At 62.6% G+C, this 111974-nt stretch carries 107 protein-coding genes and 2 tRNA genes (1 of these 109 running past the window's edge); 50 read left to right on the forward strand and 59 right to left on the reverse strand.

Going from position 1 to position 111974, the window contains the following annotated elements; genetic code table 11:
* Positions 1-164: 164 nt before the first annotated feature.
* Together AC72UB_RS08415 and AC72UB_RS08420 are read right to left on the reverse strand one after the other, a co-directional pair.
* The gene (locus AC72UB_RS08415) at positions 165-680 is read right to left on the reverse strand and encodes a hypothetical protein (protein ID WP_505189365.1); all 516 of its coding nucleotides are present in this window, start codon (positions 678-680) and stop codon (positions 165-167) included.
* Between the two features lie 148 nt (positions 681-828).
* Positions 829-1362, reverse strand: a complete 534-nt coding sequence (locus AC72UB_RS08420; protein WP_505189366.1) for a hypothetical protein — start codon at positions 1360-1362, stop codon at positions 829-831.
* A 126-nt stretch (positions 1363-1488) separates the two neighbouring features.
* Between AC72UB_RS08420 and AC72UB_RS08425 the strand changes: the two genes are divergently transcribed.
* Positions 1489-2082 carry a LysE family translocator gene (locus AC72UB_RS08425; RefSeq protein ID WP_505189367.1) on the forward strand — a complete coding sequence of 198 codons (594 nt, stop codon included), beginning with the start codon at positions 1489-1491 and terminating at the stop codon, positions 2080-2082.
* On the opposite strand, the gene AC72UB_RS08430 is transcribed toward AC72UB_RS08425, so the two are convergent.
* The 3 genes from AC72UB_RS08430 to AC72UB_RS08440 all read right to left on the reverse strand — a co-directional run bounded on the left by AC72UB_RS08430 (position 2083) and on the right by AC72UB_RS08440 (position 4161).
* The gene (locus AC72UB_RS08430) at positions 2083-3084 is read right to left on the reverse strand and encodes a GT-B fold glycosyltransferase domain-containing protein (protein ID WP_505189368.1); all 1002 of its coding nucleotides are present in this window, start codon (positions 3082-3084) and stop codon (positions 2083-2085) included.
* 103 nt (positions 3085-3187) lie between these two features.
* Positions 3188-3979, reverse strand: coding sequence for a dimethylarginine dimethylaminohydrolase (locus AC72UB_RS08435; RefSeq protein WP_505189369.1), 792 nt, complete (start codon positions 3977-3979; stop codon positions 3188-3190).
* Positions 3980-4077: 98 nt separating this feature from the next.
* Positions 4078-4161, reverse strand: a tRNA-Tyr gene (locus tag AC72UB_RS08440).
* A gap of 170 nt (positions 4162-4331) precedes the next feature.
* Between AC72UB_RS08440 and rlmB the strand changes: the two genes are divergently transcribed.
* On the forward strand, positions 4332-5111 hold the full coding sequence (gene rlmB / locus AC72UB_RS08445; protein ID WP_505189370.1) for a 23S rRNA (guanosine(2251)-2'-O)-methyltransferase RlmB: 780 nt from the start codon (positions 4332-4334) through the stop codon (positions 5109-5111).
* A gap of 162 nt (positions 5112-5273) precedes the next feature.
* A complete protein-coding gene (locus tag AC72UB_RS08450; RefSeq protein ID WP_505189371.1) occupies positions 5274-5684 on the forward strand; it encodes a CoA-binding protein in 411 nt (136 codons plus the stop codon).
* A 27-nt stretch (positions 5685-5711) separates the two neighbouring features.
* On the opposite strand, the gene AC72UB_RS08455 is transcribed toward AC72UB_RS08450, so the two are convergent.
* Genes AC72UB_RS08455 through hisF form a run of 3 tightly spaced genes read right to left on the reverse strand, consistent with a single transcriptional unit; the run spans position 5712 to position 7093 of the window.
* A complete protein-coding gene (locus AC72UB_RS08455; RefSeq protein WP_505189372.1) occupies positions 5712-5999 on the reverse strand; it encodes a DUF6958 family protein in 288 nt (95 codons plus the stop codon).
* A 24-nt stretch (positions 6000-6023) separates the two neighbouring features.
* Entirely contained in the window at positions 6024-6335 is a 312-nt protein-coding gene (locus tag AC72UB_RS08460) for a phosphoribosyl-ATP diphosphatase (RefSeq protein ID WP_505189373.1), read from the reverse strand.
* A complete protein-coding gene (gene hisF / locus AC72UB_RS08465; protein WP_505189374.1) occupies positions 6332-7093 on the reverse strand; it encodes an imidazole glycerol phosphate synthase subunit HisF in 762 nt (253 codons plus the stop codon). Before hisF ends, AC72UB_RS08460 begins: the two co-directional genes overlap by 4 nt.
* Before the next feature lie 147 nt (positions 7094-7240).
* On the opposite strand from hisF, the gene AC72UB_RS08470 reads away from it, so the two are divergent.
* On the forward strand, positions 7241-8161 hold the full coding sequence (locus AC72UB_RS08470) for a hypothetical protein (RefSeq protein ID WP_505189375.1): 921 nt from the start codon (positions 7241-7243) through the stop codon (positions 8159-8161).
* Here the strand turns inward: AC72UB_RS08470 and hisA are convergent.
* Positions 8158-8877, reverse strand: coding sequence for a 1-(5-phosphoribosyl)-5-[(5-phosphoribosylamino)methylideneamino]imidazole-4-carboxamide isomerase (gene hisA / locus AC72UB_RS08475; RefSeq protein WP_505189376.1), 720 nt, complete (start codon positions 8875-8877; stop codon positions 8158-8160). The two genes, AC72UB_RS08470 and hisA, sit on opposite strands and share 4 nt — an antisense overlap.
* 141 nt (positions 8878-9018) lie before the next feature.
* Between hisA and AC72UB_RS08480 the strand changes: the two genes are divergently transcribed.
* The 3 genes from AC72UB_RS08480 to AC72UB_RS08490 all read left to right on the forward strand — a co-directional run bounded on the left by AC72UB_RS08480 (position 9019) and on the right by AC72UB_RS08490 (position 10576).
* On the forward strand, positions 9019-9408 hold the full coding sequence (locus tag AC72UB_RS08480; protein ID WP_505189377.1) for a DUF2147 domain-containing protein: 390 nt from the start codon (positions 9019-9021) through the stop codon (positions 9406-9408).
* A gap of 65 nt (positions 9409-9473) precedes the next feature.
* The gene (locus tag AC72UB_RS08485; RefSeq protein ID WP_505189378.1) at positions 9474-10352 is read left to right on the forward strand and encodes a DMT family transporter; all 879 of its coding nucleotides are present in this window, start codon (positions 9474-9476) and stop codon (positions 10350-10352) included.
* Positions 10340-10576, forward strand: coding sequence for an Ada metal-binding domain-containing protein (locus AC72UB_RS08490; protein ID WP_505189379.1), 237 nt, complete (start codon positions 10340-10342; stop codon positions 10574-10576). Before AC72UB_RS08485 ends, AC72UB_RS08490 begins: the two co-directional genes overlap by 13 nt.
* Positions 10577-10720: 144 nt before the next feature.
* On the opposite strand, the gene hisH is transcribed toward AC72UB_RS08490, so the two are convergent.
* Both hisH and hisB read right to left on the reverse strand, forming a co-directional pair.
* Positions 10721-11359, reverse strand: coding sequence for an imidazole glycerol phosphate synthase subunit HisH (hisH, locus tag AC72UB_RS08495; RefSeq protein ID WP_463289078.1), 639 nt, complete (start codon positions 11357-11359; stop codon positions 10721-10723).
* 69 nt (positions 11360-11428) lie between these two features.
* The gene (hisB, locus tag AC72UB_RS08500) at positions 11429-12016 is read right to left on the reverse strand and encodes an imidazoleglycerol-phosphate dehydratase HisB (protein WP_505189380.1); all 588 of its coding nucleotides are present in this window, start codon (positions 12014-12016) and stop codon (positions 11429-11431) included.
* Positions 12017-12123: 107 nt separating this feature from the next.
* Between hisB and AC72UB_RS08505 the strand changes: the two genes are divergently transcribed.
* The gene (locus tag AC72UB_RS08505; protein WP_505189381.1) at positions 12124-13485 is read left to right on the forward strand and encodes a phosphohexomutase domain-containing protein; all 1362 of its coding nucleotides are present in this window, start codon (positions 12124-12126) and stop codon (positions 13483-13485) included.
* A 93-nt stretch (positions 13486-13578) separates the two neighbouring features.
* On the opposite strand, the gene AC72UB_RS08510 is transcribed toward AC72UB_RS08505, so the two are convergent.
* The 6 genes from AC72UB_RS08510 to AC72UB_RS08535 all read right to left on the reverse strand — a co-directional run bounded on the left by AC72UB_RS08510 (position 13579) and on the right by AC72UB_RS08535 (position 20374).
* Complete coding sequence (locus tag AC72UB_RS08510) at positions 13579-14397, reverse strand: ATP-binding cassette domain-containing protein (RefSeq protein WP_505189382.1); 819 nt, start codon at positions 14395-14397, stop codon at positions 13579-13581.
* The gene (locus AC72UB_RS08515) at positions 14372-15244 is read right to left on the reverse strand and encodes an ABC transporter ATP-binding protein (protein WP_505189383.1); all 873 of its coding nucleotides are present in this window, start codon (positions 15242-15244) and stop codon (positions 14372-14374) included. The genes AC72UB_RS08510 and AC72UB_RS08515 overlap by 26 nt, the downstream gene beginning before the upstream one ends.
* The gene (locus AC72UB_RS08520; protein ID WP_505189384.1) at positions 15241-16092 is read right to left on the reverse strand and encodes an ABC transporter permease; all 852 of its coding nucleotides are present in this window, start codon (positions 16090-16092) and stop codon (positions 15241-15243) included. Before AC72UB_RS08520 ends, AC72UB_RS08515 begins: the two co-directional genes overlap by 4 nt.
* Complete coding sequence (locus tag AC72UB_RS08525) at positions 16085-17095, reverse strand: ABC transporter permease (RefSeq protein WP_505189385.1); 1011 nt, start codon at positions 17093-17095, stop codon at positions 16085-16087. The genes AC72UB_RS08520 and AC72UB_RS08525 overlap by 8 nt, the downstream gene beginning before the upstream one ends.
* A gap of 144 nt (positions 17096-17239) precedes the next feature.
* The gene (locus AC72UB_RS08530) at positions 17240-18760 is read right to left on the reverse strand and encodes an ABC transporter substrate-binding protein (protein ID WP_505189386.1); all 1521 of its coding nucleotides are present in this window, start codon (positions 18758-18760) and stop codon (positions 17240-17242) included.
* A gap of 45 nt (positions 18761-18805) precedes the next feature.
* Positions 18806-20374, reverse strand: coding sequence for a phytoene desaturase family protein (locus tag AC72UB_RS08535; protein WP_505189387.1), 1569 nt, complete (start codon positions 20372-20374; stop codon positions 18806-18808).
* A 106-nt stretch (positions 20375-20480) separates the two neighbouring features.
* Between AC72UB_RS08535 and AC72UB_RS08540 the strand changes: the two genes are divergently transcribed.
* The 5 genes from AC72UB_RS08540 to AC72UB_RS08560 all read left to right on the forward strand — a co-directional run bounded on the left by AC72UB_RS08540 (position 20481) and on the right by AC72UB_RS08560 (position 27076).
* A complete protein-coding gene (locus AC72UB_RS08540; RefSeq protein WP_505189388.1) occupies positions 20481-21272 on the forward strand; it encodes a cyclase family protein in 792 nt (263 codons plus the stop codon).
* A 76-nt stretch (positions 21273-21348) separates the two neighbouring features.
* Entirely contained in the window at positions 21349-22908 is a 1560-nt protein-coding gene (locus tag AC72UB_RS08545) for a phytoene desaturase family protein (RefSeq protein ID WP_505189389.1), read from the forward strand.
* On the forward strand, positions 22905-23384 hold the full coding sequence (locus tag AC72UB_RS08550) for a MarR family winged helix-turn-helix transcriptional regulator (RefSeq protein WP_505189390.1): 480 nt from the start codon (positions 22905-22907) through the stop codon (positions 23382-23384). The genes AC72UB_RS08545 and AC72UB_RS08550 overlap by 4 nt, the downstream gene beginning before the upstream one ends.
* A gap of 3 nt (positions 23385-23387) precedes the next feature.
* Entirely contained in the window at positions 23388-25538 is a 2151-nt protein-coding gene (locus AC72UB_RS08555; protein ID WP_505189391.1) for a thiamine pyrophosphate-dependent enzyme, read from the forward strand.
* Positions 25535-27076, forward strand: a complete 1542-nt coding sequence (locus AC72UB_RS08560; RefSeq protein ID WP_505189392.1) for an indolepyruvate oxidoreductase subunit beta family protein — start codon at positions 25535-25537, stop codon at positions 27074-27076. The genes AC72UB_RS08555 and AC72UB_RS08560 overlap by 4 nt, the downstream gene beginning before the upstream one ends.
* 191 nt (positions 27077-27267) lie before the next feature.
* On the opposite strand, the gene AC72UB_RS08565 is transcribed toward AC72UB_RS08560, so the two are convergent.
* A complete protein-coding gene (locus tag AC72UB_RS08565; protein WP_505189393.1) occupies positions 27268-27756 on the reverse strand; it encodes a flavin reductase family protein in 489 nt (162 codons plus the stop codon).
* Between the two features lie 50 nt (positions 27757-27806).
* Positions 27807-28898 carry an LLM class flavin-dependent oxidoreductase gene (locus AC72UB_RS08570; protein WP_505189394.1) on the reverse strand — a complete coding sequence of 364 codons (1092 nt, stop codon included), beginning with the start codon at positions 28896-28898 and terminating at the stop codon, positions 27807-27809.
* Positions 28899-29064: 166 nt separating this feature from the next.
* Between AC72UB_RS08570 and AC72UB_RS08575 the strand changes: the two genes are divergently transcribed.
* Positions 29065-29571, forward strand: a complete 507-nt coding sequence (locus AC72UB_RS08575; RefSeq protein ID WP_463289094.1) for a winged helix DNA-binding protein — start codon at positions 29065-29067, stop codon at positions 29569-29571.
* A 59-nt stretch (positions 29572-29630) separates the two neighbouring features.
* Here the strand turns inward: AC72UB_RS08575 and AC72UB_RS08580 are convergent, their stop codons facing one another.
* Genes AC72UB_RS08580 through AC72UB_RS08590 form a run of 3 tightly spaced genes read right to left on the reverse strand, consistent with a single transcriptional unit; the run spans position 29631 to position 32634 of the window.
* Positions 29631-30755 carry an aminotransferase class V-fold PLP-dependent enzyme gene (locus AC72UB_RS08580; protein ID WP_505189395.1) on the reverse strand — a complete coding sequence of 375 codons (1125 nt, stop codon included), beginning with the start codon at positions 30753-30755 and terminating at the stop codon, positions 29631-29633.
* On the reverse strand, positions 30755-31879 hold the full coding sequence (locus tag AC72UB_RS08585) for a 3-hydroxyacyl-CoA dehydrogenase (RefSeq protein ID WP_505189396.1): 1125 nt from the start codon (positions 31877-31879) through the stop codon (positions 30755-30757). The genes AC72UB_RS08580 and AC72UB_RS08585 overlap by 1 nt, the downstream gene beginning before the upstream one ends.
* Complete coding sequence (locus AC72UB_RS08590; RefSeq protein ID WP_505189397.1) at positions 31876-32634, reverse strand: enoyl-CoA hydratase-related protein; 759 nt, start codon at positions 32632-32634, stop codon at positions 31876-31878. The genes AC72UB_RS08585 and AC72UB_RS08590 overlap by 4 nt, the downstream gene beginning before the upstream one ends.
* 111 nt (positions 32635-32745) lie before the next feature.
* Here AC72UB_RS08590 and AC72UB_RS08595 point away from each other — a divergent pair, with 111 nt between their 5' ends.
* The 11 genes from AC72UB_RS08595 (at position 32746) to AC72UB_RS08645 (ending at position 44125) form a co-directional block, all read left to right on the forward strand.
* Positions 32746-35031 (forward strand): bifunctional salicylyl-CoA 5-hydroxylase/oxidoreductase, encoded by a 2286-nt coding sequence (locus AC72UB_RS08595; RefSeq protein WP_505189398.1) that lies wholly within the window; start codon positions 32746-32748, stop codon positions 35029-35031.
* 2 nt (positions 35032-35033) lie between these two features.
* Positions 35034-35768, forward strand: a complete 735-nt coding sequence (locus AC72UB_RS08600; RefSeq protein WP_505189399.1) for an SDR family NAD(P)-dependent oxidoreductase — start codon at positions 35034-35036, stop codon at positions 35766-35768.
* Positions 35765-36196: a MarR family winged helix-turn-helix transcriptional regulator gene (locus AC72UB_RS08605; RefSeq protein ID WP_505189400.1), complete on the forward strand. Its 432-nt coding sequence runs from the start codon at positions 35765-35767 to the stop codon at positions 36194-36196. The genes AC72UB_RS08600 and AC72UB_RS08605 overlap by 4 nt, the downstream gene beginning before the upstream one ends.
* A complete protein-coding gene (locus AC72UB_RS08610; protein ID WP_505189401.1) occupies positions 36193-37005 on the forward strand; it encodes an enoyl-CoA hydratase family protein in 813 nt (270 codons plus the stop codon). The genes AC72UB_RS08605 and AC72UB_RS08610 overlap by 4 nt, the downstream gene beginning before the upstream one ends.
* A 75-nt stretch (positions 37006-37080) precedes the next feature.
* On the forward strand, positions 37081-38217 hold the full coding sequence (locus AC72UB_RS08615) for an acyl-CoA dehydrogenase family protein (RefSeq protein ID WP_505189402.1): 1137 nt from the start codon (positions 37081-37083) through the stop codon (positions 38215-38217).
* The gene (locus AC72UB_RS08620; RefSeq protein WP_505189403.1) at positions 38214-38627 is read left to right on the forward strand and encodes an acyl-CoA thioesterase; all 414 of its coding nucleotides are present in this window, start codon (positions 38214-38216) and stop codon (positions 38625-38627) included. The genes AC72UB_RS08615 and AC72UB_RS08620 overlap by 4 nt, the downstream gene beginning before the upstream one ends.
* A complete protein-coding gene (locus tag AC72UB_RS08625; protein WP_505189404.1) occupies positions 38624-39025 on the forward strand; it encodes a RidA family protein in 402 nt (133 codons plus the stop codon). Before AC72UB_RS08620 ends, AC72UB_RS08625 begins: the two co-directional genes overlap by 4 nt.
* Before the next feature lie 60 nt (positions 39026-39085).
* Entirely contained in the window at positions 39086-40699 is a 1614-nt protein-coding gene (locus AC72UB_RS08630; RefSeq protein ID WP_505189405.1) for an AMP-binding protein, read from the forward strand.
* Between the two features lie 334 nt (positions 40700-41033).
* A complete protein-coding gene (locus AC72UB_RS08635; RefSeq protein ID WP_505189406.1) occupies positions 41034-41687 on the forward strand; it encodes a protein-L-isoaspartate O-methyltransferase family protein in 654 nt (217 codons plus the stop codon).
* Between the two features lie 106 nt (positions 41688-41793).
* Positions 41794-43170: a TolC family outer membrane protein gene (locus AC72UB_RS08640; RefSeq protein WP_505189407.1), complete on the forward strand. Its 1377-nt coding sequence runs from the start codon at positions 41794-41796 to the stop codon at positions 43168-43170.
* A gap of 136 nt (positions 43171-43306) precedes the next feature.
* Positions 43307-44125, forward strand: a complete 819-nt coding sequence (locus tag AC72UB_RS08645) for a hypothetical protein (RefSeq protein WP_505189408.1) — start codon at positions 43307-43309, stop codon at positions 44123-44125.
* Between the two features lie 76 nt (positions 44126-44201).
* On the opposite strand, the gene AC72UB_RS08650 is transcribed toward AC72UB_RS08645, so the two are convergent.
* Positions 44202-44528, reverse strand: coding sequence for a DUF6280 family protein (locus AC72UB_RS08650; protein WP_463289109.1), 327 nt, complete (start codon positions 44526-44528; stop codon positions 44202-44204).
* Positions 44529-44741: 213 nt separating this feature from the next.
* Here AC72UB_RS08650 and efp point away from each other — a divergent pair, with 213 nt between their 5' ends.
* Complete coding sequence (efp, locus tag AC72UB_RS08655) at positions 44742-45305, forward strand: elongation factor P (protein WP_463289110.1); 564 nt, start codon at positions 44742-44744, stop codon at positions 45303-45305.
* Positions 45306-45345: 40 nt separating this feature from the next.
* Here the strand turns inward: efp and gluQRS are convergent, their stop codons facing one another.
* The 7 genes from gluQRS to rocF all read right to left on the reverse strand — a co-directional run bounded on the left by gluQRS (position 45346) and on the right by rocF (position 53019).
* A complete protein-coding gene (gluQRS, locus tag AC72UB_RS08660) occupies positions 45346-46167 on the reverse strand; it encodes a tRNA glutamyl-Q(34) synthetase GluQRS (RefSeq protein ID WP_505189409.1) in 822 nt (273 codons plus the stop codon).
* Positions 46152-47480: a methylenetetrahydrofolate--tRNA-(uracil(54)-C(5))-methyltransferase (FADH(2)-oxidizing) TrmFO gene (gene trmFO, locus AC72UB_RS08665; RefSeq protein ID WP_505189410.1), complete on the reverse strand. Its 1329-nt coding sequence runs from the start codon at positions 47478-47480 to the stop codon at positions 46152-46154. Before trmFO ends, gluQRS begins: the two co-directional genes overlap by 16 nt.
* A 27-nt stretch (positions 47481-47507) precedes the next feature.
* Positions 47508-47858: a DUF6614 family protein gene (locus AC72UB_RS08670; RefSeq protein WP_505189411.1), complete on the reverse strand. Its 351-nt coding sequence runs from the start codon at positions 47856-47858 to the stop codon at positions 47508-47510.
* 37 nt (positions 47859-47895) lie between these two features.
* Positions 47896-48192: a hypothetical protein gene (locus tag AC72UB_RS08675; protein ID WP_505189412.1), complete on the reverse strand. Its 297-nt coding sequence runs from the start codon at positions 48190-48192 to the stop codon at positions 47896-47898.
* Entirely contained in the window at positions 48179-50899 is a 2721-nt protein-coding gene (gene gyrA, locus AC72UB_RS08680) for a DNA gyrase subunit A (RefSeq protein ID WP_505189413.1), read from the reverse strand. Before gyrA ends, AC72UB_RS08675 begins: the two co-directional genes overlap by 14 nt.
* Positions 50900-51049: 150 nt before the next feature.
* Positions 51050-52093 carry an ornithine cyclodeaminase gene (ocd, locus tag AC72UB_RS08685; protein WP_505189414.1) on the reverse strand — a complete coding sequence of 348 codons (1044 nt, stop codon included), beginning with the start codon at positions 52091-52093 and terminating at the stop codon, positions 51050-51052.
* Positions 52094-52095: 2 nt separating this feature from the next.
* Positions 52096-53019, reverse strand: coding sequence for an arginase (gene rocF / locus AC72UB_RS08690; RefSeq protein ID WP_505189415.1), 924 nt, complete (start codon positions 53017-53019; stop codon positions 52096-52098).
* Between the two features lie 111 nt (positions 53020-53130).
* On the opposite strand from rocF, the gene AC72UB_RS08695 reads away from it, so the two are divergent.
* Positions 53131-53562 (forward strand): Lrp/AsnC family transcriptional regulator, encoded by a 432-nt coding sequence (locus tag AC72UB_RS08695; protein ID WP_463289118.1) that lies wholly within the window; start codon positions 53131-53133, stop codon positions 53560-53562.
* Here AC72UB_RS08695 and AC72UB_RS08700 read toward each other — a convergent pair whose 3' ends face one another.
* The 6 genes from AC72UB_RS08700 to AC72UB_RS08725 form a co-directional block, all read right to left on the reverse strand.
* Positions 53563-54339, reverse strand: a complete 777-nt coding sequence (locus AC72UB_RS08700) for an enoyl-CoA hydratase-related protein (protein WP_505189416.1) — start codon at positions 54337-54339, stop codon at positions 53563-53565.
* Between the two features lie 60 nt (positions 54340-54399).
* A complete protein-coding gene (locus AC72UB_RS08705) occupies positions 54400-54873 on the reverse strand; it encodes a cytochrome c-type biogenesis protein (protein ID WP_505189417.1) in 474 nt (157 codons plus the stop codon).
* 5 nt (positions 54874-54878) lie between these two features.
* Complete coding sequence (locus AC72UB_RS08710; RefSeq protein ID WP_505189418.1) at positions 54879-56852, reverse strand: heme lyase CcmF/NrfE family subunit; 1974 nt, start codon at positions 56850-56852, stop codon at positions 54879-54881.
* A 106-nt stretch (positions 56853-56958) separates the two neighbouring features.
* The gene (ilvN, locus tag AC72UB_RS08715) at positions 56959-57519 is read right to left on the reverse strand and encodes an acetolactate synthase small subunit (RefSeq protein ID WP_463289122.1); all 561 of its coding nucleotides are present in this window, start codon (positions 57517-57519) and stop codon (positions 56959-56961) included.
* Positions 57520-57586: 67 nt separating this feature from the next.
* Positions 57587-59341 carry an acetolactate synthase 3 large subunit gene (locus AC72UB_RS08720; RefSeq protein ID WP_505189419.1) on the reverse strand — a complete coding sequence of 585 codons (1755 nt, stop codon included), beginning with the start codon at positions 59339-59341 and terminating at the stop codon, positions 57587-57589.
* 326 nt (positions 59342-59667) lie between these two features.
* Complete coding sequence (locus tag AC72UB_RS08725; RefSeq protein ID WP_505189420.1) at positions 59668-60576, reverse strand: calcium/sodium antiporter; 909 nt, start codon at positions 60574-60576, stop codon at positions 59668-59670.
* A gap of 255 nt (positions 60577-60831) precedes the next feature.
* Between AC72UB_RS08725 and AC72UB_RS08730 the strand changes: the two genes are divergently transcribed.
* Positions 60832-61938 carry a TRAP transporter substrate-binding protein gene (locus tag AC72UB_RS08730; RefSeq protein WP_505189421.1) on the forward strand — a complete coding sequence of 369 codons (1107 nt, stop codon included), beginning with the start codon at positions 60832-60834 and terminating at the stop codon, positions 61936-61938.
* A 105-nt stretch (positions 61939-62043) separates the two neighbouring features.
* Here the strand turns inward: AC72UB_RS08730 and AC72UB_RS08735 are convergent, their stop codons facing one another.
* From AC72UB_RS08735 to AC72UB_RS08760, 6 genes are all read right to left on the reverse strand, one after another.
* Positions 62044-63738, reverse strand: a complete 1695-nt coding sequence (locus AC72UB_RS08735) for a TRAP transporter large permease (RefSeq protein WP_505189422.1) — start codon at positions 63736-63738, stop codon at positions 62044-62046.
* A complete protein-coding gene (locus AC72UB_RS08740) occupies positions 63735-64325 on the reverse strand; it encodes a TRAP transporter small permease subunit (protein ID WP_505189423.1) in 591 nt (196 codons plus the stop codon). The genes AC72UB_RS08735 and AC72UB_RS08740 overlap by 4 nt, the downstream gene beginning before the upstream one ends.
* A 149-nt stretch (positions 64326-64474) precedes the next feature.
* On the reverse strand, positions 64475-64891 hold the full coding sequence (locus AC72UB_RS08745; RefSeq protein WP_505189424.1) for a VOC family protein: 417 nt from the start codon (positions 64889-64891) through the stop codon (positions 64475-64477).
* Complete coding sequence (locus tag AC72UB_RS08750; protein ID WP_463289128.1) at positions 64884-65720, reverse strand: arginyltransferase; 837 nt, start codon at positions 65718-65720, stop codon at positions 64884-64886. The genes AC72UB_RS08745 and AC72UB_RS08750 overlap by 8 nt, the downstream gene beginning before the upstream one ends.
* Positions 65721-65873: 153 nt before the next feature.
* A complete protein-coding gene (locus AC72UB_RS08755) occupies positions 65874-66383 on the reverse strand; it encodes a DUF2852 domain-containing protein (protein WP_505189425.1) in 510 nt (169 codons plus the stop codon).
* Positions 66384-66544: 161 nt separating this feature from the next.
* Positions 66545-67021, reverse strand: coding sequence for a YbaK/EbsC family protein (locus tag AC72UB_RS08760; protein ID WP_505189510.1), 477 nt, complete (start codon positions 67019-67021; stop codon positions 66545-66547).
* A 127-nt stretch (positions 67022-67148) separates the two neighbouring features.
* On the opposite strand from AC72UB_RS08760, the gene AC72UB_RS08765 reads away from it, so the two are divergent.
* On the forward strand, positions 67149-69923 hold the full coding sequence (locus tag AC72UB_RS08765; RefSeq protein WP_505189426.1) for a [protein-PII] uridylyltransferase family protein: 2775 nt from the start codon (positions 67149-67151) through the stop codon (positions 69921-69923).
* Positions 69924-69926: 3 nt separating this feature from the next.
* A complete protein-coding gene (locus AC72UB_RS08770; protein WP_505189427.1) occupies positions 69927-70211 on the forward strand; it encodes a hypothetical protein in 285 nt (94 codons plus the stop codon).
* A 24-nt stretch (positions 70212-70235) separates the two neighbouring features.
* On the opposite strand, the gene AC72UB_RS08775 is transcribed toward AC72UB_RS08770, so the two are convergent.
* Positions 70236-70877, reverse strand: a complete 642-nt coding sequence (locus AC72UB_RS08775) for a bifunctional 4-hydroxy-2-oxoglutarate aldolase/2-dehydro-3-deoxy-phosphogluconate aldolase (RefSeq protein WP_505189428.1) — start codon at positions 70875-70877, stop codon at positions 70236-70238.
* A 150-nt stretch (positions 70878-71027) separates the two neighbouring features.
* Positions 71028-72830 carry a phosphogluconate dehydratase gene (gene edd / locus AC72UB_RS08780; protein WP_505189429.1) on the reverse strand — a complete coding sequence of 601 codons (1803 nt, stop codon included), beginning with the start codon at positions 72828-72830 and terminating at the stop codon, positions 71028-71030.
* A gap of 305 nt (positions 72831-73135) precedes the next feature.
* On the opposite strand from edd, the gene AC72UB_RS08785 reads away from it, so the two are divergent.
* The 3 genes from AC72UB_RS08785 (at position 73136) to AC72UB_RS08795 (ending at position 75759) form a co-directional block, all read left to right on the forward strand.
* The gene (locus tag AC72UB_RS08785; RefSeq protein WP_505189430.1) at positions 73136-73846 is read left to right on the forward strand and encodes a DUF6778 family protein; all 711 of its coding nucleotides are present in this window, start codon (positions 73136-73138) and stop codon (positions 73844-73846) included.
* 56 nt (positions 73847-73902) lie between these two features.
* The gene (locus tag AC72UB_RS08790; protein WP_505189431.1) at positions 73903-75129 is read left to right on the forward strand and encodes an RSP_2647 family RNA methyltransferase; all 1227 of its coding nucleotides are present in this window, start codon (positions 73903-73905) and stop codon (positions 75127-75129) included.
* A gap of 75 nt (positions 75130-75204) precedes the next feature.
* Positions 75205-75759, forward strand: coding sequence for an RSP_2648 family PIN domain-containing protein (locus AC72UB_RS08795; RefSeq protein ID WP_505189432.1), 555 nt, complete (start codon positions 75205-75207; stop codon positions 75757-75759).
* An 11-nt stretch (positions 75760-75770) separates the two neighbouring features.
* Here AC72UB_RS08795 and AC72UB_RS08800 read toward each other — a convergent pair whose 3' ends face one another.
* The 7 genes from AC72UB_RS08800 to AC72UB_RS08830 form a co-directional block, all read right to left on the reverse strand.
* The gene (locus tag AC72UB_RS08800; protein ID WP_505189511.1) at positions 75771-76463 is read right to left on the reverse strand and encodes a M48 family metallopeptidase; all 693 of its coding nucleotides are present in this window, start codon (positions 76461-76463) and stop codon (positions 75771-75773) included.
* Between the two features lie 30 nt (positions 76464-76493).
* Positions 76494-77102, reverse strand: coding sequence for a DedA family protein (locus AC72UB_RS08805; RefSeq protein WP_505189433.1), 609 nt, complete (start codon positions 77100-77102; stop codon positions 76494-76496).
* Complete coding sequence (locus tag AC72UB_RS08810; protein ID WP_505189434.1) at positions 77095-77454, reverse strand: hypothetical protein; 360 nt, start codon at positions 77452-77454, stop codon at positions 77095-77097. Before AC72UB_RS08810 ends, AC72UB_RS08805 begins: the two co-directional genes overlap by 8 nt.
* A complete protein-coding gene (locus tag AC72UB_RS08815) occupies positions 77451-78632 on the reverse strand; it encodes a vWA domain-containing protein (protein WP_505189435.1) in 1182 nt (393 codons plus the stop codon). Before AC72UB_RS08815 ends, AC72UB_RS08810 begins: the two co-directional genes overlap by 4 nt.
* Before the next feature lie 4 nt (positions 78633-78636).
* Entirely contained in the window at positions 78637-78816 is a 180-nt protein-coding gene (locus tag AC72UB_RS08820; RefSeq protein ID WP_505189436.1) for a hypothetical protein, read from the reverse strand.
* A 46-nt stretch (positions 78817-78862) separates the two neighbouring features.
* Positions 78863-80233 carry a DUF2927 domain-containing protein gene (locus AC72UB_RS08825; RefSeq protein ID WP_505189437.1) on the reverse strand — a complete coding sequence of 457 codons (1371 nt, stop codon included), beginning with the start codon at positions 80231-80233 and terminating at the stop codon, positions 78863-78865.
* Positions 80234-81032: 799 nt separating this feature from the next.
* On the reverse strand, positions 81033-81875 hold the full coding sequence (locus tag AC72UB_RS08830; protein ID WP_505189438.1) for an AAA family ATPase: 843 nt from the start codon (positions 81873-81875) through the stop codon (positions 81033-81035).
* 183 nt (positions 81876-82058) lie between these two features.
* Here AC72UB_RS08830 and dksA point away from each other — a divergent pair, with 183 nt between their 5' ends.
* Entirely contained in the window at positions 82059-82481 is a 423-nt protein-coding gene (dksA, locus tag AC72UB_RS08835) for an RNA polymerase-binding protein DksA (protein WP_505189439.1), read from the forward strand.
* A 91-nt stretch (positions 82482-82572) separates the two neighbouring features.
* On the forward strand, positions 82573-83751 hold the full coding sequence (locus AC72UB_RS08840) for an FAD-dependent oxidoreductase (protein WP_505189440.1): 1179 nt from the start codon (positions 82573-82575) through the stop codon (positions 83749-83751).
* Positions 83752-83802: 51 nt separating this feature from the next.
* On the opposite strand, the gene AC72UB_RS08845 is transcribed toward AC72UB_RS08840, so the two are convergent.
* Positions 83803-84288: a Hint domain-containing protein gene (locus AC72UB_RS08845; RefSeq protein WP_505189441.1), complete on the reverse strand. Its 486-nt coding sequence runs from the start codon at positions 84286-84288 to the stop codon at positions 83803-83805.
* A 264-nt stretch (positions 84289-84552) separates the two neighbouring features.
* Here AC72UB_RS08845 and AC72UB_RS08850 point away from each other — a divergent pair.
* From AC72UB_RS08850 to AC72UB_RS08860, 3 genes are all read left to right on the forward strand, one after another.
* A tRNA-Leu gene (locus tag AC72UB_RS08850) sits at positions 84553-84637 on the forward strand.
* Positions 84638-84791: 154 nt separating this feature from the next.
* Complete coding sequence (gene tig, locus AC72UB_RS08855) at positions 84792-86126, forward strand: trigger factor (RefSeq protein WP_505189442.1); 1335 nt, start codon at positions 84792-84794, stop codon at positions 86124-86126.
* A 93-nt stretch (positions 86127-86219) separates the two neighbouring features.
* Positions 86220-87101, forward strand: a complete 882-nt coding sequence (locus AC72UB_RS08860; RefSeq protein WP_505189443.1) for a DMT family transporter — start codon at positions 86220-86222, stop codon at positions 87099-87101.
* Here the strand turns inward: AC72UB_RS08860 and AC72UB_RS08865 are convergent.
* Complete coding sequence (locus tag AC72UB_RS08865) at positions 87098-87292, reverse strand: hypothetical protein (RefSeq protein WP_505189444.1); 195 nt, start codon at positions 87290-87292, stop codon at positions 87098-87100. The genes AC72UB_RS08860 and AC72UB_RS08865 overlap by 4 nt on opposite strands.
* 223 nt (positions 87293-87515) lie before the next feature.
* Between AC72UB_RS08865 and AC72UB_RS08870 the strand changes: the two genes are divergently transcribed.
* From AC72UB_RS08870 to AC72UB_RS08895, 6 genes are all read left to right on the forward strand, one after another.
* A complete protein-coding gene (locus tag AC72UB_RS08870; protein ID WP_505189445.1) occupies positions 87516-91211 on the forward strand; it encodes a vitamin B12-dependent ribonucleotide reductase in 3696 nt (1231 codons plus the stop codon).
* A gap of 107 nt (positions 91212-91318) precedes the next feature.
* On the forward strand, positions 91319-93223 hold the full coding sequence (locus tag AC72UB_RS08875) for a heavy metal translocating P-type ATPase (RefSeq protein WP_505189446.1): 1905 nt from the start codon (positions 91319-91321) through the stop codon (positions 93221-93223).
* Between the two features lie 45 nt (positions 93224-93268).
* Positions 93269-94291: an LLM class flavin-dependent oxidoreductase gene (locus tag AC72UB_RS08880; RefSeq protein WP_505189447.1), complete on the forward strand. Its 1023-nt coding sequence runs from the start codon at positions 93269-93271 to the stop codon at positions 94289-94291.
* A 9-nt stretch (positions 94292-94300) separates the two neighbouring features.
* The gene (locus AC72UB_RS08885) at positions 94301-94486 is read left to right on the forward strand and encodes a tautomerase family protein (protein ID WP_505189448.1); all 186 of its coding nucleotides are present in this window, start codon (positions 94301-94303) and stop codon (positions 94484-94486) included.
* Positions 94483-95253 (forward strand): alpha/beta fold hydrolase, encoded by a 771-nt coding sequence (locus AC72UB_RS08890; RefSeq protein WP_505189449.1) that lies wholly within the window; start codon positions 94483-94485, stop codon positions 95251-95253. Before AC72UB_RS08885 ends, AC72UB_RS08890 begins: the two co-directional genes overlap by 4 nt.
* A gap of 36 nt (positions 95254-95289) precedes the next feature.
* A complete protein-coding gene (locus AC72UB_RS08895) occupies positions 95290-96024 on the forward strand; it encodes an SDR family oxidoreductase (RefSeq protein ID WP_505189450.1) in 735 nt (244 codons plus the stop codon).
* A gap of 111 nt (positions 96025-96135) precedes the next feature.
* On the opposite strand, the gene AC72UB_RS08900 is transcribed toward AC72UB_RS08895, so the two are convergent.
* Complete coding sequence (locus AC72UB_RS08900) at positions 96136-96423, reverse strand: ArsR/SmtB family transcription factor (protein ID WP_463289213.1); 288 nt, start codon at positions 96421-96423, stop codon at positions 96136-96138.
* Between the two features lie 169 nt (positions 96424-96592).
* Between AC72UB_RS08900 and AC72UB_RS08905 the strand changes: the two genes are divergently transcribed.
* Complete coding sequence (locus tag AC72UB_RS08905) at positions 96593-97552, forward strand: PHP domain-containing protein (protein WP_505189451.1); 960 nt, start codon at positions 96593-96595, stop codon at positions 97550-97552.
* Between the two features lie 103 nt (positions 97553-97655).
* Here AC72UB_RS08905 and hutU read toward each other — a convergent pair whose 3' ends face one another.
* Genes hutU through hutI form a run of 3 tightly spaced genes read right to left on the reverse strand, consistent with a single transcriptional unit; the run spans position 97656 to position 102083 of the window.
* Positions 97656-99338 carry a urocanate hydratase gene (gene hutU, locus AC72UB_RS08910; RefSeq protein WP_505189452.1) on the reverse strand — a complete coding sequence of 561 codons (1683 nt, stop codon included), beginning with the start codon at positions 99336-99338 and terminating at the stop codon, positions 97656-97658.
* Between the two features lie 23 nt (positions 99339-99361).
* Positions 99362-100900, reverse strand: coding sequence for a histidine ammonia-lyase (gene hutH / locus AC72UB_RS08915; RefSeq protein ID WP_505189453.1), 1539 nt, complete (start codon positions 100898-100900; stop codon positions 99362-99364).
* Positions 100890-102083, reverse strand: coding sequence for an imidazolonepropionase (hutI, locus tag AC72UB_RS08920; protein WP_505189512.1), 1194 nt, complete (start codon positions 102081-102083; stop codon positions 100890-100892). Before hutI ends, hutH begins: the two co-directional genes overlap by 11 nt.
* Before the next feature lie 78 nt (positions 102084-102161).
* On the opposite strand from hutI, the gene AC72UB_RS08925 reads away from it, so the two are divergent.
* Together AC72UB_RS08925 and hutC are read left to right on the forward strand one after the other, a co-directional pair.
* Complete coding sequence (locus AC72UB_RS08925) at positions 102162-103520, forward strand: formimidoylglutamate deiminase (RefSeq protein WP_505189454.1); 1359 nt, start codon at positions 102162-102164, stop codon at positions 103518-103520.
* Between the two features lie 16 nt (positions 103521-103536).
* A complete protein-coding gene (gene hutC, locus AC72UB_RS08930) occupies positions 103537-104226 on the forward strand; it encodes a histidine utilization transcriptional repressor HutC (RefSeq protein WP_505189455.1) in 690 nt (229 codons plus the stop codon).
* A 215-nt stretch (positions 104227-104441) separates the two neighbouring features.
* Here hutC and AC72UB_RS08935 read toward each other — a convergent pair whose 3' ends face one another.
* Positions 104442-104867: an acyl-CoA thioesterase gene (locus AC72UB_RS08935; RefSeq protein WP_505189513.1), complete on the reverse strand. Its 426-nt coding sequence runs from the start codon at positions 104865-104867 to the stop codon at positions 104442-104444.
* A 654-nt stretch (positions 104868-105521) separates the two neighbouring features.
* Entirely contained in the window at positions 105522-106373 is an 852-nt protein-coding gene (locus AC72UB_RS08940) for a LysR family transcriptional regulator (protein ID WP_463289158.1), read from the reverse strand.
* A gap of 129 nt (positions 106374-106502) precedes the next feature.
* Between AC72UB_RS08940 and AC72UB_RS08945 the strand changes: the two genes are divergently transcribed.
* The 3 genes in view from AC72UB_RS08945 to AC72UB_RS08955 are tightly spaced (each overlapping or abutting the next) and all read left to right on the forward strand, a layout consistent with a single transcriptional unit that may run on beyond the window.
* Entirely contained in the window at positions 106503-108944 is a 2442-nt protein-coding gene (locus AC72UB_RS08945) for a GcvT family protein (RefSeq protein ID WP_505189456.1), read from the forward strand.
* Positions 108941-109978 (forward strand): alcohol dehydrogenase catalytic domain-containing protein, encoded by a 1038-nt coding sequence (locus tag AC72UB_RS08950; RefSeq protein ID WP_505189457.1) that lies wholly within the window; start codon positions 108941-108943, stop codon positions 109976-109978. Before AC72UB_RS08945 ends, AC72UB_RS08950 begins: the two co-directional genes overlap by 4 nt.
* On the forward strand, positions 109975-111974 hold the 5' portion of the coding sequence (locus AC72UB_RS08955; protein ID WP_505189458.1) for a GcvT family protein. It continues 445 nt past the right edge of the window; only the first 2000 of its 2445 coding nucleotides appear in the window; its start codon is at positions 109975-109977; its stop codon lies beyond the right edge, outside the window. The genes AC72UB_RS08950 and AC72UB_RS08955 overlap by 4 nt, the downstream gene beginning before the upstream one ends.

The following is a 111974-nucleotide window of genomic DNA, read 5'->3' on the forward strand; positions in this document are numbered from 1 at the left end:
AGCTCCGACACTGTGCGCTCGCCTTTCAGCGCCTCTAACGCAACACGCGCCTTGAACGCCGCGTCATGGTTCCTGCGTTTCTTCATGTTCTGATCTCCTCGTTCTTGGAGACCAGCAGACGTCAGATCGTAGCTTCCGTCACTGTCCGATTTTCGGGGAGTAGCTCAGTAGTTCTCCTCGTTGGCATGGGGTGGTGTGATCCCCGCGACGATCTCCTTGAACATCTCTAGGCTTCTGGGGACTAGCTTCTTCTTACCCAAATAACGCCAGAACATCTTGAATGACGAAAGATGGTTTGTCTGTGTCCCAGCAGCTAGGTGAGCAAGGTGTGTGCCTACAAAATCCCCTAAGCTATCTTCTGTGACGTCATCAGCGAACTTGAACACCGACAGGAAGGCTCTGACGTGACGGGCTTTGTTCTCAATCGTTTGACCACTTTGCCGGGTACGCAAGTCATCAAGAAATGGCTGTAGGTGTTCAGACAGCAGGACAGCTTGCCCAGTGGCTACAAGGTAAGAAACAAATGCAGTCTTATCCCCATCCTCATCCATTTCCACAGCTAGGCTGAAAGCTGCTTCTTGAATTTCCCACTCTGGAGAGCCTGCTTTACGTCCTACCTCTATCCAGTTTCTCCATTGTGCTGATCCTGTCTTGCCGCTTTTGGCCTCTTCAATCAGCATCTTCCAACTATGGATGACAGGCAGAACCTTTATCTTGGCTACAGAGAGGGAGTCTGTGCCTAGAGACTGAACAAACCTCTTCTTACCTATCACTTGGCGCTGGCTGTTGGTACATCTAGGACTGCATACCAAAGCCTTCTTCTCTTCTCTAGGTGAGTGGCCATAACGATTCCCCATACGTTTCCCACCTACATCTAGAGTCTTTATGCCAATATATCAAAAAATAAGGCGGATTCATGTATTTTCCGTGTTTGTTCCAAACCCCATACTTTTCACCGCTGATAAACCCAGTGTTGGTGACGGTCGTTGTTCCCGCATCGCGAACAAAGAGCGAGAGGCCAGATCCGTTGGCAATGATGGTGCCGTGGTTCAGGAGTGTCGATCCGATGCCATCCAAGATGACCCCGTCGCCGTCTTCCTCAGCGCCGGTGTAGCCAGCCAGCAGAACGCCGCCGGCTTGAATAACAATGGTCTGAGCCTCCTCGCAGCCGATGGTGTTAATCGCATCATCATGGGCCATCACCACGCCCGACAAGGTGATCTGGTGCTGGCCAGAGTTGGCGAGAATGGCGTCCGAGGTCAGCGAGATCAGCGTCACGCCGCTGCCAACATTCAGATCATCGTTTCCGGTTAACACATAAACCATGCCTGCGACGGTCTGGCTGGTAGCTTCAATCAACATGACACTCTCCAAAGGAACAAAGTCTTAATTTGGTTTGATTTTTAACATTATTTCGCCGCACTGTCATCTGGGTCCGGCCAGGCGTTTTGGGCTGGGTTTCGCCGTGTTTGGCGCTATTGTCGCGCCATGACGCCTGATCTTCTTCTGGCCCTTCTGGGGTTTACCTTCGCCACCTCGGTCACGCCGGGTCCGAACAACATGATGCTCTTGGCCAGCGGGGTGAACTTTGGCCTGCGCCGGACCATCCCGCACATCTTGGGGGTCTGCACCGGGCATGCGTTCTTGGTCTTGATGACCGGGCTTGGCCTGTCAGGGCTGTTTCGCGCGGTGCCAGAGGCGATTGTGGTGCTGAAAGTCGTGTCGGTGATCTACATGCTGTGGCTTGCGTGGAAGATCGCGCATGCTGCAGCGCCGCGTCCTGGTGTGGCGGGGGGCAAGCCCTTTACCTATTTGCAAGCGGCGGCCTTTCAATGGGTTAACCCTAAGGCTTGGGCGATGGCGATGGGTGCGATCAGCGCCTATGCGGGCGATGGGGGCTTTGGTGCGGTTCTGACGATTGCGGTGGTCTTTGCCGCCGTCAATCTGCCCTCGGTCAGCCTTTGGGCCACCTTGGGCGAAGTGGTGCGCCACTGGCTGCAATCCCCCGAGCGACTGCGTGCGTTCAACTGGACCATGGCCGCGCTTTTGGTGGTCAGCCTGATCCCGGTTCTGCGGATCTGATCAGCGCAGCCAGAGGTCGGCCCTTTTCAAAGCCGCCCGAATGGCCTGTTCACGCCGGGGCAAATCGGCGCGGTCAAACATCTCGCGCGCCTTGCGGCCCCGGTTTTGATAGATCATCAGCCGCGCCGGTTCATAGTCACGCAACAGACGGCGCAGCTCTTTCTGTCCCGCCACCTCTTCCAAGACATCTACCACGCGGTCACTTTCGCGGGCGTAGAGCAGGGGCAGGTTGCGATAATGGCAGGTGATGTCACCATCCAGACCGCCAAGCTCTGGCCCCGGCCTGCCACCGCCCAAAGCGTGAATGACCAAGGGCAGCGCGATCTGGTCGAGCCAGGGGTCCAGCGACTGCGCGGCCAGTGCGGGGGGGATGTTGTCGCGGATGGACCGCGCATAGCTGAGAAAATGCTCACCAAAGACCTTGGGGCTTTGGTGGAAGAACCAGCCCGCGTTAAAGTAAAGATAGCGCTGCCAATAGTCCTGCGGTTGGGATGGGTCGAGGGAGCTAGCCATGTCTAGGCCAAAGCGATCATAAAGCGCGCCCCAGATTTCGGCGTAGCCCCCGTTGTAAAGCTGCGGCTCTGGCCAGGTCCCCTCGCGCCGCATCGAGGCGGAGGGGCGGGTAAAGTCGAAAGGCACCCGCCCAAGATCGCCCAAGATCAAGGTGTCGGTGTCTAGAAACAGGAACGGCTGATCGGGCAGGGCGGCCAAAGCTTCAATCTTGTTGCCATGCGGGTAGCTTTGGCCAAAAACCTTGTTTTCAAACGGCAAAAACGTCGCGCCCATGCTTTCCAGCATCTCGCGGATGCCGTCCGATTTCAGCCGTGGATCGCGGTTCCAGCGTTTGCCGGGCTGGGGTTCGGCCAAGAACACCTTGCCTTGAAAGTCGGGAGTGTTGGCCTTGAACGAAGCGAGCAGCAAGAGCGCCTCATAGGCGAGCCTGCCATCTTGCACGATGGCCAGCACATTAAAGGCGGCGCGGAGTGGTTGGCTGTCAATCATTTGGAAACAATGCCTGAAATATGGCGCGACTATAGAAAGATAAGGTCAGAATAGAAAGCCCGGCCCCGCTTGCCAGTCTATGCTATCGGGGCCGGGGGATGCTTCAGGCGCTGGGGCTAAAGCGCAAGGACAGGCAGGACATGCCGCCGTCGAGCTTTGCACATTCCGAATTGCCAATCTCGCGCAGGTTAAAGCCTGCCGCCACCAGCTTGTCCCGGGTGCGCGGGAAACCGGCTGGAAAGAGCACCAGATCGTTAAATCGAATGGCATTGGCGCAGGCCTCTTCGCCCGGCACGGTGTGGATCACCCGAGAGCCTTTGAAACAGCCCGAGGCGTCCAGCCGTTCGGTGGCCAGAATGGTCTCGGCGTCTAAAAGCGAACAGTCGGTTTTGAAATGCAAAACCCCCGGTGGGGTAAAGACCTCGCGCAGGCGGTAGCCCCAATCGGCCACGATCTCGGCCAGCTCTGCCACCCCGCCCGCATTGGTGCGCGCCGATCGGCCAACGAGAATCTCGGTCTCTGTCGTCAGGATGTCGCCCGCCTCGATGAAATTCTCCGCCCCCGTCACCGCCCGCACATCGCCATAAAGCGCGCGCAGATGCGGAGCCATTTCTGCCGCCTCCCCTAGGCGCGACGGCGCGCCGGGCCGCATCACCACCGCGCCCTCGGGCAGGCACAGGGCGGTGTCCTCGACAAAAAGGCTGTCGGGAAAGGCCTCAAGCGCGGGCAGTTCCACCACAACCGCCCCGGTTGATTTCAACGCCGCGATGTAATCGGCGTGATCGGCGCGCATCTGCGCCAAATCGGGTGCGCCGGTGTCGACCGCGCGCAGGCCATGAATGGCCGAGGCGGGGGGCTGGCGGGTGATGGCATGGGTGAAGCTGTAAGAGCGCATGTCGGGGCTTTCAAAAGTTTGCCCGCGCAATCCATCACGCATCAAACGAAAAAACCAGCCCGAAGGCTGGTTTTTCGCACCGCTTGTGACGGCAAAGATGGTGGGCGATCCTGGAATCGAACCAGGCATGAGTCGCCTCGGCGGAGTTACAGTCCGCTGCCACACCTTGTAGCATATCGCCCACTGGCGGCGTGATTACCGAAGGCGATGGGGGGCGTCAATATGCCAAACGGGCGCTTTGCGTGAATTATCGGGCGGCAAGTCACGGATGGCAAAGGCTTCGGCATGATTTGGCGCTTGCCAAAACCAACGCTTCTGGCCAGAGCATGGGCCAGCACGAAAGGGCAGGGCGATGGCGAGAAAACCGGATTGGGTGGTGGACAAGGAACGCGGCCGAAAGGCTGAGGCAAAGGAAACCGTCTGGCTGTTTGGTTTGCACGCGGTGCGCGATGCGCTGGTGAACCCTGCGCGCGAAAAGCTGCGGCTGGTGGTGACCAAGAACGCCTTTGACAAGCTGGAAGAAGCCGTGGCCGAGGCGGGCATTGCGCCCGAAATCGTTGACCCGCGCCGCTTTGACGTGCCGATTGACGAAGGCTCGGTCCATCAGGGCGCAGCGCTTGAGGTGCGACCCTTGAACTGGGGCAAGCTTGAGGATCTGGCGATCTCGGGGGCGGGAGAGCCGCTTTTGGTTCTGTTGGACCGGGTGACAGACCCGCACAACGTGGGCGCCATCCTGCGGTCCGCCGAGGTGTTCGGCGCGCGCGCGGTGATTGCACCCCGCCACCATTCAGCACCCGAAACCGGGGCTTTGGCCAAAACCGCAAGTGGCGCGCTGGAACGGCAGCCCTATCTGAAGGTCACCAATCTGGCCGATGCGATGGTTGAGCTGAAGGCGATGGGCTACACGCTTGTTGGTTTGGATGGCGAGGGCGATGTGCCCTTGGTCGAAGCGCTGGCCTCCACCAAGGGGCGGCCTTTGGCGCTGGTCATGGGGGCCGAAGGCCCGGGCCTGCGCGAGCGCACCCGCGAGACCTGCGATGTTATTGCCCGCATTCCCTATGCCGGGGGCTTTGGCAGCCTGAACGTGTCAAACGCCGCCGCGGTCAGCCTTTATGCGGCCAGCACGCGCTAAAAGGATCACAAAGATGCGAGGGGTCTTTAACGGCGGGACAGGCTTCCCATCTGTAAAGACAGAAAGCGGGCCTGGAACCCCGGTTTCGTCTGTCAACTGTCCCTCGTTCCACACCTTGCGCCCGGGGCTTGTCCTTGGGCGCTTTTCTTTTGGAGGATGAAGATGACCGATGACGCCCGGATTGCCCGCATTCTGACCGATGTCAAAACCATCGCCCTTGTCGGCTGGTCGCCAAAGCCCGACCGGCCCAGCCACCGGGTTGCCGCCTATCTCGCCGCACGGGGCTATCGGGTGATCCCGGTCAATCCCGGCCAAGCCGGTGAGGACAGCGGTCTGGGCGAGGTGGTGCGCGCCTCGCTGGCCGAGGTGGGGCCGGTCGATATGGTCGACATCTTCCGCCGATCCGAGGAGGTGGGGCCTGTGGTGGAGGAGGCGATTGCCTCGGGGGCAAAGGTGATTTGGATGCAACTGGGCATTGAGAACCCCGACGCCGCCGCAAAGGCCAAAGCGGCAGGGATGGAAGTGGTGATGAACCGCTGCCCGGCCATCGAAATTCCGCGTCTGGGGCTTTAGGCTGATTTCCGGATCAGAAACTCGCGGCTAAAGCCGCCACAGCCGCACCGGGGCCTTGGGCCCGCGGGTGATGATCTTTTTCGCCTCAAGGTCCAGTTGAACTGATTTGACCCACCAGCCCGCGGTGTCGCCGCCGGGGAAGAGGGTTTGATCGAGCAACGGCTTTACGGCCTCGATCACCTCGGCGGGCGTCAAACCTGGGGCGCTCTTGGGCAAGATGGCTAAGACGGCGCGTTTCATCTCGGCGAATTTCACCGCATCAACGCGGTAGGTCTTTCCGGGCTGGCCAACGTTTTCAATGTCGATTTGGGTCATATGTGCCTCCCAAAGTCGGAAACGCTAACTGCGGGCGGCCTTTTCGGCAAGGCCCGAGGTCCCCTCGCGGCGTTCCAGTTCCGCCAGCACCTGATCGAGCGTCACATCGCGCGCGGCCAGCATCACCAGCAGGTGATAGAGCACATCTGCGGCCTCAGCGGTCAGCTTCTCACGTTCGCCCTTGACCGCCTCGATGATCGCCTCCACCGCCTCTTCGCCGAATTTCTCGGCGCATTTTTCCGGGCCTTTGGACAAGAGTTTCGCCGTCCACGAGCTTTCGGGATCAGCCCCTTTGCGGGCCTGAATGGTGGCGGCCAGTCGGTTTAATGCGGTCATGTCAGCCTCATGGGAATGCCGGCGGCGGCCATATGGGCTTTGGCCTGACCGATGGAATATGTGCCGAAATGAAAGATCGACGCGGCCAGAACCGCGCTGGCGTGGCCTTCGGTCACGCCTTCGACAAGGTGATCCAGCGTGCCGACCCCACCTGATGCAATCACGGGGACCGTCACCGCATCCGCGATGGCGCGGGTCAGCGGCAGGTTATAGCCGCCCTTGGTGCCGTCGCGGTCCATCGAGGTCAGCAGGATCTCGCCCGCGCCCTTGGCCGCGACTGTGCGGGCGAACTCCACCGCATCAATGCCCGTGGGTTTGCGCCCGCCATGGGTGAAAATCTCCCATTTTCCGGGGCTAACGGTTTTGGCGTCAATCGCCACGACAATGCATTGCGAGCCGAACCGATCCGCCGCCTCGGCCACCACATCGGGGTTGGCGACGGCGGCAGAGTTGAACGACACCTTGTCAGCCCCAGCCAGCAAAAGGGCGCGCACGTCGTGATGCGTCCGCACGCCGCCGCCGACGGTGAGGGGCATGAAGCATTGCTCGGCGGTGCGGGTCACCAGATCAAACATCGTGCCGCGATTTTCATGGGTGGCGTGAATGTCGAGAAAACAGAGCTCATCCGCCCCCGCCGCGTCATAGGCGCGCGCAGCCTCCACCGGGTCACCCGCGTCAATCAGGTTGACGAAGTTCACACCCTTGACCACGCGGCCATCGGCGACATCAAGGCAGGGGATGAGGCGGGTTTTCAGCATGGGCCAAGCGTCCTTGCGGGCAATGCGCCCTACATAAGCGGTGCCGGCCCGGCTGGCCAGCGGGCTTTTTCCTGCCGATGCCTGAGCGCGCGCTTTCGCCGTGTCCGATTGCCTGCAAGAATTGACCCGTTCAGTCAGGGGTTTGCCATGCCGCAGCCAAGTTCAAGACCGGGCCTGCGCTATGGCGCTGCCGCGCTGTCTTTGGGCATGATCGCACTCTGGGGGTCGGAAAACCTGTTCTGGACGGTGCCGCAAGAGCCGTTGAAGCTGATTGAGTGGGGGGTCACATGGGCCGCCTATTCGCTGGTTGCGGCTGCGGCCTTGTCGGTGTTGCTCTGGGCCGGCATTGGTGGCTGGCGTGCGGCCTTTCTGGGCGGCGCGGTTTTGGGCTTTGGCATCGAAGGCGTGATCGTCGACACGATGTATGACGCCTTTCCGGCGCAGATCGTCTGGACGCCTTTGGCTTGGCATGGGGTTGTGACAGGGCTTTTGGTGTTTGCGCTCCCGCGCCACTTGGCGCGCGGTCATGTGGCTGTGCATCTCATTGGTCTTTTGGCCCTTGGCCTTCTGGGGGCGATTTGGGGTCTATACTGGCCCAATGAGCGGCCTGTGATGCCGGGTTATGAGGTGGCGCTGCCCTATCTTTTCGGCCTTGCCCTGCCGGTTGTTGCAGCCCATGTCGCGCTGGACAGGCTGGGCCCGCTTGATCGCCCTTTACCCCTGATCCTGTGGGCAGCCCCGGTGGCGCTTTTGATCCTCTGGCTGGTGCGTGGGGTCTTGACCGGCTCCGTCGTGGTTCTCGCCTGTCCGGCGATGATCCTCACGACGGCATGGATCCTGCGAAGGCTGGGTCGTTCGGGTGAGCCGGTTTCCTTTGGCCCCGCCGCGCCCCTCTGGCGGCATGGGCTGTTCTTGCTGATGCCTTTGACGGTTGCGATGCTGGTCGTGCCGGGGTGGCAGGTCTTTGGACCGGTTGCGGCGAATGTGCCCGTGGCCCTTGTCACTGGGGCGGTGGGGTTGGGCCTGTGGCTATGGCTGCTGTGGCAGGCGGCACGCGCGCCGCGCTAAGCGCGCAGCGCCACAAGCGCCGCCGCCAGATCAATCGCCCCATCATAAAGTGCGCGGCCCGAAATCGCGCCCGCGATCACCCCAGTGTCGCGCAGCGCGGTCAGATCGTCCATCCGGCTGACCCCTCCGCTGGCGATGACGGGGATCGACACCGCTCGGGCCAGCGCCTCGGTCGCCTCGATGTTGGGGCCCTGCATGGCGCCGTCGCGGTCAATGTCGGTGTAGATGATCGCAGCCACGCCAGCGTCTGCAAAACTGCGGGCAAGGTCAGTGGCCTGCACCGTGGTTTCGGTGGCCCAGCCTTTGGTGGCCACATACCCCTTGCGGGCGTCAATGCCCACGGCCACCTTGCCGGGAAAGGCGCGGGCAGCTTCACGGACAAGGGCCGGGTTCTCCACCGCCACCGTGCCAAGGATCACGCGCGAGAGGCCCTTTTCCAGCCACATCGCGATAGTGGCCATGTCGCGGATGCCGCCGCCCAGCTGGGCGGGCACTTTGACTGCCTGCAAGATCGCCTCAACCGCCGCGCCATTCACTGGCACCCCGGCAAAGGCGCCGTTCAGATCAACCAGATGCAGCCATTCGCAGCCTGCGGCCTGAAATTTCAGCGCCTGCGCGGCCGGATCATCGCCAAACACCGTGGCTGCCGACATCTCACCGCGCAAAAGCCGCACGCACTGGCCGTCTTTCAGGTCGATGGCGGGGTAAAGGATCATCGCAGCGCTCCGATTTTGATGGCGTTGCATTAGGGGCGCGCGCGCCAAATGCCAAGGCCCGATTGGCGACCTCACGTCATGCTGGACAGACGCCCGCTTTGCGACAAAAGATGGCGCAACCTTTCAGGGAGGGAGGATGTGATGAAAAAACTGATGCTGGCTGCGGCGATGGTTGTGATGGCAGGGACGGCCTTTGCCGATCCGGTGCATGGCATATGGAAGACCAAACCCGACGACAACGGCAATTTTGGCCATGTGAAGATCGAAACCTGTGGCGCTACGATTTGCGGCACCTTGGTCAAGGCCTTTGACGGGGCGGGCAAAGAGATGGACAGCCCCAATGTCGGCAAAAAGATCGTTTGGGACATGGTGGCTTATCCGGACGGGCTTTATGACGACGGCAAGGTCTGGTCGCCGGATCGTGACAAGACCTACAACTCGGACATGACGTTGAACGGAGACACGCTTGCCGTGCGCGGCTGTGTTCTTGGGATTTGCCGCGATGGCGGCACCTGGACGCGGGTGAACTAAGCGCAGGTTTCGGGTCGTATCAGCCTTTGGCTTCGGCTAGTCCTGGGGGACGGGTGGAGGCTGGTATGACTGCGAAAAACTGGGCGACTTTGGCGATCCTTTCCATTTTATGGGGGGGATCGTTTTTATTTATCGAAGTGGCTTTGACCGGGTTTCCGGTCCTTACCATTGTCTGGGCGCGGGTCGCGGGCGCGGCGGCTGTCTTGGGCCTGTGGTTGGCCGTGGTCGGGCCCGGATTCCCAAGTGGTCAGGCGGCTTGGGCGGCGTTGCTGGTCATGGGGATCTTGAACAACGCCGTGCCCTTTACCCTGTTTGTGCTGGCGCAAGGCCAGATCACGGCGGGGCTTGCGTCGATCCTGAATGCCACGACCCCGCTTTGGACGGTGATTGTCGCCCATCAATTCACCCGCGATGAACGGCTGAGCGCCAGCAAGGCCGCGGGGCTCCTGTTGGGGTTTCTTGGGGTATCGGTGATTGCAGGCGGTGACACGGCGGGGCATTTTTGGGCTATTCTGGCCTGTCTTGGGGCCGCGGTGTCTTATGGGTTTGCCGGGGTCTGGGGGCGGCGGTTCAAGGCCATGGGGCTTGCGCCGATGCAGGTGGCCTTTGGGATGCTGGCCTCGTCAAGCCTTTTGGTCTTTCCGTTTTGGCTGGGGATTGACCGTCCTTGGCAGGCGGACGCCCCGGCATTGGCCCCAGTTTTGGCGCTTGCTGCTTTGGCCACCATGTCGACGGCGCTGGCCTATGTTTTGTATTTCCGGCTGTTGGCACGCGCCGGGGCGACCATGCTGTCTTTGGTAACCTTGCTTATTCCGGCCTCGGCGTTGGGATTGGGGGCCTTGGTTTTGCAAGAAGCAATCTTGATGCATCACCTCATCGGGCTGGCGCTCATTCTACTGGGCCTGTTGGCGATTGACGGAAGGCTGTCCAAATGGCGCGGCTAGGCGGGGGCAGGGCGGCAGATGATGCGGAATGGGTCGCCTTTGCCGCGCGGAGGGGCGGAGAGGGGTTGATTTACGCCGTTGCCTCAACCGGCATTCATTGCCGCGCAGGTTGCCCGGCCCGCACGCCTTTGCGGGAAAATCTGCGGCTGTTTGGAACGGTGCAAGAGGCTGAATCTTGTGGCTTTCGCGCCTGCAAACGCTGCGGCGGCGGGGTGGAGCGCTGAGACTGGCTGTGCAAAAAGCCGTGACAAAGCGCCAATGTCTTGGGGGGCACAGAAGCTGCCATCTGGCGTCAAGACCACATTAGCCGCGTCGCACAACCAAAGGCGACGGAACAGGTGTGTCAGAACCCTGTTTTCAGCGCGCGATTAGGGTGTCCATGTCAGGAAATTGCCAATGAGACGCAGGCCGAGCGCTTGTGATTTCTCGGGGTGAAACTGCATGCCCACCATGGTGTCACGACCGATGATGGCGGTGATGTCACCGGCATAGTCACAATGGGCCAGCCGGTGGGCCGGGTTGGCGACCTTGAAGTGGTACGAATGCACGAAATAAGCGTGATCGCCAGTCTGGATGCCGTTCAGCACCGGGTGTGCATGATCAATCACCAGATCGTTCCAGCCCATATGCGGCACTTTCAGTGCAGGGTTGGCCGGGGTGATCTTCACCACCTCGCCGGGGATCCAGTCAAAACCCTTGGTATCCTCATACTCGCGGCCCCAAGTGGCCATCATCTGCATGCCCACGCAGATGCCAAGGAAGGGGCGGGCGCGGGTGGTGATGGCCTCCTCGATCGCCTCAAAGAGCCCACCATAGGCCCCAAGCGCCTTGCGGCAGGCGGGAAACGCGCCGTCACCGGGCAGCACGATCCGGTCGGCGCGGGCCACATCCTCGGGGCGCGAGGAGACAAGGATATCCCCCGCCCCGGTTTCCACCGCCATGCGCTGAAAGGCTTTTTCGGCGGAGTGAAGGTTGCCGCTGTCATAATCGACGAGGACGGTGAGCATATCTGAACCCTTGGTGCGTGTGGTCCTGTCGGATGCCTCCGGCGGGAGTATTTGGGCCAAGATGAAAGGCTAGAGCGCGCCCTTGGTCGAGGGCAGCACGCCAGCCATGCGAGGATCAGGCTCCACCGCTTCGCGCAGCGACCGGGCGACCGCTTTGAAAGCGGCCTCCGCGATGTGGTGGCTGTTGAAACCGTGAATCAGATCAACATGGAGCGTGATGCCGCCATGGGTGGCGAGGGCTTGGAAGAACTCGCGCACAAGCTCGGTGTCGAAGGTGCCGATCTTGGGGGTGTGGAAGGGCAGGTTCCAAACCAAAAAGGGCCGCGCGGACAGATCCAGCGCGCAGGCGACTTGCGTGTCGTCCATCGCGAGACGAAAGTGGCCATAGCGGCGGATGCCCTTTTTGTCACCCAGCGCGCGGGCCAAGGCTTGGCCCAGGGCAATGCCGCAATCTTCCACCGTGTGGTGGTCGTCGATGTGCAGATCGCCCTTGGCCTTCAGCGTGATGTCGATCAGCGAATGGCGGGCGAGTTGGTCAAGCATATGGTCGAAAAAGCCCACGCCCGTCTGGCAGGCGGACTGGCCGGTGCCATCGAGGTTCACCGCGACCTCAATCGCGGTTTCATGGGTCTTGCGGGTGATCTCGGCCTTACGCATGGGGCTCTCCGTCTCGGATGGCTGCCTTATAGGCTGCGGGGGCGGGCTTGCAAAGCCTTTGATCCCGCGACTAGATGACCTTCAGTTCAAGGCACCGGGGATGTGGGATGCAGTGTTTCAAGGCCTATGACATACGGGGGCGGCTGGGTGATGAGTTGACCCCCGATATCGTGCGCACCATCGCGCGGGCCTTTGCCGAGGAATTGGGCGCGCGCCGGGTGGTCTTGGGCCATGATCCGCGCGCCTCTTCCGAGGAATTGGCGGCGGCGGCAGCGGAGGGGCTGAGGGCGGCCGGGGCGGAGGTGCTGTTTCTGGGCCTGTGCGGCACAGAGGAGATGTATTTTGCCACCGACCATCTGGGCGCGGATGCGGGCATTGAGGTGACGGCCAGCCACAATCCGATGGATTACAACGGCATGAAGCTGGTGGGACCGAGGGCAAAGCCGTTGTCGGCACCGGTTTTCGCTGCGGTGCGGGCGCGGGCAGAGGCAGGTGCGTTCGGCGCGGCGGGGCAGGGTGTTCTGACCCCTGTGGACACGCGGACCGAGTATGTGGCGCGGGTGATGTCCTTTGTCGATGTGACGGCACTGCGGCCGTTGCGGGTGGTGGTGAACGCAGGCAACGGGGCTGCGGGGCCGACCTTTGACGCACTGGCGGCTGCATTGGCGGCGGCGGGCGCGCCTTTGGAGTTCATTCGGTTGCACCACGCGCCGGATGGCCGTTTCCCTAATGGCATCCCAAACCCGCTTTTGCCCGAAAACCAACCGGTGACGGCCGAGGCCGTGCGCACGCATGGGGCCGATCTGGGCGTTGCTTGGGACGGCGATTTCGACCGCTGTTTTCTCTTTGACGAAACCGGAGCCTTTGTGGCGGGGGAATATGTTGTTGGCCTTTTGGCCGAGGTGTTTCTGGCCAAAGAGCCGGGGGCGTCGATTGTGCATGACCCAAGGGTAATCTGGAACACTCAGGACGTGGTGGCGCGGGCTGGGGGCCGGGCGGTGATGGCCCCGACGGGCCATGCCTATCTGAAGGCCGCGATGCGCGAGCATGGCGCGGTCTATGGCGGCGAGATGTCGGCGCATCACTATTTCCGCGATTTCATGTGCTGTGATTCTGGCATGATCCCATGGCTTTTGGTCGCCGAATTGATGGGGCGGACGGGGCCAAGCCTGTCGCAGCTTTTGGCGGCGCGGCGGGCGGCTTATCCATCGTCGGGCGAGGTGAATTTCAAAGTGGCGGATACGAAAAAGATCATCGCCAAGATCGCCTACAGCTATGGCGCGCAGGCCGAGGATGTGGACCATCTGGACGGCCACAGCTTTGACATGGGGGCGTGGCGGTTCAACCTTCGCGCGTCAAACACCGAGCCCTTGCTGCGGCTGAACGTCGAGGCGCGGGCCGACCTTGGCGGCGACGCAGCACTTGTGGCGCTGAAGGTTGACGAGTTATCGGCCTTTATCGCAGGCTAACTGCACGGCGCTGGGATGCCTGCGGTGATATGGCAGGGCCGACGACATGGCCGCCATCGGGCGCGCAAAAGCTGCATAATGTCGCGACCTGCTTTAGGCCCAGACCTGATCGGGATCCGGCAGCGGGATCGCGTCCAAAAGCTCGCGCGTGTAGGCGGCCTTGGGGGCGTTGAACACCTCTGCCGTTGGCGCGTTTTCGACGATTTCACCGCGATGAAGCACCAAGACCCGGCTGCACAGGCGGCGGATCACGCTCAGATCATGGCTGATGAAGGCGAGCGTCAGGCCCAGTTCCTTGACGAGATTTTCCAAGAGATTCAGCACCTGCGCCTGCGAGGACACATCCAAGCCCGAAACAATCTCATCTGCCAGAATGAAATCAGGCCGCAGCGCGATGGCGCGGGCGATGCCGACGCGCTGGCGCTGGCCGCCTGACAGCTCATGCGGGAAGCGGGCCGCGAAATGGCGCGGCAGACCGACATGATCCAGCGCATCCAGCATCTTCCCCTCAACCCCGTCAAAGCCATGCAGCGACAAGGGGGCGGCGATGATCTGGCCGACGCGGTGGCGCGGATTGAGGCTGGACATCGGGTCTTGAAAGATCATCTGAAAGCGGCGGCGCAGGGGGCGCAAGGTCGCCTCATCCAGATGGGTGATGTCTTGGCCGTCAAAGCGCACATGCCCGCCCGTCGGCTCCAAAAGCCGCACCATGGCGCGGCCAAGCGTCGACTTGCCCGAGCCTGAGCCGCCGACAATGCCCAAAATCTCGCCCTTGGGCAGGGTGAAGCTTAGCCCTTTGAGGATTTCAAGCCGGGGTGCGGGCCCCAACAGGGGCTTGCGCGTCATGTCGGGCAGCGACAGATGCAGGTTTTCGATCTGATAAAGGTCAGCCATGGCGGTGGCTCCGGTCATGGGCGGCCACTTCGGCCTGCACGGCGGCAATAACCGCCTCGGGCACCGGGGTAAGGCTCGCGTCGGGGTCGGTGTATCTCGGCGTGGCGGCGAGGAGCGCGCGGGAATACCCATGCGCCGGTTCGCGGAAGAAATCGCGCACCTTGGTGCTTTCCACCACCATCCCGCCATAGAGAACCGAGAGCGACTGGCAAACCTTAGAGACCACCCCAAGGTCATGGGTGACAAACAACAGCGCCGTGCCATGGCGGGCCTGCAAATCGGCGATCAGTTTCAGAATCTGCTTTTGCACCGTCACATCCAGCGCCGTCGTCGGCTCATCCGCGACGATCAGCTTGGGTTCGGCGGCAAAGGCCGAGGCGATGAGGATGCGCTGGCGCATGCCGCCTGACAGCTCATGTGGATAGGCGCGCATGACGCGTTCGGGGTCGGGGATCTGCACCTCAGCCAACAACGCGCGCGCCCGGGCCTCGGCCTCAGCGCGCGGCCACCGCAGGATGTCGACCAGCCGGTTGGTGATCTGCGGCCCGATCCGGCGCGAGGGGTTCAGCGCGGTCAGCGGGTCTTGCGGGATCAGCGCGGCGGTTGCGCCGATCCGGCGGCGGCGTTCGGCGGGGGGGAGGGAAAGAAGGTCCACGCCATCAAGTTCAATCGCGCCGTGGGTGATCTCGATCGAGCTTGGCAAGATGCCCAGAACCGCCTTGCCGATCATCGACTTGCCAGCCCCGCTTTCACCGACGAGCCCATGGACCTCGCCCGCGCCCACGGTCAGCGAAACATTGCGCAGAATGGGAAAGGTGGTGCCTTTCAGCCGGGCCGACAGGCCCTTGATCACCAGATAGCTCATCTCAGCACCGGATCGAAACGGTCCTTCAACCCTTCGCCAAGTTGGGAAAACGACAGCACCGTCAGGAACAGCGTGACGAGCGGGAAAATCAGCACCCACCAGGCTTGATGAATCGAGGTGCGGCCTTCGGCAATCATCCCGCCCCAAGTTGGGTCATCGGTCGAAATGGACAGGTTCACAAAGGACAAGATGGCCTCTACGATCACCGCGATGCCCATTTCCAGCGTCAACAAGACCACAATGGTCGGCAGCACATTGGGCAAGATTTCGGTGACCATGGTCGAGAGGCGCCTGCGCCCGGCCACTTGCGCCGAGGCGACATAATCCATGGCTCCTTGCGCCATCGCCTCGGCGCGCACCACGCGGGCAAAGCGCGTCCAGTCGATGACGACAATCGCGATGATGATCGACCACAGGCCCGGACCCATGACCGCGATCAACAAGATCGAGAACAGAACCGGCGGAAAGGCCATCCAGATGTCAATCGCGCGGCTGATTACGACATCAACCCAGCCGCGCAGGAACCCGGCCAAAAGGCCCAAGGTCGCGCCGATCAGACAGGTCAGGGTGCCCGCCACCAGCGCCACGATCAGCGCGACGCGCGCGCCATGCAGAATGCGGCTGAGCACATCGCGGCCAAGGCTGTCGGTGCCAAGGTAATAACCCGGCTCGGTGCCAAGCACCCAAAACGGCGGCAAGCGGCCCAGAAACAGGTCTTGCGCCAAAGGATCCTGCGGCGCGATCCACGGCGCCAAAACGGCCCCCAGCACCAAAAGCCCCAACCATGTGGCTGAAAGCCACAGACGCAAGCCGGCGCGGCGGCGGATGTGGGCGCGTGCATCAGCCATGACGCAACCGCGGGTTCAGCAGGGCATAGGACAGATCGACAATCAGGTTCACCGCCGTAAAGATCACGGCAAACAAGATCACGATCCCTTGGATCAGCGGCAGGTCGCGGTTGATCACCGCATCAATCGCCATATTGCCCAAGCCCTCATAGGAAAACAGCCGCTCGATAATCACGGTGCCCCCGATCAGAAAGGTGAACTGCACCCCCACCAGCGTCAGCGTCGGCAAAATGGCATTGGGCAACGCCTCGCGGGTGATGACATGGGTCTCGCCATAGCCCTTGGTGCGCGCCAGCGTCACATAATCGAGATGCATGGTTTCCTTCAGGCTTTGCTTCAACAACTGGCCGATGATCGCCGCCAAAGGAATGGCGAGCGCAAGGGCGGGCAGGAACATATGGCTGACGATATCGGCCCAGAGATCAAAGCGCAGGCGCACAAGGCTTTCTAACAGGTAGAAATCGGTGATGAAGGGCAACTCAAGGCTGGGCGTCACCCGGCCCGAGATGTGGAACACCGGCCACAAGACACCAAAGAGCAGGATTAACACCAAGCCCCACAGAAAATCCGGCACCGACAGCGCCATGCCATTGGCCACATCAATCCCCGCCTCCACCTTGGTGCCGCGCTGTCGCGTGCCGGTCAGCGCCAAGGCGCCCCCCATAATGGCGGCCATGACCAAGGCCATGATCGACAACTCCAGCGTGGCCGGCAGACGTCCCAAAACAAGGCTCAGCACCGGCTGATTGGTGGTGATCGACGTGCCGAAATCCCCCTGCAGCACACCCTGACACCAGATCAGAAACTGCTCGGGGATTGATGCGTCCAACCCATAGCGCTCGGTCAACCGCGCGATGTCCGCTTCGGTCGCCCCGGGCGGCAGCATCATGGCAATCGGGTTGCCCGGCACGATGCGAATGACGAAAAACACAATCACCGCCACCCCGATCAGGGTGATGGCCGTGGTCACAAGGCGCAACAGAAAGGCGCGGAACAACTGCATCTGGGGTGACTTGCCTGCGTTCGCCGCCAAAGGTCCCCGCCAAGGCGAACCCTGACGCGGCCTTCAATGCGGCCCAAATATCCTGCGGGGGGTCCGGGGGGCGCAAAGCCCCCCGGCCTTTTCGCAAAGGCGACGGGTCTGGGCTTACGCCCGCTTCATCAGATGCGGCAACAAGGAGCCCGAAGCATGCGGGGTCACCACCACGCCCGGCGCGGCCAAGACCGGCTGGACATATTGCAGCAAGGGGATGACCAGCGCGTTCTCAGCCACAAAGCGGTCCACCGCTTTCCAACCTTCGATGCGCTTGGCCTCATCCTGCTCACCCCACAGGGGGCCGATCATGCCGATCAGATCCTCGCCATCCCAAACCGAGTGGGGCGAGGGGCCGAACATGGCAAAGCCGGTCGAGGTCGTAGGGTCGCCCACCGAGTTGCCCCAGTTGTAGAAGGCGGCCGGTGCCAGAGTGTCCGCCCCGCGCAGCTCATAGTGCTTGGCGATCTCGTAGATCTCGATCTCGGCCTCGATCCCCACCTTGCGCCACAGCCCAACGATGGCTTGGACCATTTCGTAATCCTTAGGCTTAAAGCCCTTGGTGGTCTGGATCTTGAACTTCACCGGATTGTCCGGACCAAAGCCCGAAGCAGCCAGAAGCTCAATCGCCTTGGCCTCATCATAAGGCACGGTGATCGAGGCGTCATAGGCGTCGTATTCCGCGGTCTGCAGCGTGTCGATCTTCACACCATAACCGCCCAGAAGCCGATCAATGATCGCCTGCTTGTCGATGGCATGGGCTGCAGCCTTGCGCACGTTCGGGTCAAGCATCACGTCGATGTCGTTCAGGAAGATCATCCCGATGTCCGAGATCGGTGCCGCCACGCCGGTCATGGTGGCCTTCAGGCGGTCGTATTCCTCGTAAGGCACTTCCAGCGTGACATGCGAGTTGCCCGATTCGACTTCGGCCACGCGGGCCGCGGCGTCGGTGACGAACTTGATCGTCACGGTCTTGAACTCGGGCGCACCACCCCAGTAGTTTTCGTTGGCCTTCAGCCGCACGAAAGCGTTGCGCTCGAACTTTTCAACCATATAGGGGCCGGTGCCGATGGGCGCGGCCTCAAAGCCCTCTGCGCCGACCTTTTCGTAATAGGCCTTGGGCAGGACATAGCCGGTCAGGAAGTACATCCACTTGAAGATGGTGGGGTCGAACTGGGTCACATCGGCGATGACCTTGTTGCCCTCAACCCGGTGGTTGGCCAGCGTGCCCCAGACGAACTGAATGGGCGAGCCGGTTTCAGGGTTGGCCACGCGGGCAAGGCTCCACGCCACATCTTCGGCGGTGAAGGGGCTGCCGTCATGCCAGGTGACGCCCTCGCGGACGGTCATCCAAACCTGGGTCTTGTCATCGTTCCAGCCCCATTCGGTCAGCAGGCCGGGGGCGGGCTTCAGGTCAGGCTGTTGCAGGATGTATTGGTCAAAAACCGACTGATAGATGCCCTGAATGGTGGGGTTCACTGCCGAAGGGCCGACAGTCGGGTCCCAAGAGGGCAGGTTGACGTTATAGGCGATGACCAGTTCTTCAATCGCTTGGGCGCGGGCGGGCAGGCCAAAGGCCCCCGCCGCGACCGTGGCGGCTGAGATTTGCAGAAGGGAACGTCGTGAGAGTTTCATGGTGCTTCCTGTTGGTTGAGTTTCGTTTTTTGTCTTTTTTATTCGTTACTTGCCTGCCAGTTTTGCCGCCAGCATGGTGCCAGACCCCGCCCCTGTGCCCGCCCCGGGCCAAACAGCGGCGCCTGTCAGGTGCAGCTGTTTCAGCGGGGTTGATCCATCCGCATGGCCGCGCGCGGGACGGAACAGAAAGTTCTGCGCCAGATGGTGCGAGCCGCAGACCTGATCTCCGCCGACAAGATTGGGGTTGTCAGCTTCGAGATCATTCGGGGTAACAACGCGGCTGGCAAGGATTTTCGCACCTGTGCCCGGGGCATAACGTTCAAGGATCTGCAGCGCGCGCTGGGCAAAGGGTTCGGCCGCCTCTGCCCAATCGGTCGCGGCAATCTCGCCCTTGGCATCGCCCAAAATGGTGCCGGGGGCCATGCGGACCTGAACCCAAAGCACATGCTTGCCCTGCGGCGCGCGGCTGGGGTCGAACACGGTGGGCTGGCCGACCACAAGGATCGGCTCATCGGGCAACAGCCCGGCGCGGGCTTGGGCATAGGTGCGCGCCATCTGGTCAAGGCTGGGGGCGAGATGGACATAGGCGAAGGATTTCAACTCGGGCCCCGCCGCCCAATCGGGCAGGCTGTCCAGCGCGAGGTGAATCATCATCGTGCCGGGCGCATGTACAAAGCCGGTCATGGCGCGGTCAAAGGCCGGGGTGATGCCCCCGGTCAGGCGCGGCAGGGCCGAGGGTGCGACCCCGGCAATCACCGCGCGGGTGGCGGTGATCTTGCGGCCATCGGCCAGCTCGATCCCGCTGGCGCGCTGGCCGTCATGCAGGATGCGCGCAACAGGCGCGTTGCATTCAACCACCCCGCCACGCGCCTCAATCGCGCCGACAAGCGCACGAACAATAGTGTCGGCCCCGCCCTTGCCAATGGCCATACCGAAGGCTTGGCCTGCCATGCCTTCCAGATAGGGGAAAAGCGCCCCGCCCGAGATGTCGGGCGCGAAATCCAGATGCATGCCCCAAGCCCCAAGCATCGCCTGCACCTCAGGCGATTCGAAGGTGCGGCCTAGCCAGTCGCGCGGCGAGCGGGTCAGGAACTGCGCCATGTCGAGCGTGCCCGCCACCCCTTTGGCGCGCAGTGTTTTGAACATAAAATATGCAAGCGCACGAAACCCCATCGGGCTGCCCAAAAGGCCAAAGAGATGCGGGGCCTCGGCCGCAAAGCCCGCGAGCAATTCGCCCCACGTCTCGGCGTCACGCTGTGAAAAACTGGCGATCTGCGCCGTGGTCGCGGCCATGTCAGTGGTCACGCCGCACCAGCGCCCGTTCGGGAAGGCCGAGGCAAAGGGCTTGTTTACAGGCACGAATTCCGCGCCATGCTGGGCGAGTTCGGCGGCGTTTTCCTTGAAAAAGGCGCTGCCTGCGAACAGCGACAGGTTCATCGCGGCCCAGTCATGACGAAAGCCGGGCAGGGTGTATTCGCCTGTTTTCACCGCGCCACCCGCCACAGGTGCGGCTTCGAACAGACCCACGCGCCAGCCCTTCCGGGCAAGCTGCAGTGCACAGGCCAACGTATTGTGGCCAGCACCGATCAGCACCGCGTCAAATCTGTCCGCCATGGAGTTCCAATCCCCCCGTGATGAGAGGATATTTGCAAACGCATCCAATTCTGTCTAGGCTGAATCGTGAGGGGCGTAGATGCGCCCCACCAATAGGGAGATGACGATGACTGCTGCAAATGTGCTTGCCAGCCTTGCCGGCATGCTGGCTTCGGGTGGGGTTGAGGTGGTGGATTGCTCGGGCGTGCTCGGGCCAGAGACGCCCTTGCTGAAACTGCCGCCAGATTTCGCCAAGGACACCCCGCCGATCAAGATTCACCGCATTTCCGAATATGACAAGGACGGTCCTTTCTGGGCTTGGAACTGGCTGGAACTGGGCGAGCATTCGGGCACCCATTTCGACGCGCCGCACCACTGGATCACCGGCAAGGACTATGCCGATGGATACACCGACACCCTGCCGGTGCAGCGTCTTGTGGCCCCGGTCAACGTCTTGGATTTCGCCAAGGAATGTGGCGAGAACCCCGATTTCCTGCTGACCATCGACCATGTGAAGGCTTGGGAGGCCAAGCACGGCGCGATCAAGGCGGGTGAATGGGTTGTGCTGCGGTCCGACTGGGACAAGCGCGCGCACGATGAAAACCTGTTCCTCAATTCCAACGAGACCGGCCCGCACACCCCCGGCCCAACCGCCGAGGTGATCGAGTATCTCTTGTCCAAGGGCATTGTCGGCTGGGGCAGCCAGTGCATCGGCACCGATGCGGGCCAAGCCGGTGGCATGACGCCGCCCTTCCCGGCGCACAACCTTTTGCACAAGCACAACTGCTATGGTCTGGCCTCGCTGGCCAATCTGGACAAGCTGCCTGCCAAGGGCGCGATCCTGATTGCCGCCCCCTTGAAGATCAAGAGCGGCACCGGTTCGCCCATTCGGGCGCTGGCGCTGGTGCCACGCGGCTGATCGCAGCGCGTGACGCGAACGGGCAGGGTGGGCGGTCTCGCCCACCTTGCGAAACCTTTTATCTGCACGGGGCAGCATGGCCTTTGACCACATCATCATCGGGTCCGGGATCAACGGGCTGGTTGCGGCGGCGATGCTGGCCAAGAAGGGTCGGCGCGTGCTGGTTTTGGAGCGCAACAACCGCTTTGGCGGCGCGCTGCGCACTGAGCAGGCGACCGCGCCGGGCTTTACCCATGATGTGATGGCAGCGACCTGGGTCTTGTTCATGACCTCGCCCGCTGGGGCGGCGCTTGGGCCGGATCTGGCGGCCCATGGGATGGAATACTGCCACACGGCGCACCCAACGGCGGTGCTGCGCCCGAATGGCGACGCCTTGGTTTGCACCACCGATCAGGCTGCCAACATCGCCGCATGGGAGGCGCTGGCCCCCGGTGACGGCGCAGCCCATGCCCGTGATGTGGGGGGCGTTCTGGCAGACGCGCCGTTTCTCTTTGCGCTTTTGGGCGGCAATCTGTGGTCATGGCCGACGGCCAAGCTGATGTTCGGGCAGGTAAGGAAGCGCGGTCTGCGCGGTCTTGCGGCGTGGATGGGCTCGGCCCTGACCCCTGCGCGCGGTTGGCTTGAGACCACCTATCAATCTCCGCTGGTGCATGCGCTTTGGGCACCTTGGGTGCTGCACTGCGGCCTGACGCCCGAAAGCACCTATTCGGGCCAGATGGGCAAGGTGATTGCCTTTGCCGTTGAGGCGGCAGGAGCGCCGATCATCAAGGGCGGGTCTGGCGCGGCCGTGCGGGCCTTTGAAAGCCTGATCACCGCGCAGGGCGGGCAGATGCGCGTCAATGCGGATGTGGATGAAATTCTGGTGCGCGATGGCCGGGTGCGCGGGGTGCGCCTCAAGGGCGGTGAAGAGATCGCAGCCCCGTCGGTTCTGGCTTCGGTCACGCCGGGGCAGCTTTATGGCCGCCTGTTGAAGGACGTGAACCTGCCCGAGGACAGGGCGGCGGCCAAGCAGTTCCGCCATGGGCGCGGCAATTTCCAACTGCATTACGCGCTGTCGGGTCAGCCCGAGTGGATCGCGCCGGGACTTGAGGACGTGGCGCTGATCCATCTGTCAGATGGCATAGACGCGGTGTCGAAATCGGCCAATGAGGCCGAGCGGGGGCTGTTTCCCGAAACCCCGACGATCTGCGTTGGTCAGCCCCACCGGCTGGACCCCACCCGCGCGCCCGAGGGCAAGGCAGTGCTTTGGCTGCAAATCCCCGATGCGCCGCGCGTCATCAAGGGCGATGCGGCGGGCGAGATTACGGCGCGCGATTGGGCCACGGCGCGTGAGGCCTTTGCTGACCGGCTGGAAGCCATCCTGCGCCGCCATATCCGCAATTTCGACGCCATCAAGATCGTGCGCCGGGCCTATTCTCCGGCCGATCTGGAAGAGATGAATTGCAACCTTGTCGGCGGCGACCCTTACGGCGGGCAGTGCGGCATGGACCAGTTCTTCATCTGGCGGCCCTTTGCCCATTCGACCAATGGGACAAGCGCAGTGTGGGGCCTTATCCAGATTGGCGCCTCCACCCATCCCGGCCCCGGTCTGGGCGGGGGATCGGGCTTTAACGCGGCCAAGAGGCTGGGCGCATGACCGATCAATCCGCTCTTCCCAAGGTGCTGGTCCGGTTGGGCGAATTGGGCCTGACCAATTTCGCCCCCTATCTGATGAACCGCATCATGGGGCGCTATAATGCGCGGCTGCGCGATGAGATGGCCGATCTGGGCCTGACCACCCCCAAGGCGCGGGCGCTGTCGGTTCTGTCGGTGGTCGAGGGGCCGCTCATTCGCGAATTGGCGGTCTATACCGTGACCGAGCAATCCACGCTCAGCCGCGCGCTGGACCAGCTGGATGCCGATGGGCTGATCCGCCGCGAGGCTGATCCGCAAGACAGCCGCGCCACGCGGGTTTACATCACCGAGGCCGGGCGGGGGGTCTTCGAGACGCTTTGGCCCCATATGGCTGAGGCCCAAGCCCGCATGTTTCGCGGCATTCCCGAAGATGAACGCCGCGCCTTTGTCAGCACCTTGCAGAAGATGCTGGCCAATATCCGAAAGCATGAGATCTGACCCATGGCAGAACGCAGTTTCAAAGCCGAAGTCGAACACCTGCGCCTCGGCGCGGGCGAGACCTTTACCGGTGAGGGGATATTGGCCATCACCAAGGCGCTTTTGGAAAGCGGGGTCGGCTATGTCGGCGGCTATCAAGGCGCGCCGATCAGCCACCTGATGGACGTGCTGGCCGATGCTGAAGAGTTGTTGGGCGAGTTGGGCGTGCGGTTTGAGGCCAATGCCAATGAGGCGGCGGCGGCGGCGATGCTGGCGGCAAGCGTGCATTACCCTATTCGGGGGGCTGTCACCTTCAAGGGGCCGGTTGGGGTCAACGTGGCCTCTGACGCTTTGGCCAACCTGTCGTCTTCGGGCGTGACCGGCGGGGCCATGGTGATTGTGGGCGAGGATTACGGCGAAGGCTCGTCCATCATGCAAGAGCGCAGCCACCCCTTTGCCATGAAGGCGCAGATGTGGCTCTTGGACCCGCGCCCGAACCTGCCGTCGATCGTGAAAATGGTGTCCGACGGGTTTGATCTGTCGGAGGCCTCGAATACCCCCGTCATGCTGATGGTGCGGATCCGGTCGTGCCATGTGACAGGCAGCTTCATCACCCGCGACAACCAGCGCCCCAACCTGACGGTGCGCGAGGCGGTGGCCAACCCGCGCAGTGATTTCGCCCGCGTCGTGCTGCCGCCGATGTCTTATGCGCATGAGCAGGACAAGGTGAAAAACCGCTGGCCTGCGGCGGAAAAGTTCATTGTTGACCGCGGCTTGAACGAGTTTTTCGGCCCCAAGGACGCCAATTTCGGAATTGTCGTGCAGGGGGGCATGTACAATGGCGTGATCCGCGCCCTTCAGCGTTTGGGTCTGGCCGACATCTACGGCAACACTGATGTGCCGCTTTACGTGCTGAACGTGACCTATCCCCTGATCTCCTCGCAGTTCCTGCAGTTCTGCGAGGGCAAGGATCATGTCTTGGTGGTGGAAGAGGGTCAGCCTGAGTTCATTGAAACCCAGCTGGGCAGCTATCTCTACCGTGCAGGCTCGGGCGTGAAGCTGCACGGCAAGGGGCTCTTCCCGATGGCCGGGGAATACACCGGCGTTGTGATGCTGGATGCGGTGGAAAGCTTTATCCGCACGGCGGCCCCCGCCATGCTGCCTGCCGCCGTGCGCGCGCCGAACATGGATCGCCCCGCGATCCCGGATCTGTCGAAAACCGTGCCGATCCGTCCGCCGGGGTTCTGCACCGGCTGCCCGGAACGCCCGATCTTTGCCGCGATGAAGTTGGTCGAGAAAGAGCTGGGCAAGCACCAGATTGCCGCCGACATCGGCTGTCATTTGTTTGCCAGCCTGCCGCCCTTTGAAATTGGCGGCGCCACCATGGGCTATGGCCTTGGCCCGGCCGCCAACGGCGCCTTTGATGGCGGCGGCGACAAACGCGCGATTGCGATCATTGGCGATGGCGGGTTTTGGCACAATGGCCTGTCCTCCTCCTTCACCAACATGGCCTTCAACAAGTCTGACGGCGTGGCGATCATCGTGGACAATTACTATTCGGCGGCGACAGGCGGGCAGGACCTCATGTCCTCGCGCGCCAGTAACCCGACCAAGGCCACGAAAAACCCGATCTCCAAGGCGCTGAACGGCATTGGCATCAACTGGGTGCGCCAGATTGATCGCACCTATGACGTGGCAAAGATGCGCGACACGATCCGTGAGGCGCTGACCACCCCGGAAAAGGGGCCGAAGGTCATTGTCGCCTCATCCGAATGCATGCTGAACAAGCAGCGGCGGGAAAAGCCCTTGGCGCAGGCGGCGATCAAAGAAGGGCGTCGGGTGGAAGCCCCGCGCTTTGGCATTGATGAATCGGTCTGCACGGGCGACCACGCCTGTATTCGCCTATCCGGCTGCCCGTCTTTGTCGTTGAAAAAGCTGGACGATCCCTTGCGCGATGATCCGGTCGCCTCGATCGATAAATCCTGCGTGGGCTGCGGCAATTGCGGCGAGGTGGCCGATGCGGCCATTCTGTGCCCGTCCTTCTACCGCGCTGATGTGGTGCATAATCCGACGCCTTGGGAAACCCGCATGGCGGGCTTCCGCGCCCGGGTGATCGGCTGGCTGCAAGCCCGCCGCGCCGCCCGGCGGCTGACCTTCGAAGGAGCGGCCCAATGACCCTACACGAGGCCTTGGACCCGCGCCCGCAGGACCCGAAAATGGGCGGCATTATCAAGCTCGCCCTTCTGGCGGTGGGCGGGCAGGGCGGCGGCGTATTGACCAGCTGGATCGAAGACCTCGCGCGGGACAATGGCTATGCCGCGCAGGCAACATCGGTGGCCGGCGTGGCGCAGCGCACCGGGGCCACGGTCTATTATGTGGAAATGGCCCCGGCTGGCACGGGCATGCCGATCTTCTCGCTGATGCCGGCGGCGGGGGATGTCGACATCATGATCACCGCCGAGATGATGGAGGCGGGTCGCGCCATTCTGCGCGGGTTCGTGACGCCGGATCGCACGGTGCTCATTACCTCAACCCACCGGGCGCTGGCGGTCAGTGAAAAGATGGTGCCGGGCGATGGGATTGCCTCCTCAGAAGAGGTGCTGGCCGCCGCCGAAGTGGCCGCGCGCCGCTTGATCGCGGCGGATTTCGACACGCTGGCGATCAAGGCTGGCTCTGTGATCTCTGCCAGCCTCTTTGGCGCCTTGGCAGGGGCTGAGGTGCTGCCCTTCCCGCGCGCGGCCTTTGAAGAAGCCATTTGCAAGGGCGGCAAGGGGATTGAGGCCTCGCTGCGCGCCTTTGACGTGGGCTACAAGGCGGCGCAAGAGGGGGAGGCCAAGGCGCCCGAACCTGTCGCGCCGGTGGCCAAGCCAGATACTCCCCAAGGCCCGGCGCGCCTTGTGGCCGAATGGCAGGCGCTCGTCGCCCGTGCGGACAGGCTTCCGGGCGATGCAGCTGCGATGGCTCGTGCAGGCTTGAAAAAGGTGGTTGAGTTTCAAGACCTCGCCTATGCCCGCGCCTATCTTGACCGGGTGGAAGCCGTTCTGGCGGCTGACCGTGCACCCTTTGATCTGACCCGCGAAGCGGCCAAGTATATTGCCAATGCAATGGCTTACGATGACATCATCCGCGTGGCCGATCAGAAAACCAAATTGGGCCGCCTCGCGCGCATCGGCCGCGAGATGGGGGCCAAGGACAAGAACGTGATGCAGGTCACCGAATTCCTGCATCCGCGCGCCGAGGAATTGGTGTCACTCTTGCCCGCCCGCATGGGCGCGGCTTGGGCGGCCAACCCCAAGCGCATGGCGCTGATCGACCGGCTCTTCAACAAGGGTCGCCGCTTGCGCACCGACAGCCTGCGGGGCTTTTTGATGCTGCATGTGATGGGCGGGCTGAAAGGCTGGCGGCCACGCACCCTGCGCCACGCTGAAGAGGTCGCGCATCTGAACCGCTGGCTGGACACCGCGATGGGCTATCTGCCGCACAACTACGATCTGGCGGTCGAGGTCATGCGCTGCCGCCGTCTGGTCAAGGGCTACTCCGACACCCACGCCCGCGGTCTGTCGAAGTTTAACCGGGTGCTTGCGGCAATTGCGCTGGTCAAGGACCGTGAAGACGCCGCCCTATGGGCCGCGCGCCTGCGCGAAGCGGCGCTGAAGGACGAAGAGGGCAAGGCACTTGACGGTGCCATCGCCACCATTCGAAGCTTTGCCTGACAGGGGGGAGGGGGCCTGTGCAGCCCCCTCGCGCGTCCCGCGCTCACCCCCGCAGAGTATTTGGTAAGGCGCAATTCCAAAACACCAAGCCCTAAAGGTCTTGCGCCTTTTGAAATACTCTCAGGGGGTGAGGTGCGGCAGCACCGAGGGGGCGGAACGCTCCTTCTCTTTTTAGGCCAGACGCGTCGGGTTCAGGTCAGCGCGCGATATTGGCCGTCCCAATAGACCAGCGCCCCCGCGCCGGGGCTGGTGCGGATGTCACGCACACGGCCGATGATGATGCAATGGGTGGCGCGGTCGATCATCTCGTCCACTGTGCAGGCAAAGGCGGTGGGCGCGCCAACCAACAGCCGCGCGCCGCCGGTGGTTTCCCACTCAGCCCCGTCATAGCGGTCTGGGCCCCTCACGCCACCAAAGCCCGAAAAACGCTCGGCAACGCCCTGATGGGCGGCGCCGAGCAAGGACCAGCCAAAGGCGCCCCCGGGGGAAAACAGGGGCCAGCTGGAGGACGAGCGGTTGACGCAGGCCAAGATCAGCGCCGGATCGGCCGACAGCGAAATGCCCGAGGTGATCACCAAGCCGTTCGCCTGATCGCCGTCCCCCACCGTGAGCACGCTGCAATTGCCGACAAAGGCGCGCATCGCGTCGCGGAAGGTCTTGGCATCGGGCTGATCGGTCATGGTGGCTCCTGCAAGTCTGACGGCGTTTGTCCTGATACGCGCGAGACCGCTTAACGGATGCCCGCTTTCGACAGACGCGGCAGGACTTCTTCGGCGAAGTAGGGGAATTCGCGCAGATAATCCACGAAAGACAGCGTCGTTCCGGCAAACCCGGCCTCATGCAGCGAGATGATCCCGGCTGCCACCTGATCGGGCGTGCCGATTAGCGGGAACCCCCCATGACCCAGCGCAAAGCCGTAGCGGATTTGCGTCAAAAGGTCATGCGGGAAGGACAGCGCATGCGCGAGCTGCAGGCGGATGAGGTTGTCGGTCGCCTGCCAATCGGCGTTTTCATCGACAATGTAATGCACATAGTCGCGCGCTTCTTTTTCAGTTGGACGGCAGACGACGTGAGAAAAGGTGAGAACACCCACATCGCGCTTCTTGGCGGCAGCCTGCGCCTTCAGGGCGGCGATTTCCTCTTTCGAGCGGGCCAGATCAATGGCCGGGGTGAAGAGGAAATTGGCGTTGTCGGTGGCAAACTCGCGGCCCTGCGGGCTGCCTGCGGCGTTGATCACGGGAACCGAGCCGCGGATCGGGGCCGGGTCGCCCTTCAAGCCCTTAATGTTCTTGAAATAGGTCTTGTCCCAGTCGAAATGCTCTGTCGAGCCCCAGATCTTGCGGATGAGATCATACCATTCTTGCGCATAGCCGTAGCGGGTTTCATGGTCATCGGGCAAGGACAGGCCCAACGCCTGATATTCCGGCTTGTTCCAGCCCGCGACGATGTTGAGCCCCGCGCGGCCGTGGCCGATTTGGTCGATGGTGGCGATCTGTTTGGCCACCACAACAGGGTGATTGGCCGAGGCATGGATGGTGGCAAAAACCGAGATATCCTTGGTCGCGGCCAGAAGGCCCGCAGCCCATGTCATGGTTTCCAAGACCCCGCCATGAAAATCGGTCGGCCCGCCGTACCCGATCCAGCGCGCGATCGGCAGCATGAAGTCAATGCCTGCCGCGTCCAGAAGTTTGGCCAGTGCCAGGTTGTTGTCCCAAGAATTGACCCAGCGGTCGGGGGCTTGGGTCGGTGTCATCCCTGACGAGCAATTGGTGGAAAAGGTGCCCAGCTTGAAGCCGCCGGAGAGCATCCGGTTCTGTGTCATAGTGTTCATCCTGTTGGTTGGGGTTTTGGTGTTATTTTATGTTTGAAAGTCTATCTTAAAAATGCTTTGCGTCAACGGATTTCCCAAGGCAGGTTGGGTTTGAAGCTGGGGTGGCGGGATGGCGAAGAAAAACCTTCAAACTCAAACAAATGCAGAAGATTCCACTTTGGATCGGCGCTGGCATTTGGCGCAGTCGGGCTCGGATGTGGACACGACCGAGTTGGAATTTGCGCTGATGCGGGCGTTCGAGGGATTCGGCCGCTGGCAGTCGGAGTGTCTGGCCTCGGTCTGCGATCTGGCGGCGACAGGGCCGGAGAATGCCATGCTGCATATCATCCGGATGAATGACCGGCCTAAGTCGTTGAAGGAAATTGCGCGACTGATGAACCGCGATGATGTGCCCAATATCCAGTACAGCTTGCGCAAGCTCTTGGGGGCGGCACTGATTGTCCGGCTGGGGGCCGGGCGGTCGGGCGTGACCTATGCCTGCACTGAGGCGGGGCTGCGGGTGACCGATGACTATGCGGTGTTGCGGCGCAAACTGCTCTTGGCCGAGATTGCCAATGTGCCGGGCTTTGCCGCGCGACTGGCCGAGGCGAGCCGGACGTTGAACCTGTTGTCGGGGATCTATGAAGAGGTGGCGCGGGTGGCCGCGACGCATCGGCGCGGATAAGGCGCGCTGGGGGCCGTGGTGGGGCCTCCGGCGGGAGTATTTGGGCCCAGATGAAAGGCTTAGGCTTTGGTCAGGTGGGCCAGTGCGGCATGAAGCTTGGTCACACCAGTTTCGGTGGTGACGATGCCGGGCGACAGGCGCAAGGTTTGGCTGCGGTGGTCGGTGGTGATGCCTTGGGCGCGCAAGGTCGCGACGACTTGGGGCGCGGGCAGATCGTCGGGCAGGCGCAGCATGACCGAGCCGCCGCGTTTGCCCTCCTCCCGCGGCGTGACGAGGGGCAGGGCAAGGGCATCGGCCATCTCGATCAACTGCGCGGTGAGGCGGCGGTTGTGGGCGAGAATGGCGCTGTGGTCTTGGGCGGCGTGCCAGTCCATCGCGGGCAGGCTGGCCAGTGCGGCCATGCAGCCCGGCGTGCCGTTGTCAAAGCGGCGGATGTCGGGGGCATAGGCAAAGCGGGTGATATCCCAGTTGAACGGGTTGTCTTGGCTGAACCAGCCGCGCAAGGACGGGGTCAGGTGCGGTGTCAGGCGGGGGCTGACGTAAAGGATGCCCGCGCCCGGCGTGCCGCACATCCATTTCAGTGACGTGGTGACGGTGAAATCCACCTCGGGGGCGTGGACGTCGAAGGGCAGAAGGCCGATGGCTTGGGTCACATCCACCCCGATCAGGCTGCCCATGCGGCGGCCATGGGCGACCATGCGCTGAAGATCGATGCGGTGCGAGGTGGTGGAGGAGACCCAGGTGAGGAGCGCGAGGCCGACGTCGGGTGTCCATGCGTCCAGGAAATCTTCATCCTCGACATGGGCGGCGCCTTGGCGGAAGGCCACGGTTTTGAGCGTGAAGCCATGGGTTTCGGCCATCCCGTTCAGCAGAAAATGATTAGAGGGGAAGCAATCGGCGCCGACCAGAACTGTACGTCCGTGCAGGTGACCTGCAGGGAGCGATTGTACGAGGCTGTGCACGGCGGCGGTAACATTGTCGAAGGTGGTGACCGTTTGGGGGGCCGCGTTCAAGATGGCGCGCCAGCGGTCGATGAACTGGGCGCGCAGCGGCAGGACGTTACCCCATTGGCTGTCATCAGGGCGGCCCCAGACGGTGGCAAACTCGGCCATAGCGCGGGCGATATCGGCGTCTTTGCCGGGATACATGCCGATGGAATGATAGAGGAAATAGGCGTCTTGCATCAGGCCAATCCGGGGGCTGGGGTGTAGCGGTCTTTCATCGCCTGCGGGGCGGCGGCCTGCAAGGCGGAAAGCGTGGCGAGGACGGCGGGGCGGCCTTGAAGGGCCAGCGCTTCAAGCGGGCCGCGCGGGAAGTTGAGACCAAGTTTCATGGCGGTGTCGATGCCTGTCGCCGTTGTGCCGCCTTCGGAGAGGAGCCAGTGCGCCTCGTTGATGAGGGTGGCCTCGATCCGGAGCGCGATCTGGGCGGCGTCGGCGGGGGCGGGGCCGGGCGTGGTGGGGTGCAGGAAGCCCTGCCCAGATTTGCGCCCCAGATGGCCTGCGGCGACCTGCGCCTCGAGCGCGGGGAAGACGTGATAACGAGGGTGATTGGCCATGGCGGCCTGCAGGCCACGGGTGGCGGCAAGGTTGATATCGGCCCCGATCAGGTCGATCAGCGACAGGGGGCCAAGGCGATATCCGGTGGCGAGCATGGCTGCGTCGATGTCAGAGGCGCTGCGCCCTTCGGACAAAAGCGCCAGCGCCTCGCCGTAGAAAGGCCGCGCGCAGCGGTTGACGATGAAGCCCGGACGGTCGGGGCACTCAATAACGGTTTTCCCTGCGTTTTCTGTGATTTGTCGTGCGATGTTGATGTCTTTTGTGGCGGTTGTCGCGTGCGGTGCCAACTCGACCAGTTTCATCGCGGTGGGTGGGTTGAAGAAATGCAGCGCCAGGACGCGGTCCGGGTGGGCAAGGCCTGCCGCAATCTCGCGGACCGGGATCGAGGAGGTGTTGGTGGCAAGGATCGAGGTCGGGCTGAGGATGGTCTCAAGGCTGCGGAAGAGCGATTGCTTGGCGTCAAGACGTTCGACGATCGCTTCGATCACCAGATCGCAGGGGGTGAATTCGGCAAGGGTTTCGGCGATGGTGAGGTGGGAGAGGGTGGCGTCACGGGCCGCCTCGCTCAGCTTGCCGGCGGTGATGCGCGCGTTCAGCGCATCGGCCATCCGGGCGCGGGCTGTCTCGCGGGCTGGGGCGTGGGCATCCGTCGCGATGACGGGAAAGCCAGCGGCGGCATAGACCTGCGCGATGCCGAGGCCCATGGTGCCAAGGCCGACGACGCCGATGGTGGGGGTGTCGGCGGTCATTGGCCCTTGAACTCGGGTTTGCGTTTTTCGCGGAAGGCGCGGATGCCTTCCAGCTTGTCGGCGCTGTCGAGGAGACGTTCAAAGGCCGCGCGCTCCTCGTGCAGCGCAAGCGCTGTCTCGTCGCCCGCCACCAGCGCCGCTTTGGCGGCCTGCAGGGCGAGGGGCGCGCGTTTGCACATCCGTGCAATCAACGCCTCAGCATCGGGCAGGGCGGGGCCGGTGGCAAGCCAGCCTGCAATGCCCCAGTCGTAAGCCGTTGCTGCATCAATGATTTCGCCGCCCAGCACCATGCGCGTGGCCCGCGCCCGACCCGCCAGCGCCAAAAGCCGCTGCGCGCCGCCTGCGCCAGGGATGAGGCCAAGGTTGGTTTCCGGCAGACCAAGCCGCGCATCGGCGCCAAGCACCATCATGTCCGCCATCAGCGCCAGTTCGAACCCGCCACCCAGCGCAAACCCATCCACGGCCGCCACAAGCGGCTTGGGAAAGGCGCGGATCGCGGCCCAATGGGCCTTGCGCGGGTCATGGGCCCCTTCGGCGGATGTCTTGGCTTCGATCTCGGCGATATCGGCGCCAGCGGCAAAGGTGCCATCAGCCCCGCAGATCAGGGCGGCGCGGACCGTGGGGTCTGCCGCCGCTGCTGTCAGCGCCTCGGCCACACGCGCCAGAACGGCGGTGTTCAGCGCATTCTTCGCTTCGGGCCGGTTCAGGGTGAGTTTCACCCACCCGTCATGCTGTTCGGTGATGACCTGTTCCATGGCGTCAGTCTGAGGCGCTGCGACAAATTATTCAAGATAGAAATTTCAAGCTTGAAATTGTTTTCAGTGAATGACACGCTCAGGGTCAAATGCGCCTGAAGGAGGTCGACGATGAAGATTCTGTGCCTTGGGGGCGGACCGGCTGGTCTTTACTTTGCCATCTCGATGAAGCTGCGCGACCCGTCGCATGATGTGACGGTGCTGGAGCGTAACAAGGCCAATGACACCTTTGGCTGGGGCGTGGTGCTGTCGGATGATGCCTTGGGGCGGATGCAGCGCAATGACCCGAAATCGACGGACACGATTCGCAGCCATTTTTCCTATTGGGACGACATCGCCGTGGTGCGCGGCACCGAGCGGTCTGTGTCGGGTGGCCATGGCTTTGCCGGGATCGGCCGCAAGCAGATGCTGATCATCATGCAAGAGCGCGCCCGCGAGTTGGGCGTGAACATGCAGTTCGAGGCCGAGTTCAAGACGGCCGAGGAATACCGCAAGGATTATGATCTGGTCGTTGCCTCAGACGGGATCAACAGCCTTGTGCGTCGTGAATATGCCGAAGTGTTCAAGCCCGATATTGACCAGCGTTTGGTGAAATTCATCTGGCTTGGCACGCATCAGAAGTTTGACGACGCCTTTACCTTCATCTTTGAAAAGACCGAATGGGGCTGGTTCTATGCCCATGTTTACCAGTTTGACGCCAACACCGCGACGTTCATCGTTGATTGCATGCCCGATACCTGGGACAGGGCTGGCTTTGCCGACATGACCAAGGAAGAGACGGTCGAGACCTGCCGCAAGATCTTTGAGAAGCACCTTGGCGGCCATGATCTGATGTCGAATGCGGCCCACCTGCGCGGCAGTGCGGTGTGGATGCAGTTCCCGCGGGTTCTGTGTGAGCGGTGGTACAATGGCAATGTCGTCTTGATGGGCGATGCGGCGGCCACGAGCCATTATTCCATCGGGTCGGGCACGCGTCTGGCCTTTGACAGTGCGATTGCGCTGGCGGATTATCTGCATTCCGAACCTACGATGGAGGGCGCCTTCAAGCGCTATCAGGAAGAGCGGCGGGTTGAGGTGTTGCGTCTGCAATCGGCGGCTCGTAACAGTCTGGAGTGGTTCGAGCAGGTTGAGCGCTATCTTGATATGCCGATGCCGCAGTTCACCTATTCGCTCTTGACCCGCAGTCAGCGGATTTCCCATGAAAACCTGCGCTTGCGCGATCCGGAGTGGCTGGCGCAGTCGGAGGATTGGTATCAGGCACAAGAGGGTGGAAAGCCCGGCCGCAAGCCGATGTTCGCGCCGTTCCACCTGCGCGATATGACCTTGAAGAACCGCGTCGTGATGTCGCCCATGGCGCAGTACAAGGCGGTGGATGGTACCCCGACGGATTGGCATTTCGTCCATTACGCGGAACGCGCCAAGGGTGGGGCAGGGCTGATTTACACCGAAATGACCTGTGTGAGCGCCGAAGGCCGCATCACCCCCGGTTGCCCCGGTCTCTACGCGCCCGAGCATGAGGCGGCGTGGAAGCGGCTTGCCGATTTCATCCGCGCCGAGACAACGTCAAAGCTTTGCATCCAGATCGGCCATTCGGGGCGCAAGGGCAGCACCTGTGTGCCATGGGCGGGCGGGATCGACGCGCCTTTGGCATCCGGTAACTGGCCCACGATGGCGGCCAGCGCCATTCCTTACAAGCCCGCCAATGCCGCGCCAAAGGCGATGGACCGCGCCGATATGGACCGGGTGAAGGCCGAGTTTGTGGCGGCCACCGAAATGGCCGCGCGTGCGAGTGTCGATATGATCGAGATGCACGCGGCGCATGGTTATTTGCTGGCGACCTTCATCAGCCCGGTGACCAACACCCGCAGCGACGCCTATGGCGGGTCGTTGGAAAACCGCATGCGCTATCCGTTGGAGGTTTTTACTGCCATGCGCGCCGCATGGCCTGCGGAAAAGCCGATGTCGGTGCGGATTTCGGCGCATGACTGGATTGATGGCGGCGTGACGCCCGATGAAGCTGTGGAAATCGCGCGGATGTTCCGCACCGCTGGTGCCGATATCATCGACGTCTCGTCCGGCCAGACCGATCCTGCCGAAAAGCCGATCTATGGCCGCATGTTCCAGACCCCGTTCAGCGACCGCATCAAGAATGAGGCCGGAATTCCCACGATGACGGTGGGCAATATCAGCGACTATGATCAGGTGAACGGCATCTTGATGGCGGGCCGGGCCGATCTTGTGTGCCTTGCGCGGATGCATCTGGCCGATCCCTACTGGACGTTGCATGCTGCCGTAGCGCAGGGTGATGAGGCATCTGACTGGCCAGCCCCCTACAAAGGCGGGCGCGATCTGTTGTTCCGCCTGCGCGAGCGGCAGCAAGAGCAGATCAGGGCGTGACCATGCAAGGCAAACGGGTGCTTATAACCGGGGGTGGGTCTGGCGCGGGCGAGAACCTTGCGCTGGGATTTGCCGCCCTTGGGGCCGAGGTGGTGATTGCGGGGCGTCGGCTGGACGCACTGCAGTCAGTCGCCGCCAAAGCCAAAGGCATCCGCTGCGTGCAGGCCGATGTGACCGAGGAGGCATCCGTGAAACGGATGTTCGACGCGGCAGGCGCGGTTGATATCGTCGTCGCCAATGCGGGGGCGGCAGACAGCGCGGTGATGGCGAAAACCTCGCTCGATCAGTGGAACGCCATGCTGGCGGTGAACCTGACGGGGGTTTTTCTGACCTTCCGCGAGGGGCTGAACCAGTTTCAGGGCTGGGGTCGGCTGGTGGCCGTGGCCTCGACCGCGGGGCTTAAGGGCTATGCCAAGGTGGCCCCCTATGCGGCGGCCAAGCATGGGGTGATTGGCATGTGCCGCTCGCTCGCGCTGGAAGTGGCGCGCAAGCCCATCACGGTGAACGCAATCTGCCCCGGTTTTCTGGACACGCCAATGACCGACCATTCGGTGCAAGTGATTGCCGAGAAAACCGGCAAGACACTGGCCGAAGCGCGCGCGGCGCTGGAGGGGCTGAACCCGCAAAACCGCCTGTTCCAGCCCGCCGAGGTGACCGCTGCCGCACTCTTCCTCTGCGGGGCTGGGTCTGAGGGGATCAACGGCCAGTGTATCACCATCGCGGGGGGCGAAGTGTGAGCGATCTGTCCAAGCGTCGGCTGAAGATGTGGATCCGCCTGTTAGGTGTGACGCGGATGAGCGAAGCCACCTTGCGCGAGTATCTGCGGGTGAACCACGACACCACCTTGCCGCGCTTTGACGTGATGGCAGCCCTCTATCGCCGCCGTGAGGGTGTGACGATGAGCGAGCTCTCCCGCATGCTTTTGGTCTCCAACGGCAATGCCACGGCGGTGGTGGACCGGCTGGAGGCCGACGCCATGGTGCGCCGCACGCCCTCGGACACCGACCGCCGCACCGTCTTTGTCGCGCTGACGCCCGAGGGGCTGACGGCCTTTGAGGCGATGGCGCAGCAGCATGAGGCGGAGGTGGACAAGCTTTTCGCGGGTCTCTCTGAGGCCGACCTAGACAGCCTGACCGAAATTCTGAAACGCATGGGGAAATCATGACCAAGATGGCCGGGCTTCAGCCCCAGCATTTCCTGTGGGAGGTCAAGGACCGGATCGCCACCGTCCGGCTGAACCGCCCCGACCGCAAGAACCCCCTGACCTTTGACAGCTACGCCGAGCTGCGCGACACCTTCCGCGCGCTGGTCTATGCCGATGATGTTGACGTGGTGATATTTGCGTCGAACGGCGGGAACTTCTGCTCGGGCGGCGATGTGCATGACATCATCGGGCCATTGGTCGGCATGGATATGAAGGCACTCTTGGCCTTTACCCGCATGACTGGCGATCTGGTGAAGGCGATGATCGGCTGCGGCAAGCCGATCATTTCGGCGGTGGACGGGGTCTGCGTCGGAGCGGGGGCGATTGTCGCGATGGCGTCTGATCTGCGACTGGCGACGCCCGAGGCGAAATGCGCGTTCTTGTTCACGCGGGTGGGATTGGCGGGCTGCGATATGGGCGCTTGCGCCATGCTGCCGCGGATTGTGGGGCAGGGGCGGGCGGCAGAGCTTTTGTACACCGGACGTGTCCTGAACCCCGACGAAGGCGAGCGTTGGGGCTTTTGGAACGCGCTCCATGCGCCCGAGGCGCTGGAAGCTGAGGCGTGGAAACTGGCCAGCCGCATCGCCGCAGGGCCGACCTTCGCGCATGGCATGACCAAGACCCAGCTCAATCAAGAATGGAACATGGGGCTGGAACAGGCGATCGAAGCCGAAGCGCAGGCGCAGGCGATCTGCATGCAGACCCGCGATTTCGAGCGCGCCTATCACGCCTTTGTCGCGAAGGAAAAACCGGTGTTTCAGGGTGATTGAGCGGGGCATCCGTTGCCAGCCCCAGGGGTTTTCCACCCCCGGACCCCCGGAGGATATTTAGGAACAGATGAAATCATGGCTGACACAAGTTTTCTGAGCTGGCCCTTCTTTGAAGAGCGCCACCGTGCCCACGCCGCAGGGCTGGAGGCGTGGTGCGCGGCGCATTTGCCGGTGGATCACCATGATGTGGATGGGGCCTGCAAAGGGTTGGTTGCCGCTTTGGGCGCGGGAGGCTGGTTGCAGCCGACCGGGGCGGGTGAGGGTGAGGTTTTGGACGTGCGGACCTTATGTCTGACGCGCGAGACCTTGGCGCGCCATGATGGGCTGGCCGACTTTGCCTTTGCCATGCAAGGGTTGGGCATGGGGGCGGTGTCGTTATTTGGCACGGCCGAGCAGCGCGAATGGCTGGCGCGGACGCGGGCGGGCGCGGCGATTTCCGGCTTTGCGCTGACCGAGCCGGGGGCGGGGTCGGATGTGGCGCAGACCGCCACGACTGCCGTTCGGGGCCAGGGCGGTTGGGTCTTAAACGGGGAGAAGACCTATATCTCGAATGGCGGGATTGCCGATGTTTATGTGATCATCGCCCGCACAGGTGAGGGGCCGGGGGCCAAGGGGCTGTCGGCGTTTCTGTTGCCCGCTGATGCGCCCGGCCTGCGGGTGATGGATCGGATCGAGGTGATGGCGCCGCATCCTTTGGCGCATCTGGGGCTCCACGATGTGGTGCTGCCGGAGGGTGCGTTGATCGGAAAACCCGGCGAGGGGTTCAAGATTGCCATGTCGGTCTTGGACGTGTTCCGCTCCACCGTTGGGGCTGCGGCCTTGGGCTTTGCGCGCCGCGCCTTGGATGAGGCCTTGGCGCGGACCGGGCGGGTGCGCGCAGGCGGGGGGCGGCTGACCGATTATCAGATGGTGCAGGGGCATTTGGCCGATATGGCTTTGCAGATCGATGCGGCTGCGCTGCTGATTTACCGCGCGGCCTGGACCAAGGATCAAGGGGTCGCGCGCATCAGCCGCGAGGCGGCGATGGCTAAGCTTTACGCCACCGAGGCCGCGCAGAAGGTGATCGACATGGCGGTGCAGCTGCATGGCGGTGATGGCGTGCGCACGGGCTTTGCGGTGGAAAGCTTATACCGTGAAATCAGGGCCTTGCGGATTTACGAAGGCGCCAGCGACGTGCAGCGCGTGGTCATTGCGCGGAGCCTTTTGGGATGAGCTATACCCGCATCATTCAGATTGAGTTCAACCACTGTGACCCGGCCGGGATCGTGTTCTACCCGCGCTATTTCGAGATGACCAATTCGGTCGTCGAGAATTTCTTTGCTGATGAGGTGGGGATGAGCTTTGCCCAGATGCACAATGCGGGCATGCGCAACGGGGTGCCGACGGTGCATATCGAAGCGGATTTCATGGCCCCCTCGCGGCTGGGCGATAAGGTGGCCTTCACGCTGATCGTGCGCAAGCTCGGTGGCAGTTCGGTGGCGGTGGAGATCACCGGGCGGATGAGGGAAGAGCTGCGGCTGCGGGCGCGTCTGACGCTGGTCTGGATTGACAATATGAAAGCCGCACGCTGGCCCGAGGCGCTGCGCGCCGGGCTGGCTGCGCATCTGGAGGAGGCGGCATGAGCCACGAGATCTTGCACCCGAAGCATTGGAAACCCGCGCGCGGCTATGCCAATGGCGTCGCGGCCAGTGGCCGGATGGTGTTCACTGGCGGCATCATCGGCTGGAACGCGGACTGCGAGTTTGAGACCGATGAGTTCGTCGGGCAGGTGGCGCAGGCGCTGCGGTCGATTGTCGAGGTGCTGGCCGAGGCAGGCGCGAAACCCGAGCATCTGGTGCGCCTGACCTGGTATGTGACGGACAAGATAGAATATCTCGACAGTCTCAAGGGCTTGGGCGGGGTTTATAAAGAGATCATTGGCCGGCACTATCCGGCCATGGCGCTGGTTCAGGTGGTGGCCTTGGTTGAGGACCGCGCCAAGGTCGAGATCGAGGCCACCGCCGTAATACCGCAAGACTGATCTGCGCTGCGCACCAAGACGGACCCCGCGAGACGGGGCGACACAAGGGGAGTGACTGCCATGCTGGGACCGTCTGGCCATAGTGATACCTTCGCCCGCGACCGCCTGCCGCCTGCCGACGAATGGCCTGAGTTTCGGTTGGAGGGGTTTGACTATCCCGAATATCTGAACGCAGCCGTAGAATTGACCGATCGCATGGTCGAGCGCGGCTTTGGTGACCATACCGCGCTGATCGGCAATGGCCGAATGCGGACCTATAAGGAGCTGTCGGACTGGACCAATCGCATAGCCCATGCGCTGGTTGAGGATTACGGCGTAAAGCCCGGTAATCGTGTGCTGATCCGGTCAGCCAACAACCCAGCGATGGTGGCCTGCTGGTTGGCGGCCACCAAGGCGGGCGCTGTGGTGGTCAACACCATGCCGATGCTGCGGGCGGGTGAGTTGGGCCAGATCGTCGATAAGGGCGAGATTGCCTTTGCGCTGTGCGACACGCGGTTGATGGAAGAGTTGGTCATCTGTGCAAAACACTCAAAGTTCCTGAAAACCGTTGTCGGATTTGACGGCACCGCCAACCACGACGCCGAGTTGGACCGCGTGGCCTTGGGCAAGTCGGTGCGCTTTACCGCGCCGCCGGTGGGGCGCGATGATGTCGCGCTGATTGGCTTTACCTCGGGCACCACGGGCGAGCCGAAGGGCGCGATGGCCTTTCACCGCGACCTTCTGATCATCGCGGACGGCTATGCGCGTGAGGTGTTGCAGGTCACGCCCGAGGATGTGTTTGTCGGAAGCCCGCCCTTGGCCTTTACCTTCGGGCTTGGCGGGCTTGCGGTGTTTCCCCTGCGCTTTGGCGCGGCGGCGGCGCTCTTGGAACAGGCCAGCCCGCCGAACATGATTGAGATCATTCAAACCCATAAGGCCACGGTCTGTTTCACCGCCCCCACCGCTTACCGCGTGATGCTGAAGGCGATGGAGGAGGGCGCGGATCTGTCGTCCTTGCGGGCGGCGGTCAGTGCGGGCGAGACGCTGCCCGCGCCGGTTTATGACGAGTGGATGGCGAAGACCGGCAAGCCGATGCTGGACGGCATTGGCGCGACCGAGATGCTGCACATCTTCCTAACCAATCGCTTCGAGGACCATCGCCCGGCCTGCACGGGCCGCCCTGTGACCGGCTATGAGGCTAGGATCGTTGATGACAATATGAACGAAATGCCGCGTGGCGAGGTGGGGCGGCTGGCGGTCAAAGGGCCGACGGGCTGTCGCTATCTGGCTGATCCACGGCAAAAGAAATATGTGCGCGACGGGTGGAACCTGACCGGCGACAGTTTCTGGCAAGATGAGGAAGGGCGGTTCCACTTTGCCGCCCGGTCTGACGATATGATCATCAGCGCGGGCTACAACATCGCCGGGCCGGAGGTGGAGGCGGCGCTGCTGTCGCACCCGGATGTGGCTGAATGTGCGGTGGTGGGCGCGCCGGATGAAGAGCGCGGCATGATCGTGGAGGCGCATGTGGTGCTGGCACCGGGGCGGACAGGCGACGCGCTGATGGTCAAGCTGTTGCAAGACCATGTGAAAATGGCGATTGCGCCCTACAAATACCCGCGCCGTGTGGTCTTTGTGCAAGGCTTGCCCAAGACCCAGACTGGCAAGATCCAGCGCTTTAAGCTGAAGGCCTAAGCGCTTGTGCAGCCGCGCCCCGTCGCGACGGATTGGCGGGCCTAGGCCCAGTGCCGCCTCGCGCTCGTTGAGGCGGGCGAATTCGGTCCGGATTTCGGCCACTTCGTCAACTGGCGACACACTGTGCGTGGCGTTATCCCCTGACCCGCGTCCCGATCCGCCGAAGCTTTGTGAGCCTCGGTTCACGAATCGTGGCTTAACGCACCCGGTTTGCGGAAATTGTCGCCGGTCATTGCGGCCGTCGGCCGCTCTGTGGCGCATTGGCCCGTTGCCCCTGCGCGCTGGCTGTGGCAAGACAAAGGCAAGTTTGACCCCTGATGCCAAAGGTTTGCAAATGAGCGCCTATTCCGCCCGCCGAGTGATGATGGTCGACACGCAGGTTCGTCCGCAGGATGTGACCAAGTTCCCAATCATCGAGGCCATGTTGGCTGTCCCGCGTGAGGTCTATGTGCCCGCCGACAAGCGCGAGGCCGCCTATGTGGGCGAGAACATCAGCCTTGGCGGCGACCGGGTGATGCTCGAGGCCCGCACGCTGGCCAAGATGCTGGATGCCATAGACATTCAACCCGGCGAGGTCGTGTTGGATCTGGGCTGCGGCTTGGGCTATTCGTCGGCCGTGATCGCCCGGATGGCCGACGCGGTGGTTGCTGTGGAAGAAAATGAAGCGCTGGCGGCTGAGGCACAGCGGGTGCTCGCCTCGGAGGGTGTGGACAATGCCGCCGTGGTTGCAGGGCCTTTGGCCGAAGGCTGTGCCAAAGGTGGGCCCTTTGATGCGATCATGGTGCAAGGTGGGGTACAAGAGATCCCGCAGGCGCTGATTGCGCAGCTGAAAGATGGTGGCCGGATTGCCGCCTTGTTCATGGACGGCCCCTTGGGTGCGGTGAAAATCGGCCACAAGACCCGGTCAAAAATGGTCTGGCGTTTTGCCTTTAATGCGGCGGCACCGGTGATTTCCGGTTTTGCCTCTCGACACGAATTCGCACTTTAGAATATGATCGTCGCAACCCATGGCTCTGCCTCGGGTCTTGCTCAAGCCAAATGGCGGTGGCGCGGCACCTAGGCAGACCGGAAAAGCGGCTAGAAAGGCACAATAGATGCGGACGTTCTTAAAAGTGCTGGGGTTTGTAGCGGGTTTTGCGGTGGTTCCCGCATTGGCGCAGGCCGAAACGCTCGCGGATGCGTTGGCCTCGGCTTACAAGTCGTCGAACCTGTTGGATCAGAATCAGGCCGTGCTGCGCGCCGCGGATGAGGATGCCGCGATTGCGATGGCAAACCTGCGGCCGGTGTTGAACTTTGTGTCGCGCGGCAGCTGGCGCCAGTTTGACCAGAATATCACAAACTTGGGCGGCGCCGACAACTCCAACTCGGCCAGCGTCGAATTGACTGGACAGGTCGTGCTTTGGGCGGGTGGCCGCGGCAAGCTGTCGCTTGAAGCGGCACGGGCGCAGGTGCTCAGCACCCGGGCCGCGCTGGTCAACGTCGAGCAGCAGGTGCTGCTGCAGGCGGTCTCGGCCTATGTCAACGTGCAGCTTCAGCAGGAGATTGTCGCGCTGCGTCAGTCCAACCTTCGGGTCATCACGCAAGAATTGCGCGCCGCGAAGGACCGGTTCGAAGTGGGCGAGGTGACCCAGACCGATGTCGCGCTGGCCGAAGCAGCACTGGCGGCCTCGGATGCCAATCTGGCAGCCGCACAGGGCCAATTGATGGTGGCGCGGGAACGTTACAAGGCGGTGACCGGGCAATATCCGGGCAAACTTGCCAGTCTGCCAAAACCCCCGGCTCTTCCCAAAACGCTGGACGAGGCCAAGGCCGTAGCCGAGCGTGGCCATCCTGTGGTCATCCAAGCCCAGCACCAGGTGACGGCGGCCGATCTGAACGTCAAGATTGCGGCCACGGCCTTTGGGCCCACGCTGTCGGGCAGCGTGGATCTCAGCAAGGATGTTGAGGCCGGCATCGCCTCAACCGGTTTGGGCCTGCAGTTAAGCCAAACGCTGTCAGCCGGCGGCCGCAATGCGGCCAGCTATCGCAAGGCCATGGCGGGCAAAGAGGCGGCGCAAGCTGGGCTCTTGCAAAGCGTCGTGCAGGTCAGCGAGACGGTGGGGCAAGCTTGGTCGCAGCTTTTGGTGGCCCAAGCCTCGATCGAGGCGGGGCGCCAGCAGGTGACCGCCGCGCAGCGCGCCTTTGACGGGGTCCGCGAAGAGGCCACTCTGGGCGCGCGCACCACATTGGATGTGCTGAACGCCGAGCAGAACCTTCTTTCAGCCCGTGCCTCACGGCTGGAGGCAGAGGCCAATCGCTATGTGGGTGTCTATCAGGTTCTGGCCTCGATGGGGCTTTTGACCGCCGAACATCTGAACCTTGGCGTGCCGACCTTTGACCCCGAGGCCTATTACAACGCGGTCAAATCCGCCCCGGCCCATTCGGCACAGGGCAAGGCTCTGGACCGCATCTTGCAAAAGATCGCTGACTGATCTTCGGTCGATTTCGATAAATCCGTCTCAAAGGGGCCCGCAGCGATGCGGGCCTTTTTCTTGTGCGACACGCTCGCTTTGGGTAAGCTTGGCAAAAGCCCGAAGGGCAGGGTTAAGTGGTTAGGCAGGGACAGGCATGTCGGAAGCGTTGAATTCCACCGGAAACGAGGATGTCTTGTCGTCGATCCGGCGGCTGGTGTCGGATGATCTGCGGCCGCTGAGCAGTGCAGGCCGTGCGCCGGTTGACGGCGACAAGCTGCTGCTGACGCCCGCCTTGCGCGTTGTGTCAAACGCGCCGCCCTTTATCGCCGCGCAGCCCCCGCTTGATGCCGTTCTAGCCCATGTCAGCGCTGGGGTGAACCAGCAGCCTGACGACTGGGAGTCCGAGACCGGTGACCTTGGCCCCGATGCCGAAGGCGCGCCGATGGCTGAGGATGTGGAGGAAGCTGAGTGGGAGGCGCATCAGGTCGATGCCTATGCCGAACCAGTGTTCATCCTGAAAACGGCCGCCGAGCGTGCCGAGGCAGGGGCCGAAACCAGCGCGGGCGGTGCCAGCCCTGCGCCTGAGTTTGGCGCGGCCTTGGACGCGCCGGACGCCGAAGCCTTGCCCGGTTGGGCGCAGAGTGACGGGGCCGAAGCGGCCGAAACCCCGGCGGCCCATCCATGGGTTGCGGGTACGCTAGAGCCGGATCAGGCTTGGGCCGATGAGGCCGAGGCGGCGGTTTTGCAGGAGTTGGCTGCGCCCCCAGTGCCTGGCCGTTCGGCCGAGGCTTTGGAGCCAGAAGAGGGCGATGACATCGCCTTGCCGATCGATGAGGCGATGTTGCGTGAGATCGTGCGCGATGTGTTGCGCGAAGAATTGCAGGGCCGGATGGGCGAGCGGATCACCCGCAACATTCGCAAGTTGGTGCGGGCCGAGATTGTCCGGGTCATGGCCTCGGAAGAGCTTTTGTAACGCACCGCGTTTCTGAATAGACCAAAGAAAAAGCGCCCCAGGGGGCGCTTTGGCATTTTGGCGGTCCGCCAACAGATCAGGCGGCTTCGGCCTGATCCATCTCTTGGGCGTGGCGACGCTCTGACTCTTCGCGGCTCAGCGCGACGCTGGTGCGCACGCCCTTGGCGACAAATTCCATCAGCCCTTTGACCACACGCTCGTTGGGGTCGATCCCGGCGCAAGACAGCACCTCGCGGCCATCGCGTGAGCGGGCCCAGCGGGCAATCTGGTCGGGGCCATTGCCATATTTCTTGTCGTCGGCGATGGCATCATCCAATGCCGCCAGAACCACGGCCGCAAACAGCTTGCGTGCGCGCTGGCCCTGTTCAAAGTTGAATGCCGTGCTATCGATGGAATCGAGCATGCTCGTTATCCTGTTCTTGCTCTTGTCTTTCTTGCGTCTGCTGCTTGTAACGAATTTGCTACGATTCGGCCGTTTATCTTTCGCATGACTGCCATGCACTCAGCGCATGGCTGAAAAGTCGAGATACCGTATCTAGGTCGCTTGCCCGCAGGACACAGGCCAGATATAGGGGCGGTCCAAACTATTTCAACCTTTTGACAAGGTTTAGCCACAATGGCCAAGATCAACGGAAACGAACTGAAACCCGGCACCATCATTGACCATGACGGCGGTCTTTGGGCGGCTGTGAAGGTCAGCCACGTCAAGCCCGGCAAGGGCGGGGCCTTTGCGCAGGCCGAGTTGAAGAACCTCCGCGACGGGCGCAAGTTGAACGAACGCTTCCGTTCGGAAGACAAGGTCGATCAGGTTGATCTGGAGATGAAAGATCAGCAGTTTCTCTATGAAACCGATGGTCGTCTGGTGTTCATGGACGCCGAGACCTACGAGCAGATCGAGTTGGACGCCGAATTGCTGGGCGACCGCCGCCCCTTCTTGCAAGATGGCATGACGGTTTCGGTTCAGTATTACGGCGAAGAGCCGCTGAACGTGAAGATCCCGCAAAAGGTCCAGTGCCGCGTGGTGGAAACCGAACCGGTGCAGAATGGCCAGACGGCCAGCAAATCCTACAAGCCGGCCGTCTTGGACAATGGCGTGCGCATCATGGTGCCGCCGTTCATCAATGCCGATGAAGAGATCATCGTGCACACTGAATTGATGGAATACTCCGAACGCGCCTAACGCGCGGCGTCGCTGCCGGGCCTTTCCGGCTTGGCAGCGGCTAGAGCCCGACCATCCGGCGGATGTCGGCGGGCGTCGCCCCTTCAGCCCTGTATTTCGACAGCGCGCGCGCATCGTCGCGTTTGGCCAACCGCTTGCCCTGATCGTCGCGGATCAGCCGGTGGTGGTGATAGGCCGGGGTGGGCAGGCCAAGCAGCCGCTGCAGCACCACATGAATGGCAGTGGCCGCGAACAGATCTTGCCCCCGCGTCACCTCGGTGATGCCTTGGGCCGCGTCATCGACGACCACGGCGATATGGTAGGACGTGCCGATGTCGCGCCGGGCCAGAACGATATCCCCCACGGTTTCAATCAGCTGCGTCGCATCGAACCGATGGGTTCCGGCGTCTATGCCGGTGTCCTCAAAGGAAACAGCCCCCAGCCGCGCCATGGCTGCGCCCATGTTCAGCCGCAGCGCGCCGGTGTCACGCCCGCACCCTCGGCAGGTGCCGGGATAGACCGGCCCATCCGGCCCGATCATCGGGGCACCCTCTTGCGGGGCTGAAAGCGCGGCCTTGATATCGCCGCGCGTGCAGGTGCAGTGGTATGTCAGGCCAAGATCGGACAGATGTGCAAGGGCTGCCGCATAGGCCTCTGCCCGCGCGGACTGCCGCAGGACAGGCTGCTCCCATGTCAGCCCAAGCCACTCAAGATTTTCATAAATCCCGGCCTCAAACTCTGGCGTGCAGCGCGGGCGGTCAATGTCCTCGATCCGAAGCAAGAACCTGTCGCCGCGTGATGCTGCAACCAGCGCGGCATAGGCATGCCCCAGATGCAAAGGGCCGGTGGGCGAGGGGGCAAAGCGGGTTACGCGCTCAGCCATGCCTGAAACGCGTCCTTGGCCCGGTCGGTATAGGCCTTGTAGCGGTCCTTGCGCCCGCGACGGCCGCCCTTGGCGTCAATCGACGGGAAAAGCCCGAAGTTGACGTTCATCGGCTGAAAGGTTTTTGCCTCGGCCCCGCCGGTGATATGGGTGACCAAGGCCCCCATGGCGGTTTCGGGTGGCGGGGGCGGCAGGGTTCGCCCCAGCATCTCGACCGCAGCCATCCGGCCCGCCAAAAGCCCCATGGCCGCCGATTCCACATAGCCCTCAACCCCGGTCACTTGCCCGGCAAAGCGGATATTGGGCCGGGATTTCAACCGCATCTGCTCGTCCAGAAGCGTGGGTGAGTTCAGGAAGGTGTTGCGGTGAATGCCGCCCAGACGGGCGAAACTTGCCGTTTCAAGGCCCGGAATCATTTTGAAAACAGCGGTTTGCGCGCCGTATTTCATCTTCGTCTGAAAGCCGACGATGTTGTAAAGCGTGCCCAGTTTGTTATCGCGGCGCAGCTGCACCACGGCATAGGGTTTTTCCGGCCTGTGCGGATTGGTCAGGCCCACCGGCTTCATTGGGCCAAAGCGCAGCGTCTCGCGCCCGCGCTCGGCCATGACCTCGATCGGCAGGCAGCCATCGAAATAGCCTGCCGTTTCGCCCTCATGAAACTCGGTCTTGTCGGCGGCGAGAAGCGCGTCGATAAAGGCCTCATACTGCGCCTTGTCCATAGGGCAGTTGATATAGGCGCGCTGTTCTTCTTCAGTCTCGCCTTTGTCATATCGCGATTGCAGCCAGGCCACCGACATGTCGATCGACTCGGCATAAACGATCGGGGCAATGGCATCGAAAAACGCCAGCGCATCGGCCCCGGTTTCGGCGCGAATGCTGTGCGCCAAGGCACCCGAGGTCAGCGGCCCGGTGGCGATGATCCAATGACCCTCATGCGGCAGCTCGCTCACCTCGCCGTAGTCGACTGAAATCAGCGGGTGGCTCAGCAGCCGTTCGGTCACCGCCTCTGCAAAGGGATCGCGGTCCACGGCCAAAGCGCCGCCTGCGGGCAGGCGGTGGCGGCTGGCCATTTCCATGACCAGACCTTTGGCCGCGCGCATTTCCCAATGCAAAAGGCCCACCGCGTTGCGCTCATCATCGTCCGAGCGGAACGAGTTGGAGCAGACCATTTCGGCAAAATGCCCGGTACGATGCGCGAATGTGCCCACGGCGGGGCGCATTTCGTGCAAGACGACGGGCACGCCCATTTCAGCCGCCTGCCAGGCGGCTTCGGATCCGGCCATGCCGCCGCCAATGATGTGAAGAGTTTCCATGGGGTCGGATGTATCGCCCCGCCCGGCCTAGATCAAGGCGATGCGTTCACGGGGGCTGGCATCGGGGAAGGGGCGGTAAAGCCCGACATCGGCGCGGGCGATCATGCCATGCATCCGGTCGTAACATCGGCTGGCCTCATCATCGGCTTGGGACAAGGCGGCAAAGGCAGTGTCGAGCCCGGCAAGATTGGGGAGCGAGATTTCCAACAGGAAATCGCTGTGCGGTCCCGAAGCCAGCCCGAACTTGCGCCGCATCAACCGCCAGTCGGAAACCAGCCCGCGCGCCTGCAAGTGCCCCATCCAATCGCTGGTGGCCCGGGCAAAGGCCAAAGCGTGCGCTTCGGCCCGCAGCTCGATCATGCAATGATAAAGGTCCATCGGCATCCCCATTTTGGGGAAGTGAACCATGGGCCAATTACCAGCCCCTTAACGCGGCCCGGGTCTGGGCCACAAAGGCCGCAGGGTCTGACAGATTACAGCCAAGCTCTGCCGCCTTTTCGAAAAACCCGCGTCCCGGCATTCCGCCAGACAGCCGCCCTTCGCAAAGTGCCGCCCGCAGGGGCTGGCCCTTGGCTGCGTCCATCTCCATCAACGCCTCAAGTGCGGCGGTCAGATCCTGCACGCGCCAGCCCATCTCACGGGCCAGCGCGCCATAGGTGATGGTTTGCCCCGCGGCGGCCAGTTCGGCCAGCCGCGCCTCAAGCCTGTTCATCCTCGCCCTGCTCGGCGACGCGTGCGACCGAGACCACCTCTTCCTCGGCACCAACATTGAACACCCGCACCCCACCTGCCGAGCGCGAGCGGAAGCTGATCTGCTCCACCGGCACCCGGATCGACTGGCCGGTCGAGGTGGCCAGCATGATCTGGTCGCTGGAGGTCACCGGGAAGGAGGCAATAATCCGCCCGCCACGCGGGCCGGGCGAGATGGCCTTGACCCCCATACCGCCACGCCCGCGCACCGGGTAGTCGTGGCTGGACGACAGTTTGCCCGATCCGCCCTTGGTGATGGTTAGGATCAGATCTTCGGCCGCCGACATCTCGGCATAGCGTTCGGGGCTCAGTTGGCCAACGGCGACGCTTTCCTCTTCGTCATCCGCCTCATCCTCGGTCACGCCCGCCATCAGACGGCGCTGCTTGAGATAGGCCGCACGCTCATCTGCCTCGGCCTCAAAGTGACGGATGATCGCCATCGATACGACCGTATCGCCTTCGGCCAGACGAATCCCGCGCACACCGGTTGATCCGCGCGATTTGAACACGCGGATTTCTTGGGTCGAGAAGCGGATCGCGCGGCCCAATTCGGTGACCAGCATCACATCGTCATTCTCATCGGCAATCGCGGCATTCACCAGCGTCACCCCTTCGGGCAGCTTCATCGCAATCTTGCCGTTGCGCATCACGTTGGTGAAATCCGACAGGTCGTTCTGCCGCACATCGCCATCTGACGTCGCAAAAACGATTTGCAGATTTTCCCATTCTTCCTCGGGCACATCCACCGGCATCAGCGCGGCAATGCTCACCCCTTGGGCGATGGGCAGAATGTTGACCATAGCCTTGCCCTTGGCGGTGCGCCCGGCCAGCGGCAGACGCCAGGTCTTCATCTTGTAAACCATGCCATCGGTCGTGAAGAACAGCAAAGGCGTGTGGGTGTTGGCCACGAACAGCGTGGTCACCACATCGTCTTCTTTGGTCTGCATGGAGGCCAGACCTTTGCCGCCGCGGTTCTGGGCGCGGAATTCGGCCAGATTGGTGCGCTTGATATAGCCGCCAGAGGTGATGGTAACGACCATATCCTCGCGCTCGATCAGGTCCTCGTCGTCCATGTCGCCGGCCCAGTCGACAATCTCGGTGCGGCGCGGCACGGCGAACATGGACTTCACTTCGCGCAATTCATCCGAGATGATCGCCATGATCCGGTCGCGTGAGCCCAAGATGTCTAGGTAATCCTTGATCTTGGCCGCCAGTTCCTCAAGCTCGTCGGTCACTTCCTTGACGCCAAGTTGCGTCAGGCGCTGCAGGCGCAGCTCCAAAATGGCGCGGGCTTGAATCTCGGAGAGGTTATAGGTGCCGTCCTCGTTCAAGGTGTGGCTGGGATCGTCGATCAGCCGGATGAAGGGCGCAATCTCATGTGCGGGCCAGCGCCGCGTCATCAGCTTGTCGCGCGCTTCGGCGGCATCGGCCGAGGCGCGGATGGTCTTGACCACCTCATCCACGTTGGAAACCGCCACGGCCAAACCGCAGAGCACATGGCTCCGCTCGCGCGCTTTGCGCAGTTCAAAGGCGGTGCGCCGGGCCACCACCTCTTCCCGGAAGACGATGAAGTAGCTCAGGAAATCGCGCAGGGTCAGCTGCTCGGGCCGCCCGCCGTTCAAGGCCAGCATGTTGCAGCCAAACGAGGTCTGCATCGGCGTAAAGCGGTAAAGCTGGTTGAGCACGACATCCGCCGTGGCGTCACGTTTCAGCTCGATCACCACCCGCACGCCAATGCGGTCGGATTCATCCGCCACGCCTGAGATGCCCTCGATCTTCTTATCGCGCACCATTTCGGCAATGATTTCAATCATCCGCGCTTTGTTGACCTGATAGGGCACCTCATCAACGATGATCGCCCAGCGGTCCTTGCGGATTTCTTCGACATGGGTCTTGGCGCGGATGATGACGCTGCCGCGGCCCTCAAGATAGGCTTTACGCGCGCCGGACCGGCCCAGAATGGTAGCCCCGGTGGGGAAATCGGGGGCAGGGATGATCTCCATCAGCTGTTCCATGCTGATGTCAGGATTGTCGATCATCGCCAGCGTGCCGTCGATCACCTCGCCCAGATTGTGGGGCGGGATGCGGGTGGCCATGCCGACGGCGATGCCTTCGGCGCCATTGACCAGCATGTTCGGGAAACGGGCGGGAAGGACGGTCGGCTCACGGTCTTTGCCGTCGTAATTGTCTTGAAACTCGACAGTTTCCTTGTCGATGTCCGCCATCAGAAACGCGGCGGGCTTGTCCATCCGCACTTCGGTATAGCGCATGGCCGCCGCTGAATCGCCGTCCATCGAGCCGAAGTTGCCTTGGCCGTCCAAAAGCTTGAGCGACATGCTGAACGGCTGCGCCATCCGCACTAGCGCATCATAAATCGCAGAGTCGCCGTGGGGGTGGTATTTGCCCATCGTATCGCCCACCGGACGGGCTGATTTGCGGTATGCCTTGTCGTGCGTGTTGCCCGATTCTTGCATGGCAAAAAGGATGCGGCGGTGCACCGGTTTCAGCCCATCGCGCAGGTCGGGAATGGCACGGCTGACGATCACGCTCATCGCGTAATCTAGGTAGGCCGTCTTCATTTCATCGACGATGTCGATCTGGGGGCCGTGATAGGCGGGGCGCTCGGGCATTTCGCCTGCGGTTTCAATGTCTTCCGGGGTATCGCTCACGTCACGCCGCCTTGCTGCAAGGTTCTATATTTTGGTGTTGAATATCTACACCAATCAAGCCTTGGTATGCAAGGTTTGGGGCCGCTCTTCGATGACTTCGTCACGCATCGCGCGACGAGAAGACGAAGTCGCCCAAGGAGGGCGCAAAGCTTAGGCCGCGCGCATCAACATCCCGAACAAATCGCGCGGGTCATCGGGGTCGGCGATCATGTCCAACTGCTCAGCCAGCCCAAGGGTGGCCAGCTTGCCATGCACATAGCGAAGGGCCGAGAAATCCTCGATCGCAAAGCCCACGGAATCAAAGAGCGTGATGTCGCGCGCATCAGTGCGGCCGGCCGCGGTGCCTGCGATGACCTGCCAAAGCTCTGTCACCGGAAAATCGGGGTCCATCTGTTGAATTTCGCCCTCAACGCGCGTTTGGGGCGGGTATTCTACAAAGACAGCCGACCGGGTCAGGATATCCTTGTGCAATTCGGTCTTGCCGGGGCAATCGCCGCCGACCGCGTTGATGTGCACGCCCGCGCCGACCATATTGTCGGTCAGAATGGTGGCATATTGCTTGTCGGCGGTCACAGTGGTGATGATGTCAGCCCCCAAAATCGCCTTTTCCGCCGTGTCGCAACTGACCACTTCCAGCCCGCGCCCGGCGAGATTTCCCGCGCATTTTGCCGTGGCCGCCGGGTCAATGTCGTAAAGCCGCACTTCCGTGATCCCGCAGACCGCCTTGAAGGCAAGCGCTTGAAATTCCGCCTGCGCGCCATTCCCGATCAAGGCCATGGTCGTGGCCCCCTTGGGCGCCAGCCACTTGGCCGCCATGGCGCTGGTTGCCGCCGTGCGCAGTGCGGTCAGGATCGTCATTTCGCTGAGAAGCAAGGGGTAGCCCGTGGCCACATCGGCCAAAAGGCCGAAGGCGGTGACGGTCTGCAGCCCGCGCTTCATGTTTGACGGATGGCCGTTCACATATTTGAAGCCATAGGTTTCGCCATCAGACGTTGGCATCAGCTCAATCACCCCCACATCCGAATGGCTGGCCACGCGCGGGGTTTTGTCGAAGAGCGGCCAGCGGCGGAAATCGGCCTCGATCTCGGCGGCGAGGTCGATCATCACCTGCTCCACCCCAATGGCATGGACAAGCCGCATCATATTGGCGACGGACAAGAACGGCACAAAAGCTTGTTTCGAGGGGGCAATCATCTTTAGAAACTCCGGGTCGGGCGATCAAACACCTTGCGGCCCATCATCGAGCCGACCAATTCCACCATCAGCTTGGCCGTGCGACCGCGCTCGTCCAGAAACGGGTTCAACTCCACCAAATCCAGCGAGGTGACGAGACCGCTTTCGTGCAAGAGCTCCATCACCAGATGCGCCTCACGGAAGGTGGTGCCGCCCGGCACCGTGGTGCCAACGGCAGGCGCGATGGAGGGGTCGAGGAAATCTACGTCCAAAGACACATGCAGCATCCCCCCGACTGCGCGCACCTGATCCAGAAACTCGCGCAAGGGGGCTACGATGCCGCGCTCGTCCAAAACCCGCATGTCGTTGATCGCAATATCGGCCTTCAAAAGCGCGGCATGCTCTGCCGGATCAACCGAGCGGATGCCGAAAAGGCAAATCCGTTCCGGCGCAATGGGTTGCGGGAATGGGGGGAAGGCGTCAAACCCCTCGCGGCCCGCGATATAGGCGACGGGGGTGCCGTGCAGATTGCCGCTGGTGGTGGTCAGAGGCGTGTGGAAATCGGAATGGGCATCCAGCCACAAGAGGAACAAGGGCCGATCCTGCCGCTTGGCAAAGGCCGCAGCCCCCGCCACCGATCCCAAGGCAAGACTGTGATCGCCGCCCAGAATGATCGGCATCCCGCCTGCGCTCAGCGCGTCATCGACCCGGTCGCACAGCGCCTCGGTCCAGCCCAAGACCCGGTCCAGATCATGCACGGCCGGGTTGGGGCAGGGGGCGGCCGTCACCTCGGCCGCGGCCAAATCGCCCCAATCTTCCACCCCATGGCCCAATTCGGCAATCGCCGACGCCAACCCCGCCACCCGGTAGGCCGCTGGCCCCATCACACAGCCCGCGCGGCGCTGGCCTTCGTCAATCGGGGCGCCTATCAGGATGCAGTTGGGCATGTGTCTCTCCTCGGGTTTCGCAAATTCTTGCGCCATGCCGCGACGAATCCTAGCGACATTTGAACCGTTTTGTTAAAGGCTTTGTCCGAAACGGCGACAGGATTGCGCATCATGGACGATACTGACCAGCGGCTGATTGCGGAGTTGCGCCGCGACGGGCGTGCCGCGCTGTCCGATCTGGCCGACCGTTTGGGCCTCAGCCGTGCCACCGTGCGCAGCCGGATGGAGCGGTTGACCGAAAAGGGTGAGATTGCCGGGTTTACCGTGCTGACCCGGTCGGATGTCACCGCCGCCCCGGTGCGCGGCCTGATCATGATCGGGATCGAGGGCAAGGGCGGCGAGAAAGTCATGGCGCGGCTGGCGGGTATTCCGGCGGTGCTGGCGGTGCATTCGACCAATGGCAAATGGGACCTGATCGCGGAACTGGCGACGCAAACGCTGTTGGAGCTGGACGAGGTGATCTACCGCATCCGCAGCATCGAAGGGGTGGTGACGTCGGAGACCAATCTTCTGCTCTCCACCCGCAAGGCGGGCCGCAAATAGTCAGGCCCCAGTAAACCGCGCTGGACGTTTCTCCAAAAACGCCGCGACCCCTTCGCTGAAATCGATGGTCTGTCCACAGGCCCCTTGCAACCGCGCCTCAAGCGCCAGTTGCGCATCAAGATCATGGCCAAAGCTCGCCCGCAGCATCGCCTTGACCCCGCGATAGGCCACGGCAGGTCCCGCCGCCAATTGCGCCGCCCGCGCCCGCACATGGGTGGCAAAGCCCGCATCCGGCACGGTCTCATAGATCATGCCCCAGTCGGCGGCTTGGGTCGCGCTGATCTTGTCGCCCAAGAGCATCGCCCCCATCGCCCGCGCCATCCCGATCTGGCGCGGCAGCCAGTAGGACCCGCCCGCATCTGGCACCAGACCGATCCGGGTGAAGGCCTGAATGAAGCTGGCGCTTTCGGCAGCGATCACGATATCGGCGGCCAAGGCAAGATTGGCCCCAGCCCCCGCTGCCGCGCCATTGACGGCGGCAATCGTCGGAATTGGACTGTCGGTGATCGCCTTGATCATCGGCACATATTCTTCGTTCAGGATCCTCTCAAGGTCGAAGGACCCGATCTTGCCGGCATCCTGCAAATCCTGCCCCGAGCAAAAGGCCCGCCCCGCACCTGTCAGCACCAGAACCCGCGCCTCGCCCTGCGCCCGCAGCAAGGCTGCCAACAGCGACCGCCGCAGCGACGCGGAGAGCGCATTCATCACCTCGGGTCGGTTCAGCGTGATCGTGGCGATGCCATCGGTCAGATCATAGGTGATCGAAGTGTCGTCCATGGCGCGCTCCCTTTGGGCCAGCATAGCCGCGCGGGCGATAGGGGAAAGCCAAACCTCGCGTCACTCTTTCATCAGTTCCGCCAGCCGTGCGCGTTCGGCCTCGGACAGGTCCGCCTCAGGCTTGGCGCGCCGCCGGGTGACGGCAAAGGCCAAGGCACCCCCGGCCAACAGCATGGCTGGCCCGGCCAGCCACAGGATCAGCCCCGACCCGCTGGCGCGCGGATTGAACAGCACGAATTCGCCATAGCGGGCAACGATATAGTCGAGCACTTCCTCGTCACTGTCACCCGCCACCAGCCGTTCGCGTACCAAAAGCCGCAAATCGCGGCTGATCGGAGCGTTGCTGTCATCAATCGCCTCACCTTGACAGACCGGGCAGCGCAGATCGCGCGAGATGGCACGAGCGCGTGTTTCAAGCGCGGCGTCGGGCAGCACCTCATCGGGCTGCACCGCAAGGGCAGGGGGGGCGGTCAATATCACGCCCGACGGGACCAGACCCATCAGCGCCAAAGACAGGGCAAGCGCGGCGCGCATCCGCCTCACTCCGCCGGTTGGGCGGCGGGCGTTTGCCGCCGCGCCCCCGCCGCCAAGCGATAGCGCCGGTCGGTCAGGCTGAAGAACCCGCCCAAGGCCATCAACGCCGAGCCACCCCAAAGCCAATTGGCAAAGGGTTTGACATAAGAGCGTACGGCAAAGCCGCCACCAACCTGCGGATCACCGATCACAAGATAGATGTCGCGGGTAAAGCCGTAGTCGATCGCCGCCTCGGTGGTCGGCATTGCCTGCACCGGGTAGACGCGTTTTTCTGGGTAAAGTGTCGCCACCGCGTCACCGCCACGCGTCACCACCATCTCGGCAGTGGTCGACAGGTAGTTCGGCCCCTGCACATCGCGCACGTCTTTCAAAAGCACCTCATAGGGGCCAACCGGGAAGGTCTCCCCAACGCGGACCACGCGGATATCCTCAACCGCCCAAGCATGCATGGCGGCCACGGCAAAGATCGTGACGCCAAGGCCGGAATGCGCTGTGGCCTTGCCCCAATCGGCCCTGCCCATGCGGCCAAGACGGCTCAACCGGCTGCCAATGCCACCGCGACCAGCCCGCGTCCACAGATCAACGGCGGCGCCAAACACCACCCAAGCGCCCAAGCCCGCGCCAATCGGCCCCAAGGCCGACCGCCCGCTCTGCATCGCATAGATCAACAGCCCCAGCGCGACAGCCAGTGCCAACGCCCCGCGCAAGGGCAGCAAGCTGCGCCGGATCTCGGCCCGTTTCCACGGCATCATCGCCCCCACGGGCAGGATCAGCGCCAAGAGCACCATAAAGGGCGTGAAGGCCGCATTAAAGAACGGCTCCCCAACCGACAGTTTCCGGTCCCACAGCATCTCGGCCACAAGAGGCCAGATCGTGCCGATGAAGACCACGAAACACGACACCGCCAAAAGCACGTTATTTGCCAAAAGCGCGCTTTCGCGGCTGACGATGGAAAACAGCCCCTTCGCCTCCAAAGCGCTGGCGCGGAAGGCAAAAAGCGTCAAGGCGCCGCCCATGAACACGCCAAGGATCATCAGAATGAACACACCGCGTTCGGGGTCATTGGCAAAGGAATGCACCGATGTAATGACGCCCGAGCGCACGATGAAGGTGCCGATCAGCGAAAAGCCAAAGGCCATGATGGCCAAGAGAATGGTCCAAGCCTTCAGGCTTTCGCGCTTTTCCACCACAATGGCGCTGTGCAACAGGGCGGCGGCAATCAGCCACGGCATGAAGCTCGCGTTTTCCACCGGGTCCCAGAACCAAAAGCCGCCCCAGCCAAGCTCATAATAGGCCCACCAGGACCCGAGCGCGATGCCGATGGTCAAGAACACCCAAGCCGCCAGCGTCCAAGGCCGCACCCAACGCGCCCAAGCCGCATCCACCCGCCCCTCAATCAGCGCGGCCACTGCAAAGGAGAAGGCCATCGAAAGGCCGACATAGCCCAGATACAGGAAGGGCGGATGAAAGGCCAAACCGGGGTCTTGCAGCAGGGGGTTCAGGTCATCGCCATTCAACGGCGGATTTGCCAGGCGCAAGAAGGGGTTCGAGGTGAAGAGCATAAAGGCCAAGAACGCCACACCGACCATGCCTTGCACGGCCAAAACCCGCGCCTTCAACGTGGCCGGCAGGTTGTCGCCAAACCAAACCGCACAGGCGCCAAACAGCGCCAAGGTCAGCGACCACAAGAGCAGACTGCCCTCATGGTTGCCCCAAACGCCGGAAATCTTGTACAGCATCGGCTTGTCGGTGTGTGAATTCAGCGTGACAAGCCGCAAGGAAAAGTCCGACACCACAAAGGCATAGGTCAGCGCGGCAAAGGCTGTGGCGATCAGGATCAGTTGCACAAGCGCTGCCGGTTCCGCCAAGGCCATCAACCGACTGTCGCGCCGCGCGGCGCCGTACAAGGGCAGGGTGGCCTGCACGAGCGCAACCGCAAAGGCAAGGATCAGCGCAAAATGGCCCAGTTCGACGATCATCGGCATTCTCCCATTTGCGCGGCAGCATAATGCGAAAAGAGCGCGGCGGAAATGCCCGCCACGCCCTTTGCACGAAATGTCACAGCCTGTTGTTCGCCGCCCCTCGTCAGGCGCCGCGCGAGAGCGCCGCAACCCCGGTGCGCGCCAATTCCCGCAGCCCCAAGGGGCGCATCAAATCGGCAAAACTGTCGATCTTTTCCGGGGTACCGGTCATCTCGAAGATGAAGCTTTCCAAGGTGCTGTCCACCACATGGGCGCGGAAAATCTCGGCCAGCCGCAGCGCCTCGATCCGGTGCTCGCCCTTGCCGGCGACCTTGATCAAGGCCAACTCGCGCTGCACCGACGGCCCCTCGGCGGTCAGGTCATGCACGGCATAAACCGACACCAGACGGCTCAGCTGCTTTTCCACCTGGTCAATCACATGCGGCGTGCCAGAGGTGACAATCGTGATCCGGCTGCGGTGCCCGGTGTGATCGACCTCGGCCACAGTCAGGCTGTCAATGTTATACCCACGTGCCGAAAACAAACCGATCACACGGGCCAAAACCCCCGGCTCATTCTCGACGATCACGGCCAGCGTATGGCTCACCACGCCCTGCGCATGAGAATCGCGCAGGTCATAGGCGGAATGGCTGGTCGAGCCCTTTTTGATGTTCAGTGCGGACATGCTTGGTCCTCTTTCATCTGTTCATAAATATCCCGGGGGTGCGGGGGCTGGCCCCCGCTCCGCCCGATTACACCAGCACCGCGCCTGCGGCTTTGATGACGCCTTGCGTATCGGCATTGCCCAAAAGCATCTCGTTATGCGGCTTGCCCGACGGGATCATCGGGAAGCAGTTTTCATGCTTTTCCACCAGACAATCAAAGATCACCGGGCCGTTGTACTGGAGCATCTCCATGATCGCGTCATCCAGATCCTTGGGGTCTTGGCACTTGATGCCCTTGCAGCCAAAGGCCTCGGCCAGCTTCACGAAATCAGGCAGCGATTCCGACCAGGACGAGGAATACCGCTCGCCGTGCAGCAACTCTTGCCACTGGCGCACCATGCCAAGACGTTCGTTGTTCAGGATAAACTGCTTGACCGGCGCGCGGAACTGCATCGCGGTGCCCATTTCCTGCATGTTCATCAGCCACGACGCTTCCCCCGCGACGTTGATGACCAAAGCCTCCGGGTGGGCAATCTGCACGCCGATCGAGGCGGGCAGGCCATAGCCCATGGTGCCAAGGCCTCCGCTCGTCATCCAACGGTTCGGGCCTTCAAAGCCCAAGAACTGCGCGGCCCACATCTGGTGCTGGCCCACTTCGGTGGTGATATAGCGGTCCATACCCTTGGTCAGGGCTTCCAGGCGCTCCAGCGCGTATTGCGGTTTGATCGTCTTGGTTGAATTGGTGTAGCTCAGGCACTTCACGGCGCGCCATTCGTTAAGCTGTTTCCACCACTTGGCCAGACCCTCTTTGTTGACCTTGCGGCCACGGGCCTTCCAGATGCGCAGCGCATCTTCCAGAACATGGGCCACATCGCCCACAATCCCCACATCGACCCGGATCACCTTGTTGATCGAGGACGGATCAATATCGACATGAACCTTTTTCGACTTCGGGCTGAAATCGGCAATGCGGCCGGTGATGCGGTCATCAAAGCGCGCGCCGATGTTCAGCATCAGATCGCAGCCATGCATGGCAAGGTTGGCCTCATATAGCCCGTGCATCCCCAGCATGCCCAGCCACTTGTCGCCGCTGGCCGGATAGGCGCCAAGCCCCATCAAGGTTGAGGTGATGGGGAAACCGGTGGCCTCAACAAACTCGCGCAACAACTGGCTTGCCGCCGTGCCCGAGTTGATGACACCGCCGCCAGTATAAAACAGCGGGCGTTCGGCGGTTTCCAGCATTTCCACCATGCGGGTGATGGCGTCGATGTCGCCCTTCACGCGCGGCTGGTAATGATCCACCTTGGCCTTCGGCATCGGCGTGTATTCGGATGTAGCGAACTGCACGTCCTTGGGAATGTCGACCAGAACCGGGCCGGGACGACCTGAGCGCGAGACGTGGAACGCCTGATGAATGACCTCGGACAGTTTGGCCGTGTCTTTCACCAGCCAGTTATGCTTGGTGCAAGGCCGGGTGATGCCGACCGTATCGGCCTCTTGAAACCCATCGGTGCCGATCATGAAGGTCGGAACCTGGCCCGACAACACAACGATCGGAATAGAATCCATCAGCGCATCGACCAGACCCGTCACCGCATTGGTCGCGCCCGGCCCCGAGGTCACCAGTGCGACACCCACCTTGCCGGTGGAGCGGGCATAGCCCTCGGCCATGTGGACCGCGCCCTGTTCATGGCGCACCAACACGTGCTTGATGTCGTTTTGCTGGAAGATCTCGTCATAGATCGGCAGCACCGCGCCACCAGGATAGCCAAAGACCACCTCCACGCCCTGATCTTTCAGGGCCTGCACCACCATTCTTGCGCCGGTCATCGCCTTTGTCATCGGTCTTTCCTCATTCTGGCCGCGCATCCTGCGGCCCTATCTCAACAAAAAGCCCCCGGGGGTCAGATCCGGGGGCGCATGGGAGCCGTTATGGGCTGTCGTTACCGACCCATGCACCACAGTCCTACGATTACGTTTAGCCTGCGCATCGCCGCCCCCCAAGCCATCGAGCCGGAACTTAGGGGCCGGGGTAGGGGGCGTCAACCGCAAATCGACGTCTAAAATGTCGCGGGGCGGGCAATTCTTGTAGTTTTATTACAAGAACGCCCGCCCCATCGAAAGAAACGCAAATCGGCAGCGGTTTGCGCGGCTGAGTCAGCGGCCGTTTAGCCCATCAACGCCAGATAACCGCCATAGGCCGCCAAAAGCGCCACCCCGGCCACGCGTGGCAAGCCGCCAAGCCAAACGGCCAGCACTGAAAGGCCGACCGCTGTGCCTGCCACCCAAGGCATGTCGATCATGGCAAACCGCGCCTCAGAGGGTATCGGCGCAATGAGCGCCGTAACACCCAAAATGCCAAAGATGTTGAAGATGTTTGAGCCCACGATATTGCCCACGGCAATCTCGGTCTGGCGGCGATAGGCGGCAATCACGCTGGTCGCCAGTTCCGGCAATGAGGTGCCGACCGCCACGATGGTCAATCCGATCACCGCTTCAGAGATGCCCAAGGTCCGGGCGATTGTTGTGGCACTGTCGACCAAGAAATGCGCGCCGATCACCAAAAGCACCAGACCGCCCACCGTCATCAGCGCGGCCTTTGCAACGCTGGTTTCCAAAGGATCGTCCTCTTGTGGCACCGATCCGGATGAAAACGCCATGAACAAAAACACGGCCAGACCTGCCAGCAGCACCCCGCCTTCGATGCGCGAGACCATACCGTCGAGTAGCATCACCCAGATCACCCCGGTGGCCACCAGCATAAAGGCCAAATCGCGCGCAAGGCGTCGAGCCGGGATGATCAGCGGTGCAATCAGCGCCGAGAGGCCGAGGATCAACAGGATATTCGCGATGTTGGAGCCCAGAATATTGCCAATCGCAATAGCGGGCTGCCCGGCAAGGGCGGCATTGACCGAGACCAGCATTTCGGGCGCCGAGGTGCCAAAGCCGACAATGGTCAAGCCAATGACCAAGGGTGAGATGCCAAAGCGTCGGGCAATCGATGAGGCCCCGCGCACCAGATATTCGCCCCCGAAGAACAGCCCCAAAAGGCCGACAACAAAAAGAAGATAGGTCAAAGGATTACCCTGCTTGACGTGCTGCGTTGCGCCCTAGATAGGCAAGGGCTGGCTGAAGGGAAGGGACATCGGGGAGAAATATGGCGTCTGACCGGTTCTTTTGTGAATTGCGGCGGTAGTGGTAAGAAAAAATTACCAAAAACCGCCAAGTGACAAAGATTTCTGTTCTCAAACCCAAGATCGGTGGTTAGCATTTCTGTCAGTATCAAAACGCCCGAGGAGGAGCCGAGGGCCAATAGTGGAGGAAGAACTTATATGGATCGTCGTTCCTTTCTGACCAAGGCAACTGTCGGCGGTGTCGCCGCAGCCGGTGCTGCAGCGCTTGCCGCACCCGCCATTGCCCAGGAAAATCCCCAGATCACGTGGCGCGTGGCCTCGTCGTTCCCCAAGGCCTTTGACACCATTTACGGCGCTGCCGAAACCATGTCGAAATACATCAGCGAAATGACCCAAGGCGGGCTGACGCTGCAAGTCTTCCCGGCTGGTGAACTGGTTCCGGCGTTTGAAACCGCAGACGCCGTGGCCGCTGGCACCGTCGAAGCGACCCACACCGCGCCTTATTACTTCTGGGGCAAGGACCCGACCTTTGCGCTCGGCTGCGCCACGCCTTTCGGCATGAACGCCCGTCAGATGAACGCTTGGCTCTACTACGGCGGCGGTCAGGACATGCTGAACGAATTCTACGCGACCCAAGGCCTGATCGGCTTTGCCGCTGGCAACACCGGCGCGCAGATGGGCGGCTGGTATCGCAAAGAGATCACCTCGCTGGCCGATATGCAGGGCCTGAAAATGCGCGTTGGGGGCTTTGCTGGCAAGGTTCTGGAAAAGCTCGGCGTTGTGCCGCAGCAGATCCCGGGCGGCGAAATCTATCAGGCGCTGGAAAAAGGCACCATCGACGCGGCCGAATGGGTTGGCCCTTATGACGATGAAAAGGCTGGCTTCTTCAAGGTGGCCCCGGTTTATCATTACCCCGGCTATTGGGAAGGCGGCCCGACCCTGGCCACCATGTTCAACCTGGCCAAGTGGAACGAACTGCCGGCGCATTACCAAGCCGCGATCAAGACCGCGTGCGAGGCGGCCAACGCCAATATGCTGGCCTCTTATGACCACAAGAACCCGACGGCTCTGAAATCGCTTGTCGCCAATGGCGCGCAGCTCAAGCCCTTCCCGCAGGATGTGCTGGCCGGTGCCTTCGAGGCTGCCAACGCGACCTATGCGGAAATCTCGGCCACCAACGAAAACTTCAAGAAGATCAAGGAAAGCCAAGACGCCTTCAAGCGTGACGCTTACCTGTGGGCTCAGATTGCCGAATACAACTACGACACCTTCATGATGGTGCAGCAGCAGGCTGGCAAGCTCTAAGCCCTGAACAGCAAAAGGAAAGGCCCCGAGGGAAACCTCGGGGCCTTTTCGTTTCACGGCACCTTCGCGCTGGTCTTGCGATACGCCCAAGGGCGATGGGCGTGCTTAGGGATTGATAACTGGTGCGCCAAGTTGCGGCACACCAAGGCTTGGCGCCCCCAAACTGGGTGCCCCTCCGGGATTGAGCGTGTTCAACATTGGCACTTTGATTTCCACCGTCGAGGGGTCCACCATCGGTCCTTTGTAATGCATCACCAGTTGCGGGAAGGCGACTACGACACAGATCATCAACACCTGCAGCCCGATAAAGGGGATTGCCCCTTTGTAGATTTCAGATGTCTTGATCTCGGCAATGTTCTTGCCAGTGATCCGGTCGAGATAAGGCACCTTGGCTGCGACTGACCGCAGATAGAACAGCGCAAAACCAAAGGGCGGGGTCAGGAACGAGGTCTGCAGGTTCATCCCGATGATCACCCCCAGCCAGATCAGGTCGATCCCCATCTTGTCGGCCACCGGCGCGATCAATGGGATCAGGATGAAGGCGATCTCGAAGAAGTCGATGAAGAAGCCAAGGATAAAGATGATAAGGTTGACGACCAGCAAGAAGCCGTATTGCCCACCCGGCACCCCGGTCAACAAATGCTCCACCCAGATATGGCCGTTGACCCCGTAGAAGGTCAGCGAGAACACCCGCGCGCCGATCAGCACGAACATCACGAAAGATGACAATCGCAGCGTCGAGATCAAAGCCTGATTAAGCAGCGGCATCTGGAAGCGTCCCTTGGCCGCTGCCATGGCCATGGCACCTACAGCCCCCATCGCGCCGCCCTCGGTCGGGGTGGCAAGGCCGATAAAGATCGTGCCCAAGACCAAGAACACCAAGGCAAGCGGCGGGATCAGCACCATGATCACCTGACTGGCCAGCCGCGACAACAGGTTCAGCTTCAGGAACCTGTCCGCCAGCGCAAAGGCATAGATCGCCGCAACCCCCAATGTGGCGCCCAGAACATCGGCATTGGCGCCCCAAGCCTCGTAGAACCAATAATGCGACAAGTAGCCAATCCCTGTCGCCACGGCGAGCGCGACCAAAAGCGAGGTGACCCCACCGCCCAATGTGCGCGCCTCAAGCGGTAGGGCAGGCACCATGTGCGGGCGGAAGATGGCGATCATCGCGACATAGCCCATATAGACACCGGCAAGGATCAAGGCCGGATAAAGCGCACCACGATACATATCGCCCACCGACTTGCCCAACTGGTCGGCCAGCACGATCAGCACCAAAGACGGCGGAATGATCTGCGCCAAGGTCCCCGAGGCGGTGATCACCCCGGTGGCCAGTTTCCGGTCATAGCCATAACGCAGCATGATCGGCAACGAGATCAACCCCATGGCAATCACACTCGCGGCCACCACGCCGGTTGTAGCGGCGAGCAGTGCGCCCACCAGAACCACCGCAAAGGCGAGACCACCGCGAATGGGGCCAAAAAGCTGGCCCACGGTGTCCAAAAGATCCTCGGCCATGCCCGAGCGCTCCAGCACGATCCCCATGAAGGTAAAGAAGGGAATGGCCAAAAGTGTCTCGTTTGACATCACCCCCCACAATCGTTGGGGCATGGTGTAAAGCAAAGGCCAATCCAGCGTGATGGTGCCCGACGAATAGGGCGCAAGCCAGACGCCGATGGCAAAGAAGATCAGCCCGTTGGCCGCCAGCGAAAACGCCACCGGATAGCCAAGCAAGAGAAAGATCACCAAGCTGGTGAAGATGATCGGCGCCATGTTCTGTGCGATAAGTTCCATCATTTCCGCACCTCTGCACCGCTGGTGATCTCTTGCACGCCTTGGGCGGCCTGTTCGGCCGGGCTGATGAAGGGGTTACTGTCAGGAATAAGGTCGCGCATGATCGCGATTTTCTTGATGATCTCGGAAACCGCCTGCAAGGTCAGCAGCACAAACCCCGCAAACAGGATCGCGCGCGCGGGCCATATCAACAGGCCCCCGGCATTGGTCGACACTTGCCCCGAGCGGAATGCATCAATCCAGTAGGGCCACAGCATCCACGCCATCAGCGTCACGAAGGGCAGCAAGAACACCACATGGCCAAAGAGGTCGATCCAGTGCTGCACGCGCCGCGACCTGCTGCCATAAAAGATGTCGATGCGGATATGTTCGTTTTCCTTGAGCGTATAGGCCGCCCCGAGCATGAAGGCCGCGCCAAAGAGATACCATTGCGCCTCAAGCCATGAGTTTGAGGACAAGGACCACAGCTTGCGCGTCACCGCGTTGATGGCGCTGATCAAGATCGCGGCAAAGATCAGCCAGATCACGGATTTCCCGATCACCGTTGTGACCCCGTCGATCAGGCGGGATAGCCCGAGGGCTGCATGCATGCGGTTGTCCTCCCTTATCCATGTCCCTTTGGGGATCTTGCGCAGGATGTAAACTGGTAAGAAAATTTGTCCAATTATGGCAGGCTCGCCGCCTTCGTCAACATGAGAGATTTATGCGGCCTTGAAGCAAAGTGTCTTGAGGGGCGAGGTCATGGCCGGGGTTCTATCAAGTCCCATCGGTTGCCCCAAGGATCACGCCAGACCGCCACGCGCCCATAGGGTTCATCACGGGGGATTTCTTCAAAGACGGCACCTGCTGCGACAAGCCGCGCTTGCTCCGCTGCAAAGTCATCTGTGTGCAGGAACAGCCAGACCCGACCACCGCCCTGCGCGCCGATGGCGCTGTTTTGGAGTGGATCAGCGGGCTGTGCCAAAACAAGGCGACATCCACCTCCGGGGGGCTGCACCGTGACCCAGCGTTTGTGGCCTTGGGCCACATCCTCGCTCAGGGTCCAGCCCAAGCCTTTGCAGAAAAAGCCGATAGCGTCATCATAGTCTGGGACAATCAAAGATATTGCGCCAAGCCGAGACGTTGCTGCCTCGGGCAATCGGGCGAGGTCAGTCACGGGCCAGCCGTACGTCGGGCAGGGCGATGCGCGCGACCTGCTCGGCAATCGGATCCACCGACAAGGGGTCCAATTCCGCCCGGTGTTCGGCGGGGTCCCCTAAGGGTTGCCATGCGCCGCCCTTATAGATCTCTAGCGCGCTGAAGGCGGCCTTATAGCCCATCTTGCGGCTGCCCGGCACCCAATAGCCCAGATAGACGTAAGGCAGTCCCGCCTCGCGGGCGATGGCGATATGGTCCAGAATGGCAAAGGTCCCAAGGCTCAGATCCATCAGATCGGGATCGAAAAAGCTGTAGACCATGCTCAGCCCATCGTCGAACACATCGGTCAGCGAGACCGCTGCCAACTCGTGCCCGCGCGGCTCATCTTCCGTGGCGCGGGTGTATTCGATCACACGGGTCTTGATCGGGGTTTCCTCGATCATCGCGGCGAATTCGAACACATCCATATCCGCCATGCCACCATCGGCGTGGCGCGCATCCAGATATCGACGAAAGAGCGCAAACTGCGCCTCGGTCGCCCATGGGCTGGTGGCATTGCGGCGCAGATGCTGGGCGGCCTTCAAGATCCGCCGCTGGGTGCGGCTGGGCACAAAATCCGCCACCCGGATGCGGGCGGACATGCAGCCCGAACATTCCGCGCAAGACGGCCGATAAAGCACATTCTGGCTGCGGCGAAACCCTTGCTTGGACAACGCATCATTCAACCGCTGCGCCTGATCGCCTTGCAAAGCCGTGAACAGCTTTCGCTCCATCCGGCCCTCAAGATAGGGGCAGGGCTGCGGGGCCGTCACATAGAACTGCGGCGCGATGGGAAGGGTATGACGCATGGAATGAACAAACCTGTTGCGACGCAACGTTACCAAGCCCGGCGTGGCGCGCCAAGGAAAAGTTTTCCATGCTCAAACCCCCGCAAATCCAACGAAAAACCCCCGCCCAAATGGGGTGGGGGCAATTGGGTTTTCGGCCGATACCGAAGGGGGTCAGTATTCCCCGCTGCGCGGCGTCGCACCGGCGTTCACCTCGGTCGCCGCTGCGCTCTCAGTCTCGCGGATCCGGGTCTCTTTGGCGCGGTCAGCCATGAAGGCATCAAATTCCGACTTGTCCTTGGCCTCGCGCAGGCGCTGCAGGAAGGCTTCAAAGGCGGTCTGTTCGTCTTCCAGCCGGCGCAGCATCTCGGCTTTGTAGCTGTCAAAGGCCGCGTTGCCCGACGGCTGGGCCGCGCGGTAGGCGTGATAGGCGGTCTCGGTCCCGTCGTGACGGTGGCGGCGTGCGGCGCATCCGAACATTTTGTTTGAAGTCCAACGGTTGGTGTAGGTGATGTAGCCAACCAGCATGAGGCCGATCGGCCAAAAGATGACAAAGCCCAGCACCATAGCCGCGATCCAAGCCATTCGGCCCTTGCGGTCTAGCCAGGCCTCGGCCCGGCGCAGAAGATTGGGGCGACCGCCATACGCGGCGGTCGGAGCGGCGGAGGGGGTAAAGCTGGTCATGGGCGGTGCCTTTTCGGGTTCGGGTTACATGTAAATGCGGTTCACATTTCAAAGATGCGCCCGGCGTCCCGTCCAATCAAGAGGCTATGTAAAAGAAATTTACATAGCCGCCACATGCTGCGGACAAACGCTTGTTTCCAAGGAATAAGTTCTCACGCGGCTTAGGGGTGCGCCTGCGTGAACGCGGCCAGTTCTGCCCCGGACAGCCGCTGCAAGGCGCTGGGTGCAATGGCGAAGATATGGCGCGGGGTGCCAGCGGCGGCCCAAACTTGATCGAAGCTCATCAGCGCCGGGTCCATCCAAACCGGCGATGGCGTCAGATGCCCCACTGGGGCCACCCCGCCAATGGCAAAGCCGGTCACCTCGCGCACGGTCGCAGCATCAGAGCGCCCGAGCGGTTCACCCGCCAAAAGGCTTGCCTTCGCCGCGTCTACCTGATGGCCACCGGCGGTCAAGAACAGGTAAAGCCGCCCACTGGTGCCCTGAAACAGGATCGACTTCACGATCTGGTTCAGCGCGCAGCCTGCCGCTGCGGCCGCCTGCTCGGCGGTGCGGGTGTCGCCCGGCATCTCATGCGGGGCTGCGTCATGGCCGCCTGCGCGCAGGGCCTCAACAACACGGGCAAGGGATTTCGACATGGTGCCTCCTGTGGTGCCGATCTTGCCGATCTGTCCGCCGCCCGCAAGTCCGCCGAGATCGCGGCCCCGTGGGCCATTGTGCAGGGCTTTCGGTTGACCGCGCCCGCGTGTCAGGCAAGATACCCCCATGCACAAGCCCTTCGCCGCCCGCCTCATCCGCCAACCCATCGCTTTTGATCCCGGCCCCGCCGCCGAGATCGCGTCCCAATTCGCCGATCTTGCCCCCGATCTGCGCGGGCTTTTGTCCGCCACCGCAGGCTGCAGCCCCTATCTGCAAGACCTGATGCGCGCCGAGGCCGATTGGCTGCGCCCCGCGCTGCATGAGGCCCCGGAAACCGCCTTTGCCACGCTGATCGACGATCTGTCCTCCGTGCCGATCGATGACCTCGGCCGGGCCTTGCGTCAGACCAAACGCCGCGCGGCGCTGTTGACAGCCCTTGCCGATTTGGGCGGCATCTGGCCGACACTTCAGGTCACCGCTGCGCTGACCACGCTGGCCGACCGGGCGGTTTCGCTTTGCCTGCAAGGGCTGGTGGCCGAAGAAATCCGGCGCGGCAAGCTGCCCAGCGCCACGCCTGATGATGCCACTACGGCGGGTGGCATGTTCGCGCTGGCCATGGGCAAGATGGGGGCGGGAGAGCTGAACTACTCCTCAGACATCGATCTGATCTGCCTTTTTGACCAAGACCGCTATGGTGCCGACTGGCAAGAGGCCCGCGCCGCCTTTATTCGCGTCACCCGCAAGATGACAGCGCTTCTCAGCGACACCATGGCGGGCGGTTACGTCTTTCGCACCGACCTGCGGCTGCGCCCCGATGCCTCGGTCACCCCGGTCTGCCTGTCGATGGCCGCCGCCTACGGCTATTACGAGGCCGAGGGCCGCACATGGGAGCGCGCCGCCTATATCAAGGCCCGCCCCTGTGGCGGCGACCTTGAGGCGGGCAATCGGTTTCTCAAATCGCTGACCCCTTTTGTCTGGCGCAAGCATCTGGATTTTGCGGCGATCCAAGACGCCCATGACATGCGCCTGCGCATCCGCGAACACCGGGGGCTGAATGGGCGGCTGACGGTCGACGGGCATAACATGAAACTCGGTCAAGGCGGCATCCGCGAGATCGAGTTCTTCACCCAGACCCGCCAACTCATCGCCGGAGGGCGTGACCCCTCCTTGCGCGACCGTACCACGCTGGGCGGGTTGCAGGCGCTGGCCGCCAAAGATTGGGTGCCCCAAGCGGTGGCCGATGAGCTGACCGAGCTTTATCTCGCCCACCGCGAGGTCGAGCATCGTCTGCAAATGGTGCGCGATGAGCAGACCCACACCATGCCAGCAACCCCCCAAGGTGTCGCCCGCATCGCCGCTTTCTGCGGCCAGACTGAGGCGGAGTTCCGCGCAGGCCTGCTGGAGCGTCTGCAAGCCACCGACCGGCTGACCGAGGGCTTTTTTGCCCCGACCGAGGTGGAAGACGGCCCCGATCTCTCGGACCACGCCCGCAGCATTGTGGACGGCTGGTCCAGCTACCCTTGTCTGCGGTCTGACCGCGCACAGGCCATCTTCCGCCGCCTGCGCCCGGTCCTTTTGAAACGCCTCAGCCGTGCGGCCAACCCTGATGAAGCACTGGTGGCGCTCGATGGGTTCCTGTCAGGCCTGCCTTCGGGCGTGCAGATCTTTTCGCTGTTCGAGGCGAACCCGTCGCTTGTCGATCTCATCATCGACATCGCGGGCACGGCCCCAGACCTTGCCCGCTACCTTGCCCGCAATGCCCGCGTGCTGGATGGGGTGATCGGCGGGTCGTTCTTTGCCCCATGGCCGGGCATGGCCAGCCTCACGGCCGATCTTTCCGCCGAACTGGCCGACACACCCGATTATGAACGCAAACTCGACGCCGCCCGTGCCTGGATGAAGGAATGGCACTTCCGCATCGGCGTGCACCACCTGCGTGGGCTGATTGATGCCTTCGAGGCGGGCAAAAGCTATGCCGATCTGGCCGAGGCGGTGATCGCCGCGCTTTGGCCCGTGGTCACGGCGGAGTTTGCCGTGAAACATGGCGAGATGCCGGGGCGTGGGGCGGTGGTTCTGGGCATGGGCAGCCTTGGCTCTGGGCGCCTGAACTCAGGCTCCGACCTTGACCTGATCCTGATTTATGACCCTGCCGGGGTCGAGATGTCTGGCGGCCCGCGCCCCTTAGCCGCGCGGCCCTATTACGCGCGCCTGACCCAAGCCATGGTGACCGCGCTCTCGGCCCAAACCGCCGAGGGGCGGCTTTACGAGGTGGACGTGCGCCTGCGCCCCTCGGGCCGCCAAGGTCCGGTGGCGACGGCGATCGACTCGTTTCGCACCTATCAGGAAACCGAGGCCTGGACTTGGGAACACCTCGCGCTGACCCGCGCGCGGGTGCTGGCCGGTGATCCCTGTCTGGGGGCCGAGGTTGAGACCTTCCGCCGCGCGCTTCTGGCCGCCAAAGGGCCGGGGGACAGCGTGCTGGCCGATGTCGCCGACATGCGCCGCCGCTTGGCTGAGGCCAAACCGGGGCAGGGGGGATGGGATGCCAAATTCGGCCCCGGACGGCTGATGGACATCGAACTTTTGGCTCAGACGCTGGCCCTGCAGGCCGCGATTCCCGCCCGGCAAGTAGAGCGCCAGATCGCGCTTGGCGCAAAATCGTCAAAACTGTCGCATTCCGATCAGGAGGCGCTGCTGGACGCCTATAGGCTGTGCTGGCGGCTGCACTGCGCGGCCCGGCTTCTGACCGACCGTGCCATTTCGCCCGAAAGCTTGGGCGAAGGGGGGCGTGCCTTCCTGTTACGGGACTGCGGGGTTGAAACCGGCGAGGCGCTGAGCGCCCGCGTGACAACCGCAACGGCCCTTGCCGCAAGGGTCATCGACGCCCATTTGCAGGGGTAGGCCATGGGGAGGCGCGTGATGGAGCTGTCAGAGGCCGATCGAAAAGGTTTGGTGCGCGAAAGCTACCGGATGGACGGGATCACGCTTGGTGAATGCCAGTCGATCTTCATCGACTGGGCGCTGTCGGTGCCGGTAGATGTGGACACGGCCGAGGCGCTGCGCAGCCTTCTGGCGCATTACATGCCCGGCAATGAAAGCCACCCGATGACCTCGGTCCTGACCGAGGCGCTGGTGGCTCCTGCCGCCCCGCGCCGCAAAGGCGGGCGCATGGGGCGCGTTGGCGCCTGAGGGCGCGCTGGGGTGAAGCCCCCCCTAGGGTCGCAAACTGGCCGCCTCGCGCGCCAAGGCTTCAATCCCCGCCCAATCGCCTGCGGCCATTTTGTCTTTGGGACACACCCAAGAGCCGCCGACACACAGGATGTTCGGTAAGCCCAGATAATCTTGGGCATTTTTCAGGCTGATGCCCCCCGTCGGGCAAAACTTCACCTGCGGGATCGGCGATCCGATAGACTTCAGATAGCCCGCCCCGCCCGCCTGTTCGGCGGGAAAGAACTTTTGCACCGTGTAGCCCCGTTCCAAAAGCGCCATGATCTCGCTCGCGGTCGCGGCACCGGGCAACAAGGGCAGATCATGCTCGGCGCAGGCGTCCAAAAGGCGCTCGGTCGCCCCGGGTGAGACGCCAAACATTGCCCCCGCCGCCTTGGCCGCTTTCACATCGGCTGGCGTCAAAAGCGTGCCCGCCCCGACAACGCCCCCCGGCACCTGAGCCATGGCGCGAATGGCCTCCAGCGCGCAAGCCGTGCGCAACGTGACCTCAAGCGCGGGCAATCCGCCTGCAACCAAGGCGCGCGCCAAAGGTGCGGCATGGGCCAGATCTTCCACCACGATCACTGGCACCACAGAGGCAAGGCGGCAATACTCGGCGGCTTTCAGCGATTGTTGAGCGGGGGTCATAGCTTCCTCAAAGGGTGGTCAAGCGGACAGGGCAGGAGCGCTCCGCGCGGGGAGTATTTAAGACCAAGATGAAAGGGGCGGCGGTTTCATCTTGGCCCAAATACTCCCGCCGGAGGCGAAGGTCGGGCAGATGCGGTGCGTGGGGCAGGTTCACACCACCACCGCCGCGCCGGTTTCAGCGGTGCCGACGTTGCGGCGGAAGGGTTCGAACAATTCCCGACCGATGCCAAAGCCATTGGCCGACAGGTCAGGTTGGGCGGGCACACGTGTTGAGAGGTCGGCCTTGACCTCCAGCGTCCCCACCACGGCGTCGAGCCTGATGAGATCGCCATCTTGCAACTTTGCCAAGGGGCCGCCGCAAGCCGCCTCGGGCGAGACGTGAATGGCGGCGGGCACTTTGCCCGATGCCCCTGACATCCGCCCATCGGTGACCAGCGCCATTTTCAAACCGCGATCTTGCAGAACCGTCAAAAGCGGTGTCAGCGTGTGCAACTCGGGCATGCCATTGGCCTGAGGGCCTTGAAAGCGCACCACGACCACGGTGTCCGTGGTGAATTCCCCCGCCTTGAACGCCGCCTTGACCGCATCTTGATCGTGGAAAATCCGCGCAGGGGCCTCGATCACATGGCGTTCCGGGGCAACGGCGGAGACCTTGATCACCCCGCGCCCCAGATTGCCCGACAGCTGCCGCAAGCCACCCGTGGGCTGGAACGGATCGACGGCTGGCCGCACAATCTTGTCGTTCAGGCTCGCGCTTGGCCCTGCCGACCAGACCAGACGGCCCGCGTCAAGTTTTGGTTCTTGGCGGTAGGCCTCAAGCCCGTCGCCCGCCACGGTCTTGGCATCGGGGTGCAAGAGCCCGGCGTCCAGAAGCTCTCCGATCAGGAATTGCAGACCTCCGGCGGCGTGGAAGTGGTTCACATCGGCCAGACCATTCGGGTAGACCTTGGCCATCAAGGGCACCGCGGCTGACAGATCGTCAAAATCAGCCAAGTCCAAAACCACGCCTGCCGCCCGCGCCATCGCGGGCAGGTGCAGGACAAGGTTGGTGGACCCGCCCGTCGCCATCAGCCCGACGATGCCGTTGACAAAGGCGCGTTCGTCCAAGATCTCGCCCGCCGGGCGATAGTCATTGCCCAGCGCGCTGATGTCGGCCGCGCGGCGCACCGCCTGCACTGTCAGCGCCTCACGCAAGGGGGTGCCGGGGTTGACAAACGAAGCACCCGGCAGGTGCAGCCCCATCACCTCCATCAGCATTTGGTTGGTGTTGGCGGTGCCGTAAAAGGTGCAGGTGCCCGGCCCGTGATAGCTTGCCATTTCCGCCGCCATCAGCTCTTGGCGCGTCGCCTTGCCCTCGGCGTAAAGGTTGCGCACGCGCGCCTTCTCGTCATTTGGCAGACCAGACATCATCGGCCCCGCCGGCACAAAGATCGCAGGGATATGGCCAAAGGTTGCCGCCGCCATCACAAGGCCGGGCACAATCTTGTCGCAGACACCAAGGTAGAGGCTGGAGTCAAAGGTGTTGTGGCTCATCGCCACGCCCGCCGCCAAGGCGATTACATCGCGCGAAAAGAGCGACAGCTCCATTCCCGGCTGGCCTTGGGTCACCCCGTCGCACATCGCCGGAACCCCACCCGCCACCTGCGCCGTGGCCCCCACCTCGCGCGCGGCGGCGCGGATCAGTTTGGGGTAATCTTCAAACGGCTGATGGGCCGAGAGCATGTCATTATAGGCGGTGACGATGCCGATATTGGGCGCGCGCCCTGCGGCAAGCTCGGTCTTTTGCGCCCCCATGGCCGCATAGGCATGGGCCTGATTGCCACAGGCCAGATGCCCACGCGCAGGTCCTGCGCGCCCCGCAGTTGCGATCCGCGCAAGGTAAGCGCTGCGTGTCGCCTCGGATCGGGCGCGAATGCGGTCAGTGACCCGGGCGATGGTCGGATGAAGCGTCATGGCTCCTCGCTGAATGTGGCGGGCCCGCGCAGGTGCTGGGCTGATTTGGGCCGTTGCTTAGCACAATATGTTAGCGCTAACAAGTGCGGCGCCGAATTGGTTAAGCCAAGACCCAACCTTAAGCATGGAGCAGCATGGCAAAGCGGACCACGCCCCGCAAGGGGCCGGGTGGCCCGCATGCGCGAAACCGACACGGCCCGACCGGTAAATTCCCTGAAATCGACCGACGCCGGGCGCAAAGCGGCCATATTTACCCGGCATTCAGCAAGATAACCGTTTTGGGATGATCTTGTGAGGATAGGCCCATGATCTCGATGCGTTCTTTTGCTCTGCTCTGTGCTGCCCTGTCGCTTTCGGCCTGCGTCTCGGCCACCGCACCAGCCAGCCGCGCGGCGATGCCTGCTGGCGACCTTGCCGCCGCCAATTCGCAATCCACGGGCCAGATCGACACTTTGATCGACAGCTCAACCGTCGCTCTCGTCGTTCGCGGGCCGGGGGCATCCTATGACATCGAAGCGATTCGCATCCTTGTGCCACCCAGCCTGACGGTGTCTGAGGCCAACACCTTCAAACCGCGCGCCGATATCGTTTGGCGTGGGGATGTGCTGGGTGACCGGCATGCCCAAGTGACCGCGATCTTCCAAGAGGCGATGACGCTGGGCACGGCCTCGGTGCAAACGGGTCGCAAGGCTGATCTTGAGATTGAGGTTACCCGCTTTCACGCGCTGACCGAAAAGACCCGCTACACCTTTGGCGGCATGCACGAGATGCGCTTTGTCCTGACCCTGCGCGACAGTGCCACTGGTCAGGTTCTCGATGGCCCCCGCGAAATCGTGGCTGATATCAAGGCTTCTGGCGGTGCGGCGGCCATTGCCGAAGAGCAGGCTGGTCGGACCCAGCGCGTGGTGACGGTGGAACGGTTGGCGCAGGTGATCCGCCAAGAACTCTCGGCCCCGCAGCGCAATGAGATGATTATCTCCCGCCTGCAAACCGCCCCGGCCCCCTTGGCTGACTGACGCGGCCGACTAAGCGGCTTTTCGCAGCGCGGGAAACAGGTTAAGGGGGGGGCATGATGACCTCTCCTTCCTCCGATGATGACCCCGCCCCGAAGGGCCGAGCAGTGGTTCGGCTGAAACCCAAAGCCGAAGCCCGCGCCATCCGCCACGGCTTTCCTTGGGTCTATGCTGATGAGCTGGTCACCGACCGGCGCACCCAAAGCCTTGCGCCCGGCGCGCTGGCGGTGCTGGAAGATGGGGAACGCAGGCCCTTGGGCCTTGTTACCGTCAACACCAAATCCAAGATCATTGCCCGGATGCTGGATCGCGACCCCGAGGCGGAGATTGACCAGAGCTGGTTCGAAACCCGTCTGGTCCGCGCACTTGCGCTGCGGGCGCGGCTGTTCGATGCGCCGTTTTACCGGCTGATCCATGCCGAGGCTGACGGGCTGCCCGGCGTGGTCATTGATCGCTTTGGCGATACCGCGGTGATCCAGCCGAATGCGGCTTGGGCCGAGGCGCATCTGTCGGCGCTGGTCGCCGCGCTGCAAACGGTGACGGGTGTCACCCGTGTGGTCAAGAACGGCACGGGCCGTGCGCGAGGCTTGGAAGGTCTGGCTGAGGAGACGGCACTTCTTGCAGGCCAGATCGATGCGCCGATCCCGGTGCCGATGAACGGGGCCACCTATATGGCTGATGTCATGGGCGGCCAGAAAACGGGTCTCTTTTATGACCAACGGCCGAACCATGCCTTTGCCGCCCGCCTTGCCCGCGACGCGGCGGTTCTGGATGTGTTTTCCCATGTCGGCGGCTTTGCTTTGGCCGCTTTGGCCGGAGGCGCGGCCAGCGCGCTGGCCGTCGACGCCTCGGCCGCCGCTTTGACGCTGGCGGGGCAGGGGGCGGAAGCCTCGGGCTTTGCTGACCGCTTTACCACCCGCCAAGGCGATGCCTTTGACGTGCTGGAGGCTTTGGGGGCCGAAGGCGCGCGCTTTGATCTGGTGATTTGCGATCCGCCTGCCTTTGCGCCCGCAAAACCCGCGCTGGAGGCGGGTTTGCGCGCCTATGAACGCATTGCGCGGCTGGCAGCCCCCCTTGTGGCGCCCGGCGGCTATTTGGTCTTGTGCTCGTGCAGCCATGCCGCTGATCTTGCGTCCTTCCGCAACGCCTCGGCCCGCGGCATTGGCCGTGGCGGGCGGCGCGGGCAGATCATCCACACCGGCTTTGCGGGGCCCGATCACCCGATCCTGCCGCAGCTGGCGGAAAGCGGCTATCTCAAGTCGCTGGTCTTCCATCTGGATGGCTGATCCCCGTCTCCTCGTCCGACTGCGTCGGCTCGTCGGCAGCCCCGACGAGACGCGCCAGCGTCCGAGGAGGGAAATGTGAAGGCCGTTCTCGACGCCTGTGTGCTGTTTCCCACCGTGTTGCGGGAAATCCTGCTGGGTGTCGCCGCGCGCGGGCTTTATCAGCCGGTCTGGTCTGACCGCATTTTGCGGGAATGGGTGCGCGCCACTGCCAAGCTGGGCCCCGAGGCCGCGATGGAGGCCGAAGCGCAGGCCACGCTGGCTCGCCTTGCCTTTCCGTCCGCGATGCAGCGCGAGCAGCCCAATATCGAGGCCCGGCTTTACCTGCCCGATCCCAATGATATCCATGTGCTGGCCGTGGCGATTTCGGCCCATGCCGATGCCATCATCACCTTCAACGCGGCAGATTTCCCAAGGCCGGTTCTGGCCGACGAAGGGCTGGTCCGGCTCGATCCTGACCAGCTTTTGTGCCAGATTCACGCCCATCACCCCAGCGAGGTGGCGCAGGTGGTGACAAATGTCCATGCCACGGCCGAGCAGATGCTGGGCGAGGTGATCCCCCTGAAATCCTTGATTAAACGCGCGCAGTTGCGCCGGTTGTGCAAGGCCTTGGAGCTGCCGCCTGACGCCTAGACAAGCGCGCCTTACCCCGAAACCGTCCCCCAGCGCGCCTCATTCGCCTCAATCGCGGCGATGCGCTCGGGCGCATGGGGGTGGCTGCGCAGCCAGACCGGAATCCCAGCCCCGCGCGCGCCAGTCAGCGCCTCAAGCTTCACGAACAATGACTTTTGCGGCGCGGTGCTGATCCCGGCCTTGACCAAAAGCGCGCTGGCATAGGCATCCGCCTCAAACTCGTCGCGCCGCGACAGGCGGGCCATGAGGGCGGTGGAAATGAGATTGGCAACCCAGATGCCGATAAAGGGCAAAAACCGGTTCAAGAACGCCGAAAGGATCACGAAAACCGCATTCTGCCCGGTGAAATCAATCATCCGTCGCCGGATATGCCCCAGCGCCACATGGCCCAACTCATGCGCGATGACCGAGGCCAGCTCTTCGCTTGTCACCTCGCCCCGCGCCCGCGCGGCCAGAAACCCGCGCGTCAGGAAAATGCGCCCATCGGGTGCTGCCAGCCCGTTCACCGCGTCCATCTCGAACACATAGACCTTGATCGCCTCAAGATCCAAAGCCCGCGCCAGACGTTTGGCCAATGCGCTGATCTCGGCATCAACCAAGGGTTTGGATTGGGCATCCAACATGCGCTTGGTCTGCCAGACCGAAAAGCGCAGCATCAAAAGGCCGTAGCCGATGGCAAGCAGGAGAGGGGCGAGTTTCAACAGCATGTGGGGGAATATGGGGCGTCGGGGCGGTTAGGGAAAGGGGGCATCACGGGGCTGTCGCATGGCTGTGATCAGCCAGCCCCCCAGCCCAGCCGCGACTGCGCCTGCCGCCAAGAACCCAAGGATCGAACTTGCAAAGTCGCTGGCGGCCGTCAGATTGCCCGCAAAACCATAGCCGATGCTGGTGTAAAGCCCGACCCAGATCGCCTCGCCCGTGATCCCGGCCAGCGAAAAGCGCAGCCAGCCAAAACCGATCGCCCCTGTCGCAAGGTTGGCATAGGGTCCAAGCGGGCTGAATAGCCAGCGTGACAGGAACACCGCCAGCACCCCACGCCGCGTGACAAAGGCGGTGGCGCGGGCCAAGAGGGCGGCGCGCCGTTTGCCATGTGACAGCCGCGCCAGCATCGGCGCACCGCCCAGCTTTGCCGCCCAATATCCCAGTTGATCGCCCAGAACTGCCCCCAGCAGCGCAGCACCCAGCACCTGCCACAGGTCCAGATCCCCTGCCGCCGCAAAGCCCCCTGCCGTCAGCATCACCAGCGACGCAGGCATGGGCAGCGCAAGGCAGGACAGGAAGGTGACCGCCGCCACCAGCCAGACGCCATGCGTTGGCACCGCCGCAAGGAGTGCGTCAATCATCGCCGGTTGTCCGCTCGGCCGCCTCATCTGCTGCAAGCACGGCCAGCGCGGCTTCGACGCGCGCGATGATCTCGGCCAAGGCCACGCCCTCATCGGTAGCAATCTTGGCCAGCGTGCGCGGACCCTCACCCGCCGGGGGAAGGGCGGCCAAGGCAACCAGTTCTGTGGCCGAGACCTGCCAACTGCGCGCGATATAGCGCGGCGTCATCCAGCCCTGAACCTGTTGGTTCTGATGCGCTGCGGTCGACCAATAGACCACCTGCACACCAAAGCGGACGGCAAAGGCCAGCATGATCACCACGGCCAGTACAAAGCCCGTGGTCAAAACCGGATGGCGGCGCCAGACCTTCATCGCAACTCTTTGATGCCGCGCGCGATGCCTTCCAGTGTCATCGGCACCATGCGGTTTTGAAAGATGTCACCGATCAGTCGGATCGACTGGGTGTAGGACCAATGCGCCTCGGGCACCGGGTTGATCCACAGATGGTTTGGCCATTGCGTGCAGGCCCGGTTCAGCCAGACCTGACCAGCCTCGGGGTTCCAATGCTCATTGGCGCCACCGGGGTGGAGGATCTCATAAGGGCTCATGCTGGCATCGCCGACAAAGATGCATTTGTAATCCGCACCATAGGTGCGCAGCACCTCAGCGGTTAGGGTCTGCGCGTTCCAGCGCCGGGCGTTGTCGCGCCAGACCCCTTCATAGAGGCAGTTGTGGAAGTAGAACGGCACCAGATGCTTGAACTCGGACCGCGCGGCGCTGAAGAGTTCCTCCATGACCTTGATGTAAGGGTCCATGCTGCCGCCCACATCAAGAAACAAAAGCACCTTCACCGCATTGCGCCGCTCGGGCCGGGTTTGGACATCCAGCCAGCCATGCTCGGCGGTGGCGCGGATGGTGCCGTCCAGATCAAACTCCTCCGCCGCCCCGTCACGCGCCCATTTGCGCAAGCGGCGCAAAGCCACCTTGATATTGCGGGTGCCAAGCTCAACCGTGTCATCGAGATTGCGAAACTCGCGCTTGTCCCAAACCTTGACCGCGCGCTGGTGGCGGCTTTGGTCTTGGCCGATCCGCACGCCTTCGGGATTGTAGCCATAGGCGCCAAAGGGGCTGGTGCCAGCGGTGCCGATCCACTTGCTGCCGCCCTGATGGCGGCCCTGCTGCTCGGCCAGCCGCTGCTTTAGCGTCTCCATCAACTTGTCAAAGCCGCCCAAAGCCGCGATCTGCGCTTTTTCTTCCGCCGTCAGGTGTTTTTCGGCCAGCTTTTCCAGCCAGTCCCCGGGCAGATCAATCGCCTCCAGCACCTCGGCGTCCGAGATGGCCTCAAGCCCCTTGAAGGCCTTGGCAAAGGCGCGGTCATAGCGGTCAAGGTGGCGTTCGTCCTTCACCATGGCGGTGCGGCCAAGGTAGTAGAACCCCTCGGGCTCATAGGTCACAAGCCCGGCCTGCAGACCTTCCAGAAAGGCCAGATATTCGCGCAACGACACCGGCACCCCTTCATCGCGCAAGGCAAGGAAGAAGGGCAGAAACATCGCGCTACTGCCCGGCGCGGTCGAAGTAGATGGTGACGAACAGCGCCAGAAGCATCAAGGGAATCGCATGGGCGGCCCCGTATTGCGCCATGTCCAAACCTTTGCCGCCGCGCCGTTTGGCGCGCCAAGCCCCAAGGGCTGCGCCCACCACCAGCGCCACCAGCACCAAGACAGGAATATACACCGCTCCGACCCCTTTTTTCTTGCGGGGCCGAAGCGTTATCCGCCCCTTAGCCCCCGCGCCGACCGCGCGCGCCAAGGGCGGCCACCTCGGCCATCCGCGCGCGCACCTGCGCCTCCGGCCCAAAGCCATAGCGCGCCCATCCCAGACTGTCGAGACGCATGGCGCGGGCCTCGGCCACCTTGCCTTGGGCGTCAAGCGCCTCGGCCTTGAGAAGCATCAAGGTTGCCAGAAGGGCGGCATTTTGCGACTGCCGGACCACCGGAATCGCCCGGTCGGCAAACTGCACGGCTTGCCCGGGTTGGCCGTTGGACAGCGCTACGGCAGCCAATTGCATATCGACATGCGCGCCATGCACCTGCCCGCCGGGCAAGGTGCGATAGATCTCGGCGGCGCGGGTAAAGGCGCGCACGGCGGCCTCGGGGTTCGAGGTGACTTGCGCGCGACCCAAGGCGTAATGCGAAAACGCCATGCGCCCATCGCGCCAGCCTTGGGCATTGGCGATCGAAACCATGCGCTCAGCCGCCGCTTTCGCAGCGCCGCCGCGCGAGCCAAAGCTCTGTTCCACAGCCTGCACCCATGAGCGTGGTGCCACGGATTTCAACTGTCCCCCGCGCCCCTCGCCGCCGGGGTTCAGCCGTGCCAACATTGCTGGCAGGCGCCGCGCCACTTCGGCCTCGTTCATCCCCGACTGCAGGTCTGGCGCATAAAACGCCCGCAGGATCAGCATGTCGAACCCGGTCAGGACGGTGTGGAAATTGTCGTCGTTAAAGACGGAATCGGGCAGGTGATAGAGGTCGTTCAACGGGCCGATGGCCTGTGCCAACTCTTCATGCAGGCAATCTCGCACCTCTTGGGTGCTGGTGTCGGACGGGATGACAATGACCACACGCTCGCGCCGGGTGAGCTGTGTCCAGTCCACCTGTGCGGTGCCACGCGCGCTTTTGTAATCGGCGAAAGAGCTGACCCCCGGGACCACGAAACAGGCCGCCGTCGGAACCGCCCGACGCATCTGGGCGCGTGGGACGAAATCGATGGTGATGGCGGCAGGCTGATCCGCGCCGACCGTCCGGATATTCAGCCCCGCCTCGTTGCGCAGGCGGGCCAGAAGGTTGGACAATTCACCCGCGGCAAGGTTCGGCATCTCGCCCCGCACGCCGACGGTGATCGCGCCTTCAAAGCGGCTCAGCACCGCAATGGCGCGCCCACTTTCCATGCGAAAGGCCAGATCCAGAAAGTCGCGCGCCATTTCGGTGTTCGACCGTTCGGCCCGGATGGGTGAGGCCATACCAAAGGGCGAAGCGGAGCCGCCTTCGGCAAAGCTGCGACCATCAAGCGCGGCGCTTTTGGTGACTTCGGCGCCCGGCATAGGCGCACAGGCTGTGATAAGGCACAGGGCAAGGGCTGAAATACGACGCATGGCTTGGCAGCTAAACCACTAATAAGGCGGGGTTTCCCCCGGATGAAAAGGCAAGGCATCGCGCCACCCCGCACCCGGCCGGTTCAGCGCCCTTGGGTTGGATGCCCCCGCATCCGCCCCAAGGGCTGGTCTGATCCGGGCAAGGCCCGTTCCGTCGCCACACCCCGAAACCCTGGTGCAAAATGACACCAAAGCCTCTTAGGGACCGAAGGCCGGACGCAATCCCCACCGCGACCTGCCTCATTTCGTGCCGTTTCTGTTTCGGTCTGGTCTAAGCCCGCGTCGAGCAGTGCCGCGTGCAGAGCCTTTTGCCGCGCTGACATCGACCGGTGAACCCCACCGGGATGCCCGCCCCCACCGCAAGCGGCAGGGTGGCGAAAAACTGAAAAACCGTTCCCGAACCTTAAACGTCACATGAGACAAGACAACATGTTCGCAGTGTCGTTAAAGGGGCAGGTTCATGTCAATCTTGCGGATTTTTCACCCAATGGCGCTGTCTACCCATGGATAGGTGATCGGCCGGAAACGCCAGATATACCCCGGGTCCATCGCAATATGTTTCATAATATTACAAAAATTGCAATTGCGTGAATGAATTATGTCAAGACTATGGCTAAATACTGGCAGAATCGCCCGATTCGTAGAAATCACTGCGACAAAAGTGCTGGGGTCGAGCGATCCGCGTGTCGGCGGCAACAAAGGCCTGCGTCGCGAATGGCCCAAGTTGGCCGCAATTGACGGGCGGCGCAGGGACGTTTTCATCCGTCGCGACAGCCCGCCCTTCGCGACACAGGCCGCCTTAGCCGCGCCCCGAGCGTGACAGGAAGGCCAGCCGCTCAAACAGCTGCACATCCTGCTCGTTCTTCAACAGCGCCCCATGCAGACGGGGCAGACTGTGCTTGCCCTCACGCCGCAACTCCTCGGGCCCAAGGTCTTCGGCGAGGATCAGTTTCAGCCAGTCCAGCACTTCCGAGGTTGAGGGCTTTTTCTTCAGCCCCGGCGTCTCGCGCAGCTCGAAAAACTGGGTCAAGGCGGTGGTCAGCAGCGCCTCTTTGATGGCCGGGAAGTGCAGTCGTACGATCTGGGCCAGAACCTGCGGTTCCGGAAAGCGGATGTAGTGGAAGAAACAACGGCGCAAAAACGCGTCCGGCAGTTCCTTTTCGTTGTTCGAGGTAATGATGACCACAGGCCGGTTGACCGCGCGCACCGTCTCGCCGGTCTCGTAGACGTGAAACTCCATCCGGTCGAGTTCTTGCAAAAGGTCGTTTGGAAACTCGATATCGGCCTTGTCGATCTCGTCGATCAACAGCACCACGCGGGCAGGGGCATCGAACGCCTGCCAGAGTTTTCCCTTCTTGATGTAGTTGCGCACCTCATGCACCCGCGCCTCGCCCAACTGGCTGTCGCGCAGGCGGCTGACGGCGTCATATTCGTAAAGACCCTGTTGCGCTTTGGTTGTGGATTTGATGTGCCACTCAATCAGGGGCATATTCAGGGATGCCGCCACCTGACGCGCAAGCTCGGTCTTTCCGGTGCCCGGCTCGCCCTTCACCAAGAGCGGGCGCTGCAACGTGACGGCAGCATTGACGGCCACCGCAAGGTCATCGGCGGCGACATAGGACGAGGTGGAGGAAAATTTCATAATCAGATCAAGGCCCTGCGTTTGTGCTTGGCCACAAGCTATCTGCACAGGGATTTTGTCGCAACCGCTAGTGACAAGGCCCCTGCTTTGGGCTATTGCACCGCCCAATCCGAGCGACGCTATGGGTTTCAAGTTATTACACCCCATCCCGCCGCGAGGTTCGCAAGATTGGAGAGTGCTGCCATGAAAGCCGAAGCGTTTTTGTCCGATGATTACAGGCCGGCTGAGGACGAGCCTTTCATGAATGATCGGCAGCTTGAGTATTTCCGCCGCAAGCTTCTGGTGTGGAAGCACGAGCTTCTTGAGCAGTCAAACGAGACCATCGAAAACCTGCAAGACAGCGGCCGTTCGGTGCCCGACATTGCCGACCGCGCGTCAGAAGAAACCGACCGCGCGCTGGAACTACGGACCCGTGACCGTCAGCGCAAGCTGGTGTCCAAGATCGACGCCGCCCTGCGCCGGATCGACGAGGGTGAATACGGCTATTGCGAAATGACCGGTGAGCCGATTAGCCTGAAACGGCTGGATGCACGCCCCATCGCCACCATGACGCTTGAGGCACAGGAAAAGCACGAGCGCCGCGAAAAGGTGCACCGCGACGATTGATCGCCGCTTGCGGGGCTTGTGCCGGGCGGGATGTGAGAGGATGCTGAAGCCGGGCCCATGAGGTCCGGCTTTGCTGTTCAGGGGCTCGGGGATGCAGGCGCGCGAGGTCACGGTTCTGGGCGCAGGGGTGGCCGGGCTGACCGCCGCCCTCGCACTGGCCAAGCGCGGCTTTGGCGTCACCGTTCTGGAGCAGGCCGATGCGATCCGCGAAGTGGGCGCGGGGCTGCAGATCAGCCCCAATGCCGCCGTTGTGTTGCAGGCCTTGGGCCTTGGCCCAGAGCTAGACGCAGTCAAAGGGCGCGCCCGCGCGGTCCAGCTGTGCGACGGGCTGACGGGCGAGACGGTCTTGCGCATGGATCTCGCCCGCCTGCGCCCCGGTCACAGCTATCATTTCGTCCACCGCGCCGATCTTATTGCCATGCTGGCCGCTGCTGTGCGCGCCGCAGGCGTGCAGATCCGGCTTTTGCAGCAGATTGAAACGGTCGATCTCAGCGGCCCGCGTCCCCTGCTGGTGACGGCGCAAGGGGCCGAGATGGAGACCGATCTTCTGGTCGGCGCGGATGGGTTGAAATCCAAAACCCGCGCGGCGTTGAACGGGGCGGCGCAGCCCTTTTTCACCCGTCAGGTTGCTTGGCGCGCGCTGGTGCCCGAAACCCCCGGCGCAGATCCGGTGGCCGAGGTGCATATGGGCCCTGGCCGCCATCTGGTGAGCTATCCTTTGCGCGGCGGGCAGTGGCGCAACATCGTTGCGGTCGAAGAGCGCAAGGCTTGGGTCGAAGAGGGCTGGGCGCTGCGCGATGACCCCATTGAAATGCGGCTGGCTTTTGAGCGGTTCAGCCCCCGGGTGCGTGGCTGGCTTGAGCAGATTGAGGATGTGCATCTGTGGGGCCTTTTCCGCCATCCGGTGGCCGAAGCTTGGGCCCGCGTCATGCCGCAGGGCGCGGCCGTGATCTTGGGCGATGCGGCGCATCCGACGCTGCCCTTTCTGGCGCAAGGTGCGGCCATGGGGATCGAGGACGGCTGGACCTTGGCCGATCATTTGGCGCGATTGCCGCTGGATCAGGCCTTGCCGCGCTGGCAAGCGCTCCGCCGCCCGCGCTGTGCGCGGATCGTGGCGGCGGCCAATGGCAATGCGCGGGCCTATCACCTGTCCGGGCCGATGCGCGGGTTGGCGCATCTGGGGCTGAAGCTGGGGGGGTGGGCCTATCCGGGATTTGCGCTGTCGCGGTTTGATTGGCTTTACGGCCATGACGTGACCCGCCAGACATGAAAAACCCGGCCAAGGGGGCCGGGTCTGGTGGTGCAGGCTTGGGCTTGTCCCTTAGGCGGTGACGGTCACGGGCGCGCAGACCAGTTCCATGCCGCCGGCATAGATCACCTCAGAGCCTTCAAAGCGCAGGGTGACAAAGCGCACTTCGGATAGGATGTCGCCGCGGATGAATTCCCCGTCACACAGCCGTGTCGCCGGGATCATTGCTTCGGCCTTGCCGTAAAGTGCCTTGGCGCGCCAATCGCGGATCACGATGGGTTGGTTCGGGGCGACGACCATCTCTTCGGTCGGGCGACCCACGCCAAGACTGTCGCGCGAGATGGCCACGACGCGGGCGTTTTCAACGCGCGTCACTTCGACCTGCACCACTTTGCGCATCCCGTTGCGGGTGATGACCCGGTCGCCGGGCATGATGAATTCTACAGGGAGGTCACCGTCCAGCGTCAACACCGGGGTGCCAAGGGCGAGGCCTGCTTCGGTGAAAATCTCTTGCGCGCCGGAGTCGGGTGCGAACTGAGCCTGAGCGAGATGTGCCATGTGCAAAATCCTGTGTCCGTCAGCGCCCCCGCATGGCGTCCTGTTTTGCGCTCAAATGTGGCGAGATTGGGGTTTGGACGTGCCCTTTTCGCGGTCATTTCGCACCGCTCCACGATCTGATCCTGCACAGGTCGAAAAAGACCGCCTTTTTGCTCTCGCATCCCCGCGCGGGGCTTGCTAAAAGCGCGGCGGTTCGGGGCTTGCCCTGAGCGCACCGGGCCAGTCAGGCCGCCTGCAGGGCAGGGGGCCGGTCACCGGGACATAGCGGGTGTGGCGAAATTGGCAGACGCACTGGATTTAGGTTCCAGCGCCGTAAGGCGTGGGGGTTCAAGTCCCTCCACCCGCACCATGTCCTGCCCTGAAAGGCGCCCTGATGTGCCGTGGCGCGCGATCTGCGGACCATGCGCGATTCAGGGTTGATCCCCATCCCCGGCGGCTCTAGACAGGCGCCAACGAATTTGGCCGCCCATGGGGCGGCCTCTCAGCTTGTGCGAGGACATGGAATGCAAGTCACCGAGACCCTGAAAGACGGCCTGAAGCGCGGCTACACCATCACGGTGACGGCTGCCGAGCTGGACGCCGAAGTGCAAAAGAAACTGATCGAGGCGCAGCCTGAGATCGAGATCAAGGGCTTCCGCAAGGGCAAGGTGCCGCTGGCAATCCTGAAAAAGCAGTTCGGTCAGCGCATGATCGGCGACGCGATGCAGGACGCCATTGATGGCGCGATGAAGGACCATTTTGACAAGACCGGCGACCGTCCGGCGCTGCAGCCCGAAGTAAAGATGGTGGGCGGCGATGCTTGGAAAGAAGGTCAGGATGTCGTGGTCGAGATGACCTACGAATGCCTGCCGCCGATTCCGGACGTGGACGCCTCCAAGATCAAGCTGGAGCGTCTGTCGGTGAAGGCTGACGATGCCGCCATTGATGAGGCGCTGAAGAATCTGGCCGGTTCCGCCCAGTCGTTTGAAGCCAAGAAGAAAGCCTCGAAGGCCAAAAAAGGCGATCAGGTTGTGATCGACTTCAAAGGCTCGGTGGATGGTGAGTATTTCGACGGCGGCGCTGGCGAAGATTACCCGCTGGTCCTTGGCTCGAACTCGTTCATCCCGGGCTTTGAAGATCAGTTGATCGGCACCAAAGCCGGCGACGAGGTCAAGGTCAACGTGTCCTTCCCCGAAGCCTATGGCGCAGCGCATCTGGCTGGCAAGGCGGCGGTGTTCGAATGCACCGTCAAGGAAGTGCGCGAGCCGAAGGAAGCCGAGATTGACGACGAGCTGGCCAAGAAATTCGGTGCCGAAGATCTGGCAGCGCTGAAGGGCCAGATCGCCGAGCGTCTGGAATCGGAATACAAAGGTGCTGCGCGCGCGGTGCTGAAGCGCAGCCTGCTCGACCAGCTGGATGCACAGGTCAAGTTCGACCTGCCCCCCGCCTTGGTCGAGGCCGAAGCGGCGCAGATCGCCCACCAGCTGTGGCACGAAGAGCACCCCGAGGTGCACGACCACAACCACGGCAGCGTCGCACCGACCGATGAGCACAAGAAACTGGCCGAGCGTCGCGTGCGCTTGGGTCTGGTTCTGGCCGAAGTGGGCCGCAAAGCTGAGGTCACCGTCACCGACGCCGAGATGACCCAAGCTGTGCTGGCCGCGGCCCGCCAGTATCCGGGCCAAGAGCGTGCCTTCTTCGAGTTTGTGCAGAAGAACGCCCAGATGCAGCAGCAGCTGCGTGCCCCGGTGTTTGAAGACAAGGTTGTCGATCACATCGTGGCCGGTGCCAAGGTGACTGACAAGGACATCTCGAAGGACGCTCTGCAAAAGCTGGTTGAAGCGCTGGACGATATGTAAGCGCCGCGCTGTCGCGCAAATTCGGGGTCGCGCCATGAGGCGCGGCCCCTTTTTCATGGCAGGTCCGGCGTAACGGGCCATTGAGGGGACGTGATGCGCAAGGACAGGCTGGACGGCGTGGGTCTGAGTGCACTTTTGGCGGTGGCGCTGTTGCTTGCCTTCAACCAGATCATCGTGAAAGAGGTCAATCAGGGCCTGCAACCGGTGTTCTTTGCGGGGCTCAGGTCCGCCCTTGCAGTGGCTTTTGTCTATGCCTTTCTGAAATGGCGCGGCCTGACGTCGCGCCTGCGACGGTCTGACCTTGTCCCGGGCGTTTTGATGGGCACCGTCTTTGCGGCCGAATTCCTGTGCCTTTTCATGGCGCTGGACCTCACTCTTGTCAGCCGTGCCTCGGTGATTTTCTATTCCATGCCGGTCTGGATGGGCCTCTTGGGCCATTTCTTCCTGCCCGGTGAGCGGCTGAACGGCATCCGGGCGCTGGGGCTTCTTTTGGCCTTTCTCGGCACGGCTTGGGCGATCTTCTCCCGGCCCGAAGGCGCGGGGGCGGCCAGCCTTTGGGGCGATCTCTTTGCACTGGGCGGCGCGTGGGGCTGGGCCGGCACGGCCTTCTTGGCGCGCAAGACCTCGTTGCGCGAATCCGGGCCCGAGGCGCAACTCTTTTGGATGGTCGCAGTCTCTGCCCCGATTCTCTTGGTAGTCTCGCCACTTTTCGGTCCTTTGATCCGCGATATTCAACCTGAACATTGGTTTTGGCTTCTCTTCCAATCCTCGGTTGTGGTCGCAGGCGGTTTTGTCGCATGGCTCTGGCTTTTGTCGGTCTATCCCACAACGACCGTGGCCAGCTTTTCCTTCCTAACCCCGCTCTTTGCGATTCTCTTGGGCTATATCTTGTATGGCGAACCGCTGACCTTGGCCTTGGCTGTGGCATTTCTGCTTGTGGCCTCGGGAATCATCCTGATCAACCGTCGACGCTAGAAAAACGCCCTCAAAACCTTTGAATCGTTGGGCAAGGCCGTCGAATTCCAGCGTTTTTCGCGGCTCTTCAGACCCGGTGTGAAGGCGGCTTTTGGCTGCCTTTTCGCCGGAGCGCCTTGTGTGGGACGCCACCCATAGCCAAGCATGCGCCCGTCAAGCACAAAATCTTGTGGTTGAGCCGCATTTTCCATTTGCCGCCTCCTCGCATTTACGACATTTTGACAAAGCCGCCTAAGGAACCACCATCCATAGTGGTCGAAGGCGTCAGGTCACCACAGTCACATTGCGCCGATCGGCGCGCAGTCCAATGCAGGCCAAGATGCAGCGGGCGGGTGAGTGTGGGACGGGCGTAGGGCGTAAAGGATCACAACTGGCAGGGGGAAAATCCCCGCCACACAGGGACGGAGACGGGGCATGAAGATCGAGCGGAAGTTTACCACGGCTGATGCTGGGGCATACGGGCAGATGGCGTTCCAACTGACCACATCGGAGATTCGCAATCCCGATGGTAAGATCGTGTTCCGCAACGAGGCGGTCGAAGTTCCCGCAGGCTGGAGCCAAGTCGCTTCGGACGTTCTTGCGCAGAAGTATTTCCGTAAAGCCGGCATCCCGGCGGCCTTGAAGCGCGTGAAGGAAAAGGGCGTGCCCGAATTCCTGTGGCGCTCGGTCGCGGATGAGGAGGCTCTGGCCAAGCTGCCGGCGGAAGAGCGCATCGTGGGCGAAACCAGCGCCAAGCAGGTGTTTGACCGTTTGGCCGGGGCTTGGGCCTATTGGGGTTGGAAGGGCGGCTATTTCTCGACCGAGGCCGACGCCAAATCCTATTACGACGAGATGCGGTTTATGTTGGCCCGCCAGATGGCGGCCCCGAACAGCCCGCAGTGGTTCAACACCGGCCTGCATTGGGCCTACGGCATCGACGGTCCGTCGCAGGGTCACTACTATGTCGATCACCAGACCGGCGTCTTGACCAAATCCTCCAGCGCCTATGAGCACCCCCAGCCGCACGCCTGCTTTATCCAGTCGGTCAAGGATGATCTGGTCGGCGACGGAGGCATCATGGACCTGTGGGTGCGTGAGGCGCGTCTGTTCAAATACGGCTCCGGCACCGGCACCAACTTCTCCTCCCTGCGCGGTGAGGGCGAAAAGCTGTCGGGCGGCGGCAAATCCTCGGGCCTGATGGGCTTCCTCAAGATTGGTGACCGCGCAGCGGGCGCCATAAAATCCGGCGGCACCACGCGCCGCGCGGCCAAGATGGTCATCGCCGACATGGACCACCCCGATATCGAAGCCTTCATCAACTGGAAGGTCATCGAAGAGCAGAAGGTGGCCTCGCTTGTCGCCGGATCCAAGGCGCATGAACTGCGTCTGAACGAGATTTTCACCGCCATTCGCCAGTGGGATGGCTCGGCCGAGGATTCGGTCGATCCCGCCAAGAACCCGGCTCTGAAGGCGGCGATCAAGTCTGCCAAGAAGGCCATGATCCCGGACACCTACACCAACCGCATTCTGCAATACGCAAAGCAGGGCTACACCAGCATCGAATTCCCCACCTATGACGTGGATTGGGATTCGGAAGCCTACATCACCGTCTCGGGCCAGAACTCGAACAACTCGGTCCGCGTGACCGACGCTTTCCTGAAGGCCGTGAAGGATGACGCCGAGTGGGCGCTCATTCGCCGCACTGATGGCAAGGTCGCCAAGACTGTCATGGCGCGCGAGCTCTGGGATCAGGTTGGCCACGCCGCCTGGGCCTGTGCTGACCCCGGCATCCAGTTCCATGATTCGGTGAACGCGTGGCACACCTGCCCGGAAGATGGGGCGATCCGCGGATCCAACCCCTGTTCGGAATACATGTTTCTGGACGACACCGCCTGCAACCTTGCGTCGATGAACCTTTTGACCTTCTTTGCGAACGGCAAGTTCGACGCAGAGTCGTATATCCACGCCTCGCGGCTTTGGACTGTCACCTTGGAAATCTCGGTGATGATGGCGCAGTTCCCCTCCAAGGAAATCGCGCAGCGTTCCTACGACTTCCGCACCCTCGGCCTTGGCTACGCCAACATCGGCGGCCTGTTGATGAACATGGGCCTGAGCTATGACAGCGACGAGGGCCGCGCGCTTTGCGGTGCCCTGACCGCGATCATGACCGGTGTCGCCTATGCCACCTCTGCCGAAATGGCCGCCGAACTTGGTGCCTTCTCGGGCTATGAGCGCAACAAGGCCCACATGCTGCGCGTCATCCGCAACCACCGCGCCGCCGCTTGGAGCAAGGCGAGCTATGAGTCGGTGAACGTCAATCCGGTGGCTCTCGATGCCGCCAACTGCCCGGATCAGACCCTTGTGACGCTGGCCCGTTCGGCCTGGGATGAGGCGCTGTCCTTGGGCGAAAAGCACGGTTTCCGCAACGCCCAGACCACCGTGATTGCGCCGACCGGCACCATCGGTCTGGTGATGGATTGCGACACTACCGGGATTGAGCCTGACTTTGCGCTGGTCAAGTTCAAGAAACTGGCTGGGGGTGGGTATTTCAAGATCATCAACCAGTCGGTTCCTGCGGCTTTGGAAAAGCTGGGATATTCGACCAGCCAAGCGGCTGAAATTGTGGCCTATGCAGTCGGCCATGGCTCCATCGGCAACTGCGCGGGCATCAACCCGACTGCGCTGATCGGCCACGGCTTTGGCCCGCGCGAATTGGAAAAGATCGAAACGGCGCTGCCCTCGGCCTTTGACATCCGCTTTGTGTTCAACCAGTGGACCTTGGGCGAAGAGTTCTGCACCCAAACGCTGGGCATCCCGGCTGAAAAGCTGAACGACCCGACCTTTGACCTTCTGCGCCACCTTGGCTTCACCAAGGCGCAGATCGACGCAGCGAATGACCACGTTTGCGGCACCATGACGCTGGAAGGCGCGCCGTTCCTGAAGGCCGAACACTATTCGGTCTTTGACTGCGCCAATCCCTGCGGCAAGAAGGGCACCCGCTATCTGTCGGTCAACGCCCATATCTACATGATGGCCGCCGCGCAGTCCTTCATCTCGGGCGCGATCTCCAAGACGATCAACATGCCGAACTCGGCATCGATCGAAGAAACGCTGGCCGCGTATGAGCTGTCGCATTCCTTGGGCATCAAGGCCAACGCGCTCTATCGTGACGGCTCCAAACTGTCGCAGCCTCTCGCGGCCGCGCTGATCGAAGATGATGAAGAGGCCGAGGAAATCCTCGCCTCCGGCTCGATGCAGGAAAAGGCCGCCGTTTTGGCCGAAAAGATCGTCGAGAAGATCATCATCAAAGAGATCATCCGCACCAACCGCGAAAAGCTGCCCGAGCGTCGCAAGGGCTACACCCAAAAGGCCATCGTCGGCGGCCACAAGGTGTATCTGCGTACCGGCGAATATGGCGACGGGCGTCTGGGTGAGATCTTCATCGACATGCACAAGGAAGGTGCGGGCTTCCGCGCCATGATGAACAACTTCGCCATCGCGGTGTCGGTTGGTCTGCAATACGGCGTGCCGTTGGAAGAGTTTGTCGAGGCCTTCACCTTCACCCGTTTTGAACCGGCGGGCATGGTTCAGGGCAATGACTCGATCAAGAACGCAACCTCGATCCTGGACTATATCTTCCGCGAACTGGCGATCAGCTATCTGGACCGCACCGATCTGGCCCATGTCAAACCCACCGGGGCTGCGTTCGACGATCTTGGTCGCGGCGATGACGAGGGCAAGCGCAACTTTGGCGAAGTGACGGATGGGGCGGCCTCGAAGTCGGTCGAACTTCTGAAGTCGATCTCCTCGACCGGCTATCTGCGCAAGCGTCTGCCGCAAGAGTTGATGGTGTTCCAAGGCGGCATCAATTCGGTCGGCGCCACGGCGCTGGCAGCGAGCGATACCGTCACCGCGCTGAACATGCTGGTGCCGGAAACCGCCCAAACCACCGTCAGCATGGCGACGGCGACGGCGATCTCGTCTGGCACTGTCTCGATGGACGCCCGCACCAAGGCCAAGATGCAAGGCTATGAGGGCGATCCCTGCGGCGAATGCGGCAACTACACGCTGGTCCGCAACGGGACCTGCATGAAGTGCAACACCTGTGGTGGGACGTCCGGCTGCAGCTAAGCAGCGGCTGATATCTCTACGAACCGGGGCCCCATTGTGGGCCCCGGTTTCGTTTTGTCCTTGCGCCTGCGCGTGGATGGGGCAGGCTGACCCACAGGAGGCCAGCCATGTCTGATGACGCGAGCCCAACCCAAAACATCCGCGACAGTCTGCTTGTGCCTGCCATGGTATTGGCTGGCATGGCCGTGGGGCTTGTGGCCCATTTTGCCGGGCAGGGGGAGATTGCCCTTTGGGGCTATGGGCTGGTCTATCTTGCCGGCGGGCTGCCCGCAGGCTGGCAGGCGCTGCAAAGCCTGTTCCGTGACCGGATCCTAGATATCGATCTTCTCATGGTGCTTGCCGCGCTGGCAGCCGCCCTTGTCGGCGCGCCGATGGAAGGGGCGATCCTTCTAACGCTGTTTGCCATTTCCCAAACGCTGGAACGCCGCGCCATGGGCCGGGCGCGCCGGGCGGTTGAGGCGCTGATGGCACTGCGACCGGACACCGCCCTCGTGCGGCGCGGGGATGTGGTGGCCGAAGTGCCCGCCGAAAGCCTGACCCCGGGCGATGTGGTGGTCTTGCGTCCCGGCGCACGGGTGCCGGTGGATGGCGTCGTCGTGGCGGGCGAGGGGCTTTTGGATGAGGCCACGCTGACCGGCGAGTCTGAGCCGCAGCACAAAGGCCCGGGGGCTGCGTTGCACGAGGCGACGGTGAACCTCAACGGCGTGCTTGATATGGAGGTGACGCGGGGGCTTGCTGACAGCACCGTCGCCCGCATGATCCGTCTGGTGACCGAAGCGCAGGCCGCCCGCGCCCCGTCGGAACGGTTTTCGGAATGGTTCGGGCAGCGCTACACCGTGGCGGTGCTGCTCGGGTCGGTCGCGGCCTATCTTGGGCTTTTGTGGTGGGGCCTGCCGCATCAAACCGCACTTTACCGCGCCGCCACGCTGATGGTGGCCGCCAGCCCCTGCGCCATTGTGATTTCCGTCCCGGCGGCCATCTTGTCGGCCCTGTCGGCGGCGGCGCGGGGCGGGGTCTTGTTCAAGGGCGGTGCGGCGCTCGAAACCTTGGCCGAGGTGAAGTCCTTTGCCTTCGACAAGACCGGCACCCTGACCACGGGCCGCGCCGAAGTGGCGCGGATCGTCTCGCCTGACATGTCCGAAGACGCGTTCGTGCAGCTTTTGGCCGGGCTTGAGGCGCAGTCCGAACACCCGATCGCCGCCGCCATCCGGCGCGAGGCAGAGCGGCGCGGGCTGGCGATCAAGGAGATGCCCGACATCCGATCCCTGCCGTCCGAAGGCATTGTCAGCGGGCAGGGCGATGCCGCGTTATGGGCCGGAAATCCCCGTCTTGCCAAGACGATGGGGGCTGATCCTGAAGTGGCTTGGCTTGCCGAAATCCGCGCCGAAAATCGCACCGTCATCTATCTTGGCCAAGGCCCGCGTGTGATGGGCGCGGTGTCCGTCGCCGATCAACCACGCCTGACCTCTGCCGCCGCCATCGCCGCTTTGCGCCAAAACGGGGTGCAGACGATTGCCATGATGACCGGAGACCGTCGCCCTGTGGCCCTGCGCATCGGGGCTGAACTTGGCATCCGCCCTGACGAAATCCACGCTGACCTTTTGCCCGCCGACAAGGTGGATCTGGTCGCCCAACTGGCCGCAGGCGGCAAGCTGGCCTTTGTCGGCGATGGGGTGAACGATGCCGCCGCCCTGGCGCGGGCGGATGTCGGCATTGCGATGGGGGTGGCGGGCAGCGAGGTGGCCTTGCAGGCCGCCGATGTGGCCTTTCTCGCCGAAGATATGGGGCGGCTGGCAGACGCCCACCGCCTGTCGCGCCGCGCCGCGCGGATCATCCGGCAAAACCTGATCTTCGCGATGAGCGCGATGGCGGTGCTTGTGGTCGGCGCGCTGGCGTTTGAACTGCCCTTGCCGGTGGCGGTGATCGGGCATGAGGGCGGCACGCTTTTGGTGGTTCTGAATGGCCTGCGGCTCCTCAACGATCCCATCCGCAGGGGCAGAAATCCCGCTTGACGGCCTTTGCCCCTCTGGTCAGGTTAACCGAAACAAGAGGCGCACATGGATTTCACCCATTTCCTGTCCAGCCACATGCTGGACCCAAGCGTGGGCGGCAAACGGCTCTATCAGACCGTGGTCGAACAGGCGGTTCACGCCGAAGCTTGTGGCTATGACGGGGTGGGCATCCCCGAACACCATCTGGTCAATATCCTTCTGATCCCGTCGCCCTTGCAAATGGCGGTCAAGATTGCGGCCCACACCAAACGGGTCAAGCTGGTGACCTCGATCTGCCAATTGCCGATCCGTGACATGCGGGTGTTCGCGGGCGAGGTGGTGCAGGCGCAGGCGCTTTGCGAGGGGCGGTTGATGCTGGGGGTCGGTAAGGGGGCTTTCGGGTTTGAGACCGCGAGGCTCGATGTGCCGATCGAGGCGACGAAAGAACACTTTGACGAGGCGCTGCAGGTGCTTGAGGCGCTTCTGACCAAGGAGGAGGTCAGCTGGCAGGGCAAGCATTACAACTTCGACCCCCTGACCATCATGCCGCGGCCCGAAGACCCGATCCCCCTGATGCTCGGTGTCATGGCCCCTCCCGCGATCAAGGCGGCGGCGGCCAAAGGGTATCATGTGCAAACCACGCCCCTCTCGGCAACGCATGGTGTGTTGGAAAGCCAAGTCGAGGCCTTTTTCCGAGGCCGTGCGCAAAATCCAGCGGCCACCAACCGGCTTTACCTGCAGCGCGGGGTCTTCCTTGTCCATTCACAGGCCGAACGCCAGCGCATGGTGGAAACCGCGCATCGCTATTACGCCAGTTTCGACAATGTCTTTGGCGGTCCCGGCATCGTGGACAAGGGCATCATCCGCCCGCTGCCCCGCGCCCAGACGGCTGAAGAGCTGGGCCAGAATATCCTGATCTGCGAGCGGCAGGAGATGATCGACAGGCTGTCCCACTATGCCGAGTTGGGGATTGATGAGGTCATCGCGACCTCGGTCTTTGGACAAGACCAACAGGCCACTTTGGACATGATGTCGGCCCTGTCGGCCGAGGTCATGCCGCATCTCAGAACCACACAGCGAAAGGTTTGACCCGTGCCGATGATCCGTATTGAAATGTTCGAAGGCCGCAGCGAAGAGCAAAAGCGCGCCTGCGCCGAGGCGGTGACCAAGGCTTGGGTTGAAACCTGCACCGGCAAGCCTGAGTCGGTCCATATCGTCTTCGTCGATGTGGCGAAAAGCGATTGGGCCACCGGCGGGCGGCTGATGTCGGATGTGCTGAAGTGAGCGTGCCGACCGCCTATTCAGTCGCCGGAGACGGCCCGCCCCTCATCATGATCCACGGGATCGGCGCGCGTCGGGCAACCTTTGATGGCATGGTCGCGGGGCTGAAAGACCGCTTCACCTGCATTACCTACGACCTGCGCGGCCATGGCCTGACGCCATGGTCGGGGGGGCGGTTTGACCTTGATGATCTGGTTGATGATCTCGAGGCTCTGCGCGCGCGCTTGGGGATTGCCTCGGCGCATATTGCAGGCCACTCGCTGGGGGGCATGATCGGCCCGCGCTATGCGCAGCGCTATCCAGAGCGGGTGAAATCACTCGGCATCTGGTCCACGGCGGCCTTCCGCACAGAAGATGACAGCGCCAAGGTCAGGGGTGTGGTGGCGGCGATGCGCGACAAGGGCATCGGTCCGGTCTTGGACACGCTGACCGCACGCTGGTTCACCGACGCGTTCTGCGCCGCGCGCCCCGATGTGATCGAGTGGCGCAAAAAGCAGGTGATGGACACGCCCGCTGAGGTGTTCCTCAACGTTTTCGATATCTATGCCGAAACCGAAATGGCCCCTTGGCTGCATGAGGTCAAAGCACCCGCGCAGATCATCACGGGCGAGAATGACGGCGGCTGCAACCCGCGCCTCAACCAGCTGATCCATCAGGCGCTGCCGGGGTCAGAGCTGGTGATCCTGCCGCATCTCAAACATGCGATCTTCATCGAGGCCACAGATCAGGTCCTGCCCCATGTGCGGCCTTACCTGTTGCACCATGCGTAGGATGGGCAGGATTGCCCCGCCAACAGGGGGCCAGCCATGACCAAGAGCATCCTCATCACCGGGGCAGGGGCTGGGATCGGCCGCGACACGGCGCGGGCCTTTCACGCGGCGGGTTGGCGCGTGGCGCTGATGGGGCGTCGCGAGGCGCATTTGCGCGACACCGCCACGGGCGATGACGTGCTGATCCTGCCCGCCGATGTGGGCGACCCGGCGGCGGTCGAGGCGGCCTTTGCCCGGCTGACGGCCACCTGGGGACGGCTCGATGTCTTGTTCAACAACGCCGGAATCGCGGCCAAACCCGCGCCGATTGACGAAATCCCGGTGGCCGATTGGCTCGCCGTCATGCACACCAACATCTCGGGCATGGTGCTGTGCGCCCGCGCCGCCTTTCACCTGATGCGCCACCAAACCCCGCAAGGCGGGCGGATTATCAACAACGGCTCAATTTCCGCCCAAGCCCCGCGGCCGGGATCCGTGCCCTATACGGTGTCAAAACACGCAGTGACCGGGCTGACCAAAACGCTTGCGCTGGATGGGCGCGCCTTCAACATCGCCTGTGGCCAAATCGACATTGGCAACGCGCTGACCGAGATGACCAAAGGCTTTACCCAAGGCGTGAAGCAGGCCGACGGATCGGTCAAAGTCGAACCCACCATGCCCGCCGCCGAGGTGGCCGCAGCGGTCTTGCACATGGCAAACCTGCCCCTGAGCACCAACATCCCGTTCATGACGATCATGGCCCGCGACATGCCCTTCATCGGGCGCGGCTAAGCCCTTCAATGCGGCCCAAATATCCCCGCCGGAGGCATGATCGGCCAGCGGCAGGCGCGGCCCCCGAACAGAGGGCCTGCGAAGAGTGCCGGAACGGCTCGATGAGCGGGGCTAGCGCGATGGGTTGCAGAACATGTCATAGACCAGTTCCATAATGGCACCGGCCTTGGGGTCCTTGATCGAATAATAGATCGCCTTGCCATCGCGGCGGGTGGTCACCAACCCCTCGCTGCGCAGCCGCGCGAGCTGTTGGCTAACCGCGGCCTGCCGTGCGCCCAGCCGGTCCTCAAGCTCGGTCACCGACTTTTCGCCCGACGACAGATGACACAGGATCATCAGCCGTCCCTCATGGCTCAGCGCTTTCAGAAAAGACGCCGCCTCACCCGCCCGGGTCGCCATTTCTTCGGCTGGCAAAGACACACAGCCTGCCGCCTCTTCCGTCTCTTGCCGTTGGGTATCAAGCGCTGCCATCTTCGCCTTCTCCGACTGTCGGGATTGGGATAGCACAGCTTGAAGGCAGTTGCGATAGTCGCAATGACGCAAGGGGAAACCCGCCAAGGAGACCGCAATGACCCATCAAGACCCCGCCTTCACCGCCAAGGGCCGCTTCTGGCGCGGCAATTTGCACACCCATTCCACCCGCTCGGACGGGGTTCTGAGCCCCGAAGAGGTGTGCCGCCGTTACAAGGCCGAAGGCTATGATTTCATGGCTTTGACCGATCACTTTGTGGGGGCATATGGCTATCCGATCGTGGACACTGTGCCGATGCGCGATGCGGGATTTACCACCATCCTCGGGGCAGAACTGCATTCCGGGGCCATGGCCAATGGTGAGCTGTGGCACATTCTCGCCGTCGGCCTGCCCGCCGATTTTGCGCCCTCAAATTCGCCAAGCTTTGTGCCGGTGGCCGGGCAGGAAACCGGGGCCGAGATTGCCGCCCGCGCAGTGGCGGCTGGGGCCTTCGTGGCGATTGCCCATCCGCAATGGTCAGGGCTGACCTTGGCGGATGCGCGCACCATCACCGCCGCCCATGCGGTTGAGATTTACAACCACGGCTGCGCCATGGGCTGCGACCGCCCGGATGGCTTTGCGATTGCCGATCTCTTGCTGACCGAGGGGCGCAAGCTGACGCTGATTGCCACGGATGATGCGCATTTCTCGGAACCCGACCACTTCGGCGGCTGGGTGATGGTGAAGGCAGAGGCAAATGAGCCCGAAGCGCTGCTGTCAGCGCTGAAGGCGGGGCATTTCTATTCCAGCCAAGGCCCGGAACTGCGCGATGTGCGGATTGAGGGTGGCAAGCTGATTGTCGAATGCTCTGCCGTCTCATCGATCGTGGCATTGGGCTGGGGCACAGGGGCCAAGGCGGTTCATGGCCACAGCATGACCCGGGGCGAGGTGTCCTTGGACCGTCTGAACAACAGCCCGTGGATCCGCGCCGCTGTGATCGATGCCGCGGGCAAACGCGCGTGGTCAAACCCGATCTGGTTGGGCGAGCATGGGGCAAACCCGCGCGTGGCCGGATAGGGCTTGCACGGTGAATAGGCGGACCGGGGGCCAGCCCCCGGCGTTGCAGTTTCCATGGAAACTGCAACTTCCCCCGGGATACTTATGCCGCATTGAAGGCCCGCTAGTTGCCGAGAATCCCCGGCAGGCGCAGGTTCATCTCGCGGGCATGGTCGCGAGCGATGTCATAGCCCGCATCAGCATGGCGCATCACCCCGGTGGCCGGGTCATTCCACAAGACGTTGGTCAGGCGCCGCGCCGCGTCTTCGGTGCCATCGGCGACGATCACCATGCCCGAATGCTGGCTGAACCCCATGCCGACGCCGCCGCCATGGTGCAGCGACACCCAAGTCGCCCCCGAAGCGGTGTTGAGAAGCGCGTTCAAAAGCGGCCAGTCGGACACGGCATCTGAGCCGTCTTTCATCGCCTCTGTCTCGCGGTTGGGCGAGGCGACGGAGCCTGAGTCCAGATGGTCGCGGCCGATGACGATGGGGGCCTTCAACTCGCCTGAGGCGACCATCTCGTTGAACATGAGCCCTGCGCGATGCCGATCGCCAAGCCCGATCCAGCAGATGCGTGCGGGCAGGCCCTGAAAGGCAATCCGCTCGCCCGCCATGTCCAGCCAGCGGTGCAGGTGGGCGTTGTCGGGGAAGAGCTTTTTCATGGCCGCATCGGTCTTGGCGATATCTTCCGGATCACCCGAGAGCGCGCACCAGCGGAAGGGGCCAATGCCTTTGCAGAAAAGGGGGCGGATATAGGCCGGCACAAAGCCCGGGAAGGCGAAGGCATTCTCCAGACCCTCCTCCTGCGCCACTTGCCGGATGTTGTTGCCGTAATCCAGCGTCGGCACGCCGGCGTTCCAAAAATCCACCATCGCCGCAACATGGGTCCGCATCGAGGCGCGGGCGGCTTTCTCGACCGCCTTGGGGTCGGTTTCCTGCTTGGCGCGCCATTCGGCCACGTTCCACCCCTGCGGCAGGTAGCCGTGCAGCGGGTCATGGGCCGAGGTTTGGTCGGTCACGATGTCGGGGCGGTGGCCACCTGCCTTCATACGGCGGACAAGCTCGGGGAAGACATCGGCGGCATTGCCCAACAGACCGACCGACTTGGCCTCGCCCTTGGAGGTCCAGTCATCAATGATCGCAAGGGCTTCATCCAAAGTCTTGGCTTTGGCGTCCAAATATCTGGTACGAATGCGAAAATCGATGCGCGTCTCGTCGCACTCCACGGCCAGACAGCAGGCACCAGCCATCACGGCGGCCAAAGGCTGGGCGCCGCCCATGCCGCCAAGCCCGCCAGTCAAGATCCATTTGCCGGTCAGATCGCCGCCGTAATGCTGGCGGCCCGCTTCGGCAAAGGTTTCATAGGTGCCCTGCACAATGCCTTGGGTGCCGATGTAGATCCATGACCCGGCGGTCATCTGGCCATACATGGCCAGCCCCTTCTTATCGAGCTCGTTGAAGTGATCCCAAGTCGCCCAATGCGGTACAAGGTTGGAGTTCGCGATCAGCACGCGGGGCGCGTCCTTGTGGGTGCGAAACACGCCAACAGGCTTGCCCGATTGCACCAAAAGCGTCTCATCCGACTCCAGCGTTTTCAGCGTGGCGACGATCTGGTCAAAGTCTTCCCATGTCCGCGCCGCGCGACCGATGCCGCCGTACACCACCAGTTCATGCGGGTTTTCCGCCACATCGGGGTGCAGGTTGTTCATCAGCATCCGCATCGCGGCCTCGGTCAGCCAGCTTTTCGCGGTGATCTCGGTGCCAGTGGCGGGATAGACGTCGCGGGTGTTGTGGCGGGAGTTCATGGGAACCTCGGGGCTGGGGGCCGTCAGACGGCGAGTTGCGGCATGGGGGTGGCGGTGGCGGTGACAAGAGCGCCGGATCCGATCAGCTGGGCCGCAGCGGTCAGGTCATCGGCCATATAGCGGTCATCGCCCAAGGGCGGCACATCGCGGCGTAGGCGTGCGACGGCCCCTTGCAGGGGGGCTGAGGTCAGGAGGGGCGCGCGGAACTCGATGCCTTGGGCGGCACAAAGCGCCTCGACGCCCAGAATGACGTTGAGGTTCGCCACCATCCGTCCCAGACGGCGCGCGCCATGGGCAGCCATCGACACATGGTCCTCTTGGTTGGCGCTGGTGGGGGTGGAATCGATCACCGTCGGATGGGCCATGTGTTTGTTTTCACTCATCAAGGCGGCGGTTGTGACCTCGGCGATCATGAAGCCCGAATTCAGGCCCGGCTTGGGCGTCAGGAAGGCGGGCAGATCAAAGGACAAGACCGGATCGACCATCAGCGCCACCCGGCGTTGGGCAATCGCGCCAATTTCCGACAGCGCCATGGCGATCATGTCGGCGGCAAAGCCCACGGGTTCCGCATGGAAATTCCCGCCCGAAACGATCATCCCGGCGCTGGTCAGCACCAAGGGGTTGTCGGTGGCGGCATTGGCCTCGATCTCCAAGGTGCGGGCGGCCTGACGCATCACATCCATCGCCGCCCCGGTGACCTGCGGCTGGCAGCGGATGCAATAGGGGTCTTGCACGCGGCTGTCGCCCTCGCGGTGGCTTTCGCGGATTACTGAGCCGTCCAAAAGGGCGCGCAGCGTGGTGGCGGCGTCAATCTGGCCGGGTTGGCCGCGCAGCGCGTGGATCTCGGGCTGCAAGGGCGCGGTGGAGCCCATGATTGCATCGGTCGACAGCGCCGAGGTGACGAGCGCGCCCTGCGCCGCACGCCAGCCATCGAACAGGCCCGCCAGCGCGTAGGCGGTGGAAAACTGCGTGCCGTTGATCAGCGCAAGGCCCTCTTTCGCGCCAAGGACGATCGGGGACAGCCCGGCTTCGGCAAGGGCGTCCGCGGCAGGCTTGATCACCCCGCCCATCTCAGCCTGCCCATGCCCCAGCATGGCGGCGGTCATATGCGCCAAAGGTGCCAGATCGCCGGAGGCGCCGACAGACCCCTGCGCTGGGATCACGGGCGTCACACCTTTGTCGAGCATGCCTTCGATCAGCGCCACCACGTCGTGGCGCACGCCCGAGGCCCCGCGTCCCAGCGACAGAAGCTTCAGCACCATCATCAGCCGGGCCGTGGCGCGCGGCATCGGTTCGCCCACGCCGCAGCAGTGCGACAGGATCAGGTTGCGCTGGAGCGTCGCCGTATCTTCGACCGCGATCTTGATCGAGGCGAGTTTGCCAAAGCCGGTGTTCACCCCGTACACCGCTTCGGTGCCATTGGCGGCGGCGGCGATCATGGCGGCGGCGCGGTCAATCCCGTCGCGGGCCGAGGCATGCAGCCGGGCAGGACGCTCGTCGCGCCAGATGCGTTCAAGCTGGGCAAGTTTGGTTTCGCCGGGAATTAGGATTTCAGGCGTCAAGGCGGCCTCCGAAGATGCGGGTGTGAAGCGGGGTGGCCCCGATGCGATACGAGAGTTCAGCCGGGTGGGTAGCGTCCCACAGGCACAGATCGGCGCGCAGGCCGGGTGCAAGGGTGCCGCTGTCGTCCAGCCCCAGCGCGCGGGCGGCGTGAACCGTGGTGCCTTGCAGCGCCTCAAGCGGGGTCATGCGAAAGAGCGTGCAGGCCATGTTCATGGCCAAGGGCAGGCTGGCGATGGGCGAGGAGCCGGGGTTGAAATCGGTCGCCACCGCCATCGGCACGCCTGCGGCCCGGAAGGAAGCGATGGGCGGGCTTTGCGTTTCGCGCAGCGTGTAAAAGGCACCGGGCAGGATCACCGCAACGGTCCCCGCCTGCGCCATCGCCGCCACGCCATCGGCGCCGATGTATTCGACATGGTCACAGGACAGCGCGCCCATGCCTGCGGCCAGAACCGCGCCCTTCAGGTCTGACAACTGCTCGGCATGAAGTTTGATCGGCAAGCCCATGGCCTGGGCCGCCTGAAACAGCCGTGCCACTTGCGGAGGCGAAAAGGCGATGCCCTCGCAAAAGGCGTCGACCGCGTCGATCAGGCCTTGCGCATGGGCGGTGTGTAGCGAGGGGATCGCCACCTCGTCGATATAGTCATCGCTGCGCCCCTTGTACTCGGGCGGGATGGCATGGGCGGCAAGATGGGTGGTCAGCACGCGCAAGGGCCGATGGTTGGCAATCTGGCGCGCCACGCGCAGCATTTTCAGCTCATCTTCCAGCGTCAGCCCATAGCCTGACTTCACCTCAATCGTCGTGGCCCCAGCCGCGATCATCATATCGGCGCGGGCGAGGGCCGAGGCCAGAAGGTCAGCCTCCGAAGCGGCGCGGGTCGCGGTGACGGTGGACAAAATCCCACCACCAGCGCGCGCGACCTCTTCATAGCTCGCCCCGTTCAGCCGCATTTCGAATTCTGACGCCCGATGGCCGCCAAAGACAATGTGGCTGTGACAATCGATCAGGCCGGGAGTGACAAGACGGCCCGCGCAGTCGTGGGCGGGCAGGGCGTGATGCGCCTTTGGCAGGTCGCACATCTGTCCAATCCACGCGATGCGATCGCCTTCTGTGACCACGGCGGCGTCGTCGATCAGCCCATAACCCTCGGTCATGGTCGCCACAGTGGCATGGGTCAGGAGAATCGCCATGGGTCTTGCCTTTTGTCTGCGCTTGGGCCTAATATGTCTGCACATAATAGTCGCTGTCAAGACGAGGCCCCGATGACCGTGATCCATGCCAAAACCGCGCTTTTGCCCGATGGCTGGGCCAATGATGTGTGCGTCACCCTCGCAGACGGGCGGATCGCGTCGGTGCAACCCGGCAGCCCTGTACAGGGGCAGCAGGTGGATTGCCTCTTGCCGGCGATGGTCAATCTGCATTCCCACGCCTTTCAGCGCGCGATGGCCGGGATGACGGAATATCGCAGCGCGGGCCAAGACAGCTTCTGGACTTGGCGCACCCTGATGTACCGCTTTCTGGACCAGCTTTCGCCCGAGGATGTGCAGGCGATTGCCGCCATGGTCATGCTGGAGATGGCCGAGGCGGGCTATGCCGCGGTGGCAGAGTTCCACTATCTGCACCATGCGCCGGGCGGCACGCCCTATGACGATCTGGCCGAGATGTCCTCCCGCATCGCGGCGGCGGCGTCTGAGGCGGGCCTGGGCCTGACGCATCTGCCCGTGCTTTACGAGCGCGGTGGTTGTGATGGGCGGGCGCTGACGGCGGGGCAATTGCGCTTTGGCAATGATCCCGAGCGGTTTGCGAAGCTGTGGGACGGGGCAGCCAAGGCACTGAAATCCTTGCCCGCAGACACTGTTCTTGGCGTGGCCCCCCATTCCTTGCGCGCGGCCAGCGCCGAAGGGATCCGCGCCGCCGCCGCGCTGAACCCCCAAACGCCGATCCATATTCACGTCGCCGAACAGATGGCGGAGGTGACCGAGGTTCAGGCGGCCACCGGCGCGCGGCCTGTGGAATGGCTGATCGGCAACACCGATCTGTCACCGCGCTGGTGCCTGATCCACGCCACCCAAATGGTGCCGCATGAGACCGAAGCCATGGCGAAATCGGGGGCCATTGCCGGGCTTTGCCCGATCACCGAGGCCAATCTGGGGGATGGCATCTTTGACGGGGTGCGCTTTCAGGCCCATGGCGGGGTTTATGGGGTGGGGTCGGATAGCAATGTGCGCATCTCGCTGTCTGAGGAGTTGCGGCTGTTGGAGTATTCGCAGCGGCTGGCCGGGAAGGGCCGGGCGATGCTGGCGGTTGAGGGGCGCTCGACCGGGCGGGTGCTTTATGAAACCGCGTGCAAGGGCGGGGCGCTGGCCGCAGGGCGGCAGGGCGGGGTTATTGCGGTCGGCCACTGGGCCGATCTGATGGCGCTGGATTGTTCCGGGCCTGATCTCGGGGCCAGTGCGGGGGATATGCTCCTCGACACCTTCCTTTTCGCCGGCGATGACCGCATGGTGGCCGAGGTCTGGTCTGCTGGTCGCCATATCGTCAGCGCGGGTCGCCATGCCGGGCGAGAGGCGATCATCGCGCGCTTCCGCGCCGTAATGGCGCGGCTGCGCGGCGCTTTGTAAGCAGGGGACGCAGGCCATGGGCATCAAAGGCTGGGAAGACATCCGCGCCGAGGTCTTGCGCCGCATCCGGGCGCGTGACTGGCAGCCGGGCGCGCAGATCCCAACCGAAGAGGATCTGGCGGCCGAGTTTGGCGTCGCCCGCGCCACGGTGAATCGCGCCTTGCGCGAATTGGCCACGGCGGGCGTGCTGGAGCGGCGGCGCAAGGCGGGCACTCGGGTCGCAGCGCTGCCGGTGCGCAAGGCGACACTGGACATTCCGGTGATCCGCCAAGAGATCGAAGCGCGGGGCCAGACCCACAGCTTTCAGGTGTTGAAACAGGCTTTTCTGGAACCGCCGGTGCCCGTCGCCTCACGGCTTGGCCTGCCGCCCGGGATCAAGCTTTTGTTTCTGGAAACCCTGCATCTGGCCGATGGCAAACCCTTTGCCTTTGAAAGCCGCTGGCTGAATTCCGAAATTCTGCCACGTCCGATGCCGGATTTTCAGGCGCTGAGTGCCAATGAATGGCTGGTGGCCCATGTGGCCTATGTGACCGGAGACATCGCCTTTAGCGCCGAGGGCGCAAGCCCGCGCGAGGCCGCGGTGCTGGGGGTGTCGCCCGGCACGGCGCTGTTTGTGACCGAGCGCATGACTTGGACTGCTGACAGCCCGATCACACTGGTGCGGTTGGCCCATGGTCCAGGCTACCGGGTGCAGACCCTCGTCTGACCCAGCGCGCTTTAGGCACTCTTTGGAGGCCTCCGGCCGGTCAATTGCTAAGAGCTTATCGCAATTTAGTCGACGAACTAGGGTGGATCATGATTGATGGCCGCCCTTCATAGCGCCTTTGTCTCAGGTCTAGGATTGTTCTGGCCTTTTACCTAGAGCAAGACGGTTACAGGACACCGAGACCCGACACCCATCATAGTGGCTCATTCGAACCTCTATTGAGACTGCCGCCGGAGTTCGCGGCGCAATCGGGCTTCTTTATGCCTTACCTTATCCAGCTCAGTTTCCGGTTCAAATGGTGGTACTTTTACGGGTCGACCATTTTCATCTACCGCGACCATGGTGAAGTAGCAGGAATTGGTATGCCGCCTTTGACCCGTCCTGATGTCCTCTGCTTCGACCCGGATTCCAATTTCCATTGAGGTGCGGCCGACAAAGTTGACACAGCCACGCAAGGTCACCAATTCGCCGACGTGGATCGGCTCACGGAACACCACCTGATCGACTGAAAGCGTCACAGCATATTGCGCAGAATAACGCGAGGCGCAGGAGAATGCGACGCGGTCGAGAAGACTAAGGAGGGCGCCGCCATGAACCTTGCCACTGAAATTCGCTAGGTCTGGGGTCATCAATACGACCATTTCCAAACGCCGCAACTGCGTGTGTTCGCTCGTCAACTAAGGCTCCTGAGTTTGTGCGTCGAGCAACGCAAACCGTTCCAGCGCGCGGGCTAGCTTAATCGGAGTGCAACTCGATAGGCGCGGTCTATATCCTCGATCAGATTGGCGAGATTCTGTTTCCCGACGGGCATTCGTATCAAATTGGTTTTGATTCCGGAACGCGCCTTCTGCTCGCCCTTCCGCTAATTTAAAACCTCGCCTGAAATCATCCGCTTGGCGGTGATGATGTGCATTCGGTTCCCACGTTCGCTTTGCACAGCAGAGGACGTGCTCCACTAGCGCGGTGTGGAGATCAGCCATGAAACCAGACGGTTCTGAGAAGATCGCTTCAGCCCAATGCTGGCCCCAAAGCTCCGCATGCATCCGCTAAGTGTTCTGCGTTTTTTTCCCGGAGCCACCAACACACCAGCTTCGATTTTGAGAAAAAGTTTGGTGCCTGAGCAATTAACCTCATCATGTGCACTGGCAAAAGTCGGGCACGTTATAATGCAAGGCTTTAAAACAACTCCAAACATTTGACACCAAGACTTAATCAGAAGACCGATACAAAAAGATCTTTGCTGTTTCCGGTGCGAGTATTTGGGTCAAGATGAAAGTCTGGGCTTCAGCGAGGGATCACCGTTGGCCGAACGCCTTAAGCACGGTTTTGGTGAGCCGTTTGTGCATCCGCTGCGGGCGGTGGCGTTGGTGCATCATGACATAGACCGGCTGGCTGATCGGCTCGACATCGGTGACGGCCGTAAACTTGCCGGTCTCGATCAGCGTGGCGGCCGTGCGATCGAGCACAAAGGCGGCCCCGCCCAAAGATTGCAAGAGCCCCGCGACCGCCGCCTCTTGCCCTGAGGCAAAGGGGGTGGCCGACATTTCGGGCAGGGCTTGGGCATGGGCGGCATCAAAGGCCGGGGCATAGCTTGCGCGGATGTAGCGCGCCGGGCTGAGATCGGCGCGGCGTTGGCCGGTTGAAGAAATCAGGTGATAGGTCACCTCGCCCACGGAGGCGAAATGCAGGTCGGGCTGGGGTTGCGGTGAGAAGATGATGGCATAATCCAGCGCCCCCTTGGCCACGTCCTGACACATCTGGATCGAATAATCCGGCTCGATATAGAAGGCGCAATCGGGCAGGGCTTTGCGAAAGGCCGCCATCCAGTTGCCGATGCGGCCTGCGGCCAGATCGTGCTGGATACCGATCCGTAAGCTGACAGCCGCATCCCCCGCCGGGGCGACCGAGCGCTGTGCCTCGGTCCAGGCATGGCGCAGACCGCGCGCATGCGGCAGGAATTTCAGCCCTTCGGTGGTCAATTGCGTGCCTGCGCGCGAGCGCGAAAAGAGCCGCGCTCCGATGGCTTGTTCCAGCACCTGCACCCGCGCCGAGACGGTGGACTGGGTAATTGCCAGCCGTTCGGCGCTGCGGTGAAAGCTTCGCGTGTCGACAAGGTCAAGAAAGGTGTCAAGAAGTTCAATCTGCATCTGGCACGTCCCAACGCTTTAGGCCGACAAGGCCTGATCGGATTGATCGATCAATAGAGCGGGATTGCCCAGATTGAAAGGTTTTTTCGCACAAGTGATAGTGGCGCCAGAATTGCTGGGAGGCGTGTCATGTCGGATTTTCCAACCTCGGCCCGTGTGGTCATCATTGGCGGTGGCGCGGTTGGGGCGTCTGCGCTCTATCATCTGTGCAAAGCGGGCTGGACCGACTGCGTGCTTTTGGAGAAGAACGAGCTGACGGCGGGCTCCACCTGGCACGCGGCGGGCAATGTGCCGACCTTCTCCTCCAGCTGGTCGATCATGAATATGCAGCGCTATTCGGCCGAGCTGTATCGCCGTCTGGGCGACGAGGTCGATTACCCGATGAACTACAACGTCACCGGATCGGTGCGTTTGGGCCATACCAAGGAACGGCTGCAAGAGTTTCAAAAGGTCGTCGGCATGGGCCGCTATCAGGGGATGGATCTGAAGATCCTAAGCCCTGAGGACATTAAGAAGGTCTACCCCTTCGTTGAAACCCATGACCTGACCGGGGCTTTGCATGACCCCTATGACGGCGACATTGACCCGGCCCAGTTGACCCAAGCCCTTGCCAAGGGCGCACGCCAGATGGGCGCGCGTATTGAGCGGTTCTGCCCGGCCACCGGCGCGCGGCGCGAGGGGGATGAGTGGGTGATCTCCACCCCCAAGGGTGAGATTCGCTGTGAGATCGTCGTCAACGCGGCGGGCTATTATGCCCGCGAGGTTGGCAAGTGGTTTGGCCGTGATCTGCCGATGATGGTGATGAGCCACCAGTATATGCTGTTTGACACGGTTCCCGAGTTGGAATCTTGGACCAAAGAGGTCGGCCACAAGCTGCCGCTGCTGCGGGATGTGGACTCGAGCTATTACCTGCGCCAAGAGAAGAACGGCTTTAACCTTGGCCCCTATGAGGGCAACTGCAAGGCGCATTGGGTCACCAAGGACGACCCGTTCCCGGATGATTTCAGCTTCCAGCTGTTCCCCGACGATCTGGAGCGTCTCGAGTGGCACATCAACGACGCGATGGAGCGGGTGCCGTTGCTGGGTAAGGCGGGGCTTTCCAAGGTCATCAACGGCCCGATCCCCTATACCCCGGACGGCAATCCTCTGATCGGCCCGATGCCCGGCGTGCCGAATGCCTTTGAGGCGTGCGTGTTTACCTTTGGCATTTGCCAAGCCGGCGGTGCTGGCAAGGTTCTGGCCGAATGGGTGACCGAAGGGGCCACCGAATGGGATATGTGGTCTTGCGATCCGCGCCGCTTTACCGGCTTTGAAGACCAAGAATACTGCGTGAAGAAGGGGATGGAGGTCTATGGCCACGAATACGCCATCCACTTCCCGCATCATGCTTGGCCCGAAGGGCGCGACAAGAAGCTGTCGGCCGTGCATGCCCACACCAAAGCACTGGGCGCGGTTTTTGCGCCCTACAACGGCTGGGAACGCCCTGTCTGGTATGCACGCCCCGGCGATGATGTGTCGGAAGACGCACAGCGCACTTGGGACCGCGAAGGACCGTGGTTTGTTGCGGTTCGCGAAGAGGCTCAGGCTGTGCGCGATGCCGCTGGTATCCTAGACCTGCCGGGCTTTTCGCGCTTTGTGCTGAAAGGGGCAGGGGCCTCGGCTTGGCTTGCGCAGCAGATCACCGGCAAGGTGCCGAATGTGGGCCGTTTGGGTTTGGCCTATTTCGCCGATGACAAGGGCCGGATCGTCACCGAGATGTCGGTGGCGCGGATTGCCGAAGATGAGATGGTTCTCATCACCGCCGCGACCGCTCAAAGCCATGATGGCGAATGGCTGCGGCGTCACCTTGCGCCCGGGCTGAGCCTGACCGACCACACCACCGAATGGTCGACCCAAATCCTGACGGGGCCAAAATCGCGCGCCATTCTGGCCGAGGTCTCGGATGCTGATTTGGCCAAAGGCTGGCTCACCCACCAAACTGCCCGCATCGCCGGGGCCGAGGTCTGGCTGTGCCGGGTCTCGTTCGCGGGGGAACTTGGTTGGGAAATCCACTCGAAAGTCGCGGATACCGAAGCGGTTTGGAACGCCGTTATGCGCGCCGGTAAGGGCCACGGCCTGCGCCCGTTCGGGATGTTCGCGCTCAACTCCTTGCGTGTCGAAAAGGGCTACCGAGCTTGGAAGGGCGATCTTTCGACCGATTACACCATCCTGCAAGGCGGGCTGGAGCGGTTTGTTGATTGGGCAAAGCCCGAGTTCCGTGGCAAGGCCGCTTTGGAGGCCGAAAAGCAGCGCGGCGTGACCAAGCGGTTCGCCACTTTGGTGATCGAGGCGGGCGAGCAAGATCCGCCCTACATGGCCACCATCTGGCATGAGGGCAAGATCGTCGGCGAGTTGACCTCTGGCTACTACGGCCACCGGGTCGGTGCATGCATCGGCCTTGGCATGCTCAAGACCGAAGTCAATGTCCCCGGCACCAAGGTGCAGGTCGAAATCTTCGGCTCGCTCTATCCGGCTGTCGTTCAGGAAGACGCCCCGCTGTGGGACGCGAAGAACGAACGCATCCGGGCATGACCAGGATCCCGGCCAGCATGTGCGGCGTGCAATTGACAGGACATGGCGGGCTGGAAAAGCTCGTCTGGCGCGAGGATATCCCCGTGCCGCGTCCCATGCCGGGCGAAGTTCTGGTGCGCGTGCTGGCGGCCGGTGTCAATATGACCGACCTGAACACCCGCAAGGGCTGGTATGGCGGTGAAGGCCGCGCGGCGGGCTGGGCCGGGGAAATGGCGTTCCCGCGCATCCAAGGCTCGGATCTCTGTGGCCGGGTCGTGGCGCTGGGCGCGGGTGTTGAGGGGTTCCGGCTTGGTGCGCGCGTGATTTGCCCCACCAATCAGCATGAGCCGACCAAGGGCAACCCGATCAACTTTATCTCGATCGGGTCTGAGTTTGACGGGGCCTTCGCGCAGTATTGCGTGGTCAAGGCGCGGCATCTGCATGACGTTAGCGCCTCGCCGCTGACCGATATTGAGATCGGCGCCATGCCCTGCGCTTATGGCACCGCGCACAACCTCTTGACCCGCGCACAAGTGGCGGTGGGCGAGCGGGTGCTGGTCACCGGCGCTTCGGGCGGGGTGGGGTTGGCGGCCGTGCAACTGGCGCTCCTCTCTGGTGCTGACGTGACGGCACAGTGCAGCTTGTCAAAATCTGCCCCCCTGCGTGCCTTTGGCGCGGCGATCCTCTCGCGGGACAGCACCCCAGCGTTTCAATCCTTTGATGTGGTAATCGATGTCGTCGGCGGCGACGGCTGGCAAGACCGGCTGGACGCGCTGCGTCCCGGTGGGCGCTATGCCACCTCTGGCGCGGTCGCGGGGCCGATGGTCAAAGGTGATTTGCGCCGGGTTTACCTGAACGATCTGACGATCTACGGCGCGACCCATCAACCGCGCGAGGTCTTTGCGGGCCTTGTCACCATCATCAACACTGGCCGCATCCGGCCCGTTGTGTCCAACACCTATCCCTTGCGCGACATTGCGCGCGCCCAAGACGATCTGGCCGCCGGGCGCTATCCCGGCAAACTTGTCCTTGTCCCCCCGGAGACCTCCCCATGACGATCCCTTCCAAAGCCCGCGCTGTCATCATCGGCGGTGGCGTCTCTGGCTGCTCGGTGGCCTATCATCTGGCCAAGATGGGCTGGAAGGACATTGTCCTTCTGGAACGCAAGCAGCTGACCTCGGGCACCACATGGCACGCCGCCGGGTTGATCGGGCAGCTGCGCGGGTCGGCCAACATGACCCGTTTGGCCAAGTATTCCGCCGATCTTTACGTCAAGCTGGCGGCAGAAACCGGGGTTGAAACCGGCATGCGTCAGGTGGGGTCGATCTCGGTGGCACTCACCGAACACCGCCACGAGGAACTGCTGCGTCAGGCCACTGTCGCGCGGATTTTCGACGTGGATGTGCAGGAAATCTCGCCCTCGGAAGCCAAGGCGATGTATCCGCATCTGAACGTGGGCGATGTGGTGGGCGCGGTGCATCTGCCGCTCGATGGCCAGTGCGACCCGGCCAATATCGCGATGGCGCTGGCCAAGGGTGCCCGCATGCAGGGCGCGCAGATTTTCGAATACACCAAGGTCACGGGCGTGACCCGCGCCAATGGCCGCGTCACCGGCGTCGATTATGTCGGCAAGGATGGCGAGCCGGGCCATATCGCGACCGATGTGGTGGTGAACTGCGGCGGCATGTGGGGCCGCGATTTGGCCGAAGAGGCGGGTGTCACCTTGCCGCTGCACGCCTGCGAGCATTTCTACCTGATCACCGAACCTGTCGAAGGGCTGGGCCACCTGCCGGTGCTGCGCGTGCCCGACGAATGCGCCTATTATAAATCCGACGCTGGAAAAATGATGATCGGCGCGTTTGAGCCGAAGGCCAAACCTTGGGGCATGACGGGCATCCGTGAGGATTTCGAGTTCGACACGCTGCCCGAGGATTGGGATCACTTCATGCCCATTCTTGAACATGCCATGAACCGCATGCCGTTGTTCCAGACCTCAGGCATCCATACCTTCTTTAACGGACCGGAAAGCTTTACCCCCGATGACCGCTATTACTTGGGCGAAGCGCCGGAGGTGAAGGGCTATTGGGTGGCGGCAGGCTATAACTCGGTCGGCATTGCCGGGTCGGGCGGGGCAGGGATGGCGCTGGCGCATTGGATCGTTGAGGGCGAGGCGCCCTTTGATCTGTGGGAGGTGGATATCCGCCGCGCGCAGCCCTTCCAGAAGAACCGCAAGTATCTGAAGGAACGCGTGACCGAGACGCTCGGCCTTCTTTACGCCGACCATTTCCCCTATCGTCAGGTCGAAACCAGCCGGGGCGTGCGCCGTACGCCGCTGCATGACCACCTGAAAGCCCGCGGTGCGGTCTTTGGCGAGGTGGCAGGCTGGGAGCGTGCCAACTGGTTCGCCAATGAGGGCCAAGAGCGCGAATACAAGTATTCATGGAAGCGGCAGAACTGGTTTGACAACCAAAAGGCCGAACATATGGCCGTTCGCACCGGGGTTGGGTTCTTTGACATGACCTCGTTCGGGAAAATCCGGGTCGAGGGGCGCGATGCCTGCGCCTATCTGAACCGGCTGTGCTCAGCGCAGATGGATGTGGCCGAGGGGCGGATCGTTTACACGATGCTGCTTAACGAAAAGGGCGGGATCGAGGCCGACTTGACCGTGACCCGCCTGTCGGAAACCGCCTATCTGCTGGTGGTGCCGGGGGCGACCTTGCAGCGCAATCTCGCGTGGCTGCGCCAAAACCTGCAGGACGAATTTGCGGTCATCACCGATATGACGGCGGCTGAATCGGTTCTGTGCGTGATGGGCCCGAAAGCGCGCGATCTGATGGCCCGCGTCTCGCCCGCTGATTTCAGCAATGCCGCCCATCCCTTTGGCACGGCGAAGGAAATCGAAGTGGGCATGGGGCTCGCCCGCGCGCACCGAGTGACTTATGTGGGGGAACTCGGCTGGGAGCTTTACGTCTCCTCCGACCAGACCGCCCATGTCTTTGAGGCGCTGGAAGAGGCGGGCGGCGATCTGGGGCTGAAGCTGTGCGGTCTTCA

The sequence above is a fragment of the Allotabrizicola aquatica (SeqCode) genome, assembly GCF_965194375.1.
Taxonomy (GTDB): Bacteria; Pseudomonadota; Alphaproteobacteria; order Rhodobacterales; family Rhodobacteraceae; genus Tabrizicola_A; species Tabrizicola_A aquatica.

Bases quoted from the DNA above. Each gene is read 5' to 3' on its own strand.
- AC72UB_RS08935 (WP_505189513.1), bottom strand. From the start codon at position 104,867: ATGGTCGTATTGATGACCCCAGACCTAGCGAATTTCAGTGGCAAGGTT.
- AC72UB_RS08925 (WP_505189454.1), top strand. From the start codon at position 102,162: ATGACCGTGATCCATGCCAAAACCGCGCTTTTGCCCGATGGCTGGGCC.
- AC72UB_RS08625 (WP_505189404.1), top strand. From the start codon at position 38,624: ATGAGCCACGAGATCTTGCACCCGAAGCATTGGAAACCCGCGCGCGGC.
- ilvN (WP_463289122.1), bottom strand. From the start codon at position 57,519: ATGTCCGCACTGAACATCAAAAAGGGCTCGACCAGCCATTCCGCCTAT.
- AC72UB_RS08585 (WP_505189396.1), bottom strand. From the start codon at position 31,879: ATGACCGCCGACACCCCCACCATCGGCGTCGTCGGCCTTGGCACCATG.
- AC72UB_RS08940 (WP_463289158.1), bottom strand. From the start codon at position 106,373: ATGCAGATTGAACTTCTTGACACCTTTCTTGACCTTGTCGACACGCGA.
- hisA (WP_505189376.1), bottom strand. From the start codon at position 8,877: ATGATCCTTTACCCCGCCATCGACCTGAAAGACGGCCAGTGCGTGCGG.
- AC72UB_RS08470 (WP_505189375.1), top strand. From the start codon at position 7,241: ATGCCGCAGCCAAGTTCAAGACCGGGCCTGCGCTATGGCGCTGCCGCG.
- AC72UB_RS08815 (WP_505189435.1), bottom strand. From the start codon at position 78,632: ATGTTTCTGCCCTTCTTCCTTGCCTTGCGCGATGAAGGGGTGCCGGTG.
- AC72UB_RS08460 (WP_505189373.1), bottom strand. From the start codon at position 6,335: ATGACCGCATTAAACCGACTGGCCGCCACCATTCAGGCCCGCAAAGGG.
- AC72UB_RS08945 (WP_505189456.1), top strand. From the start codon at position 106,503: ATGTCGGATTTTCCAACCTCGGCCCGTGTGGTCATCATTGGCGGTGGC.
- AC72UB_RS08675 (WP_505189412.1), bottom strand. From the start codon at position 48,192: ATGAACAGGCTTGAGGCGCGGCTGGCCGAACTGGCCGCCGCGGGGCAA.
- AC72UB_RS08515 (WP_505189383.1), bottom strand. From the start codon at position 15,244: ATGAGCTATCTGGTGATCAAGGGCCTGTCGGCCCGGCTGAAAGGCACC.
- AC72UB_RS08805 (WP_505189433.1), bottom strand. From the start codon at position 77,102: ATGATTGACGCACTCCTTGCGGCGGTGCCAACGCATGGCGTCTGGCTG.
- AC72UB_RS08785 (WP_505189430.1), top strand. From the start codon at position 73,136: ATGATCTCGATGCGTTCTTTTGCTCTGCTCTGTGCTGCCCTGTCGCTT.
- AC72UB_RS08710 (WP_505189418.1), bottom strand. From the start codon at position 56,852: ATGATCGTCGAACTGGGCCATTTTGCGCTGATCCTTGCCTTTGCGGTT.
- AC72UB_RS08560 (WP_505189392.1), top strand. From the start codon at position 25,535: ATGACCCTACACGAGGCCTTGGACCCGCGCCCGCAGGACCCGAAAATG.
- AC72UB_RS08750 (WP_463289128.1), bottom strand. From the start codon at position 65,720: ATGCGTCATACCCTTCCCATCGCGCCGCAGTTCTATGTGACGGCCCCG.
- hisF (WP_505189374.1), bottom strand. From the start codon at position 7,093: ATGCTGAAAACCCGCCTCATCCCCTGCCTTGATGTCGCCGATGGCCGC.
- AC72UB_RS08700 (WP_505189416.1), bottom strand. From the start codon at position 54,339: ATGGACGACACTTCGATCACCTATGATCTGACCGATGGCATCGCCACG.
- AC72UB_RS08775 (WP_505189428.1), bottom strand. From the start codon at position 70,877: ATGACCCCCGCTCAACAATCGCTGAAAGCCGCCGAGTATTGCCGCCTT.
- AC72UB_RS08450 (WP_505189371.1), top strand. From the start codon at position 5,274: ATGACCGATGACGCCCGGATTGCCCGCATTCTGACCGATGTCAAAACC.
- AC72UB_RS08905 (WP_505189451.1), top strand. From the start codon at position 96,593: ATGACCCATCAAGACCCCGCCTTCACCGCCAAGGGCCGCTTCTGGCGC.
- AC72UB_RS08425 (WP_505189367.1), top strand. From the start codon at position 1,489: ATGACGCCTGATCTTCTTCTGGCCCTTCTGGGGTTTACCTTCGCCACC.
- AC72UB_RS08435 (WP_505189369.1), bottom strand. From the start codon at position 3,979: ATGCGCTCTTACAGCTTCACCCATGCCATCACCCGCCAGCCCCCCGCC.
- AC72UB_RS08635 (WP_505189406.1), top strand. From the start codon at position 41,034: ATGAGCGCCTATTCCGCCCGCCGAGTGATGATGGTCGACACGCAGGTT.
- AC72UB_RS08550 (WP_505189390.1), top strand. From the start codon at position 22,905: ATGACCGATCAATCCGCTCTTCCCAAGGTGCTGGTCCGGTTGGGCGAA.
- AC72UB_RS08645 (WP_505189408.1), top strand. From the start codon at position 43,307: ATGTCGGAAGCGTTGAATTCCACCGGAAACGAGGATGTCTTGTCGTCG.
- AC72UB_RS08420 (WP_505189366.1), bottom strand. From the start codon at position 1,362: ATGTTGATTGAAGCTACCAGCCAGACCGTCGCAGGCATGGTTTATGTG.
- efp (WP_463289110.1), top strand. From the start codon at position 44,742: ATGGCCAAGATCAACGGAAACGAACTGAAACCCGGCACCATCATTGAC.
- AC72UB_RS08880 (WP_505189447.1), top strand. From the start codon at position 93,269: ATGGATTTCACCCATTTCCTGTCCAGCCACATGCTGGACCCAAGCGTG.
- AC72UB_RS08555 (WP_505189391.1), top strand. From the start codon at position 23,388: ATGGCAGAACGCAGTTTCAAAGCCGAAGTCGAACACCTGCGCCTCGGC.
- AC72UB_RS08540 (WP_505189388.1), top strand. From the start codon at position 20,481: ATGACTGCTGCAAATGTGCTTGCCAGCCTTGCCGGCATGCTGGCTTCG.
- AC72UB_RS08840 (WP_505189440.1), top strand. From the start codon at position 82,573: ATGCAGGCGCGCGAGGTCACGGTTCTGGGCGCAGGGGTGGCCGGGCTG.
- edd (WP_505189429.1), bottom strand. From the start codon at position 72,830: ATGACGCTTCATCCGACCATCGCCCGGGTCACTGACCGCATTCGCGCC.
- AC72UB_RS08765 (WP_505189426.1), top strand. From the start codon at position 67,149: ATGCACAAGCCCTTCGCCGCCCGCCTCATCCGCCAACCCATCGCTTTT.
- AC72UB_RS08455 (WP_505189372.1), bottom strand. From the start codon at position 5,999: ATGACCCAAATCGACATTGAAAACGTTGGCCAGCCCGGAAAGACCTAC.
- AC72UB_RS08570 (WP_505189394.1), bottom strand. From the start codon at position 28,898: ATGACACAGAACCGGATGCTCTCCGGCGGCTTCAAGCTGGGCACCTTT.
- AC72UB_RS08900 (WP_463289213.1), bottom strand. From the start codon at position 96,423: ATGGCGACCCGGGCGGGTGAGGCGGCGTCTTTTCTGAAAGCGCTGAGC.
- dksA (WP_505189439.1), top strand. From the start codon at position 82,059: ATGAAAGCCGAAGCGTTTTTGTCCGATGATTACAGGCCGGCTGAGGAC.
- AC72UB_RS08825 (WP_505189437.1), bottom strand. From the start codon at position 80,233: ATGCGTCGTATTTCAGCCCTTGCCCTGTGCCTTATCACAGCCTGTGCG.
- AC72UB_RS08520 (WP_505189384.1), bottom strand. From the start codon at position 16,092: ATGGCTGATGCACGCGCCCACATCCGCCGCCGCGCCGGCTTGCGTCTG.
- AC72UB_RS08600 (WP_505189399.1), top strand. From the start codon at position 35,034: ATGCAAGGCAAACGGGTGCTTATAACCGGGGGTGGGTCTGGCGCGGGC.
- AC72UB_RS08630 (WP_505189405.1), top strand. From the start codon at position 39,086: ATGCTGGGACCGTCTGGCCATAGTGATACCTTCGCCCGCGACCGCCTG.
- ocd (WP_505189414.1), bottom strand. From the start codon at position 52,093: ATGATTGCCCCCTCGAAACAAGCTTTTGTGCCGTTCTTGTCCGTCGCC.
- hutU (WP_505189452.1), bottom strand. From the start codon at position 99,338: ATGAACTCCCGCCACAACACCCGCGACGTCTATCCCGCCACTGGCACC.
- AC72UB_RS08885 (WP_505189448.1), top strand. From the start codon at position 94,301: ATGATCCGTATTGAAATGTTCGAAGGCCGCAGCGAAGAGCAAAAGCGC.
- AC72UB_RS08595 (WP_505189398.1), top strand. From the start codon at position 32,746: ATGAAGATTCTGTGCCTTGGGGGCGGACCGGCTGGTCTTTACTTTGCC.
- tig (WP_505189442.1), top strand. From the start codon at position 84,792: ATGCAAGTCACCGAGACCCTGAAAGACGGCCTGAAGCGCGGCTACACC.
- hisH (WP_463289078.1), bottom strand. From the start codon at position 11,359: ATGCTCACCGTCCTCGTCGATTATGACAGCGGCAACCTTCACTCCGCC.
- AC72UB_RS08480 (WP_505189377.1), top strand. From the start codon at position 9,019: ATGAAAAAACTGATGCTGGCTGCGGCGATGGTTGTGATGGCAGGGACG.
- AC72UB_RS08790 (WP_505189431.1), top strand. From the start codon at position 73,903: ATGACCTCTCCTTCCTCCGATGATGACCCCGCCCCGAAGGGCCGAGCA.
- AC72UB_RS08830 (WP_505189438.1), bottom strand. From the start codon at position 81,875: ATGAAATTTTCCTCCACCTCGTCCTATGTCGCCGCCGATGACCTTGCG.
- gluQRS (WP_505189409.1), bottom strand. From the start codon at position 46,167: ATGGCTGAGCGCGTAACCCGCTTTGCCCCCTCGCCCACCGGCCCTTTG.
- AC72UB_RS08860 (WP_505189443.1), top strand. From the start codon at position 86,220: ATGCGCAAGGACAGGCTGGACGGCGTGGGTCTGAGTGCACTTTTGGCG.
- rocF (WP_505189415.1), bottom strand. From the start codon at position 53,019: ATGCCCAACTGCATCCTGATAGGCGCCCCGATTGACGAAGGCCAGCGC.
- AC72UB_RS08950 (WP_505189457.1), top strand. From the start codon at position 108,941: ATGACCAGGATCCCGGCCAGCATGTGCGGCGTGCAATTGACAGGACAT.
- AC72UB_RS08565 (WP_505189393.1), bottom strand. From the start codon at position 27,756: ATGACCGATCAGCCCGATGCCAAGACCTTCCGCGACGCGATGCGCGCC.
- AC72UB_RS08730 (WP_505189421.1), top strand. From the start codon at position 60,832: ATGGATCGTCGTTCCTTTCTGACCAAGGCAACTGTCGGCGGTGTCGCC.
- AC72UB_RS08580 (WP_505189395.1), bottom strand. From the start codon at position 30,755: ATGCAAGACGCCTATTTCCTCTATCATTCCATCGGCATGTATCCCGGC.
- AC72UB_RS08760 (WP_505189510.1), bottom strand. From the start codon at position 67,021: ATGTCGAAATCCCTTGCCCGTGTTGTTGAGGCCCTGCGCGCAGGCGGC.
- AC72UB_RS08705 (WP_505189417.1), bottom strand. From the start codon at position 54,873: ATGCGCGCCGCGCTTGCCCTGTCTTTGGCGCTGATGGGTCTGGTCCCG.
- AC72UB_RS08650 (WP_463289109.1), bottom strand. From the start codon at position 44,528: ATGCTCGATTCCATCGATAGCACGGCATTCAACTTTGAACAGGGCCAG.
- hisB (WP_505189380.1), bottom strand. From the start codon at position 12,016: ATGCGTAAGGCCGAGATCACCCGCAAGACCCATGAAACCGCGATTGAG.
- AC72UB_RS08895 (WP_505189450.1), top strand. From the start codon at position 95,290: ATGACCAAGAGCATCCTCATCACCGGGGCAGGGGCTGGGATCGGCCGC.
- AC72UB_RS08740 (WP_505189423.1), bottom strand. From the start codon at position 64,325: ATGCATGCAGCCCTCGGGCTATCCCGCCTGATCGACGGGGTCACAACG.
- AC72UB_RS08720 (WP_505189419.1), bottom strand. From the start codon at position 59,341: ATGACAAAGGCGATGACCGGCGCAAGAATGGTGGTGCAGGCCCTGAAA.
- AC72UB_RS08525 (WP_505189385.1), bottom strand. From the start codon at position 17,095: ATGCAGTTGTTCCGCGCCTTTCTGTTGCGCCTTGTGACCACGGCCATC.
- AC72UB_RS08735 (WP_505189422.1), bottom strand. From the start codon at position 63,738: ATGATGGAACTTATCGCACAGAACATGGCGCCGATCATCTTCACCAGC.
- AC72UB_RS08545 (WP_505189389.1), top strand. From the start codon at position 21,349: ATGGCCTTTGACCACATCATCATCGGGTCCGGGATCAACGGGCTGGTT.
- trmFO (WP_505189410.1), bottom strand. From the start codon at position 47,480: ATGGAAACTCTTCACATCATTGGCGGCGGCATGGCCGGATCCGAAGCC.
- AC72UB_RS08865 (WP_505189444.1), bottom strand. From the start codon at position 87,292: ATGGAAAATGCGGCTCAACCACAAGATTTTGTGCTTGACGGGCGCATG.
- AC72UB_RS08490 (WP_505189379.1), top strand. From the start codon at position 10,340: ATGGCGCGGCTAGGCGGGGGCAGGGCGGCAGATGATGCGGAATGGGTC.
- AC72UB_RS08615 (WP_505189402.1), top strand. From the start codon at position 37,081: ATGGCTGACACAAGTTTTCTGAGCTGGCCCTTCTTTGAAGAGCGCCAC.
- AC72UB_RS08510 (WP_505189382.1), bottom strand. From the start codon at position 14,397: ATGACCGGAGCCACCGCCATGGCTGACCTTTATCAGATCGAAAACCTG.
- AC72UB_RS08430 (WP_505189368.1), bottom strand. From the start codon at position 3,084: ATGATTGACAGCCAACCACTCCGCGCCGCCTTTAATGTGCTGGCCATC.
- AC72UB_RS08640 (WP_505189407.1), top strand. From the start codon at position 41,794: ATGCGGACGTTCTTAAAAGTGCTGGGGTTTGTAGCGGGTTTTGCGGTG.
- AC72UB_RS08870 (WP_505189445.1), top strand. From the start codon at position 87,516: ATGAAGATCGAGCGGAAGTTTACCACGGCTGATGCTGGGGCATACGGG.
- AC72UB_RS08505 (WP_505189381.1), top strand. From the start codon at position 12,124: ATGCAGTGTTTCAAGGCCTATGACATACGGGGGCGGCTGGGTGATGAG.
- rlmB (WP_505189370.1), top strand. From the start codon at position 4,332: ATGGCGAGAAAACCGGATTGGGTGGTGGACAAGGAACGCGGCCGAAAG.
- AC72UB_RS08695 (WP_463289118.1), top strand. From the start codon at position 53,131: ATGGACGATACTGACCAGCGGCTGATTGCGGAGTTGCGCCGCGACGGG.
- AC72UB_RS08875 (WP_505189446.1), top strand. From the start codon at position 91,319: ATGTCTGATGACGCGAGCCCAACCCAAAACATCCGCGACAGTCTGCTT.
- AC72UB_RS08670 (WP_505189411.1), bottom strand. From the start codon at position 47,858: ATGGACCTTTATCATTGCATGATCGAGCTGCGGGCCGAAGCGCACGCT.
- AC72UB_RS08485 (WP_505189378.1), top strand. From the start codon at position 9,474: ATGACTGCGAAAAACTGGGCGACTTTGGCGATCCTTTCCATTTTATGG.
- hutC (WP_505189455.1), top strand. From the start codon at position 103,537: ATGGGCATCAAAGGCTGGGAAGACATCCGCGCCGAGGTCTTGCGCCGC.
- AC72UB_RS08535 (WP_505189387.1), bottom strand. From the start codon at position 20,374: ATGGCGGACAGATTTGACGCGGTGCTGATCGGTGCTGGCCACAATACG.
- AC72UB_RS08530 (WP_505189386.1), bottom strand. From the start codon at position 18,760: ATGAAACTCTCACGACGTTCCCTTCTGCAAATCTCAGCCGCCACGGTC.
- AC72UB_RS08845 (WP_505189441.1), bottom strand. From the start codon at position 84,288: ATGGCACATCTCGCTCAGGCTCAGTTCGCACCCGACTCCGGCGCGCAA.
- AC72UB_RS08770 (WP_505189427.1), top strand. From the start codon at position 69,927: ATGGGGAGGCGCGTGATGGAGCTGTCAGAGGCCGATCGAAAAGGTTTG.
- AC72UB_RS08755 (WP_505189425.1), bottom strand. From the start codon at position 66,383: ATGACCAGCTTTACCCCCTCCGCCGCTCCGACCGCCGCGTATGGCGGT.
- AC72UB_RS08415 (WP_505189365.1), bottom strand. From the start codon at position 680: ATGCTGATTGAAGAGGCCAAAAGCGGCAAGACAGGATCAGCACAATGG.
- AC72UB_RS08590 (WP_505189397.1), bottom strand. From the start codon at position 32,634: ATGGAACAGGTCATCACCGAACAGCATGACGGGTGGGTGAAACTCACC.
- AC72UB_RS08810 (WP_505189434.1), bottom strand. From the start codon at position 77,454: ATGAAGGTCTGGCGCCGCCATCCGGTTTTGACCACGGGCTTTGTACTG.
- AC72UB_RS08620 (WP_505189403.1), top strand. From the start codon at position 38,214: ATGAGCTATACCCGCATCATTCAGATTGAGTTCAACCACTGTGACCCG.
- AC72UB_RS08610 (WP_505189401.1), top strand. From the start codon at position 36,193: ATGACCAAGATGGCCGGGCTTCAGCCCCAGCATTTCCTGTGGGAGGTC.